The following is a 114513-nucleotide window of genomic DNA, read 5'->3' on the forward strand; positions in this document are numbered from 1 at the left end:
GAAAGGCGCGAAATCCGGGTTCTGCAGCGGAATGCGCACGGCCTCGACGATCTCACCGCCCTTTGCCTTGAACTCCTTGGTGAACCAGGTTTCCGCATCGATGCCCGGGCCGTAATCAGTCACGAGAGTTACGACCTTCTTGATATTGTTTTCATGCGCCCAGCGCGCGACCGGCACCGAATATTGCGGCAGGGTGCCGCTGGTTCGAATGAAATATTCCGACGCCTGCGTGATCGACGAGGTGGCGGCGGCCATGACGACGGCGGGCACCTTGGCCTGCGTGATCACGGGCGCGACGGAAAGCGCCAGTGGCGTCAATCCGAAGCCGGCAAGCGTATTGACCTTGTCGTTGACGATCAGTTCCTGGGCGATACGGCGGGTCTGGTCGGCTGTGCCGGCATCGTCGCGCACCACGAGTTCGATCTTTTTGCCGGCGACGGTGTCGCCATGCGCAGCGATATAGGCTTTGGCGCCGGCCTCCACCTGGCGGCCGGTCGATGCGAAGGGACCGGTCATCGGCAGAATGAGACCTATCTTGAATGTATCCTCGGCGTAGGACGGCAGGCCAAGGCCGGCCGACATGACAAACCCTGCAGAGAGGGCGATCAGACTTCTTCTGGCAATCACGGCTTTCTCCTCCTTTTACCGACGATCCACGCGTCCGCCGGCCTCCTCTTTCTCCATCGGCACTCTCGTCGGTCAGCCGGAGGGCCTCCTCGCCCTCGATCGCCGGCCGCGTCTCACGTCGATATCAGCGTCAATCCCGGAACGCGGGTGATCAGGCTGCGATCCTCTTCCATGACGAATTCCAGATTGTGCCGCGCAAGGCGCGCATGTTCCCGCGCCAGCGCCTCGGCGCGGGTGCCTTCGCGCATCTCGATCGCCGAAACGATGTCGCGGTGTTGACGCTGCGCATGCACCAGCGACAGGCGGAAGGCGAGCACGTCCTCCTGCTTTTCCAGAAACGCACTCGGCGAGGCAAAGGGCAGTTGCGTCGCCCGTTCCACCTCGCGCCGCATCATCTCGCTGCCCGCAAGGCCTGCAAGCATGGAATGGAATTCCGCATTGAGCTCGACATACTGGGCAAACAGCATGTCCTCCGGCCGATCGCGAAAGCACTTGTCGAGCTCGAGGATCAGACCCTTGATCGCCTTGAGCTTGGCTGGCGTGACACCGCGTTCGGCGGCGAGACGCGCTGCCGTGCCTTCAAGCACACCACGCAGCTCGATGGCGTCGAAAACATCCGCGGTGGTGAAACCGCGCACGGCGTAACCGCCGGAGGGGATCTGCTCGAGCAGGCCTTCCTGTTCGAGACGCGCAAGCGCAGCGCGCAGCGGTGTGCGCGAAATGCCGAGCTTTTCGGCGAGCCAGACTTCCGAAAGACGTTCGCCCGGCGAGACCCCGCCGCCAAGCACGAGATTACGCACGCCAAGAAGGCCTTTCAAGGCCTGGCTGTCGCGCTTGCGATCCACGGTTCCCTTTTCCGCAACCATCTCCCGTTCCATCCGAATTTGGGGTCCGCGGCCTCTTCGGGCACTTGGGCCTTCACGTGTCGCGGACGACATTCCCCATTCCTTTTCGAAAAGAGTACGACGTGTATACCAACGCCTGTCAAGTGATTATTACATGATCAATGCCACATCATTTCATATCTAAACGGTTATCAATAGGACTAAGTTTTGGTATTTTTCCGCGACATTCGTTATGTCACTTGCTGGCGGCATAATTTTCGGCCTATCATTGTATACAGCATGGACACATAAGATTTCCGCATGATGAGGAGAGAGGCTTATGATGATTGCGCCGCAAAGCGAGAGCCGGGAGAAGGCGCCGCTTGCCGATCTCCTCTCGCATTATTCCATCGAGATGACGTCGCGCGACCTCCAGTCGCTGGAGAGCATAACGGCGACCCTGCCGCGGGGTTGCGAGGTTTTCGTCGCCCATCTTCCGAAAGAAGATATCGGCCTTCTGGTAAGGGCCTCGGCGGCGCTGAGAGATGCCGGCTTCGTGCCGGTTCCCCACATCGTCGCCCGCAACGTCCGGAACCGCCTGGAACTCGACACCATGCTTGCCCGGCTTTCGAAGGAGGCCGGCGTCCGCCATGCGCTCGTCCTTGGCGGTGATCGGGACGATGCCGCCGGGGCCTTCGGCTCCAGCCTGGACCTAATCGAAACAGGGCTCTTCCAGACATATGGCATCGACCGGATCGCCATCGCCTGCTACCCGGAAGGGCATCCCCGGATCGCCGGCGCCGTCCTCGACTGGGCGCTGACGGCAAAGGTCGATGCGGCTGCACGTGCGGGGCTCGATGTGTTATTGGTGAGCCAGTTCCTGTTCGATCCGAAACCGCTCCTGAACTTTGCAGGGCGGCTTCGCGAACGGGGCGTGACGGCGCCGCTCAGGGTCGGCATCGCCGGGCCGGCCAGCCGCACAAAGCTTCTCAAATACGCGCTTCGCTGCGGCGTCGGCGCATCCTTGCGGGCGCTGCGCGAAAGAAGCGAGATCGCCCGCAACGTCCTTTCGGGCGAAACGCCGGAAGAGTTGCTGATGGAGATTGCCGCAGCACAGGCCGCCGAACCGGATCTCGGCATCAGCGGCGTGCATTTCTTCACCTTCGGCGATCCGGCCCAATCCATCCGCTGGGCAGAGCAGCAGGTGGATCGCTGACTGAAACCGGCTGCAAGGCCTCGACAAGCATCTTTTCAATGGGAGGAATATCATGACGAAACAGAGCCTCGAGCAGAAGCTGAATGCCGCCGGCAACACGGTGGATATGCTCCGCAATTCGCAGATTGGCGCCTATATCTATCCTGTCGTACCGCCGGAATTCAGCAACTGGCGCGACGAGCAGCGCGCCTGGCGCGAAACCGCCGTGCTCTTTGACCAGTCGCACCATATGGCCGAACTGATGATCGAGGGGCCGGATGCGCTGAAGCTCATCTCGCATCTCGGCATCAACAGCTTCGCCAATTTCCCGGTCAATCGCGCCAAGCAGTTCGTGCCGGTCAGCCATAGCGGCCATGTCATCGGCGATGTCATTCTTTTCCATCTTGCCGAAAGCCAGTATCTCATCGTCGGCCGCGCACCGACGATCAACTGGGTAGAGTTCCACGGACAGACCGGCGGCTACGACGTGAAGCTCGACCGTGACGACCGGTCACCATCGCGCCCCGGCGGCAAACCGGTCGTGCGCCGGCGGTACCGCTACCAGATACAGGGACCAAACGCCTGGAAGATCCTCGAAAAGGTCAACGGCGGACCGCTCGCCGATGTCAAGTTCTTCAACATGGATACGATGAACATCGGCGGGCGCCGCGTGCGCACGCTGCGCCACGGCATGTCGGGCGCCCCCGGCCTCGAGATTTTCGGACCCTATGAAGAAGGTGACGAGATCCGCAACGTCATCCTGGAAGCGGGCGAAGAATTTGGCCTGCGCCAGGTCGGTGCCCGTGCCTATGCGACCAACACGCTGGAATCCGGCTGGATTCCGTCGCCGCTGCCGGCGGTGTATACCGACGAGCGCATGAAATCCTTCCGCGAATGGCTGGGTGCCGACAGCTATGAAGCAACCGGCTCGATCGGTGGCAGCTTCGTCTCCGACAATATCGAGGACTATTACCTGACCCCATACGAACTCGGCTATGGCCCATTCGTCAAATTCGATCACGACTTCATCGGCCGCGCCGCGCTCGAAAAGATTGCCGACAAGCCGCATCGCAAGAAGGTGACATTTGCCTGGAACCAGGAGGATGTCGCCAAAGTCTTCCAATCGCTGTTCGACCCCTCAGCCGATAATTACAAGTATATCGACCTGCCGCTGTCGAACTATGCTTCGTCCAACTACGACATGGTAGTGAAGAACGGCAGGGCGATCGGCTTGTCGATGTTCTCAGGCTACAGCCACAACGAACGCACCATGCTTTCGCTCGGTACGGTCGAGCCTGATGTAGAGGTGGGCGACGTGCTGACCCTCGTCTGGGGCGAGCCGGACGGCGGGACCCGCAAGACCACCGTCGAACGTCACAGGCAGCTCGAAATCCGTGTCAAGGTCGCGCCGGTTCCTTATGCGCGCGATGCACGCGAGGCCTATGCCGATAGCTGGCGCACCCGGCAGACGGCGTAAGCAATTCAAAGGGCTACAGCGCCCTTTGTGCGTCTGAAAAGACGCGCGGCGCTGTAGCCATCCCACAAATTCCGATCGGCGGCAGCAACCTATTGTTCGCCGAGCCTGGGCGCGCCGAAAACGATCAGCCGGTGCCGCTTCCGGATTCTGAGAGCATCCCCTCAGCGGCTGTAGGCTGCTGAGATCGCCTCTGAAGCCGCAGCACTATCCGCGGGATGGCCTGCCTGCCTGAGGGCCATGCCGTAAGCCACCACATTCGAAAGCACCGTCTGGAATGCGGCGCGCGGACCGGTATGGTTGAGCCGCACGAGACGGGCAGACCCATTTCCGACACCGGCCGTGATCTCGACCCCCAGCCGCCCCGCGGCCGCGATCAGCGAAGCGGGCTCCACTGCCTCCGGCACAGGCACCGCCGTCACCAGGTTCGAGGCCTTTTCCGCCGGCACCCAGACCGCAGCGCCAAGTGCGGCAAGTCCCGCCCGTGTCGCCGATGCCGCAAGCGCATGACGGGCGACGATATTCTCCATGCCCTCGGCCTCGATCCGGTCGAGCGCTGTCTCCAGCGCGAAGAATTCCAGCGGCGCCGGCGTTCCTGGCAGGCCAGCTCTGCCGCCATCGACCCATGTCTTCAGATCGGCCAAAGACAAAATCGAATCGCGCGGCGCACCGTCTCTGAGGATCAGATCCCAGGCGCGGCCGCTGACCGAAAGTGCGGACACGCCGGCCGGACCGCCGAGCGCCTTCTGCGGCCCGATCACCGCGATGTCGATGCCGAGATCATCGACGTCGAGCTGATGGCCGCCGACCGAGGCGACCGCATCGACGACGGTGACGATGTTGCGAGCCCGGGCAAGCGCCAGTATCTCGGGCAGGGGATTAAGGATGCCGCTTGCGGATTCGGCATGAACCAGCGCCAGCACATCGATGTGAGGACCGGCGTCGAGCGCTTTTGCAACGGCTTCGATCTCGATCGGCAGGCCCGGCTCGGCGACAACATCCTCTACCGTCGCGCCACCCCGCCGCAGCCATTGCCCGAACCAGCCGCCATACGGGCTGGTGATGATATTGAGTGCTGAAAGGCCGGGGCGTGCAAGGCTGACCGCCGCCGCCTCCAGCGCCACCACCGCTTCGGCCTGCACCAGCAATATGTCGTTGCGGCTGCGCAATATGCCGCCGATCCTGTCGGCAAGGACGGCGTAACGCTCCGCGGGATAGGAGGGCACGCCATGCAGGGGATTCCAACCAAGATCGGACATGGATACTTCCTTCAGCAAGGATCGGTCACGAGACGGGGGACGGCGGCAACGAGCGCACGGGCGGCCTCCGATTGCGGCGCGGCAACGACCGCCGCTGCCGGGCCGATCTCGACTACTCGTCCGCCATCCATAACGGCGATGCGGTGGGAGACGGCGCGGACCACGGCAAGATCGTGCGAAATGAACAGACAGGCAATGCCCTGTTCTTTCTGCAGATCGACCAGAAGCTCGAGGATCCTGCCGCGCACGGTCACATCGAGCGCCGAGACCGCCTCGTCCAGCACCAGCAACGAGGGCCGCGTCGCGATCGCACGCGCAATCGCCACACGCTGCCGCTGGCCGCCGGAGAGTGCCCGCACCGGACGGGCGGCATGATCTGCAGTGAGGCCGACACGCTCCAGCAGCTCGACGATCTCCCCGGGTCGCCGGTCTTTTGCGACGCCGTGGATGCGAAGCGGATCGTCGAGTACCGCACCGACGGTCGCCAGCGGATTGAAGGCGGCGAGCGGATCCTGAAACACCATCTGCATGCGCGCCCGCCTGCGGCGCAACGGCGCGCCGTTCAGCGCAAGCCAGTCTGCCCCCTCGAAACGGATCGAACCGGCATCGGCCGCAACAAGCCGCAGCAGGATGCGCGATAGCGTCGATTTTCCACTGCCGGAGGCGCCAACGAGACCGAGCGTTTCCCCAGGCGCGATCGTCAGCGACACATTATCGAGAGCGGCAATCCGGCGGCCCGCAGAAGAGAACCCTTTCGACAGGTTTTCGACGGAAAGCAGCACATCGTTCATGGCAGCACCTCCGCGATCAGCGGTGGCGTCGCGAGGTCGCGATGGCTGGCGATGAGGGCGGCGGTATAGTCGCTCTCAGGCGCCGAAAGCACCAAACGGACGGGACCAGCCTCGACCAGCTTCGCATTGCGGAAAACGGCGATGCGATCGACAAAGCCTGAGGCAAGCGCGATGTCGTGGGTGATGAACAGCAGCGTCATGCCGTCCTCGCGCACCAGCCCGTCGAGCAGGCGGACGATCTCGGCCTGGACGACGACGTCGAGCGCGTTGGTCGCCTCGTCGGCGATCAGCAGCGCCGGCCTCGCGGCAATGGCCGCCGCAATCGCCACGCGTTGGCGCTGGCCGCCGGAAAGCTGATGCGGAAAGGCCCGCATCGCCTTATCAGGCTGCGGTATCCGTACCCGCTCAAGCAATTCCTCGGCCCTGACATAGGCCTGTTTCCAGCTGAGGCCGAGATGGCGCCTGGCGCCCTCGGCGATCTGCTCGCTGACCGTCAGGACGGGGTTGAGGCTGGAGCCCGGATCCTGGAAGACGAAGCCGAAATCGCGGCCTGGGCGGGGCGGATGGCCAAGGCCGGGCCAGAACATCTCACCGCCGACCTTCGTTCCTACCGGCAGCAGACCGGCAAGCGCCCGGGCAAGCGTGCTCTTGCCGGAGCCGCTTTCGCCGATGATCGCCAGCCTTTCGCCGGCGACGATATCAAGATCGATATGGTCTAGCGCGGCCACACCGCTGCTGCCGCGCCCATAGGTGACAGAAAGCTGTCGCAGGCTCAAAAAAATCCCGCTCATGCCGCCCTCACGCCATTGTCGCCAAGCGCCTTGCCCAGACCCTCGCTGAAGAGATGGACGCCGAGCACGGTCACGGCGAGTGCCGCACCCGGTATGACCGAGAGATAGGATGCCGAACGCAACACGCTGCGGCCCTCGGCGATCATCGAACCCCAGGTGGCGATATTGGGGTTGCCCAGACCCAGGAAGGAAAGCGCTGCCTCGGTGAGGATCGCACCGGCGACGATGGTGGCCGAAAGCGCCAGCACCGGCGGCAATGCGTTCGGCAGGATTTCCCGGAAAGCGATTTCGGCCGGATGCATGCCGATCACCCTTGCCGAGGCGACATAGTCCTGCTCGCGGATCGCAAGCACCTGCGCTCTCGTCAGCCGCGCCGGATCGGCCCAGGTGCCGAGTGCGATGGCAAGGACGACAACCGGCGTCGAGACGCCGATGGTGCTGACGAAAGCTAGGGCGAGCAGGAAAGCCGGCACGATCTGGAAGGCGTCGACCACTCGCATCAGCGCCTCGTCGACGAGCCCGCCGGCAAAACCGGCCGCAAGGCCGACGCAGAGCCCCAGCACCATGGCCGCAAACGCCGCCGCCAGGCCAACGGCAAGCGAGGTCCTGGCACCATAGAGCAGGCCCGCCAGCACGTCGCGACCGAGACGGTCGGTGCCGAGCGGAAAACCCGGATCGGTGAACGGCGCCAGCAGGGCGCGGCCGGCAATTTTCAGCGGATCGCCCGGCGAAATAACTGGAGCGAGCAGCCCGGCCGAAAGCAGGACGAGAAGGATAGCAAATCCTGCAGCACCTTCCGGCGTGCGCAACAGTCGGCGCAGCCAGCTCATGCGCCGCCCTCCGATGCGCCGATGCGCGGGTCGAGCGCGGCATAGACGAGATCGACGAGGAAATTGACCGAGATGACGAGGACGGCGCTGATGACGATGATGCCCATCAACAACGGCGCGTCACGGCCGTTGACCGCCTCCTGCGCCAGCCGCCCGAAACCCGGGATCGCAAAGACGCTCTCGATCACTACGCTGCCACCGAGCATGGCCGCCGACTGCAGTCCGAGCATGGTGACAAGCGGCAGCAGCGCATTACGCGCCACGTGGCGCAGCACGATCCGGCTCCGCGACAGCCCCTTGGCCCGGGCGAAGAGCACGAAATCCAGCTTCCACGCCTCGGCCATGCCGCTGCGCATCACCCGCAGGAACAGAGCGAGATAGATCAGGGCAAGCGCGCCGACCGGCAGAACCAGATGATCGGCGATATCGAGCGCGCGCGAAAATCCCGTCTTGCCGGAAGCGATCGTCTCGACGCCGGCGATCGGGAACCAGCGCAGCTTCACCGAAAAGGCAATGCTCAGAACCAGGCCGAGCCAGAAACTCGGAATGGCATAGACGATCAGCGAGCCGATCGACAGCAGCCGGTCACGCAGACCGCCCGGCCGCGCTCCGGCAAGGATGCCGAGCGCTGAGCCGAGGCCGAAGGATAGCGCCGTCGCGCTGCCCATCAGCAGCAGCGTATTGGGCAGACGTTCGGCAATCAGCGCCCCGACCGGCCGGCCGAAGGCGACCGACCAGCCGAGATCGAAGCGTGCGAGTGAGGAAAGATAGAGCCAGAGGCGCGCGAACATCGATTGGTCGAGGCCGTAGCTCTCGCGCAGCGACTGCCTAAGTGCGGCATCGCCGCCGCCGATCGAGCCGAGATAGGCGTCGACGGCATCGCCCGAGGCGGATTCAAGCAGGAAAAAAGTGAAGATCACCACGATCAACAGCACTGGAATGCTGCTGATCGCCCTGCGCCTCAGGAGGATGATTGCACGTCTCACGCCGGACAGGGCCTCTGGAAGAGAATTGCCGCCGATCCTATCACGATTGCAGCGCCGTATCGCCCCAGTTCGAGACGGCCCAGCGCGGATTGTCCGCGACGTTGAGCACGGTATCGCGCGCAACGGTGATGAAACCCCATTCCGCAACATTGATCAGCGGCAGATCGGCGACGACAAGCTGCTGGAACTTGCGGTACAGATCGGTGCGCGCCGCCGTGTCGACAGTCTCCGAGGCCTGCTTGATGATCTTGTCGAGCTCCGGATTGACGTAGCCGCCCTGATTGGAGAAGGGCACGCCGGCAGGTGTGCCGGACTGGACGAGAATGGTGGTGGAGATCGCCGGATCACCGCGAAAGACTGGCGGACCGACGGCAAGGTCGAAGTCGTGGTCGGTATAAACAGCCTTCTGGTGCGCGGCCGCATCGGCATTGACGATCTCCGCATTGATGCCGATGACGGCGAGCGCCTGGCGAAGGTAATCACCGAACTGCCGGGTTTCGTTGAAATAGGGCGCCGGGCGAAGCTTCAGCGTAAAGCGGTTACCATCAGGCCCTTGGCTGTAACCCGCCTTGTCGAGGATATCGTTGGCGGCCGCAGGGTCGAACGCATAGGTCGCGACATCGGGTGTATAGAACTCCGGCGCATTCTTCGGCACCGGGCCGGTCGAGGCGGCCGCGTAACCGAGGAAGATCGTGTCGACCACGAATTTCTTGTCGATCGCCTGGGCGATCGCCTGCCGCACCCTGAGATCGGCCAATTCCTTGCGGCGATGATTGATCTCGACGACGAGCTGATAGGTCAGGGCCTCATAGCCCTTCGAGATCACCTTGATGCCGTCGACCTTGGAGATACGGTCGAGATCGGCAAGCGGCACCGCCGAAAAGGCGGCAAGCTGGATCTCCTCGGCTTCCAGTGCTGCACCCGCCGACTCGCGATCGGGCAGCACCCGGAAGATGATCTCGTCGAGTTTCGGCTGCTCCTTGTCCCAGTAATTCTCATTGCGCGTCAGCCGGTAATATTCGCCGGGCTTGTGTTCGGCGAATTTGAAGGGACCGGTGCCGATCAGCGTGTTGTTGGCAGGGTTGGTGGCGATATCGGTACCGTCGAAAATATGCTTGGCGACAACGCTGGTAACGACAGGCAGCGCGTTGCGGATGAGCTGGAACGGCGTCGGCTTGGAGAAGCGGAAGATGGCGGTGTAATCATCGGGTGTATCGACGGTTTCGAGATTGGCGAAGACCAGGCGGCCGAGATTCTGCAGCGGCTTCCAGATATTGAGCGCGGAGAAGGCGACATCGACCGAGGTGAACGGCTTGCCATCGTGCCAGGTGACGCCGTCGCGCAGCTTGAAGGTGACGGCAAGACCGTCATCCGAGCCCTCCCAGGAGGTGGCGAGGCGCGGTGAAAGCCCGTCCTTGCCGTCGAACGACGCTTCGGCGAGCGGCTCGATCACCTTGCTCGCGACGAAGAAGACGCCGTTCGAGGCGACGATGGCAGGGTTGAGGTTCTTCGGCTCGGAATCGGCCGCAACGATCAGCCGGCCGCCGCCGGACGCGGTCTGCGCGAGCGCCTGCCGGGCGAGCGCCGTCGAGGCAAGCAGCAGGGCAGTGCCCTTCATCAGCGTGCGCCGCGAGATAGATGATACGGTCATGACCCCTCCTGATCGGTGAACAATTCGCCAGACTATATTCACGGCGAAAAGATCATTGCGACGGATATTAAATTCAAATGCGCAAGCCGGGCGAGATATTTTTCTGCCCTGTGCGCATTCGCCTGAGCAAGCCGTGCCGATCAGCCGCCGGCGGCAAGCCTGACCGGTTCTCCCGCGAGGTTGCGGTAAGCAGCACCCGGATGCGGAGCGACGAGACGCGGTCCCTTGCCACCAAGCTTTTCCCGCAGCGTTCCCTTGGCATATTCGGTCTTATAGACGCCGCGCTTTTGCAGTTCCGGCACCAGCAGATCGACGGCATCCTCGAAGCTCTCGGGCGTGACGGCATAGGCGAGGTTGAAGCCGTCGACATCGGTATCCTCGATCCATTCCTGCATCAGATCGGCGACCGTCTGCGGCGAACCGACGAACACAGGGCCGAAACCGCCGATGCCGACCCAGTCGGCCATTTCGCGCACCGTCCATTCCTTGGTGGGATCGATGGTGGTGAAGGTCTCTACGGCCGATTGCACCGCATTGGTATGGCGGTGCCGCAGCACCTCGTCCGGCCCGAACTGGCCGAAATCGATGCCGGTCCAGCCGGAGATCAGCGTCAGCGCCCCCTCGAAGGAGGCGTATTTGCGGTATTCGTTGAACTTCCGCTGCGCTTCCGCATCGGACTCGCCGAGGATCACGGTCTGCAGATTGAAGGCAAGGATTTCGCGCGGGTTGCGGCCGACGCGTTCGGCCGCCTCGCGGACATTGGCGACGTAACGCTTCAGCACGGCTTTCGACGGGGATGCGACGAAGATGCATTCGGCATGGGCGCCGGCGAAATCCTTGCCGCGGCTGGAGGCGCCGGCCTGGTAGAGCACTGGCGTGCGCTGCGGCGAGGGTTCGCTCAAGTGAATGCCGGGCACGTTGAAATGCCTGCCGGAATGGCGGATCGGGTGGACCTTGTCAGGATGGGTGAAGATACCGCTTTCGCGGTCGCGGACGACGGCGCCATCCTCCCAGCTTCCCTCCCAGAGCTTGTAGCAGACCTCGAGATATTCCTCGGCGAGGTCGTAGCGGTCATCATGCTTCGTCTGCGCCGGCTGGCCGATATTGAGCGCACCGCTGTTAAGGTAGGAGGTGACGATATTCCAGCCGACGCGCCCCTTGGTCAGATGGTCGAGCGTCGATATGCGGCGGGCGAAGGTGTAGGGGTGCTCGAAGGAGAGCGACGCCGTCAGGCCGAAGCCGAGATGCTCGGTCTCGTAGGCCATGGTTGGAATGAGCTGCAGCGGATCGTTGACCGGCACCTGCGCCGAATGGCGAAGTGCAGCATCGACATTGCCGTTGAGCACATCGTAGACGCCGAGCACGTCGGCGATGAACAGCCCGTCGAACCTGCCGCGCTCCAGCGTCTTTGCCAGATGCACCCAGTAGTCGAGATCCTTGTAGGTCCAGGACTTGTCGCGCGGATGGCGCCAGAGCCCCGGCGACTGGTGTCCGACGCAATTCATATCGAAGGCGTTCAGCCTGATTTCGCGGGTCATGTCTTTCTTCCTTGGAATTAGGGATTGCTGCGGCCGAGGCCGTAGGTCAGCGCTAAGGCTCCGACGAGCACGGCGCCCTTGACGAAATCCTGGGTGTAATAGGGAGCGTTCAGCATGGTGAGGCCGTTCAGCAACACACCGACGAAGACGGCGCCGGCAATGGTGCCGAGCACGTTTGGACGCTGCAGGTTGAAGACGGCAAAACCGATCAGCGCGGCGGCGACCGAATCCATCAGCAGCGAGCCGCCGGACGAGATATCACCACGCCCGACGCGGGCGGCGATGACAATGCCGCCGAGCGATGCCAGCGTGCCCGATAGGACATAGGCGAGCGTCTTCAGCCGCACCGTCGAGGCGCCGGCAAGCCGGGTGGCGACCTCGTTGCCGCCGGTCGCAAACAGCAAGCGGCCGATGCGGGTGCGCTCGGTGAGGATGAAGAGGACGACGGCAACCGTCGCCATCAGCACCACGGAAACGGGCAGGCTACCGAGGATGCTGTAGCGGCCGATCAGCAGGAAGGCCGGGTCGTAGGCGCCGGTCGCCTTCGATCCATCAGGCAGGGTGAGTCCCGCCGAAATCGACCGGCCGGCGGTCGGGATCAACTGCAGGCCGGAAAGCAGGAACATCATCGCCAGCGTCGCCAGGAGATCCGGCACCTTCAGGCGGACGATGAGGAAGGCGTTGACGAGGCCGATCAGGGCGCCAAAGGCGAGCACCAGTGGCACCGTCGCATAGGCATCAAGGTGCCAGACGATCATCGCATAACTCGCCGCCATCACACTCGATGCGGCGACCGCGCCGATCGACAGGTCGAAACCGCCGACGGCAAGCGTGACGGTGACCCCGGCGCCGAGAATGGCGACGACGGACACCGCCTGCAGGATGCTCATTAGATTGGCGATGTTGATGAAGGCGAGTTGGGCGATGGTGAAGCCGACGACGAGCAGCGCCAGCAGGATGAACACCGCGCCCGCCCGGAGAAATGCCCCGAGAGATGCAAGGCCGCCGCTATGGGCTTGCGGTGATGCTTTTGGCCGGGCGTTTGCCTGTGGAAGAGTGTCGTCATCGATGGTCGTCATGCGGATATTCCCTGGATTGCGGAGGCAAGAGCGGCCCCGTCTGCCGCGAGCCTCAACACGTGGCGGTCGATGACGAGGATGCGGTCGGCCACTTCATAGGCCTCCTCCGGATCGGAGGTCGCGATCAGCGTCGCCCGGTCAGTACGGGCGCGGATTGCCCGGATGATGTCATGACGGGCGCCGACGTCGACGCCCTGGAAGGGTTCGTCGAGCAGCAGCAGCCGGCTTGGTTCCGCCTCCCAGCGAGCGATCACAGCCTTTTGCTGGTTGCCGCCGGACAGCGACCAGACCGAGGCGAGCGGACCCGCGGCCTTGATGCCGAGACGGGCGATTGCCTGTTCGGCTTCGCGTCGCTCGCGGCCACCGACAAGGAAACCGCGCGGATACCATTTGCCAAGATGCGGCAGGCTGATGGTCGCCGACAGCGAATGGCCGGGCCATGCCGGTGGCATCAGCGAGGAGCGATGCCGGTCTTCGGCCGCCATCGCCACACCTGCGGCAATCGCCTCGGCCGGGCCTTTCGGCCGATAGGGCCGGCCGCCGAGGAACATCGCGCCGCCGGCAGGCGCCGTCACCCCGAAAATCGCCGACAACAGCCGGCTCTTGCCGGCGCCGAGCGCACCGGTCACCGCCACCACCTCGCCCTCATGCAATGACAGATCGAAGGAGGCGGCCCCAGAGAGCAGGCGGGCACCGCGCATCTCGAAAATCACTGGTCCGGTCGCGGGCCGCGCATCCGGCCGGGCCGCATCCAGTCTGCGGCCGATCATCGTCTCGATGGCGCTCGAAAAATCGATCGGCCGCGAGAAGGTGCCGACGACGCGACCGCCGCGCATGACGAGCGCGCGGTCGGCGATGGCTTCGAGATCGGCTGTACGATGCGAGATATAGAGGATCGCCAGTCCGCGCTTGCGCAGGCCGATCAGGATATCGAAGAGGCGCCGGCTTTCCTCTCCGGAAAGGCTCGCCGTCGGCTCATCGAGGATGAGGAGGTCGGCACGGTTGGCAAGCGCCCGGGCGATCGCCACCAATTGCCGATCGGCGCTGGCGAGGTCACCGAAATCACGGTCCAGCGGCAGGGTGAAGCCGGCGGCGTCGAGCATGGACTGCGCGGCACGGCGGATGCCGGCGCGCGAGACGAAGAAGGGTGTGCTGCGATCGGCAAACCGGTTGAGCAGCAGGGCATCGGCAACGGTCAGACCGGCCGCACCGACGAGATCCGTCGACTGATGCACCGTGACGACGCCGGCTCTTGCCGCTTCGGCCGGGCTACGCGGCGCAAAGGCGCGGCCATCGAGGCTGACCATGCCGCCATCGGCCGGAAGCACGCCGGAAAGGATCTTGACCAGCGTCGATTTGCCCGCGCCGTTTGCGCCCATCAGCGCCACGATCTCGCCGCGTTCCATAGAAAAATCAGCGCCGGCAAGCGCCCGCGTCGATCCGAAACTGCGGGTGATATTTTCAATGTGAAGAAGCGGCATCGATAAAGGTCCGGGACTGCAATCGAAGCCGGAGTGTGCCCTGTCCGGGCAGTCGAACTCCAGGCACGCCTTTCCCCCGCGAACTGCCCTCGGGAAACAAAGAATCTCCCACAGCCCATAAAATCGGATCATTTACTCTACTAAAAACATAGAGATTATATCTAATAATCCGACGCGTCGCGAGGGCTGCCAGACCTGTCAGACGACGCTCCCGATTACTAAAGGAACGCGACGATGAAATCCCTCGCACGGCTCGCACTGTCTGCCGCCGTCATTCCGTTCATTTTCACCCAAGGCGCAAAAGCCGACGGTCTGTCCGGCGCTCCTGCCCCTTTCGACAAGGGCGGCGTCAATGTGGCTCTGATCAGCTACATCTCGGCCGGCGATTTCTTCCAGGCCTACCAGGCGGGGGCTGAAGCCCAGGCCAAGGCGCTGGATATCGACCTGCGCATCTTCCCCGGCCGGCAGGATGCCGCAGAACAGCGCGAGCAGATCCTGCAGGCGATCAATCTCGGCGTCTCCGGCATCGTCATCGACCACGGCCTGCCGGAATCGCTCGGCGACGTCGTGCAGCAGGCGCTCGACAAGGGCATCAAGGTCGTGGCCTTCGACGTCAACCTCAACAATCCCAAGATTCCCCAGGTGGAGCAGAGCGATCACGAACTCGCATCATTGGCGCTGGAACAGGTGGTGAAGGACAACGGCGAGAGCTTCAACGCCGGCTATGTCTATGTCGCGGGCTTTGCGCCGCTCGACCGCCGCAACGAAGTCTGGGACAAGTTCAAGTCGGACAATAAAGGCGTGATCGAAAAGGCCCGCTTCGGCAATGTCAGCGACACGACGGCGACTTCGACCGCCGATCAGGCGAAGGCGGTGCTGACCGCCAATCCCGACATATCGGTGGTCTTCGCCCCCTATGACGAATTCGCCCGGGGCGTGAAGCTCGCCGCCAACGACCTCGGCATATCAAACAAGCTCAAGATCTATTCGGCCGACGTCTCGACGGCCGATATCCAGGAAATCACCGAGGAAGGCAGCCCTTGGGTTGCGACCGTGGCGACCAATCCGGCCGTCGTCGGCGCCGTCTCCATTCGCGCCGCAGCACTCGAAATCGCCGGGCAGACGGTTCCCCACCAAATCACCGTGAAGCCGACGCTTCTGACGCAGGAAAGCCTGCGCGCAGCCGGCGTCAAGACGATCGAGGAACTGGCAGAAAAGATCCCGGCCTTCAGCACGAGCGATGCGGCGACCGCCAGCTGGATCCCGGACAAGCTGTTCTGACCTCGCACTTCGATCCGTCCGGCGGGAGCGTCGAGCTCCCGCCGGATCATCTTTTTGAAGAATTGGAGTTCCGCCCATGAGCCAATCCAATGTCATTTTTGCGGCCAGCCGCAACCCGACGCGCGAAGACCTCTTTGCCCGTGCCGAGGAGATCTCTGCCGACCTGTCGCGGCGCGCCGCAGACCTCGACCGCGAAGGCCGTCCGCCGCTCGCCGAGATCGTCAAATTGAAGAATGCCGGGCTACTCAATGCGCTGCATCCCACGCAAATCGGCGGCGGTGGCCTCGATTGGGTCGACGGGCTGAGGCTGGTGCGCATTCTCGCCCGTGGCGAGAGCTCGATCGGCCAGCTGCTCGGCTACCACTATGTCAACAGCCAGTACATCTACTGGGCGCTCGATGCCGCGCGCGCCCATGCGCTGGGCAGCGATACCGTCGCCAGGAACCTCTATTGGGGTGCGGCCGTCAATCCGCGCGATCCCGGGCTGGTGCTCACCCGCCGCGGCAACGGTTATGTGCTGAACGGACGCAAGTCCTTCTCCACGGCGGCGCGGGTCTCCGACTATATCAATGCCAATGCGACGCTCGACGACAAGATCGCCGGCTTCGCCGTGCCAACCAATCGTCCGGGCTACGTCGCCAACGACGACTGGGACAATATCGGCCAGCGCCTGTCCGACAGCGGCAGCGTCGAATTTCATGATTTCCCCGTTTACGAGGAGGATTTCGTCGGCGCACCGGCCGCACCCGACGTGGCGCCGCCGGTGCTGTCGACTTTCAATACACCGTTCATCCAACTGGTCTTCGTCAATTTCTATCTCGGCACCGCGGAAGGCGCGCTGCAGGCGGCGGCCGATTACGTCCGCAACACGACCCGGCCGTGGATCACCTCCGGTGTCGAGCGGGCGGCCGATGATCCCTATATCCTCGAACGCGTCGGCGAATTCACCGCCGCGCTGAAGGCTTCGGCGGCCCTTGCCGACAGTGCGGCAGCCGCCGTGCAGGCAAGCCTTGCCCGCGGCCGCGACGTCACCGCGCGTGAGCGCGGCGAGGCGGCGGCGGAAGCCTATGCCGCCAAGGTCCACGCCACCCATGTCTCGCTCGACGTCACCTCGCGCGTCTTCGAGCTTACGGGCGCTCGATCGACGGCCGACAAATACCGCTTCGACCGGTTCTGGCGCAATGTCCGTACCCATACGCTGCACGACCCGGTCTTCTACAAGGCGAAGGAAGTCGGTGAATTCGTGCTGAACGACAAGATACCGGAGGTCAGCCTCTATAGCTGAACGGCCATCGTTCATCGAACGCAAAAACCCCACTGCCGGCACCGGCGGTGGGGTTTTCGGTTGGAGAGGTGAGATTTCAGAGCGCGCCGTTCTTCGGCGGCGTTACGCCGTTCAGATGGTAGTTGCCGACGACGTGATATTTCCAACGCACGGGATCGTGCAGCGTATGGGTGCGGGCATTGCGCCAGTGGCGGTCGAGGTTGAGGCCGGCCTGCACCGACGAGGTTCCGGCAAGCTCGAAAAGCGTGTTCGAGGCCTCAAGCGCCACTTCGGTCGTCAGCACCTTCGCCGCAGCGACGGCCAGCGTGGCCGCGATCACCTTTTCCTCCGTCGTCTCGACCTGCGCGGCATCGACCTTGTGCCCGGCGCGCTCCACGAGAGCTGTTGCAGCTTCCAGGCGAATGGCGATCTGGCCGACCCTGGCGATCGTCAGCGGATCGTCTGAGGCACGCTCAAGGCCGCTATCCATCCAGGGGCGCGATTTCGTCCTGACGAACTCCAGCGTTTCGGCAAAGGCCGCCCGTGCGATACCGAGATCGACGCCGGCATGGATGATCTGACCGACCGAGCCGATCGTCGTCGGCCGCTCGAAGCCCTTGTGATGGAAGACCACGGAATCGGCGCTGACATAGACATTGTCGAGGATCGTCGTGCCGCTGCCGGTAGTGCGCTGGCCAAAACCGTCCCAGTCGTCGACGATCTCGACACCTTCTGTGCCCTTCGGCACGAAGGCCATGGTCAGCCGGTCCTCCGGATCGAGCGCGAAGATGGTGATCCAGTCGGCGAAGAGGACGCCGGTCGAATAGAATTTGCGGCCGTTGATCCGATAACCCGGACCGTCGCGGGTGATGCGCGTATTGTAGTGGCCGACCGTCTTGGTGCCGCGCTCGGATAGCGCATTGCCGAAACGATCGCCGGCCAGCACGCGACCAAAGAAATAGCGCTGCTGCTCCTCGCCGCCGTCGGTTCTGAGCGCCTCGAGGATATAGAAATGGTTCTGCGGGATCTGGCCGATCGAACCGTCCGCCTCAGACAGGATCGCGGTGATCTCGGCAAGCACGGCGTTGGAGACGTCAAGCCCGCCATATTGCGCCGGCACGGTGATCGCCAGAAGGCCGGACTGGGCGAGAAGATCGAGTTCGCTAAACGGCAGGATCCGGTCGGCGTCGCGCTCGGCTGCGCGTGCGGCAAATTGGGCCGCCAGTCTGCAGGCGGTGGCGATCGCCTCATCATCGCTGCCGATACGGTCGGCCACGGGCCGGATCTGGTCTGCTTGCCTCAGCACGGTGTTCATCGATGTCTCCAATTCTGACGAGCCTATCGGTGAAAGAAATTAAGCGTCGAGATAAGAGCACAAATTCTATAGATGCGATGGAAAATGAAAAGTGTTTGCTTATCAGGCTTCGACCGCGGCGATTAGTGTTGCGGTCCGACACTCGTGCGACGACGTCGCCTGGGAAGCGATAGAATTCCTGCCCAGAACTGACGCTCCCGGTCTCGATTTGACGACGGCGACCTCCTACGTAACCGATGTCAGGTGCGTCACGGCGCCTGTTGCAGAAAGAACGCCCAATGCGGGGCAGGGCGGCCGCCTTGCCCGATCCATGAGGAAAATCATGACCCGTTCACGGCACTTGCGCCTCGGCGCCTTCATGCGCCCCGTCAGCCTGCATACCGGCGCCTGGCGCTATCCCGGTTCTTATCCCGACGCCAATTTCAATTTCGCCCATCTGAAATCCTTCGCGCAGGCGCTGGAACGGGCGAAATTCGACGCCTTCTTCATGGCCGATCACCTTGCCGTGCTCAACATGCCGGTCGAGGCGCTCAGGCGCAGCCACACCGTGACCTCCTTCGAGCCCTTCACGCTGCTCTCGGCGCTGGCGGCGGTGACGGAGCGCATCGGCCTCGTTGCGACCGCCTCCACCACTTTCGACGAGCCCTATCACATTGCTCGTCGTTTCGCCTCGCTCGACCATATCAGCGGCGGCCGCGCCGGCTGGAACATCGTCACGACGTCCAATCCCGACGCCGCGCTCAATTTCGGCCTCGACGAACATGTGGAGCATGGCGAGCGTTATCATCGCGCCCGGGAATTCTATGATGTGGTCACCGGGCTCTGGGATAGTTTCGCCGACGATGCCTTCATCCGCGACCGAGAAAGCGGCCTGTTCTTCGATCCGGAGAAGATGCATGTGCTCGGCCACAAGGGCGAGGAACTAAGCGTGCGCGGGCCGCTCAATATCGCCCGGCCGCCGCAGGGCTGGCCCGTCATCGTCCAGGCCGGTCAGTCGGACCCCGGCCGCCAGCTTGCCGCGGAGACCGCCGAGATGGTCTTCTGTTCGCCGCGCGATCTGGCCGCCGGCAAGGCGCTTTATGCCGATATCAAGGGCCGCATGGAAGCCATCGGCCGCAACCGCGACCATCTGAAGATCCTGCCCGCTGCCTTCGTCATCGTCGGTGACAGCATCGAGGAGGCCCGCGCCAAACGCGCCACGCTCGACAGCCTGGTGCATTACGACAGCGCCATCGCTTCGCTTTCGATCGCACTCGGCCATGACGCTTCGGGCTTCGATCCCGACGCGCCGCTGCCGGCCGATATTCCCGACACCAATGCCAGCAAGACCGGCCGCGCCCAGGTGCTGAAGCTTGCCGCCGAAGAAAATCTGACGGTGCGCCGGCTGGCGCAGCGCTACGGCGGCTATGCCGGCCTCGCCTTCGTCGGCACGCCGGCAAGTATCGCCGACGACATGGAACGCTGGCTGGACGAGGAAGGCTCGGACGGTTTCAACGTAGTTTTCCCGTACCTGCCGCAGGGTCTACTCGACGTCACCGAACGGCTGGTTCCCGAGTTGCAGCGCCGCGGCCTGTTCCGCAGCGAATACCAGGGCACGACGCTACGCGAGCATCTCGGATTGCCGCGGCCGGAGAACCGGTTTTTCGCCGCCAGTGCGTAAGACGCTATGGGCAATCCCCGCGCGGCAAGACGATGGCGTAACCGTCAGAATTCGACGGTCCTGTTATCGAAGCCCAGCCGCGCGGGTTCGAATTCCCTTTCATCAGCGGAGGGATCGCGTAATGCCTCAAACAGCGTCTTCGGCGTCCAGTTCACCTGAAATTCAGCATAGCTGACAAGGACATAGGCCGCTTCGCCGCGATCAGTGATCACCAGCGGCCGCTCGCTCGCTTCCTTCTTCGCCTTGCTCGGATTCCGGTTGAAGGCTGCGCCGGTCATGAAGGACATTTTCATCGAAACCATCCACTCTACATCAAGAGGGAATATACCCAACCTGCCGGTCTCAGACCATCGCCCCCACATCGAACGCATCGCTTTCGCCCGGCATCAGTTCGAGGGGCCAGATAATGTTGCGCTCGCCTCCCGGATAGAAATCTCGATAGGCCGGCATGTTGGCGAGAAGCATCCGGCCGAGCGCGACGCCGAGATCGTAGAGCGAGATGCGGAAGCAACTGAGCGAGGGCTGCAGGAACCGTGCGCGCGGTGCATCGCGGAAGCCGATCACCGCAAGGTCGCGGCCGGGCATGACGCCCGATTCCATCAGGCGGCGGTAAAGGCCGATCGCCATCAGCTCGTAGATCAGGATCACCGCCGTCGGCCGCTCTTCGAGCAGCAGCAGCTCATGGGCCGCCTGATAGCCGCCCTGTTCGCTCGACCTGACGCGGATGACGAGCGACGGATCGAAGGCAATATCGTGCCGCTCGAGCGCCCGGCGATAGCTGTCGATAAAGAGATAGCCGAGGTTGGCCTCGCTCGATGGCGCGGTGATCGCGATCCGGCGGTGACCCAGCGCGATCAGCCGCTCGACGGCATGGTCGGCCACGCCCTCGAAATCGAGATCTATCCATGGAAAATTGCTGGCCGAAAGGCTGCGGCCGAGCGCGACGAAGGGAATCTTCGCCCGCGACAGAAAGTCGATACGCCGGTCGACCCGCTGCGTGTCCGAGATGATCATCGCATCGACGATGCGCCGCGCCACCATCCGCTTCAGATATTCGTGCGGGTCCTCGTCGCTCGGGCAGGGCAACATGAGGAGGTCGAGCTTGTGGCGGGCAAAGACGCTCTGCAGGCCGCTGGTGACGCCGAGGAAGAAGTTGTCGGCGTTCTCGACCGTCTCCTTGCTGGATTCGATCATCAACCCGATGACCTTCGTCTCCCCCTGTCTCAGGCTCCGCCCAGACTGGTTGGCGACATAGCCGAGTTCCTCGGCCGCCGCCAACACCCGCCGGCGGGTTTCCTGATTGACATCAGGCTTGCCGTTCAGCGCGCGGGAGACCGTGCCGATCGAGATATTCAAGTGTTCGGCAAGCTGGCGAATCCCCTTCATCGCTGACGATTTTCCTCCCGTCCGTAATTTCCCATTTGGCGTCTATTGACACCGCAAAATGTTTTCGCCTACAGTCGTAAACGTTTACGGAGTGCGTGTCACGAGGAGAGTTGACACCGTTCCCCTGGAGGAAATCGTGAAATTCAGTGCCATTCTGTGCGGGTGCGGAGCTATGTCCAAAGGTTGGTTGCGCGCCATCGCGTCCAACACCCTCCTGGCGGATTCCATCACCATCGTTGGCCTCGTCGACCTGAACCGGGAGACGGCGGAAAAGCTTGCCGCGGAGTTCGGCCTTGAAGGCGCCGTCATCGGTTCGGACCTGTCCGACGTCATCGCGGCTACGAAGGCCGACCTAGTCTTCGACATCGTCATTCCGGCTGCGCGCTACGACGTCGTTGCCACCGCACTCAAGGCCGGCTGCCATGTGCTCAGCGAAAAGCCGATGGCGGCCTCGCTTGCCAAGGGCGCTGCGCTGGTCGATCTTGCCGCCGAGACCGGCCGCATCCACGCCGTCATCCAGAACCGTCGCTTCATATCAGGCGTCAGGCGCCTGCGCCGTTTCGTCGAAAGCGGCGCGATCGGCGAACTCACCGGCATCCATTGCGACTTCTTCCTGGCGCCGCATTTCGGCGGCTTCCGCGAAGAGATGGACAACGTCCTGCTTCTCGACATGGCGATCCACACCTTCGATGCGGCGCGTTTTGTCGCCGACAGGAAGCCGCTCGCCGTCTATTGCGTCGAGCGCAATCCGAAGGGTTCATGGTATCGGCACGGCGCCTCAGCCAATGCCATCTTCGAATTTTCCGACGACATCGTCTTCACCTATCGCGGCTCCTGGTGCGCCGAGGGCGAGCGCACCAGCTGGGAAAGCCAGTGGCGCCTCATCGGCTCGAAGGGAATGCTCACCTGGAATGGGGAAGAGAGTTTCAAGGCGACCATCGCCGGTGAAGAGCCCGGCCTTTTGCGTGGGCACGCTGCCGTAAACGTTCCCGGTCCGGAACATGACGAGGAGACCCATGGTCACGCCAGCGTCATCGCCGACTTCATCGCGGCGATCGGCTCCGGCAAACGGCCCGAGACGGTCAATTCCGACAATATCCGAAGCCTTGCCATGGTCTTCGGCGCGATCGAAAGCGCCAAGACGGGCAGGCGCGTCGAAATTTCAGCATAGGATGACGTGACGTGAGCAACCCTGCAAAATCCATTCGTATCGGCACCATGGTCAGCGGCAACAAGGGCGATGCCGCAACCCGCATCGGCGAGATCGCCGACCTGGGCTTCGAAAGCTTCGAACCCTTCTTCTGGCAGACGACCAAGGGCCAGGATCTTGCCGAACTCGGCAAGCGCTGCCTCGATGCGATCGGCGACCGCGACATCACCATCTCGACGCTCGGCATGTTCGGCAATCCGCTGGAAGAGAGCGCGATCGACCTCGAGACGCTGCAGGGCTGGAAGGACTGCATCGACAATGCCCATCATTTCGGCGCCACCTGCGTTGCCGGCTTCACCGGCCGCATCCGCGGCAAGCCGCTGACCGACAGCCTGCCTCGCTACAAGCAGATCTGGAGCGAGCTTGCCAAGCGCGCCGCCGACAAGGGCGTCAAGATCGCCTTCGAGAATTGCGCCATGGACGGCAACTGGGCAAGCGGCGACTGGAACATCGCCCACAATCCCGATGCCTGGGAACTGATCTTCAACGAGACGCCTGACGATAATATCGGGCTGGAATGGGAACCGTGCCATCAGATGGTCTATCTGATCGACCCTTTGCCGCAGATCCGCAAATGGGCGCACAAGTTCTTCCACGTCCACGGCAAGGACGCGACCATCCGCTGGGAGGTCATCAAGGAACACGGCATCTTCGGCAAGGAGAAGTTCGTCTTCATGCGCACGCCGGGCTTCGGCGACAGCAACTGGACCGACATCATTTCCGAGCTGCGCCTTGCCGGCTGGTCGGGCTCGATCGATATCGAAGGCTGGCACGACCCGGTCTATCGCGACGCGCTTGAAATGACCGGCCAGGTCTATGCGCTGAACCACCTCAAGCATGCCCGGGGCGGCGAATTCGTCGTCGATCCCATCTGATGATATCGTTTCCGGCAAGGAGGAATTGCCGGAAACGGGGATAACCACAAAGGAGGAGAACCATGGCTATCCGCAAATATGCACTTCTGGGCGCTCTCGCGCTCGCAGGCGTCTCGCTCACCGGCCTTTCGGCCAAGGCCGAAGATGTCACGCTGACACTCTGGTCGCTGGACAGGGACATCCAGCCGGCGCCGAATCTCGTCAAGGAGTTCAATGCCCAGAACAACGGCATCAAGATCGAATATCGGCTGATTCAGTTTGACGACGTCGTCACCGAGGCCATGCGCGCCTATGCGACCGGCCAGGCGCCCGATATCATCGCCGTCGACAATCCGGAGCATGCGCTGTTCTCGTCGCGCGGCGCCTTCCTCGATCTCACCGACATGATCGCCAAGTCGACCGTCATCAAGCCGGAGAACTACTTTCCGGGGCCGCTGAAATCGGTCGAGTGGGACGGCAAGTATTTTGGCGTGCCGAAGGCGACCAACACGATCGCGCTCTACTACAACAAGGACATGTTCAAGGCGAAGGGCCTCGATCCGGCGAAGCCGCCGCAGACGTGGGACGAACTGGTCGAAGACGCACGCAAGCTGACCGATCCCGCCAAGAACGTCTACGGTCTCGCCTTCTCGGCCAAGGCCAACGAGGAAGGCACCTTCCAGTTCCTTCCCTGGGCCCAGATGAGCGGCGGCAGCTATGAGAACATCAATGCCGAAGGCGCGGTGAAGGCGCTCGAGGTCTGGAAGACGATCATGGACGAGAAGCTCGCTTCTCCCGACACGCTGACGCGCGGCCAGTGGGATTCGACCGGCACCTTCAACTCAGGCAATGCGGCAATGGCGATCTCGGGTCCCTGGGAGCTCGACCGTATGAGCCAAGAAGCGAAGTTCGACTGGGGCGTCACATTGCTTCCGGTTCCGAAGGAAGGGGCGGAGCGTTCGTCGGCCATGGGCGACTTCAACTGGGCGATCTTCTCCACCAGCAAACATCCGGCGGAAGCCTTTAAGGCGCTCGAATATTTCGCCTCGCAAGACGACAAGATGTTCAAGAATTTCGGCCAGCTTCCGGCGCGTTCCGACATCTCGATCCCCGAGACCGGCCAGCCGCTGAAGGATGCCGCCCTCAAGGTCTTCCTCGAACAGCTGAAATACGCCAAGCCGCGCGGCCCGCATCCGCAATGGCCGAAGATCTCCAAGGCGATCCAGGACGCCATCCAGGCAGCGCTGACCGGCCAGATGAGCCCGAAGGATGCGCTCGACCAGGCAGCCGACAAGATCAAGGCAGTACTAGGCTGATCATTGGCTGCGAGCGAGCCGCTTGCTTCCTCTTCTCCCCAGCGGGGAGAAGATGCCCAACGGGCAGATGAGGGGGGTGAGGAGCGCAAGCGACGAACGCCTTGAGCGACAAGCGAAGGGCAGCATATGCCGCCCCCTCATCCGACCCTTCGGGCCACCTTCTCCCCGCTGGGGAGAAGGGATAACTCAACCATTTCCTCCCGGCAGGGGCCGTCTTCCGCATCATGCGCCAGGCGGCTCCGTTCGGAGCATCGGAGGATGCATGAAAAGGATCCTGATGAGCGTCAGGGACGGTCGCGGTTTCGATATCGTGCTGGTCGCCTTCCCGCTCGGCTTTCTGTTCCTGATGGCGGGGCTGCCGCTGATCTACAATGTCGTGATGAGCTTCCAGGAGGTCGACATGTTCAGCCTCGGCACCTTCTCGCGTCCCTTCGTCGGCTTCAAGAATTATACCGACCTCTTCGCGCAGCCAGAAACGCTGCCGATCCTCTACAACACCGTCATCTTCGTCGTCGGCTCCATTGCCGGCCAGTTCCTGATCGGCTTCGGCCTGGCGCTGTTCTTCTGGGTCAACTTTCCCGGCGCCTCGTGGATGCGCGGCCTGTTCCTCGTCTCCTGGGTCATGCCCGGCCTCGTTGTCGGCGCCATCTGGAACTGGATTCTCTCAGGCGATTTCGGTGTGCTGAACTTCATCCTGAAAGAAAGCGGCATCATCTCCGGCAACATCTTCTGGCGCTCGGACCCGCATTATTCGCTCTATGCCGTCATCATCGCCAATATCTGGCTCGGCACCTCGTTCAACATGATCCTGCTCTCCGTCGGCCTCGCCGGCATTCCTGCCGATCTCTTTGAGGCGGCCGAACTCGACGGCGCCAATGTCTGGCAGCGCTTCTGGACGATCACGCTGCCAATGATGCGCTCGACCATCGGCGCGATCATTGCACTCGGCCTGATCTTCACCCTGCAGCAGTTCGATCTTTTCGCCGCGATCACGTCGGGCGGGCCGAACAATTCATCGAATGTCACGCAATACTGGGCCTGGGATCTCTCCTTCCGCCAATACGACTTCGCCAAGGGCGCGACGATCTCCGTCATCATGATCGTCTTCGTCATGTTCGCGTCGGTCGTCTATGTCCGGTCCACGCGCCATGAGGTGCGCGGATGAATACGACGAACCGCGACCGCCTGATGCTCGCCATATCGATCGTCATGGCGGCGATCTATCTCTTCCCGCTCTACTGGATGTACATCACCGCGCTGAAAAGCGGCTCGGAGATGTTCGCGACGCCGCCGAGCTTCTGGCCGGCAGCGCCGCAATGGGGCACCTATGCCGCGGTCTGGGAAAGCCGCGATATGGGCCGCTACCTCTGGAATTCGCTGGTCATCGCTCTCGGCTCCGTGGCGCTCATCACCCTGCTCGGCGTCGGCTGCGCTTATGTGCTCGCCAGATACCGCAATGTCTGGGTGGATATCGGCCTGTTCCTGATCCTGATGCTGCAGGTCCTGCCGGCATCGCTGATGATCACGCCGATCTTCGTCGGCTTCTCGCAGATCGGCCTGCTTTCCACTCCGCGCCTTGCCGTCATCATCGCGGTCGCGGCAAAGAGCATGCCCTTCTTCGTCATCCTGGTGCGCGCCACCTTCATGAGCGTTCCCCAGGAACTGGAGGAAGCGGCACTCGTCGACGGTAATTCACGCGTCGGCGCCTTCTTCAACATCGTGCTACCGCTCGCCCGCAACGGCATCCTCGTCAGCGCCATCCTGATCTTCATGCAGGCCTTCGGCGAATTCGTCTATTCGAAGTCGATGATCCAGGCGGCCGAGCTTCAGCCGGCAAGCGTCGGCCTCAACTCCTTCATGGGGCCGAACACCAACGAGTGGAACAACATCATGGCCTACGCCACGATGTATGTGACGCCGATCCTTGCCATCTTCGTTCTCTTGCAGCGCCGCATCGTATCCGGCCTCACCTCTGGAGCCCTCAAATGACCACGCAGATCGAGCTCAGCGGCGTCAACAAATATTACGGCGCTTTCCATGCCCTGAAAAATATCGACCTTTCGATCGCCAAGGGCACCTTCGTCGCGCTCGTCGGCCCATCGGGCTGCGGCAAGTCCACGCTGCTGCGCTCGCTTGCCGGCCTCGAAAGCATTTCGTCGGGCGATCTCAGGATTGCCGGCGAGCTGATGAATGGCGTGCCGCCGCGCAAGCGCGACGTCGCCATGGTGTTCCAGTCCTATGCGCTCTATCCGCATATGACGGTCGAGGAGAACCTGACCTACAGCCTGCGCATCCGCGGCATCGCCAAGGCCGAGGCCAAGAAGGCCGCCGAGGACGTGGCGGCGACGACAGGTCTTTCGCATCTCCTGAAACGCTATCCGCGCGAGCTCTCCGGCGGCCAGCGCCAGCGTGTCGCCATGAGCCGCGCCATCATCCGACATCCCAAGGCCTTCCTGTTCGACGAGCCGCTGTCCAATCTCGATGCTGCGCTCCGCGTCCACATGCGCAAGGAAATCCGGTCGCTGCACGACCGGTTGCACGCAACCTTCGTCTACGTCACGCACGACCAGGTCGAAGCGATGACGATGGCCGACCATGTGGTGGTGATGCGCGATGGCATCATCGAACAGCAGGGTGCGCCGCTGGACCTCTACGACCGGCCGGCGAACCGGTTCGTCGCCGGTTTCATCGGTTCGCCGGCCATGAATTTCATTCCCGCGATCGCCGCCGAAGACGGGAAGAGCCTGGTGCTGGATTTCGGCGCGGTGAAGCAGACGCTTGCAATCACCCGCACCATCGAGCCCGGGCGTAAGCTCGTCGCGGGTATCCGGCCGGAGCATATCGGCGTCGTCGAGCCCGGGCATGGCAGCTTCGACGTGCCGATCGCCTTCGTCGAATCGACCGGCTCGTCAACCTTCATCGTCGCGGCGACAGAGCCGGAGCTGACGATCGTCGAGACGCGGCGCGACAGGGTCAAAGCAGGAGACATGATCGGACTTTCGATCGATCCGGGCCAGATCCATCTCTTCGACGCGTCGACGGATCACCTGATTTAACGTCAGTCGAGCAGCCGGTCGGGTAGGGGTTTCAGCGGATAGACCTGCCAGAAGAAGGTGTTGGCGGCCGCCTGATCATAGGAGAAGTTACGCGCCTCCTTGATCTTGCCCTTCTCTATCCGGAAGGCGAGTATCCAGATCGTATCGACATTGGCTAGGCCGTCGCGTCCCGACCAGCCGCGATGCATGTCGATCACCCAGTTCTCGTCGGCCATCAACGCGATCAGCTCGGCGCGGAAACCGGCCTTGCCCAGTTGCTGGAAGAAGGCCGCAACCTCTTCCTTGCCGCGCTTGACGCCGGCCAGCGGATGATGGCCGGGAATGTGCCATTCGATATCGTCGGCGAAGAAGGCGGTGACGCGGCTCATGTCGCCGGTGTCGTAGGCAGCGTAATAATCGGCGATCACCCTGCGGTTTTCTTCCGGGCTTGCGGCCACGGCGGTTCCTCCGGAAAAGAGTGCGACTGAAACGAAGAGGGCTCGAACAAGCGATGGTCTGCGCATGCGGATCTCCTTGACGCTGATATTGGAATGAAAGCGACAGCCGGATCAGTCCGGCTGCCCGGCGCGTTCCGCGGCCCGGTTGACCAGAGCCCGGTTGCCGGTCTCATGAGCGGGCGTCACCACCAGCCGGGAGACTTTCCAGGCGCCGTCGATCTTGGTGAGGTCATATCGATAATGTCCCATCAGCATCCAGCTCTCGGCGCCGATCCGATGGACGGCCTGGAAATCTGCCTCGGCTACCGCAGTCGGGCCAGCGCTTTCGACGATGGCGTGGTTGCTGACAAGATGCAGTGTGCGATCGAAGCCGGGCAGGAAGGCAGACCATTGCCGGATGACGGCTTCGGCCGGCTGGGTGGTCGGCTCGCCGCCCCAGAGGCCGGTATAATCAAGCGTCACCGTGTCGGCGAAGGCGCCGCGCACGCGGTCCCACTGGTGACGGTCGGCGCCAGCGGCGATGTCGGTAATAGCATCGATGATGGCCACCCGGTCGTCTGGACCGATCGGCGCGGCCCTGGCGGTGAACGAGGCCAGCAAGACGCCGGCGGCAACTGTGAGCACGAGGGTTTTCATCGTCATTTCCTTCCCAGGCATCAGGAGCCTTTGTTGATCCGTTCGAAATGGGCGGCCGCGGCATCGGCCGCCCGGCTGACATCCTCGGGATTGTCGTAGAAGTCGAACTGGGTGACACCGTCGAGCCAGATCTCGGAGGCATCGCCATGTAGGCGCGCGAAAAAGGCATGCGCGCCTTGCGGGACGGCCGCTGCTTCCGAGTGGACGACCAGCGTCGGCTTGTCCAGCCGGTCACCGATGGCAACCGCGTCATAGGTCAGCCAAGGCTCCCAGGAGGCAAGATTGAACTTGTTGTCATATTGCGGGATGAGGCCTCGGCTGGACTCAGTGTAATAGGGGATCTGGTACATCAGCGCGGTGCTGTCGTCGGCGCTTGCGGCAACGATCACCCGAGGCTGGCCGCTGCGCTCGGCTTCCTCAGCCTCGCGGGATGTGGTGATCAGCCTGGAGACTCCGTCCGCGCCGCCATAGACCTGCTCGACGATCGCTTTGTCATGCAGCCACGGCGCCACCAGCGATATGCCGGTGAAATCGGGATTGCCCGAAGCCGCCGCCGCCATATAGCCGGCGGAGGCGCAGATGCCGAGGCCGGTGATCTTGCTGGCGTCGATTTCCGGCAGGGTCGTCATGTAGTCGGCCGCCGCCATGATATCGTCGGTCTTGGCCAGCGGATCTTCCTTGAAGCGGATATTGCCGCCGGACTGGCCCCAGCCGCGGAAATCGAAGGCGAGGGCGACAAAGCCGCGCTCGGCCATCTCTTCTGCGTAAAGGCCGGACATCTGCTCCTTGATCGAGGTCCAGGCGCCAGTCACCAGAACGCCGGGGCGCTTTTCGCCCGGCTTGTAGTCGGCGGGAAGATAGAGCGTGCCGGCAAGCGTCACTCCCTCGTTCTGGAAGGAGACGGGACGCGCCTCGATGCCGGCCGCAATGGCCGTCGAATGCAGCAGGGCAACGCCAATCGCAGTAAGGGTCGATAGTCTCATCGAAGATCTCCTCGCCGTCATCGCCGGTTTCATCAGATACGGGGAGGAGTCTCGCAGCATCGGCGCGCAGGCGCCGGAGCAAATCTTGGCATTTATTATGTGTTTATTGTCATTCTCGGCCGGAGCGTTATCGCCGGCGAAACGCGGCGGGCGTGATCCCGGTGCTGCGCCTGAAATGCCGGCCGAAGCGGGAGACGTCGTCATAACCCACGCGGATGGCGACGGTGGCGACTGGGACGCTCGTGGTCCTGAGCAGCACTTTGGCGTGTTCCATGCGTTCACGGATGACATATTGCAGCGGCGACGTGCCGAATGCGGCGGCGAAGGCGCGCACGAAATGGAACCGGCTCATCGCCGCCTCGGAAGCCATGTCGTTGAGGGAAAGATCCTCGGCGAGATTGTCATGAATATAGACAAGCGCCCGGCGCAGCCGTCTGTCTCCAATCCCGACAGATAACGGCGGGGCAGGCGAGAGCAGCTGGGCCAGATGGGCTGCAACCGCAAGGTTCATCGTATCGCGATAGAGGGATTGCGGCGCATCCCGAAGAGAGGCCGCGTGGCGGACGAATTGAACCAGCAGCGGATCGAGGCTGCCGACGACGGGATCGAAGTCGGCCTTGTCGAAGCCGACATCGTCGAGTAAGTCATCCGACAGATCCACTCTCAAAAACGAGAGCGCATCGTCATATTCGCAGGTGCCCGACGAACCGGCTGGCAGAATCCAGCCGTCGCCGGCCCGCAGCGGCACGATCCGCTTGCGATCGGAGCCGACGGCAATCCGGTGTTGGTCCTGATCAACCAGGAATAGGCCGATGGCCAGCCGGGAAATCGCAAACGCACCACCGCCCGCCGGCAGATCCAGCCTGCCCGCCGTCAACCAGTCTCCGCTCGAAACTGCCCGTGATCCGCTCATGGGACAAATCTAGTTTGTCACGCCGGGAATTCAATCACGTAGGTTTCGGGTGTCTTGGCGCCGGAACGCAATTCTTATGAGCCGGAAGACAAAGACAGCCGGACAGCAGAAGCCGGGGAGCCGTCTCACGCGCGATGAACGGCTTTTGTGTCGCAAATATTACAGTTCCGAGGCGTTTCTGGAATAAAAGCGAAGAAACCCACGATCCGTTCAATGTCATGGAACTTTGAAAAAGTGGTCATCGCGCTGCAATAATCGCGGTTCAAACAGCCCCGCACAAGTGGGGGCTTCATGCGAAAGAAAAACGTTCTCCTCATCGTCGTTGATCAATGGCGAGCCGATTTCGTTCCGCACGTTCTGCGTGCCGACGGGAAAAACGATTTCCTGAAGACGCCTAATCTCGACCGGCTCTGTCGTGAGGGCGTGACCTTCAGGAACCATGTGACGACCTGCGTTCCCTGCGGTCCGGCCCGTGCGAGCCTGCTCACCGGCCTCTATCTGATGAACCATCGCGCCGTGCAGAACACGGTGCCGCTCGACCAGCGCCACCTCAACCTCGGCAAGGCGTTGCGCGGCGTCGGCTACGATCCGGCGCTGATCGGCTATACGACGACGGTGCCGGATCCGCGCACCACGTCGCCGAACGATCCGCGCTTCAGGGTGCTTGGCGACTTGATGGACGGCTTCCATTCGGTCGGCGCCTTCGAGCCAAATATGGAGGGTTATTTCGGCTGGGTGGCACAGAACGGCTTCGAGCTGCCGGAGCATCGTCCTGATATCTGGCTGCCAGAGGGCGAAGACGCCGTTGCCGGCGCCACCGACCGTCCGTCACGCATCCCGAAGGAATTTTCGGACTCGACCTTCTTCACCGAGCGGGCGCTGACCTATCTCAAGGGCCGCGACGGCAAGCCCTTCTTCCTGCATCTCGGTTATTACCGGCCGCATCCGCCCTTCGTCGCCTCTGCTCCCTATCATGCCATGTACCGGCCGGAAGACATGCCGGCGCCGATCCGCGCGGCCAACCCGGACACCGAGGCTGCACAACATCCGTTGATGAAATTCTATGTTGACAGCATCCGCCGCGGCTCCTTCTTCCAGGGCGCCGAAGGGTCGGGTGCGACGCTCGACGAAGCGGAACTGCGCCAGATGCGCGCGACCTATTGCGGCCTGATTACTGAGGTCGACGATTGCCTTGGCCGGGTCTTTAACTATCTCGATGAGACCGGACAGTGGGACGATACGCTGATCATCTTCACCAGCGACCACGGCGAGCAGCTCGGCGATCATCACCTCCTCGGCAAGATCGGCTACAACGATTCGAGCTTCCGCATCCCGCTCGTCATCAAGGACGCCGGCGATAATGCACGCGCCGGCGCGATCGAAAGCGGCTTCACCGAGAGCATCGACGTCATGCCGACCATACTCGACTGGCTCGGCGGAAAGATCCCGCACGCCTGTGACGGCCTGTCGCTGCTGCCCTTCCTGAGCGAGGGCCGGCCGCAGGATTGGCGTACCGAATTGCACTACGAATACGACTTCCGCGACGTCTATTATTCCGAGCCGCAGAGTTTCCTCGGCCTCGGCATGAATGATTGCAGCCTCTGCGTCATCCAGGACGAGCGATACAAATACGTTCATTTCGCAGCACTGCCGCCGCTGTTCTTCGATCTGCACCACGATCCGAACGAATTCACCAATCTCGCCGACGATCCGGCCTATGCCGCGCTCGTGCGGGACTATGCGCAGAAGGCGCTCTCCTGGCGCCTGAAACATGCCGACAGAACCCTGACCCATTATCGCTCCGGCCCCGAAGGCCTGAGCGAACGCAGCCATTGATCCGAACCACCAGAGAACCCAAGGAGATATTCCCATGGTCACCTTCACCCGTCGCGGTGCTCTCGGCCTTGCCACCGGCGTCGCCAGCTCGCTGATCCTGCCGCGCTTTTCCATCGCCCAGGCCGACAACCGTCCTTCGATCACCATCGCCGTCCAGAAGATCTCGAACTCGAACACGCTGGATACGTTGCGCGAACAGTCGAATGTCGGCCAGCGCATCTTCAATTCGTCGCTCTGGGAAAGCCTGATCGGCCTCGACTGGCTCGGCAACCTCTCGGCCGTTCCGTCGCTCGCCACCGAATGGCGCCGTATCGACGACAAGACCGTCGAGCTGAAACTGCGCCAAGGCGTCAAATTCCACAATGGCGACGAGATGACGGCCGAAGACGTCGCCTTCTCCTTCAGCAAGGAACGTATGTTCGGCGATACGCAGCCGAGCACCGGCAAGACGATCTTCGTCACCGAAAAGAACCCGCTCGGCCGCGAAAGCAAGGAACTGCCGGTCGAAATTCCGGCCGTCGCCCGCCGTATCTGGCCGGCCCTGCTCGGCATCGAAATCGTCGACAAATACACCGTCCGCTTCGTCAACGGTTCGCCTGACGTGACGATGGAAGGCCGCATCTCCGTTGCCGCCAGCGCCATCGCCAATCGCCGCGGCTGGGATGAGGCAAAGAGCTATCTCGACTGGGCCCGCGCACCGATCACGACCGGTCCCTACCGCGTCGCCGAATTCAAGCCGGACACCTACCTGATCTACGAAGCGCATGACGAGTATTGGGGCGGCCGCCCTCCGGTGAAGCAGATCCGCTTCGTCGAAGTTCCGGAAGTCGCCTCACGCGTCAATGGCCTGCTGTCCGGCGAATATCACCTCGCCAGCGACATCCCGCCGGACCAGATCGAAGGCATCGAAAAGAACGCTGCCTTCGAAGTCCAGGGCGGCATCATCACCAACCACCGCCTGACTGTATTCGACAAGACCCATGCCCAGCTCGGCAACCCGCTGGTGCGCCGCGCCTTCACGCATGCCATCGACCGTCAGGCGATCGTCGACTCGCTTTGGGCAGGCCGCACGCGCGTTCCGGCCGGCCTGCAGTGGGATTTCTATGGCGATATGCTGGTCAAGGATTGGACCGTGCCGGAATACAATCCTGATCTTGCCCGCCAGCTCCTCAAGGAAGCCAATTACAAGGGCGATCCGATCCCGTATCGCCTGCTGAACAACTACTATACCAACCAGACGCCGACGGCGCAGATCCTCGTCGAAATGTGGGCGCAGGTCGGCCTCAACGTGCAGATCGAGATGAAGGAAAACTGGCAGCAGATCCTCGAAAAGACGCCGACGCGCGCCGTCCGCGACTGGTCGAACTCCGCGAGCTTCCCCGATCCGGTTTCCTCGATCGTCGCCCAGCACGGTCCGAACGGCCAGCAGCAGCAGGTCGGCGAGTGGACCAACGCCGAAATGAACACGCTGTCGACCTTCCTCGAGACCAGCACCGATCGCGCCAAGCGCCATGACGCTTTCGCCCGCATGCTGCAGATCTGCGAGCGCGAAGACCCCGCCTATACCGTTCTCCACCAGAACGCCGTCTTCACCGCCAAGTCGAAGTCGATCAATTGGAAGGCCGCATCGGCCTTCGCCATGGACTTCCGCCAGGGCAACTGGTCCTGATCAAGGCCTGACGAGATCAGCGAGCCGGGGGGAAACTCCGGCTCGCTGCCATTTGGTGCACCGACTATCCGGAAACCAGGCAAGCCCGATAGGCACCAGCATGATGCCAAGAAGTGTAAGCGGTTTTCGGACGACATCATGCTCTCGTTCGGATCTGGCGGCCGACGGGAATGCAAGAAGGAGAGGCGAAATGCCATTGGTCGAAATTTCCAATTTGAAGGTCGCTTTCAGCGGTGTCGAAGTCCTGCACGGCATCGATCTGGCGATCGAGAAGGGCGAGGCGGTGGGTCTCGTCGGCGAATCCGGCTGCGGCAAGTCGGTCACCTGGCTTGCGGCACTCGGGCTCCTGCCTGGAAAGGCTTCCGTCTCAGGCAGCGTGCGTCTCGGCAGCGATCAGCTGATCGGTGCGTCGCGCACTAAGCTCGAAAGCATTCGCGGCGGCCGCATCGCCATGATCTTCCAGGATCCGTCGAGCTCGCTCAACCCCGTCATCCGCGCCGGGCGCCAGATCGCCGAAGCCGTCGAACTGCACCGCGGCCTGACCGGCAGGGCCGCCCGCAACGAGGCCGTCCGCCTGATGGAAATGGTCGGCATTCCCGACGCGGTACGCCGTTTCGACAATTTTCCGCATGAATTTTCCGGTGGCCAGAACCAGCGGCTGATGATCGCCATGGCGCTCGCCGGCAATCCTGATCTGCTGATCGCCGATGAGCCGACGACGGCGCTGGACGCGACGATCCAGGCGCAGATCCTCGATCTGCTGATTTCGATCCGCGAGGAAACCGGCATGGCGATCGTCTTCATCAGTCATGATCTCGGCGCGGTGTCGCAGATCTGCGAACGCGTCTGCGTCATGTATGCCGGCAACGTTGTCGAGAAATGCCCGACGGGATCGTTGTTCCGGTCGCCGCGCCATCCCTATACGCGCGGGCTATTCGATGCCATTCCGCGTATCGATGCCGGCCGCACCCGGCTGGTACCGATCCCCGGCACCGTGCCGCAGCCCGGCCGGATGCCCGGCGGCTGCGCCTTCGCGCCGCGTTGCGGCCATGCCTCGGAACTCTGTCATAACAAGGTGCCGCCGCTCGTCGCACTTGACGACGACCGTGCCACCGCCTGCTTCCATCCGCTCAGTGACGGCGCCACCGCATCGAAACCGAACCTCATGCAGGCACAGCAGGGAGTGGCGTGGGCATGAGCGAACCTCAGCTGATCGAAGCGAACGATCTCGTCAAGACCTATACGATGCGCCGCGGCGTCTTCGGAAAGCCTAGCCATGTCCGGGCGGTCGACGGCGTTTCGCTGTCGGTCGCACCGAAGACGACGCTCGGCATCGTCGGTGAATCCGGCTCAGGAAAATCGACGATGGGCCGGCTGCTGCTCGGGCTCGAAGCTCCGACCGAAGGCAGCGTCCACTTCGACGGGGAGGCGATGCCGGCACTCAGAACGCCGCGCTGGCGTAGCCTGAGGGCGCGCATGCAGCTCGTCTTCCAGGATCCGCTGGCAGCCCTTGACCGGCGCATCTCGATCGGCGCTCAGATCGGCGAACCGCTTGCCATCCATGCCGTCGGAAGCGAGGAGGGGCGGCGCGAACGTGTCGATGAACTGCTCGTCGCCGTCGGTCTTCGCCCCGATCAGGCGGAGCGTTATCCGCACGAGCTTTCGGGCGGCCAGCGCCAGCGCGTCGTCATTGCACGCGCCATCGCCACCAATCCGGAGCTTCTGGTCTGCGACGAGCCGGTCTCGGCTCTCGACGTCTCGATCCAGGCGCAGGTGATCAACCTGTTGCGCGACCTGCAGGAAAAGCGCGGCATCGCCATGGCCTTCATCAGCCATGACCTGAAGGTGGTACGCAACATCGCCGATCGCGTCGCGGTGATGTATCTCGGCCGGATCGTCGAGGAAGCAGCTTCGGAGGATATTTTCCGCAGCCCGTTGCATCCCTATACGCAGGCACTGGTCTCCAGCGTTCCGGTTCCCGGCACGGCGCTGCGCGACCGTATCATCCTGCAGGGAGAACCGCCGAACCCCGCTGCCCGGCCTGCCGGCTGCGCCTTTCATCCCCGCTGCGGCCATGCGGTCGAGCGCTGCCGCGTCGAGACGCCGGCCCTCGTCACCATCGAGGCGGGTCGAAAAGCTGCTTGCCACCTCGTCACGCCCGCATCCGCGTCAACGCTCATGGAGAGCTGAGCCATGATCCGTTTCTTCCTGATAAGGGCGTTCCGCGCGCTGATGACCATCGTGCTGGTGGTGACTTTCGCCTTCGTCGTCCTGCGTCTTTCCGGCGACCCGGCCCTGACGATCATGGGCCCGGAAGCGCCGCCGGAAGCGATCCGCGCCTTCCGTGCCGCCTGGGGTCTCGATCAGCCGATCTGGGTGCAGTATCTGCGCTATTTCAGCGCGATCGCCCGCGGGGATCTCGGTATCTCGATGCGCGACGGCCAATCGGCAATCCAGCTCGTGCTCGACCGCATTCCGGCAACGCTGGAGCTGACGATCCCGGCCCTCATCCTTAAACTGGTGATCGGCATTCCGGCTGGCGTCTACGCCGCCCTCCACCGCGACAGCTCGACCGACCGCGCCGTCATGGCGAGCGCGGTGGTCGGTTTCACCATGCCGAGCTTCGTGCTCGGCCTCGTGCTGGTGCTGATCCTCTCCGTCACGCTCGGCCTGCTGCCGTCGGGCGGCCAGGACAGCTGGATGCATGCCATTCTGCCGATCATCACCATGAGCATCGGTGGTGCCGGCATTCTTGCCCGCTTTGCCCGAAGCGCGATGATCGAGGTGCTTGGCCAGCCCTATATCCGTACGGCCAGTGCCAAAGGCACTGCCTGGCGAAACGTCGTCTGGGGCCATGCGCTGCCGAATGCGGCGATCCCGATCGTGACGATCGCCGGCTTCATGGTCGGCACGCTGATCGCCGGCGCCGTCGTGGTGGAATCGCTGTTCTCCTGGCCGGGCGTCGGCCGGCTTCTCGTCGTCGCCGTGTCAAACCGCGATCTCGCCGTCGTTCAGTGCATCCTGCTGTTGGTGGCAGCGACCATGGTGTTTTCGAATTTCGTCGTCGACATCCTTTACGGCTATCTCGACCCGCGTCTGCGCAGCAACCAGGCAAGGCATTAAGGAGCGGAACCATGACAAATATCTCCGCTCAACCGGCGACCGTCATCCACGAAGTGCGCGCAAAGAAGAAGCGCGGCGTGCCCGTTTTCGTGATGATCGGTTTTGCCTGGATCGCCGTCGTGATCCTGATCGCGCTGACGGCCGACTGGATCCGGCCCTACAATATCACCGCCTTCGACCTGAAGAACCGGCTGTCACCGCCAGGCAATGCCGCGCATTGGCTCGGAACCGACGAACTCGGCCGCGATGTTCTCTCCCGCCTCATCGTATCGATCCGCATCTCGCTGCTGATCGCCTTCGGCGCAACGCTGATCTCGGCCTTCGTCGGCACGACGCTCGGCTTTCTCGCCGCTTATTTCCGTGGCGTCGTCGAACAGCTCGTCGTCATGCTTGCCGATTTCCAGGCGGCCATGCCGTTCCTCATCATGGCACTTGCCGTGCTCGCCTTCTTCGGCAGTTCGCTGCCGCTGCTCATCTGCCTGATGGGCTTCTACGGCTGGGAACGCTATGCGCGCATCGCCCGCGGCCTTGCCATCGCCGCCAGTGGCCAGGGCTATGCCGCCGCCGTCACGCAGCTCGGCGCCAAGCCGGCCCATGTCTATCTCAAGCATATCCTGCCGAACATCGCCTCGACGCTGATCGTCTCGATGACGCTGACTTTCCCCGAAATCATCCTGATGGAAAGCAGCCTTTCCTTCCTCGGCCTCGGCGTGCAGCCGCCGATGAGCAGCCTCGGTAACATGGTCGGCTACGGGCGCGAATATCTGACCCGCGCGCCCTGGATCATGCTGGCGCCGTCCTTCGTCATCATGCTGACGACGCTGTCGATCAGCATCACCGGCGACTGGCTGCGCGACAAGCTCGACCCGACGATCGCCTGACGGCCTTCCGGTCGAGCTTCGATCGGCTGGCAAGAAAAACAGATCCTGCACATTCATTGCTGTTGACAACGGCGAGCAATCGATATTGTCTTGTAAAGCGGTTTACTAAACCGCTTTACAATAGGTTTAGTCAATGGCCAAGGGAACGACACCGAGTCTGAAGGATGTTGCCGCCGCCGCCGGGGTGTCGGTCACGACAGTGTCGCGTTTCGTCAACGGCAGCCTCGATCTTCCCTTTCAGACCAAGAAGCGCATCGAGGATGCGATCAAGACGCTGAACTACCGGCCGAACCCGCATGCGCGTCGCTTAAGCAGGGGGCGCTCGGACACGATCGGCCTCGTCGTGCCCGATATCGCCAATCCCTTCTTCGCGACCCTTGTCGCCGCCGTGGAGCAGGCGGCCGATGAAAAGAAGCTCGCCGTCTCATTGCATGCCACCCTGAACCGGCCAGGGCGCGAGATCGAATATCTGCAGCTGATCGAGCGCAATCACGTCGACGGCCTGATCTTCGTCACCAACCATCCTGATGACGGCGCGCTTGCCGCCCTCATCAACGGCACCGGCAAGGTCATCATCGTCGACGAGGACATTCCCGATTCGAAGGCGCCGAAGCTGTTCTGCGATAACGAGCAGGGCGGTTATCTCGCCGGCCGGCACCTGGCCGAGCAGGGCCATCGGCATGTGCTGTTCATCGGCGGCGACGAGCGTATGATCAGCGCCCGCAGGCGCTATGACGGCCTGCAGAAGGCGCTCAGGGAACAACATGGCGACGAGGCTCGGGCCGATCGTTATGCCGGCGAATATACGATCGAATACGGCCGTGCGGCTGCGCTCGACTATCTCTCCGGAGACCGAAAGGCGACGGCGATCTTCGCCAGCTCCGACGAGATCGCCATCGGGCTGGTCGAGGTCTTCAGAAGCCAAGGCGTCTCGATCCCCGATGACATCTCGGTCATCGGCTTCGACGATGTCGGTCCGCTTCATCTTTTTGCACCGCCGCTGACCGCCATCCGTCAGCCGGTGCGCCAGATCGGCCGGCGGTCGCTGGAGCTGCTACTGGAAACCAATTGGCACGAGTGGAAACCATCTGCCTCGGAAGAACTCCTGCCTGTCGAAATCGTGGTGCGGAACTCCGTTGCGCCGCCTGCGAAATAATAATCAGCAACGTCAAAAAACCAAAAGAGGATGAGAACATGACACTGAATTTGACAAGACGAACGATGATCGCCGCCGCCGGCTTCACGGCATTGACCTTCATCGGCCTGTCCAGCGCCGCGGCGCAGGAAAAGAAGACCGTCGCGCTGGTGCAGATCAACCAGCAGGCGCTTTTCTTCAACCAGATGAATGAGGGCGCCCAGAAGGCGGCCGATGCCGCCGGCGTCAAACTGGTGATCTTCAACGCCAACAACGAAACGACCGCGCAGAACAGCGCCATCGAAACCTACGTCCAGGAAAAGGTCTCCGGCCTTGCCGTCGTGGCGATCGACGTCAACGGCATCATGCCGGCGGTCAAGCAGGCGGCCGATGCCGGCATTCCGGTCGTGGCTATCGATGCCATCCTGCCGGACGGCCCGCAGAAGGCGCAGATCGGCGTCGACAATGCCGCGGCCGGCGCCGACATGGGCAAATACTTCCTCGACTACGTCAAGGCGAACATGGGCGGCAAAGCCAAGCTCGGCGTCGTCGGCGCGCTGAACTCGTTCATCCAGAACGTCCGTCAGGAGGGCTTCGAGAAGACCCTGAAAGGCGTCGACGGCATTGAAATGGCCGGCGTCGTCGATGGGCAGAACATCCAGGACAACGCCCTTGCGGCGGCTGAAAACCTGATCACCGCCAATCCTGACCTGACCGCGATCTACGCCACCGGCGAGCCGGCCTTGATGGGGGCGATCGCCGCCGTCCAGAGCCAGGGCAAGCAGGATAAGATCAAGGTATTCGGCTGGGATCTGACCGCCGAAGCCATTGCCGGCATCGATGCCGGCTTCGTCGTCGCCGTCGTCCAGCAGGATCCGGCCGCAATGGGCGGTGCCGCCGTCGACGCACTCGTCAAGGCCTCGGCCGGCGAAGCCGTCACCAAGACGATCTCGGTGCCGATCACCATCGTCACCAAGGAGAATGTCGAGCCGTACCGAGCCGTCTTCAAATGATCGAAAGCGGACAGCGTGACATCGCTGCCGCCGGTTCCGGAGGGCTCGCACCCTCCGGAACCGGAACTTCCGGCGGCACCCGATCCGACCCGCGCATCTCGCTGCGCGGCATCCGCAAGTCGTTCGGCTCGCACCAGGCCCTGCGCGGCGTCGATCTCGACATCTTCCCTGGCGAATGCCTGGGCCTTGTCGGCGATAACGCCGCCGGCAAATCGACGCTGACGAAAATCATCTCGGGAACCTACATTCCCGATGCCGGCACAATCACCATGGAAGGCGAAGAGGTTCGTTTCTCCGGCCCCGCGGATGCGCGCGGCAGAAACATCGAAATGGTGTTCCAGGATCTCAGCCTCTGCGATCATATCGATGTCGTCGGCAATCTCTTCCTCGGCCGCGAACTCAGCCGCGGGCCGTTTCTCGACACCAGGACGATGTTGGCCGAAGCGCGCAAGATGCTGGATTCGCTTGAGATCCGCATCCCGAGGCTGACCGGCAAGGTCGCTCAGCTCTCCGGCGGGCAGCGTCAGGCGATCGCGATCGCACGCGCTGCCTCCTTCAAGCCGAAAGTGCTGATCATGGACGAGCCGACATCAGCACTTGCCGTCGCCGAGGTCGAGGCGGTTCTGGCCCTGATCAACCGCGTCAAGGCAAATGGGGTTTCGGTGATCCTCATTACCCACCGGCTGCAGGATCTCTTCCGGGTCTGCGACCGTATCGCGGTGATGTACGAGGGCACGAAGGTGGCCGAACGGCAGATCGGCAGCACCAACCTCGAAGACCTCGTCAGGCTGATCGTCGGTGAAGGAGCCAGACAATGACGGCTTATACGGAACGCGGTCACGGCTCGCGCGTCGCCGATTTCTTCGGCGAACATGCGCAGGTGCTGTCGATCACCATCTTCTTCCTGGCCTGCATGATCTTCTTCTCGATCGGCAGCGAAACCTTCTTCACCCTCGGCAATATCCTGAACATCGTGCGGCAGGCCGCTCCCATCCTGATCGTTGCCATCGCCATGACCTTCGTCATCATCACCGGCGGCATCGATCTCTCGGTCGGCTCGCAGGTCGCGCTCGTCAATGCGGTCGCGGCGATCGTCATGGCGATGGGTGTTCCCTGGCCGTCGGTGGTCATCGGCATGATCGTGCTCGGCGGCTTCATGGGTCTGGTTCAGGGCTGGTTCACTGCCTATCAGGGCATTCCGGCCTTCATCGTGACGCTTGCCGGCCTCTCGATCCTGCGCGGCCTGGCGCTCTATCTGACCCAGGGCTATTCCATCCCGATCAAGGATGCGCCGGGCTTCTTCGCGCTCGGCCGCGGCGAAATCCTGAGCTTCCCGATCCCGGCGGTCATCGCCGTCATCATCGCCATTCTCGGTTACGTCGTCATCACCGCGACCAAATATGGCCGGCAGGTCGTGGCGGTCGGCTCCAATGCGGAGGCGGCGCGGCGCGTCGGCATGCCCGCCAAATGGATCATCGCCTCGGTCTATATCATCTCCGGTATCGCCTGCGCCGTCGCCGGCCTGCTGATCGCCGCTCGTCTCGGCTCCGGTTCGTCCAATGCCGCCGTCGGTTTCGAGCTGCAGGTAATCGCGGCCGTCGTGCTCGGCGGAACGTCGCTGATGGGCGGACGCGGCACCATTCTCGGCACCGTGCTCGGCACGCTGACCATCGCCGTCATCGGCAACGGCCTGATCCTGATGCACATATCGCCGTTCTTTACCCAGATCGTCACCGGCGCCATCATCCTCGTCGCGATCTGGCTGAACACGCGCATCTTCACGGCCAATTTCCATTTCCGGCTGGGCAGGAAAGGATGAAGCGATGAGCGAGCAGACAGCAGAAAGCCTGTCCGAAGCGCATGTCCGATCCGGCAAGGTGATGACCGTCACCGGTCCGATTTCGGCAGATGCGCTCGGCGTGACGCTGATGCACGAGCATATCCTCAACGACTGCCGCTGCTGGTGGCACGTGCCGAAGACACCGGAACGTCAATATCTCGCCGAAAGCTTCGTCTGCATGGAGATCCTCGGCGAACTCAGGCAGGACCCCTTCGTCAACAAGCACAATATCACGCTCGACGACGAACATCTGGCGATCGCCGAGCTCCAGGATTTCGCCACAGCGGGCGGCAGCACGGTGGTGGAGCCGACCTGCAAGGGCATCGGCCGTGATCCGCTGGCGCTCCAGCGCATCTCGAAAGCATCCGGTCTCAACATCGTGATGGGGGCGGGTTATTACCTCGGCTCCTCACATCCGGAAGGCGTCGTGGCAATGAGCGTCGACGACATCGCACGGGAAATTGTCCGCGAGGCGAGCGAAGGCGTCGACGGCACCGGTGTCAGGATCGGCCTGATCGGCGAGATCGGTGTCTCCTCCGATTTCACCGCCCAGGAGGAGAAATCGCTGCGCGGTGCTGCCCGGGCGCAGGTGCTGACCGGGCTCCCGCTGATGGTGCATCTGCCAGGCTGGTTCCGTCTCGGCCACCGCGTGCTCGACGTGGTCGCCGAGGAGGGGGCGGATCTCCGCCACACCGTCCTTTGCCACATGAATCCGTCGCATGACGACATCGCCTATCAGAGCGAGCTGGCGGAGCGCGGCGCCTTCATCGAATACGACATGATCGGCATGGATTTCTTCTATGCCGATCAGCAGGTGCAATGCCCGAGCGACGAGGAGGCGGCGCGTGCGATCGTGCGTCTCGTCGAGGCCGGTTATGTCGACCGGATTCTTCTGTCGCACGACGTGTTTCTGAAGATGATGCTGACGCATTACGGCGGCAACGGCTACGCCTATATCCTTCGCCACTTCCTTCCCCGTCTTCAGCGGCACGGCCTCGACAGGACACTTCTCGACGAGATGATGCGCAGCAATCCGCGCCGCGTCTTTTATGCCGGGGGTTAGCTCCATCCATTCAACGATCACAGGTAAACGTAGACCATGACCAAGAAAATCCTCCTCGTCGGCGAGAGCTGGGTCAGCTCCGCCACGCATTACAAAGGCTTCGACCAGTTCGGCAGCGTCACCTTCCATCTCGGCGCCGAACCGCTGGTCAAGGCGCTCGCCGGCAGCGCCTTCGAACTCACCTATATGCCGGCGCATGAGGCAGTGGAGAAATTCCCCTTCGATATGGCGGGGCTCGATGCCTATGACGCCGTCATCCTCTCGGATATCGGCGCCAATTCGCTGCTGCTGCCGCCGGATGTGTGGCTGCATTCGCGCACCGTGCCGAACCGGCTGAAGCTTCTGAAGGCATGGGTGGAAAAGGGCGGCGGCCTGCTGATGGTCGGCGGCTATTTCTCCTTCCAGGGTATCGACGGCAAGGCGCGCTGGCGGCGCACCCCCGTCGAAGACACGCTGCCCGTCACCTGCCTGCCTTATGACGACCGCGTCGAAATTCCCGAGGGCACGGTTGCCGAGGTGGTGAAGCCGGAGCATCCGACGATGCGGGGGCTCGAAGGCGCCTGGCCGGTCCTTCTCGGCGTCAACGAGGTCGAAGTGCGCGACCGTGCCGATGTCGAGGTCGTCGCACGCCTGCCTCAGGATCAGGGCGACCATCCGCTGCTCGTCGTCGGTGCGCATGGCACTGGGCGGACGGCGGCCTGGACGTCGGATATCGGCCCGCACTGGCTCTCGCCCGCTTTCTGCGAATGGGAAGGCTACGGCCGGCTCTGGAAGAACATCCTCGGCTGGCTCACCGAAAAGCAGGCGTGATGTCAGCGCCGGGCAGGAATTGGAAAGGGAATGACATGCAGGAAATTTCGGACAGGCCGCCCAACGCCATCAGGGATATCTTCGGCAGGGACAAGGTTCTGATCGGCATGATCCATTGCCCCGCCTTTCCGGGCGCGCCGCGCTACCGGGGGGCTGCGATGGATGCGATTTACGACGCGTGCATGCGCGACGCCGAAGCCTGCGTGGAAGGCGGCCTGCATGGGCTGATCATCGAAAATCACGGCGACGTGCCGTTCTCGAAGCCCGAGGATATCGGCCCCGAGACGACAGGCTTCATGTCCGTCGTCACCGACCGGATCGCGCGCGCCGCCGGCATTCCGCTTGGCGTCAACGTGCTTGCCAACGCACCGATTCCAGCCTTCGCCATCGCCATGGCCGGTGGCGCCAAATTCATCCGCGTCAATCAATGGGCCAATGCCTATGTCGCCAATGAAGGTTTCATGGAGGGCCGGGCGGCCGAAGCCATGCGCTACCGCTCGTTGCTCAGGGCCGAGCACATCAAGGTTTTCGCCGACAGCCACGTCAAGCATGGCAGCCACGCGATCGTCGCCGACCGCTCGATCCAGGAATTGACACGCGACCTCGCCTTCTTCGATGCCGACGGTGTCATCGCCACCGGCCAGCGGACCGGCAATTCCGCAACGATGGAGGAGATCGAGGAGATCGGCGCGGCGACGCATCTGCCGTTGCTCGTCGGCTCCGGCGTGAACAAGGACAACATCGTCGATATTCTGAGCCGCACCAATGGCGTCATCGTCGCTTCCTCGCTGAAGCATGGGGGCGTCTGGTGGAACCCCGTCGATATCGAGCGCGTGCGCGCCTTCCGGGCGGCCGCCGAGCCGGGGCTGGAGGGCTGAGCATGGTGGCAGAAAGTCTGTCAGACCGAATCCTGCGTGAAAACGACACCGTTTTCCGCGCGATGCTCGGCCATCGCTTCGTCGCGGACGTCAAGAACGACGCGCTGAGCAAGGAAGCCTTCGAGCGCTACCTGGTCTATGAAGGCGCCTTCGTCGACAGCGCCATCTCGATCTTTGCCTATGCGGCGGCGACCGCCAAGACGATGACGCAGAAGCGCTGGCTGATCGCGGTTCTCGACGCACTTGCCAACGAGCAGATCGCCTATTTCGAGCGCACCTTCGCCAGCCGCGGCATCGATCCATCGTCCTTCGACACCGGCATCACCGAGGTCGAGGCCTTTCGCGCCGGCATGTTGGAGATCGCCCGCCAAGGCGGCTTCCTCGACACGGTCGCGGCGATGTTTGCGGCCGAGTGGATGTACTGGACCTGGTCGAAGGAAGCCGCTAACCGCCCGATCAGCGATCCCCTCTTGAAGGAATGGGTCGACCTGCATGTCGATCCGAATTTCGTCGCCCAGGCACAATGGCTGAAGAATGAACTCGACATGGCAGGAGAAACGCTGGAAGAGGATGAAAAAGCGCGGCTCAGCGCAATCTTCGGCCGGGCGATGCAGCTCGAGATCGACTTTCACGATGCGCCTTACCTTTAGCTTCACCTTGCGAAAGCAGATGCATGCGCGCCTACATAGTCGGTAACGTCGCCATCGACGAAACCATCGCCGTCTCCGAACTTCCCGTCATCGGTGCCTCCATCCTCGGCAATGCCGGGGGCAGCGATCTCGGCGGCAAGGGCACGAACCAGGCGGTCGTCATGGCCCGCTGCGGCGTTCCGACAACGCTTGTGGCGCCCGTCGGCAGGGATGCAAGAGCCGATACGATACGCCATTACCTCGCCGACGAGCCGCTTCGGAGCGAACTGATCGAAATGGAAAATGAATCGAGCGACGTCTCGATCATCTTCCGGCTGCCGGGCGGCGAAAATGCCATCGTCACGACGACGGAATCGGCGCAGAGCCTGTCCCTGTCTCATGTCAGGCGGATCCTGTCGACGGCTGGCCCCGGCGATCTCATGATGCTGCAGGGCAACCTGTCCGACCAGACGACCCGCGATATCCTGGAGCATGCAAGAGAGATCGGCATGATCACCGCGTTCAATCCCTCGCCGGTGCGCTCCTATTTCTCCGATCTTTGGGGGTTGATCGACATCGCCTTCCTCAACAAGGGTGAGGCGCAGGCCCTGACGGGAGCGACGGGCAGGGATGCAGCCGAATATCTGTTGAGCCGGGGGCTGCGCGAAATCGTCCTGACGCTGGGCGGCGACGGCGCGACGCTCGTGAACCGGCACGATAGCATCGAAGTGCCCGCCCAGATCTGCGATGTTGTGGATACCACGGGCGCAGGCGATACGTTCATGGCCGCAGCACTTGCATCCTGCGCGCTGCGCGGACAGCGCCTGGACAGGCTAGCTATCGAACACGCAGTTGCAGCCGCGGCCATCACCGTCTCAAGACATGGAACGAGAAAGGCGTTTCCGACCATTTCCGAGCTTGAAGCGATCCTGAGATAATCCGCTCGGTATGAGCGCGCTTCATAAAATCATCATCGGCCTCTGCGAAGGGATGGGCTCCTCGCGATTCACTCCGTCATATCAGAAGCATCCGGACTTTTCTCATGACATCTTCCCCGATTTCCGCGCGTCTTTCCCCGACCGCCTCGTCCCGCCTTGTCGTGCTTGCCGAAACGGTATTGAAGGCGGGCGAAACCGCCCGCGGCTCCCTGCGGCGGCGCACGTCCCAGGAAATGCTCGCCAAGGCGCCGCGCGACTATCAGACCGAAATCGATGTCGCCGTCGAGCGGATCATCGTCGACGAGATGGCGAAGGCCTTCCCGGACTATGCCATCCAGGGCGAGGAAGCCGTCGGCAACCGCACGGCGGGTCCGGACACGCCGATCATCTACATCGACCCGATCGACGGCACGACCAATTACGCCTGGGGCATTCCGCATTTCGGCATGACGATCTCGATCGTCGAAGGCGGCAGGCTCGTCATGGGCGTCGTCTATGACGCCATGCAGGACGAGCTGTTCAGCGCCGAGATCGGGGGCGGCGCTTATCTCAACGGCGAACGCATCCACTGCGCCAATGTCGGCGATATCGAGAATGTGCTTGTCGGCGCCGGGCTGCCGATCCCCGGTCAGGTCAAGGCGGTTGCGGAAGAAACCTATTTCGAAGCCGTCAAACGGCTTATGGCCAACACGGCGGGTGTGCGCCGCCTCGGCTCGGCGGCACTGTCGATCGCCTATGTCGCCTGCGGCCGGCTGGACGGATTCTTCGAGGACGGGCTCGCGATCCATGATTTCGGCGCCTCGGCGCTGCTGGTCGAAGAGGCGGGCGGCATCGTCACCCGTTTTTCCGGGGCTGAAGTCAACGGGCGGGGCGATATCCTTGCCGCCAGCAAGGCGCTGCATTCCTGGCTGCTGAAAGGTTTCCAGAGCAAGGCGTGAACCGGCGCATTCCTCCCGTTTAAACCCGCAGGAGCTCTTCGATCTCCACATCGCCCTTTGCCGGCATCGACTGATGGACGAGTTCGTTGTCGCGGAAGACGAAAAAGCCGACGAAACTCGGCTCGACCCTCGTCCCGGCCCGGATCCGATCGTCCGGCGCCACCATTGCCTTCAGGCGGCTGCCGTCGGCAAGATCGACATCGACCATCTTGTGGGTGCCGAAATCGACGATGCGATGGACTGTCGCGGCATCACCTCGGCCCGAGGAACGGATCGTCAGTGCTTCCGGGCGGGCGGCCAGCGTCACCGGCCCATCCTCGACGGGAACGGCAAGCGGGAACAGCGGGTGCTCGCAGACACCGTTCCTGATGCGGCTCTGGACGAAATTCATCGAGCCGATGAAGCCGGCGACGAAGGCCGTCTGCGGCTCGCGGTAGATGGTGCTCGGCGGCGCAATCTGTTCGGTGCACCCGTCGCGCATGACGACGATGCGGTCGGCGAGCGCTAAGGCTTCGTCCTGGCCATGGGTGACGAAGAGCGTGGTGATGCCGAGGCGCTGCTGAATATCGCGCACTTCCTCCCGCAGCCTTTCACGCAGATGCTGGTCGAGGCTGGCGAAGGGCTCGTCGAGCAGAAGGATCTTCGGTTCGAGCACCAGCGAGCGGGCAAGCGCGACGCGCTGCTGCTGGCCGCCGGAGAGTTGCGTCGTCATCCGCCGTCCGTAATCGGCCAGGCCAACCAAAGCCAAAGCATCCTCGACACGCTGGCGAATCTCCGCTTTCGGCAGCCGGCGGAGCTTTAGACCGAAGGCGATGTTGTTGAAGACATCCATGTGCGTCCAGAGCGCATGGCTCTGGAACACCATGCCGGTCGGGCGTCGCTCGGGCGGCAGCGTCGTCACATCCCTCGCGTCGATGCGGATGGTTCCGTCGCTCGGGCGCTCGAAGCCGCCGATCATTCTGAGAAGCGTCGACTTGCCGGAGCCGGATGGGCCGAGCAGGCAGACGAGCTCGCCGTCGCCCACTTCGAGCGAGAAGTCGCGAACGGCAAAGGTGGTCCCGAACAGCTTCGAAACGCCCTCGATCGAAAGATGCGCCATTCTCAAACCCTTCCCTGAACTAGAGCATGATGCCGAAAAGTGTGAGCGGTTTTCGGACGACATCATGCTCACTGATGTTGCCGCGGTTCATGCGCCGAAGCCTCTCGCAAAGGCGCCGGTGCCGATCACGCGGCGTGCAAACATCAGCGCGACGAAGGACGGCACCCACAGCATGACGGAGAGCACGGCGCCGTATTGCACGACGATCTGATTGTTGATGAAGCTGATCATCAGCACCGGCATGGTGCGGACCTGAGGCGCGCCGATCAGCCAGGCGCCTTCGGTCTCGTAGAAGGTGCCGACGAAGGTCAAAAGCAGTGCGGCGGCGATTGTGGGTCCGGCCTGCGGCAGGGTGATCGACCAGAAGACGCGCAGCGGCGTTGCGCCGGCATCGCGCGCCGCCTCCTCCATGCGCCGGTCGACATTCTGGAAGGCTGCGACCGGAATCCAGATCATCAGCATCAGCGTGCCGACCAGCTGGATCAGCACGACGCCCCAGAAAGTGCTGATCAGGCCGAGCTGCAGGAAGATGCCGGCAATCGCGACGAGCAGGCCGAATTTCGGAAAGGCATGCGATGCGAGGAACGACAGGAACAGGATGTTCCTGCCGGGAAAGCGCATGCGCGCGAAGGCGTAAGCCGCGGGAAGGCAGATCACGGCGGAAAGGATGGTCACCGTCGTCGTCAGCCGCAGGCTGAGGAAGAGAGCTTCCCAGACATCCGGACGCGCCAGCGTCTGGCCCCAGAAACGCAGGCCGAATTGCTGCGGGATCACCGATGGATAACGCCAGACCTCGGTGAAGGCCCATGTTCCGACGACGATCAGCGGCAGCGCGATGAACAGCGTCAGCAGGCACGCGAAGAGCATGCCGATCCAGTCGAAGCGAAGATCCGTGCCCGATCTACCGGCACTCATGGCTGGGCCTCGCGGTTGCGGGCGATCGACCTGATGTAGAAGATACCGAAGACCAGGCAGAAGCCGAATGTGATGACGGCCTGGGTCATGGCGTTCAGCGGGTCGTTCATGTCGGCGAAGGTGCGCTGCATGAACGGCCCCATCATTTCAGGCGATGCCGAGCCGAGCACATAGGGCAGGGTGAAGGCGGAGAAGATGCCGAGCACGGCGAAGGACGCGGTCACCAGCAGGGAATTGCCCATGCGCGGCAGGATGATCGAAATGAACACCCGGAGCGGGCCTGCGCCGACATCGCGGGCGGCCTCGATAGCGCTGTTCGAAACGGAGGAAAGCCCCGCCGTCAGCATCAGCACCGTCAGAGGAAGATTGTCCCAGACGAGGCCGATGACCGGTCCCCACGGCGTCAGATAGGGCGTGCGCAGCTTCGGCAGGCTGACTGAATTCAGCAACAGGTCGACGGTGCCGTTTGGCCCGATGGTCCGGATCAGCGCATAGGCAAGGATGATCGACGGCACGAACATCGGGAAGATCGCAAGAGCCTGCACATAGGCGACAAGGCGTCCTTGCGAGAACCGGAGGTAAAGTGCGATCGGAAGACCGATCGCCAGAAGCAGAATGCCGCAGACGGCGGTGGTCCAAAGCGTCAGCCACAGATTGCCGAGGCTGTAGCCATCGGTGAAGAAGAAGCGATAGGAGGCAAGCGAGAATTCCGTCGCGCCGTCAGGGCCTCGAACGAAGATCGTGCCGACGACCGCTGAAAAGATCGGAAGGACGATCAGCCATGCGAGCAGGAGGACCGGCAGGGCAACGAGGAGGAGCCCGATAGAACTCCCCCTGTTGATGGACCGGTGACGGCGCAGAACCGCCGGCGCAGTGTCAGTGGACATCAGGTGCGGCTGATGCTTGGCGCAACATTGCGGTACCAGCCGTCGGCAATCGCCTTTTCCCAATCGCCGCCCGGGAAGGTCGGGATGGTCGACGGAATGACGTCGGCATATTTCTTGCGGAGATCGTCGGAAATGTGATCCCAAGAGATGGCGGGGAAACCACCGATCTCGGTGATGATTGCTTCCTGCATTTCCTTCGTCAGCATGAATGCGGCAAGCTTGAGCGCCGCATCCTTGTTGGCGCCGTTCGAGAACACGGTGATGCTGGAGAAGCCGCCGCAAAGGGCGAGATCGCTAAGCTGCACAAGGCCGGTCGTATCAGGCAGCACACCCTGGGAGATCGCTTGCAGCACCTGGTCCGACCAGACCGGCACCATGGTGACGACGCCTTGGGCGAGCAGCTGGATCGACTGGGTGTTGCCGGCCGTATAGGCGCCCTTGTCGTAAAGCGCCGGGGCGAGGTCGTTGAGGATCTTCCAGGCCGGCGTCAGCGCCTCGGTGGCGAAGTCGGCGGTGAAATTGTCGACCTTGAACTTCTTCGGATCGCGGCCGTTCGCCTCATGAATCGCGCGGCGGACAAAATTTCCGCCAGAACCACCCTTGTCGGGACGGTTGTAGATGAATTGGCCCGGATTGGCCTTGATCCAGGCGGTGAGCTGATCCCAGCTCTTCGGTGCATTCTTCGGATCGAGCTTGGTCGTGTCGTAGGCGAGAAGCACCTGCGAACCGCGATAAGGAAGGGAGAAGGGAGTATCGAAGGCAAGCGGGTTGATATGGTCGTAACCCTCGATGTTCTCGGCGGAGAACTTGACCCAGAGGCCGGCATCGATGCCGCCGGATGGCAGGCGCGGATCGAATTGCTCGAAAAGGTCGGCCTGCGGATCGGTCTTCGTCTTCAGTGCGGCGAGCGCACGGTCGGCGATGGCGCGCAAACCGTTATTGTCGCCGGCGTCGGTCACCTTCAGGGCAACGCCCGGATGCGCCTTTTCGAAGGCCGGACGGATGACGTTGTTCCAGAGGTCGACGATATTGGCATCCGAACCGCTGTAGAGGTCGATCGTGCCGGCCGCAGCCGATGCGAAACGCGGAAGAGCCAGCAGACCGGCTGCAGCTGACGATGTGATCAGAAATTCGCGTCTATTCATAACCCGTCTCCATCAGGTGTCGAGGCTCAGCCTCCGCAGGATTGTTTGAGGCCTTGCTAGCGCCGGCGCGTAACATCGACATGACAGATCGGGCGTATCTGGAGGAAATTGCACAGCTGTGCTCTTTGCACCGTGTGGAAATCGGCGGCAGGAGATACTATCTCTTGCGGAAAAGGAGATATCCAATGACCGAAGAACGTGCAGTCCTCGCCGGCGGTTGCTTCTGGGGCATGCAGGACCTGATCCGCCGATACAAGGGCGTGATCTCGACCCGCGTCGGCTATTCCGGCGGCGATGTGCCGAATGCCTCCTATCGCAACCACGGAACCCATGCCGAGGCGATCGAGATCATCTTCGATCCCTCAAGGATCAGCTATCGGGAAATCCTCGAATTCTTCTTCCAGATCCACGACCCGAGCACGCGCAACCGCCAGGGCAACGACGTTGGCTTGAGCTACCGCTCGGCAATCTTCTACGTCACCCCTGAGCAGGAGCGCGTCGCCAGGGATACGATCGCCGATGTCGATGCATCAGGCTTGTGGCCCGGCAAGGTCGTCACCGAAGTCGTGCCGGTTAGCGATTTCTGGGAGGCGGAACCCGAGCACCAGGATTATCTGGAGCGGATTCCAAACGGCTATACCTGCCACTTTGTCCGGCCCGGCTGGAAACTGCCGGTTCGTCAGAAGATCGCCTGAAATTGATCAGGCTCCCATCGCCGCGCGGCTGGTTTCCAGAAGCGCGGCGACGAGATTTGTCCTCGGCGAGGATCGCGTCACCACGATGCCGACGGTGCGAACGGCGGACGAGCGGGGCAGGGGCAGCTTGACGATATCTAATCCCGCCGGCCAGGGCGGCGCCCAATCCGGCACGATCGAGATCCCGAGGCCGCGGTCTACCATCACCGCGATCGCCTCCAGCGCGTCGAGCTCATAACGCTCGACCGGGTGGATGCCGATCTCGCGCAGATATTCATCGGCGATGTGACCACCCCACTGGTTGCGGTCGTAGCGGATGAAGGGCAGGGTCTGCAGCAGTTCGAGCGGATCCGCCCCCTCGCAGCCCCGCGGAGCGATCAGCACCAGGGGTTCTTGGCGCAGCTTGTTGAAGGTCAACGTCTTCTGCATCGGAAATCGCGGCTCGATAATGAAGGCCGCGTCCAGCGCGCCGTTCAAAACCTCGGCATAGAGGTCCATCGAAGCGCCCGGCTTGAGGAAGATCTCGATCATCGGATAGTCCTGGGCGAGACGGTGGAGAATGTCGGGCACGAGGCCGGTCAGAGCTGTGTTAATCGCCCCGATCCGCATCTCGCCCGAAATCGTCGCGGTACCGGCCATCGCCTTCAGGTCGCGCGTATCGCGCACCAGATCCCTGCAACGGTCGAGAATGGCAAAACCCGCCTCCGTCGGCCGCATGACGCGGCCGGAGCGCACCAGCAGCCGCACCCCGAGCTCGGCCTCCAATGCGCGGATGCGCTGGGCGACAGCGGCAGGCGTGAGGTTCAGCCGCTGGGCGGCTTCCGCCAGTGAGTGCCGCTCGGCAACGACAATGAAGGTTTCGAGAAAGCGTGTGTCCATCGATAGTTTTTCTATCTCTTGAACGAAGCAGAAGCCATATTTTATTTATAGTCCGTTGTTCCGAAAGATGGCCGATCATTGAGGAGACGGATGGAATGGATTTCGGCCTGAAGGACAAGACGGCCCTGGTGCTTGGCGCCGGCGGCGGACTGGGCAGCGCGATTGCCGTCAAGCTTGCGCGCGAAGGCGCCAGAATTGCTGCGGCGGATATCGATCTCGCCGCCGCTGAGAAGACCGCGGTTGCGATCGAATCTGAAGGCGGCAAGGCGCTGGCACTACAATGGGATCTTTCCGATCTCGGCTCGATCGATGCGCATGTCGCTGCAATCGAACGCCAATTCGGACCGGCCGACATCCTCGTCAACAATACTGGCGGCCCACCGCCGACAACCGTCTCCGGCCAGGATCCGACGCTCTGGAACCAGTATTTCCAGAGTATGGTCCTCTCCGTCATCGCCATTACCGATCGTGTGCTGCCTCAGATGCGGGCGCGCAAATGGGGGCGCATCGTCACCTCGACCTCGTCGGGCGTGGTCGCGCCGATCCCCAATCTCGGCATCTCCAACGCGCTGCGCCTTTCGTTGGTCGGCTGGTCGAAAACGCTGGCGCGCGAGGTCGCGCGCGACGGCATCACCGTCAACATCGTCCTGCCGGGCCGGATCGCCACCGGCCGCATCACCTTCCTCGACGAGCAGAAGGCCAAACGCGAAAGCCGCTCCATCGATGACGTCATCGCAGAAAGCACCGGCAGCATTCCGCTCGGCCGCTATGGCCGACCGGAAGAATATGGCAATGTCGTCACCTTCCTGGCGAGCGAGCCTGCCTCCTATCTCACCGGATCGGTGATCCGCGTCGATGGCGGCATGATCCAGAGCATCTGATAGAAACCGAATTGGAACCGATACCCGATGGCCCTCAGCGCTGAAGCGATAGCAACCCTCAAGACCGTCTCGACGGCGACCCTGACGACCGTTCTTCTGAAGAAGGGCCTGCGGAACGTCTGGATCCGCGGCGCCGTTCCGCTGAAGCCCGGCCAGCCACGCATCGTCGGCCCAGCCTTCACCCTCCGCTTCGTTCCGGCTCGCGAAGATCTGGCGACGCCGGCATCCTGGGCCTCGCCGATCTCGACGCGCGCCGCGATCGAAGCGATGCCGGAGGGCTGTGTTGCCGTCGTCGATGCGATGGGCGTTACCGATGCCGGCATCTTCGGCGATATCCTCTGCGCCCGCATGCAGAAGAGAGGCGTTGCAGCCCTCGTCACTGACGGCGTCGTGCGCGACCTTGCCGGCGTGCTCGACACCAACTTGCCGGTCTGGTGCCGTGGTGTCTCGGCGCCGCCTTCGGTCGCCGGCCTCACCTTCGTCGCCTGGCAGCAGCCGATCGGCTGCGGCGGCGTTGCGGTCTTTCCGGATGATATCATCGTCGTCGACCAGGACGGCGCCGTGCTGATCCCGGCCGATCTGCTCGAGGCGGTGCTGGCCGAAGCGCCGGAACAGGAGCGCATGGAAGCCTGGATCATGACCAGGATCGAAGAAGGCACGCCGTTGCCCGGCCTCTACCCGATGAACGCGGAAACAAAGGCGCTCTACGAGGCTTCGAAGAAATAGGCTCCTGAATAAGACGGATTTTCGATCATGGTCGTTCCGCCGACGGAAAGTGCAGCGCCCCGAAGTACGGTCACTTGTTGGGCACCTCGACGCCGAGCAGCGAACGCACCAATGCAGCCTGGCTACGCACGCCGGTCTTGTCGAAAATACGCTGCAGCTGAGTGCGTAGCGTATTGACGCTAACAGCCAGAAGGTTTGCGGCACCCGCGAGGTCGTGGCCATCGACGATCAGGCGGGCAAGCCTGACCTGCGCGGGCGACAAACCATAGATCTCCCGCGCCCCATCGATCCGGCGCGCGACCGTCTCCGCATCGTCGAACGACACCAGCGCCTTGCCATCTTCGAGATGGACCCAGCAGTGCATCGGCACCCCCGCCGCATCCTCGCCAAGTGAAACCGCCCAAGCCTGTTTCGGCGATAAGGTTAGCCGTGTCTGCCCCTGCAGTTCGCGAAAAGCCAGGCGGACGGCTTCACGAAGCGCAGGGTCGTGCTCGCGCCGCCGAGCGCGGAGTCGACCGGCAGCGACGGCGAGTCCCTGATGGCCGCGTATCCGCTCCTGCGCGAGTCGGTTCGTCCACAGAATGCGCGTATCCGCATCGATCTCGATCAGCGGGAAGTTCGATTGCTCGATGCTACCCTCCATCATCACCACGCAGCCGATCTTCCAGACACCATCGACCCTGTGTAGAATTTTTAGCTCGCGTTTGAGATCATCGCCGCCATCGATCCCGGTCTGGTCATAAGTGACCCAGCCCATGTTCTCGGCAACGATAACGTTGACCTTCTGCCACCGAACATGCTCCGAAAAAGCGCGCTTTTGGGGGAAACGCTCCACGATCCTCTTAAGTCGTGCGGCAATCGCGTCCCAGCCTTCGTCGACCCGAGTGCCCAGGGAGGCGTAGTATTCCATCCGCCTGGTTTGCGGTGACTGCACCCAGTGGCTCGCCAATGCGTCGAAGTCCCGCTGCAGCCAAGCCTCAGTCTCGCTGCGGATCACTGCCAGGATCGCGGCCTTGTTAGCCTCGCTTTCGTCCATCCCACGATCTCCGGTGACGTCACGCAGTAGCATAGCACGGCTGGTATCCTGTGCCACGAGACTGCCTCAGATCAAAGTTACGCCAAGGATTAGGGTCAGGCCGGCCGCTATCGCGATCGACCCACGCAGCCCCGGGTTCAAGCGCCGCAGGTCCATCTGGTTCGAGTAGTAGCGGTCCTCGGCCCAGGCACTCATCCGTACCGGTCGCACCGCAGTGTGAATGTGTGTGACGGCGAGACCGTAGATGTCCACAATTTCCCTCCTGTCCTGGCGCTTTCATCCACGCAGCCTGGCATGGAGAGGCGCCCTGACCTGTCATGCGAATGGATGACAGCGGACAAGTTTGCAACATGATGGAATGATCGATGATGCCAAAGAAACGTGCGCCACGTCGGATATCTCTCAACGTTCGCAATAATCCCGATCTCTGCACGAGATGATACGCTGACTTTTGCAACGTTCGAAAATCAGAAATTTCGCGACAAATTTATCAGCGGAAAAGCGCTTAAGGCGCTTGGTATGGTGACTGGGGTTGCCGGATGCAGGTACGATCGGCCCAACTCCCCAATGGCCGAGACGCCAAGCAAAGCCATGGAACGAAGCATTTCGTCTTCCAGCAGCTCAAGCATTCGAATAATTGCGGCCCCGCCTCCCGCAGCAAGGGCGTAGCACTGCATGCGGCCAAGGCCTACGAGGTCCGCACCTATCCCGAGGGCTTTAATGATGTCCGATCCGCGACAGAATCCTCCATCGACCATTATCTTTGCTTGGCCGGCTGCAGCGTCGATGATTTCGGGCAAGGCATCCATTGTACCACGACCATGGTCGAGCTGACGGCCACCATGGTTCGAAACATAAATCCAATCCACGCCATGATCGACAGCAATACGAGCATCTTCGGCCGTAACAATACCTTTGAGCGCGAGCGGAATGTCGTAGGTGTCCTTGATCAATTTGACAGTTCGCCAATCAAGGCCGGCCTGGTAGGACTGATCAGGCTGCTTCCCCAATCCAGCTGTCCGATAGCGATTAGCAATATCGCGGTCACGTCGGGCGAGGACCGCGCTATCGACGGTTAGGCAAATTGCTGCACAGCCACACGCAAGCGTACGACCAATGTATTCATGCACGAAGCCATCGTCGCCTCTGACATAGAGCTGCGCCATTCGTAGCGCTAATGGAGCTGCTTCGGCGACAGTCTCAAGCGGTGTGCAGCCTGAGCTGAGCATGTGGCCTATGTCGAAAGCTTGAGCGGCTGTTGCAACCGTTGCGCCTCCGCCAGAGCCAAATACGTTCAATGGGCCGGTAGGCGCGAAAAATACCGGCAATCGCAGCTTGCGGCCGAAATGCTCGACGGAAAGGTCTACGGCGCTGACGTTGCGTAACACACGCGGTTTGAAGGCGATGGAATCGATGGCTAGGCGGTTGCGTTTGAGCGTTGTTTCCGTTTCCGCGCCACCTGTGAGGCTATCCCATTTTTCTTTCGGCAGAACCTGGTGAGCTTTTTCAAGGATCTCGTGCAAACTCTCAAAATCGCTGGATGTGGAAGCAGTACCAACAACTTCATCTCCTACACTCATCGCGCCTCCTTGCCGGTGGATTTCGCAAACTCCCGATTAAAGCGACGGTTTTGCGACTGATATTTGCGATGTCGCAAAACCCGATGTTATGCGCAGTCAGGCGAAGCGAATGCTTCACGGAAATATCTTCAGCAAGCTAAACCGCTCGCAACGCCCGTGCCGTAAGCGAATAGTGCATCACAAGACACTTGCTTTCCACATTTAGGTTAGGGGCTGGGCGGCTTCGTGGCGCTTTTTGTTTTGGCGCAGATGGAAGCTGCTCTGTTAAGCCGGAAAGCCACCACCATACCTCAATAACGAGGTGCGTAATCCAGGCCGCCGTCGATCCGTCCCGGGCGTCCGTCCAGGAAAAGTTCGCCGATGCGCGGCGCCGAGCGGGCGATGACCTTGCCGTGGCGGATCACCGCCAGCCGATTCGGCTTCAGCCGCAGCGCTTCCAGCGTGTCGCTCGCCTGGAGGATGACGAGGTCGGCATTGCATCCCTTTTCCAGGCCGTAGTCTGCAAGTCCCATCGTCTTCGCCGAATTGACGGTCAGGGCATCGAAGATCCTCTTCTTGTCGTCGATGCCGGCCATCTGCGCGACATGGATTGCCATATGGCCGACCTCCAGCATGTCGCCCGATCCCATCGAGTACCAGGGGTCCATGACGCAATCATGCCCGAAGGAAACGTTGAGCCCTGCATCCATCAATTCCCTCACGCGGGTCATGCCGCGGCGTTTCGGATAGGTGTCGTGCCGGCCCTGCAGCATGATGTTGATCAGCGGATTGGGGATGACGTTGATCTCGGCCTCCGCCATCAGCGGAATGAGTTTGGAGACATAATAATTGTCCATCGAATGCATCGAGGTCAGATGCGAGCCGGCGACGCGCCCCTGCAGGCCGAGGCGGATGGTTTCCGCAGCCAGCGTCTCGATATGGCGCGAGAGCGGATCGTCGGTTTCGTCGCAATGCATATCGACCGGCAGGCCGCGATCGGCGGCGATGCGGCAGAGCGCCTCGACCGACGCCTTGCCTTCACCCATCGTCCGTTCGAAGTGGGGAATGCCGCCGACGATATCGACACCCATATCAAGGGCGCGGTTGAGCGCGTCGATTGCGCCCGGCGAGCGGTAATAACCATCCTGGGGGAAGGCGACCAGCTGCAGATCGATATAGGGCGCGATCTTCTCGCGAACCTCGATCATCGCCTCGACGGTCACCAGTCTGGGATCGCTGGTATCGACATGGCTGCGAATGAAGAGCAGCCCTTGAGTGACCGCGAGGTCGCAATAGCGCAGCGCACGATCGACCAATTCTTCCTTCGTCACGATCGGCCGCAACTCTCCCCAGAGCGCAATGCCTTCGAGCAGGGTGCCGGAGACGTTCATGCGCGGCAGACCGAGCGACAGGGTGGCATCCATGTGGAAATGTGGATCGACAAAGGGCGGACTGACCAGCCGGCCAGTTGCGTCGATTTCTTCCCCCGCCTGCGCCTGGAGATTAGGCTCGAGAGCGATGATCTTACCGCCCTGGATGCCGATATCCATCCCCTTTCGGCCATCTGGGAGATTTGCATTTCTGACGATCAGATCGAACATCGGAGCCTCATTGGACAGAAGTGGTTCAGCGTTCGCCGCGGCGATAGGGCTGCATCAGCGCCTGTGGAACGCGGGCGCGGCGGGCCATGACGGCAAGGGCGGCAATGGAAAGGATATAGGGCGTCATCAAAAAGAGCTGATAGGGCACGAGCCCGCTCAGTGCGGTTTGCAGCCGAAGCTGAAAGGCATCGAAGAAGGCGAAGAGCAGAGCACCGAAAAGCGCGCGGCCCGGCCGCCAGGAGGCGAAGACGACAAGCGCGATACAGATCCAGCCACGCCCCTGCACCATGGTCGGGAAGAAGCTGTTGAAGGCCGACAATGTCAGGAAGGCGCCGCCCATTCCCATCAGTGCGCTTCCGGCAATCACCGCGCCGTAGCGCACCTTCATCGGATTGACACCCTGGGCTTCCGCCGCATGCGGATTCTCGCCGGTCATGCGGATTGCAAGGCCGATTGGCGTGCGGAAGATGATGTAGGCCATCAGCAGGGCGATAAGGATCGCAAGATAGGTCGGCGCCGTCTGCGTGAAAAAGGCCGGCCCGATGAAAGGCAGGGTCGAGAGGCCTGGTATCGCGATCGGCTGGAACGGCACGATGGTGGGCGGGGTGTTGGCAAGCGGCACGATCAGCCGGAAGACATAATAGCTGAAGCTGGAGGCAAACAGCGTGACGCCGAGACCGGAGACATGCTGGGAGAGGCCGAGCGTCACCGTCAGCGACGCATGCAGCAGGCCGAAGACGCCGCCGGCCACCGCCGCAATCAGCAAGCCGGTCCAGAGATCGGCGCCGTGATAGACGGAAAGCCAGCCGATCATCGCACCGAAGGTCATGATGCCTTCGATGCCGAGATTGAGCACGCCGGCCCGTTCGCAGAGCAGGGCGCCGAGCGTGCCGAAAATCAGCGGCGTGGCGATCCGCAGGATTGCCGCCCAAAGCCCGGCGGAAGCGATGATGTCGAACAGCTGCATCATCGCCGGATCCTGTATTGGGTAAAGAACAAGGCGATCAGCATCGTCAGCAGTGACAGCGCCACCGTGACGTCGGCGATATAGGTCGGGATGCCGAGGCCGCGGCTCATGCCGTCAGCACCCACGAACATGGTGGCCGTGAAAATGGCGGCGAAGACGACGCCGAGCGGATTGAGGTTAGCGAGCATGGCGACAACAATACCGGCATAGCCAAAGCCCGGCGACAGATCGGTCGTCACATAACCCTTGACGCCCATGACCTCGATCGCTCCCGCCAACCCTGCAAGACCGCCCGAGAGACAGGCGACCTTCACCAGCGTTCTGCCGAGCGGGACGCCGGCAAAGACCGCGCCGCCGGGATTGAGGCCCGCGGCGCGCGACTGCATGCCGAACACGGTGCGGGACTGGACGAAATGGACGATGATGGCCAGCCCGATCGCGATCGCCAAGCCGATATGCAGGCGTGAGCGGGCGATCAGCTTCGGCAGCATGGCGTGATCGCTGACGGATTGCGACTGCGGCCAGCCGAAGGCCAGCGGATCCTTGAGGATGCCATCGATCAGCATCGAGACGAAGAGCACGGCGATGAAGTTCAGGAGCAGGCTGGTGACGACTTCATCGACCGAGAAGCGCAGCCTGAGCCAGAGCGGGATCAGGATCAGCACCATGCCGGCAATGGCGCCGATCAGCAGCAGCAGTGGAATGAGGATGGGTGCGGGAAGATTGCCGAGCAGTTTCGAGCTCGCCGCCGCAACGGCGATAGCGCCGAGATAGAATTGGCCCTCAGCGCCGATATTCCACAGCCGCGCCCGGAAAGCGACGGCGGCGGCAAGCCCCGTCAGCATCAGTGGCGTAGCCCGCGTCAGCGTTTCGGTCGCTGACAGCCGCGAGCCGAAGGCACCGGTCAGGATGCGCCAATAGGCATCGAGCACCGGCGCACCTGCAATCGCGATCAGGATACCCGCCAGCGCGAGTGCGGCAATGACCGCAACGACAGGCGTGACGATCAGCAGGTAAAGCGGGCGATGTTCGCGGCGCTCAAATCGCATGGCCGGCCTCTGGGGTTTCCTGCCATTCGCCGGCCATCATCAGCCCCAGCCTGCGGGCATCGGCGCTTTCGGCCGCGACGGGCGGAGACAGGCGGCCGCCGACGATCGCCTGTATGCGATCGGCCAGCGCGATCACCTCGTCGAGGTCTTCCGAGATCAACAGCACGGCAGTACCCTGCCGGCGCGCTTCGAGCAGGCGTGCGTGGACAGCGGCCACGGCCCCTTCGTCGAGACCGCGCGCGGGCTGCGCCGCGATCAGGATGCGCGGCCGCCGATGCAGGTTGCGGCCTAGAATGAGTTTCTGCATATTGCCGCCGGAGAGCAGCCGGGTGCGGATGGCTGGCCCGCCGCCGCGGACATCGAACCCGTCGATGATCTCCCTGGCGAAGGCCATGCCCGCCTTGCGGTTGACGAGACCGAGGCGCGAAAAGGCCGGCGAAGCGATGCGCTCCAGCACGGCGTTTTCCCAGATCGCCATTTCGCCGATCACGCCCTCTTCGTTGCGGTCCTCGGGAATGCGGCCGATGCCGGCTTCGACGACATCGGTAACACCAAGATTGCCGATGGCTTCGCCAAACAGCAGCAGGTCGCCGGCGCTGCGCGCCAGCATACCGGAGAGCAGATGCGCCAGTGCCGCCTGGCCATTGCCCGAAACGCCAATGATGCCGAGGATCTCGCCCTGGTGCAGCCGGAAGCTGATCGATTTCAGCCGATCGATGCCGCCGGTGCGCACCGTCACATCGGCCGCTTCGAGGGCAACGGCGCCGGGTGTCGACGGCTCGCGCACGGGCCGCGTCACGCGGCGCCCGACCATCAGTTCGGCGAGCTCCGCCTTGCTGGTTTCCGACGCCTTGCGTTCGGCGACCATCTTGCCGCCGCGTAAGACCACGACGCGGTCGGCCGCGGCCATCACCTCGTCGAGTTTGTGCGAGATGAAAATCAGCGACAGGCCCTGGCGGGCCATTTCCCTCAGTGTCGTGAACAGCCGTTCGGCCTCGATATTGGTCAGCACTGCCGTCGGCTCGTCGAGGATCAGGATGCGGGCATCGTTATAGAGCGCCTTGAGAATCTCGACGCGCTGCTGCTCGCCGACCGACAGGTCGGCGAGGCGGGCATCCGGATCGACCTTGAGGCCGAAGCGCTCGGAAATTGCCAAGAGTTTCTTCCGCGCCGCTGGCGTTCCCGAGCGCCAGGACCACAGTTTTTCCGTGCCGGTCATGACATTTTCGAGAACGGTCAGATTGGGCGCGAGCGAGAAATGCTGATGCACCATACCGACACCGGCGCGGATCGCCGCGCGCGGCTTGCCTTGCGGCACCTCCGTGCCCTCGATCAGAATTCGGCCGGCATCCGGCATGTAGTGGCCGAAAAGGATGCTCATCAGCGTGGTCTTGCCTGCACCGTTCTCGCCAAGCAGCGCCACGACCTCACCCCTGGCAAGGGTCATGGAAATATCGTCATTGGCGAGAGTGGCGCCGAAACGCTTGCTGACGCCTATAATCTCCAGCACCGGTCCGATCATGACGGCAGTCCTGCGACGGGAAACCGATGCTGCCACCGCCCCTCGGCCTCCAGGCGTGCGGCAAGCGACAGGAGACGTGGCTCGTGGCCCATCGGCGCCATGATCTGCACCGGCAGAGGCAGGGCGTGCTCATCCTGTCCGAAAGGCAGCGTCAAAGCAGGAAAACCCGAAATATTGGCGAGGCAGGCAAGCGGCGCAAATGCCGTCATCCGCTCGAGATGCAGATCCGTATCGGCATGATCGGACGGAAAGGAGCCGATCGCAAGGGGCGCGGAGGAAAGCATCGGCATCAGGACGCAATCGACCCTGTCGAACAGCGCCCAGAGCTTATGACTCACCAGGACGGCATCGTTCAGCGTGTTCCAGAGCGATGTGGCCGGAAGCGCCCGTCCGCGCGCCGCGAAGGCCTGCGTCAGAGGCTCGGCCCTGCTTTCATCAAGAGCCGCCGCCTTGATGAGTGCCGCAAGGTTGACGGAGACGATATCGGCGAAGGTGCTGCCGCTGGCAGCGACGCTCCATTCGAACTCGGCCCAGGCGAGCGGAACGATCTCGTGTCCGTCGCTTTCGAGCGCACGCGCCGCACCTTCGACGGCTGCGAGCCGATCACCCTCCGTCGGGTAGGCCGATCCGGTATCGACAAGCAGGCCGATCCGCAAACGGCCGTTATCAATATTGACAGGGGAGGGGTCCGGAAAAGGTCCTCGCGATTTGCCGCTCAGCCTGTTGAAAATCAGCGCCGTATCCCGCACCGAACGGCAGACCGCAAGTTCGCTCGCGATACCGGCGAGGTGATTGCCGAAGGATGGCCCGCCCGGAATGGCACCGCGCGTCGGCTTCATTCCAACAAGGCCACAGCAGCCGGCGGGCACACGGATCGAGCCGCCGGCATCGGTCGCATGCGCGATCGCGACGATACCGGCAGCAACCGCTGCCGCCGCACCACCGGAAGAGCCGCCCCCGGTGCGTGCCGGATCGAGCGGATTACGACAGACAGGCCCGATCATCGGTTCGCTGGCAAGCGACAGGCCGAATTCCGGGCTCGTCGTCAGGCCGAACAGGCAAAAGCCGGCGTCGCGGAAACGGGCAGCAAGATCGGAGTCCGCTTCGCCGCCTTTTCTTTCAAAGAGACGGGAACCGGCCGTGACCGGCAGCCCGGCAAAGGGGCCGCCAAGATCCTTCGCCAAGGTCGGCACGCCGGCAAAGGGCCTGATGGCAAAGCGATTGGGCGCGCTCCGCCGCTCCAGGTCGCGGTCGTCGGCCGAGGCTCGGCCCATGGCGCCATCAAGATAGGCGATGGCGCCGAGTGGTTCCAGCCGCGCAGCTGCCTCAAGAGAAGCCTGCATCGCCTCCGCAGCGCTCAGCTGGCCATGCCTGATCGCTGCCGCCAGATCTGTCGCATCGCCACGCATCAGCCGAATTACTTCGGCTCGTCCATCATCTTCGGAACTTCGAAGGTGCCGGCCTTGATCTCCGCCCGCTTGGCTTCCATCGCAGCCTCCGCCTCGGCCGGTGCCACGCCCTTCACGAAGACGATATCGCTGCCGCCTTCCTTCATCAGGCCGTAGGACGTGTAGTTCCTGCCGACCGGCTTTCCGGCAGCGACATCGGCGATCGCAGCGTCCAGGATCGGGCGGAAATACCACATGGCGTTGGCAAACACCGTATCGGGATAACGTGGCGTATAGTCGATCAGCGAACCGACCGACTTGATGCCGCGCTCCTTGGCGGCATCGGCGGTGCCGATGCGCTCGCCGAACAGGATGTCGGCGCCGGCGTCGATCTGAGCAAGACCGGCTTCACGGGCCTTCGGCGGATCGAAGAAGGTGCCGATGAAGGAGACGAGGTGCTTTGCCTCCGGGTTCACCGCCTTGACGCCCGCCGCGAACGCATTGATCAGCATGTTGACCTCGGGGATCGGAATGGCGCCGACCGACCCGACGACATTCGACTTGGTCATCTTGCCCGCCAGCATGCCGGCGAGATAGGCGCCGTCATGGTTCCAGGTGCCGAAGACGCCGAAATTGTCGCCGGCCTGCTCGCCGCTCGAACCCAGCACGAAAGCGGTGTCGGGATAGTCGGTCGCGACCTGTCGGGCCTCTTTCTCCACCGCATAGGCCTCGCCGATGATCAGCTTGTTGCCCTGTTCGGCATATTCGCGCATGGCGCGCGGATAGTCGGTGCCGGAGACGCCTTCGGAGAAGACATATTCGATGACGCCTTCCTTGGCTGCGTCCTGCATGGCCTTGTGCAGACAGGAGTTCCAGGCATTTTCGACCGGCGACGCATGAATGCCGGCAACCTTCAGCGGCGCAGCTGCCCTTGCCAGCGGGGCAAAGCCGCTGACCCCGAGCGCAATGCCGGACGCGATCACTGCCCGGCGTGAAATCAGGATATCTTTGGTCATTGATTGTTCCCCTTTTTTACCATTTGGTTCAAAAATCATAGTAGCGCCCAAAAATGTGTCAAGCAGCAAACAGGCTTAAAAATCAGGCTGTTCGACCCATGCTCGCCGCTGGCTCGCCGAAGCGCGGAGGCGATCGGCTGGATTTACAAGGTGTTACATCTTGGCGTGACGACGTCGGCAGGATATGCAAGGATCATCGGGGTTGGGGGACATGAAATGGGGGAAGAAGAGGGCGCCTCGCGGCGACCGATCGCGAGCCGGTCGTCGTCCTGGGCCATCGGCCTCAGCGCGTGGCTGGCGCGGAGCGGCGCGACACCGAACGGCATTTCGCTTTTATCGGTCGTATTCGCGGGTATAGGCGCAGCGCTCATCGTTTTCACAACACATCCGATTGCCATGGTTTGCGCCGCGATCTCGGTGCAACTGCGGCTCGTCTGCAATCTGCTGGACGGAATGGTCGCGATCGAAGGCGGCAAGAAAACCAAGAGCGGGCCGCTCTACAATGAATTTCCCGACCGGGTCGCCGACAGCCTGTTTCTCGTCGCGGCTGGCTATGCCTGCGGCTTTGGCTGGCTCGGCTGGCTCGCTGCTCTGCTCGCCGCACTCACCGCCTATGTCAGGGTCTTCGGAGGATCGGTCGGTCTTCCCCAGGACTTCAGCGGCATCATGGCCAAGCAGCGCCGCATGGCGGTGCTGACGGCCGGCCTCCTCGCCCAGAGCGTCGAGACGCTGTTATCAGGCAGCCACTGGTCGCTGATCCTGGCATGCGCGGTCATCGCGGCCGGCAGCCTTGTCACCTGCATCACACGCACGATAACGCTTGCCCGTTCCCTGGAGAGACTATGATCGCGCTCATCCGTCGCCTTCTCGTGCTGTTCGTCCGTATCCTGGTCGGCGCCCGAAGCGAATGGCGGGGCTGCGCGCCCGATCCCCGCCGCCGCATCTATTTCGCCAATCACAACAGCCATGTCGATACCGTCGCCGTCATGGCTGCCCTGCCGTGGCCGGTGCGCCGGCTGACCCATCCGGTCGCCGCACGAGATTATTGGGGAACCAACGCCTTTCGCCGCTTCATCGCCCAGAAAGGCCTGCGCGCCGTCCTGATAGACCGCAAGCCTCCGCCGGACAGCAACCCGCTGGAGCCTCTCGAGCGCCTGCTCGAGGAAGGCCGTTCGATCCTGATTTTTCCTGAGGGAACGAGAAGCGCCACCGATGAGATCGCCCCGTTCCGCAGCGGCATCTATCGCCTCGCCTGCCGTTTTCCGGATGTCGATCTCGTGCCGATCCATCTCGACAACCTTCAGCGCATCCTGCCGAAGGGGAGCATGCTGATCGTCCCGATCACCTGCACGGCGCGCTTCGGCAAGCCGCTGCGCGTCGAACCGGGCGAGGAAAAGGACGCCTTCCTGGCTCGCGCCCGTGCCGCAGTCATTGATCTCGCAGATGGGGGGCATAGCGCATGACCAGCCTGTTCTCCATCGTCCTGGCCGCCATCCTCGGCCTGCTTGCCGTCGCCTCCGCGATCGGTTTCGTCCTGCAGCGGCGCGCGACCGAGCCCGGCTCCGTCGCTACCGTCCAAAATCTCAACGCCCGGATTCGCTCCTGGTGGATCATGGTCGCAGTGTTCGGCGGCGCGATCCTGCTCGGCGACACGGCGACGGTCATCCTGTTCGCATTCCTGTCCTTTATGGCGCTTCGCGAATTCTGGACGCTGACACCATCGCGGCGCGGCGATCATCTGGCGCTTTTCCTGTCCTTCTTCGTTGTGCTGCCGCTGCATTACGTGCTGCTCGGAACGGAATGGTACGGCCTGTTTGCGATCTTCATCCCGGTCTATGCTTTCCTGATCCTGCCGGCGGTGGCGACATTGACGGGTGACGTCAACGAATTCCTCGCCCGCAGCGCCAGGGTGCAATGGGGGTTGATGCTGACGGTCTATTCGATCAGCCACGCTCCCGCACTCCTCATGCTGGAGACCGGCACGCCGTCGGCGCTCCTTCTCGTCTATCTGGTCGTGGTCGTACAGCTCAGCGACGTCTTCCAATATGTCTGGGGCAAGCTCCTCGGAAAGCACCGTTTCTCGCCGAATATCAGCCCGTCGAAGACGCTCGAAGGGCTGGTCGGAGGCGGCGCCTCGGCCATCCTTGTGGGAACGCTGCTTTATCGCCTGACGCCGTTTTCACCGCTGCAGGCCGCTGCCATCAGCACGGTCATCGTCGTCGCCGGCTTTTTCGGCGGCTTCGTGCTCTCGGCCATCAAGCGCGATCTCAATGCCAAGGACTGGGGCTATGTGATCGAGGGCCATGGCGGGGTGCTCGATCGCCTGGATTCTATCACCTTCGCCGCACCGCTGTTCTTCCACATCGTCCGCTACTGGTTCACCACATAGAAGCTGGTTTTGGCTAAAACCGGTCGATCTCCTCGAGACTCTCGAACAGCCGGCGCTGAACATCCCGCTCCTGCTTGCCGATGGCGGTCATCAGCCTGCCCATCGTTCCCCGCAGGCCGTGCAATTCGTCGATCAGCTCCATGACGATATCGACGCCGGCTTCGTTGACACCCATGTTTCCCATAAGGTCCAGGATCAGCCGAGCGCGTGCGACGTCGGCGTCGCGAAATTGCCTCTGGCCGCCTGATGTCTCCGGGATCAGCCAGCCCTGTTCTATCCAGAGGTCGAGCTGGACGATGTCAATTTTCAAGTAAAGACGGAATTCGAGATCATCCATGATCAAGCCTCCATGTTCTTTCTCGGATCGTAGGAGTTTGCGGTCGCCCATTCCTTCATCAAGGCCGTCAGCCGATCATCCGGGGCGTCGGGCAGAACGATCTTCAGCGAGATGTAGACGTCGCCGTGTCCGCCGCCGCGTTTTACAACACCTTTGCTCTTGAGACGCAGGATCTTGCCCGTGTTCGAATGAGGCGGCAGCGTCAGATTGACCGGTCCCGACGGCGTCGGCACGCGAACCTTGCCACCAAGCACGGCCTCACTGAAGGAGATCGGCAGTTCCAGGCGGATATCGTCACCGTCACGCGTAAAGAAGCGGTGCGGGCGCACACGGATTTCGATCAGGGCATCGCCCACCGGCCCACCGCCGATGCCCGGCTCGCCCTTGCCGCGCAGCCGCAAGGTCTGGCCGTCGCGCGTCCCCGGCGGGATCTGTACGTCGAGCGCCGGACCATTCGGCATCTTGACCTCCGTCCTGGTGCCGTTGACGGCCTCGAGAAAGTCGACCTCCATGGAAAATTGCCGGTCACGGCCACGACCACGGGTCTGGCCACCGCCGGCACGACGTGAAAAGAAGCTGGCGAAGATATCGTCGGCATCGCTGAAATCGGCAAAGCCGGCGCTGTTGTGGTAGGGATCGCCAGGCCCGCTCTTCGACGCGTAGTCGCGGTAATAATTGCGTTGCGCCCGCTCGGCGCCCGTTATATCGATCTCGCCGCGGTCGAAGCGTCCGCGTTTTTCCTCATCGCTCAAGATCTCGTAGGCCGTTGAAATTTGCTTGAACCGTTCCTCAGCTTTTTTGTCGCCGGGGTTAAGGTCGGGGTGAAGTTTCTTGGCGAGCTTGCGGAACGCGCTTTGAATATCCTTTTGCGTCGCATCGCGTTTCACGCCCAGAAGCTCGTAGGGATCCTGGCTCATACATATCTCCGGTCGGGCAGCGAATCCTGCTGGTTGGCTTGGCAATGATATAGGTGGTCGGGCGACCGCCGGGGAGGGGAGGCCGACCGCTCTGATCGACGTCAATCCGATAAAGCGCCCGTTGTCACGCAAGCTCTGTGGAGCTTAGAACAACGCCGCGACTTCCGCTGCGGATGCCGAGCCTTCCTGCGCGTGATCTAGACGCCGATCGATAAGAACCGAGCACCCGGCATGGCGCACGACCTTGTCGACGATCGAGGAGAAGACGTAGTCGGTGATATCGGTCACGTGGGATGAAACCAGGATAAGATCGGCCGATTTCTCCCTTGCGACGGAGACGAGCAGGGAGGCTGCAACGCCGATGCGAACCTCGATCATCGCCGGAATTTCCATCTCCTTGCAGAGCGATGCTAGTTTCTTTTCGGCGTCGACGATGGCGGTCGTTTCGAATTCCTCGGGAAGCTCCGTCAGATGACGGCGGGGGATATTCTCGATGACGTGCATGACGACGATGCTTCCGCCTTCGTCCACCAGCGCAGCAGCCCGGCGCAGAAGGCGGCTGGCCGTTTCGCGGGGACCCATGCCGATGCCGCAGATGATCGTCCGATACATTGAAATCCATATCCTCGAATGCGAATGATAGCACCGATCATACCAGTGTCGACCGTCCCGGCATTGACGAATATCAAGAAAGCGTGCCGCAACGGCAGCGCGCACCAAGCGGCCAGCTCTTCGGAAGGGCTTCCGGCTGAATCGTCGCAGTTGACGGCATGGCCATCGGCAACATTTCTAACCTGATGACGTCATTGATTGAGGTTCAAATGCCGGATTTTGCGATTATCGGATCGGGCGCGATGGGAAGCGCTGTCGCCAAACGGCTGATCGACCACGGCGCGACGGTGCTGACCTATCTTGAGGGCAGGAGCGAGCAGACGATTGTCCGGGCAAAGGCAGCCGGCATGGTGCCGGTCGGCCGCCAGGAGCTGACGAAGGCCGAGCTGATCCTGTCGATCGTTCCACCGGCGGATGCGATCAAGGTCGCCGAACTCGTCGCGGACATATCGGCGATGCAGGCGCCGCCGCCCTTCATCGACCTCAACGCGATTGCGCCGAAAACCATGCAGGCTTTGGCGGCACGCTTCGAAGGCAGCAGCGTCGAGGTGCTTGACGGTGCGATCATCGGCGGGCCGCCGGTCCCCGGCAAATCAGGTCCGACCATCTATATCAGCGGCGATATTGCGGAGCGAAGCCGGCCGCTCGAGGATTGCGGCCTGCGGATCCGCAGGCTCGACGGACCGCTCGGCGCCGCCTCGGCACTGAAGATGTGTTATGCCGGCATCAACAAGGGATTTATCGGCCTTGGCACTGCCATGCTGCTTACCGCATCGCGTTCAGGTGCTGCCGAAAGTCTGAAGGCGGAGCTCTCCGAAAGCCTTCCCGACATCGATCGCAAGCTGTCGAGATCCATTCCCGACATGTATCCGAAAGCCTATCGATGGGTTGCCGAAATGCAGGAGATTGCCGATTTCCTTGGCGAGGATGATCCGGCCGCGACCATCTTCCGCGGCATGGCGGACGTCTTTTCCAGGATGGCTGATGACGTGGAGGGCAGCCGCGTGCTGGTCGGGCAGTTGGACGAGATCATCGGGCGCCCTGGAACCGACAACTGACCTCCGCCGCCGGCACCCCACATCGGTGGAGCCGGCAGCAGGCTTCGTGCCCGATCCAGGCCATGCCTATATCGTTGCGAATAGCTCGACTTGTGCCCGGATCGCGACCTCGGTCGGCAAGCGCTCCATCGAACTCGCGCCGTAAAAGCCGTTGCAACCTCTGCAGCGGGCAAGCACATAGGCCGCATCCGCAGGCATGGCGATCGGACCGCCATGGCAGAGCACGATGATGTCGTCGCGGACTGACCTTGCGGCATCCGACCATTCGTTGATCTTCTCCACGCACCCGTCGAGCGTCAGCGCCGTTTCGGCGCCGATCGCGCCGCCTGTGGTCAGGCCGAGATGGCAGACGACGATATCAGCGCCGGCTTTGGTCATGGCAACGGCGTCCTCGCTGCTGAAGACATAGGGTGTGGTCAGCATGTCCTTGGCGTTGGCGCGGGCGATGATATCGATTTCCAGATCGAAGCCCATGCCGGTCTCTTCGAGATTGGCGCGGAATGTGCCATCGATCAGCCCGACCGTCGGAAAGTTCTGGATGCCGGCAAAACCCATTGCCTTCAACTCGTCGAGGAAGTGGTCGGGCAGCATGAAAGGATCGGTGCCGTTGACGCCGGCAAGCACCGGCGTGTGGCGCACGACCGGCAGGACTTCGCGGCCCATCTCCTTGACGATCTCGTTGGCATTGCCATAGGCGAGCAGACCGGCAAGCGAGCCGCGTCCGGCCATGCGGTAACGGCCGGAATTGTAGATCACGATCAGATCGATGCCGCCGGCCTCCTCGCTCTTGGCGGACAGGCCGGTGCCGGCGCCGCCGCCGATGATCGGCCGGCCATCGACGATCTTGCGGCGAAGCTTGCTCAGAATGTCGTTTCTGTCGATGCGGGTCAAAACTCTCTCCTCAGGCATGGATCTCATGGAAACCGGCAACGAGTGCCATGGCGAATTCCGGGCTGTTGATATGGGCGTCTATCTCGACGAGGCGCCTGTTCGGCGCGTCACGCCAGCCGGCGCGAATGGCGGAAAACAGCGCCTCGTCGGCTTCGGGATCATGGAATGGCTGACCAGCAGCGTCGATCGCTGAAACGCCCTGAAGCGGCAGCAGGAAGCGGACCGGACCCTGCATCCGGTTGAGCCGTTCGACGATGAAGGCGCCGATCCTGCGGTTTTCCTCCGGGGTGGTGCGCATCAGGGTCACTTGCGCATTGTGGACGTGAAGCCTGCGGTCGCGGAAGGGCGCCGGCACGGTGTCCCGCGCGCCGAAATTCACCATATCAACGGCACCGACCGAGCCGACATAGGGCAGCCCAGTGCGGATGATTGCGCCGAAGCGATCCTCGGTCGCCGGAAAGACACCGCCGATGAGAAGGTCGGGCACCTCCGTCGTCGTCACGTCGATCACGCCCTGCAGCAGACCGGAATCGGCAAGCTTCTCCATCGACTGGCCACCGACGCCGGTCGCATGGAAGACGTAGATCTCATGCGTCTTGCCAAGCATCTCGCGGATCTGGGTCACGCAAGAGGTGGTGACGCCGAACATGGTCATGCCAATGCCCGGCCGATCATCGCTAGAGGCGGGGATCGGGTTGCCGGCCATGCCGGCTGCAGCATTTCCGGCATTGCCGATCACTCTGCGCGAGATCGCGTTCAAGCCGGCGACGTCGACGACGGAATACATCATGGTGAGATCATTCGGTCCGACATAGGGCGCCACATTGCCCGAAGCGACCGTCGAGACCATCAGTTTCGGCACACCGATGGGAAGCGTCCGCATCGCCTCCGTCACCAGCGCGGTATTGCCGGTTCCGCCAAGGCCAAGCACGGCGCCGATATCGTTGCGCGATTTCAGGAACGCGGTCAGCGCCTTGGCCATGGCCGAAACCGCCGTTCCCCGGTCAGTCTGCCCGAGCACGGCCACGGCACCCTCAGGATGAAATTCGGCGACTTCGCGCGCCTGGATATCGGCGGCAGCACCTTCCCCAAGCGTACCGACATCGACTAGCACGGCATCGGCTCCGGCCGAAAGAACCACCTCCCTGGCGTAGCTCAGTTCGGCGCCCTTGGTGTCGCAAGTGCCGACGATATAGACCTTTCCCATTGGTTTTCCTCCCCTTTTTGATCGTCTCCGACTTTCTTTCGATAAAATTCGAAGGTTTGTATTTTCCATATTGTATATTCTTCCGTATATTGCATACTTAAGTCACGAATACCAGACGGAAATGGAGACCATGAACGCACCGCGCCACCTCACCCTTCGCGAGCGGATCTACGAGGAAATCGTTCGCCTCATCGTCTCCGGCGAGCTGCCGAGCGGCGTCTCGATCGACGAAAAGGAACTGACGGAACGCCTGCAGGTCAGCCGCACGCCGTTTCGCGAGGCGATCGGCACGCTCGCCAAGGAAGGGCTGATCGAGATCAAGCCTTATCGCGGCTTCTTCGTGCGCAGCTTCACGCCAAAGGAGATCGACGACCTCTACGACCTTCGCAAGACGCTCGAATGCTTCGCCGTCGAACTTGCCGTCCCGCAGATGAGCGACCGGCATATCGCCGGCTTCGAACGCATGCTGGATGAGGCGGTGGCGGCACTCCGCCGCGGCGACATGGCGACCTACGGCATCCGCGACAAGGAGTTTCACGAGACCATCGCCGAACTTTCGGGAAGCGCGCCGCTGATCGAAACGCTGGCGCGGCTCGCGCTGCAGATCCAGATCTGCCGCTCGATCGCCAATGAGAGCCGCGATCTGGCCGAAAGGGCGGCCGAGGAGCGCGATCAGATCCTGCAGGCGTTCAGGGCGCGCGACATCCCGCGCGCAAAGGCGCTGATGCATGCGCATATCAGCGATGTCCAGCAGGCCGTCATGGCACGGTTTCAGAAGGAGAATCCGGCGCGTTAGCCGGATGAAACGCCAGTGGAATGAAGGAGAGGGAGGTCTCCTTTTCAACAATCGAAAAACGTGGCCGTGGAGCGGCCCGGAGGAGGGAACAATGCTGAAATTTCTTGCCCGCAGCACGGCGCTAGCCGCGATGATCGCCGCAAGTTCGCTGGCGCATGCCGAAACCCTGAAAATGTGGGGTCCGGAACAGATCACCGAACCGCTGGTCGCGCAGCTGTGGAACGGCATCAAGGCCGACTTCGAAAAGGCCAATCCCGGCGTCACCGTCGAATTCATGCCGCCGACCGGGACGATCAGCAACGGCGCGGTGCAGGCGGCGATCCAGTCGGATGCCGGCCCGGATGTGATCCTCACCAATTCCGGCATCGGCCGCATCAGCGTCGTCAGGAATGCCAAGCAGGTCATGCCGCTCACCGAGCAATATGAAAGGCGCAGCTGGAAAGATGAGATCTATCCCTGGCTCTACACCGAGCTGAAGGGCCAGTTCGGCGGCGAGATCTACGAAGTTCCCGACGGTCTCGATGCGCTTGGCATCTGGTATCACAAGGATATTTTCGAAAAGGCCGGCTGGAAGATCCCGGCGACCTGGACCGAATTCGAAGCGCTGATGAAATCGATCCATGAGACCGGCCTGCAACCAATCGCCATCGGTCCTCGCACGACGGGCAGCGCCGGCCACCTCTTCGGCAACCTGCTGCAATCTGGGAGCGGCAAGGAAGTGATCGGCAAGGCGCTGCGCCGCGAGATCGCCTGGGACGATCCTTCGGTCGCCGCCGGCGCCATCCGGCTGCAGAAGCTGGTCGAAGCGGGCTACATCAAGAAGGAAATGGCAGGCCTCGATCTCGACGGAGCTTCGCGCCTCTGGTTCAACAAACGCGCGGCCATGTTCGTCGCCGGCCCGTGGTTTACCGCCAATGCCCGCAAGGCCGGCTATGACCTCGCGAATGCCGGTTACGCGCCGATGCCTTCTGACATCAAGGGTGCGACGATACCGACCGGCGGTGTCGGCTGGAGCTGGCTGGTGCCCGTCAATTCCAGGCAGCCGGAACTCGCAATGAAGTGGATCGACTTCGTGCTGTCGGATGCGGTGATGAAGAAGCGCGCGCAGGATCCGGCAAGCACGATGATCTATCCGCGCGAAATCCCGGACGTCGAGCCGCCTACCGCTGTGCTGAAGGATATCTTCGCCGCTGCCGCCGGCGGCGTTGGCTACAATCCGAGCGTCTATTTGCCCGGCACCGTGCTCGACACCTACTTCCAGGTCATCCAGGGCCTGATCTCCGGCCAGATCGGCGGCGAGGACGGCATGAAGCAGATCCAGGCGAAGATGGCAGAGGCGAAATAGTGGTCATTCCAGAGACGCCCGGAAGCAAGGTCGTGGCTCCTCTCAGGGATGCGCCTGCCATGGCGGGACATACGGGCGGCCTGTCCGCCCGTATGTCCGAACGCCGGACGGCTGGGGCCGCCTCATCTGATGGTTCATCCGATGGCGATGCCCGCACCGCATTGTGGCTGATGGCGCCGGCGCTCGCCCTTTATGCCGCCTTCACCCTGCTGCCGATCGCCGCCACCTTCTGGCTGAGCTTCAACAGCTCCGCCGGCTTCAATACCTCCGCCAGCTTCGTCGGCATCGACAACTATGCCAAGGCGGCACAGGATCCGATCGTCTGGAAGAGCCTCGTCCATACCTTCCTCTGGCTGGCCTACCATGTGGTGATGGCAGGCGGTCTTGGCCTCCTGCTGGCGCTTGCCGTCAGCAGGCTGCGGATCACCCAGGTCTTCTTCCGCACCGCTTTCTTCCTGCCGCATCTGGTGTCGCTGGCGGTGGTCGGCGTTATCTGGGCCAATATCTACGATCCGTTCTTCGGCCTGCTGAATACGGCCCTGACACGGAGCGGGCTCGGCGCCTTCACGCAAGGCTGGCTTTCCGATCCCGCTTTGGTGCTCTTTTCCGTCAATGTCGCAAGCTCGTGGCAGGGTTTCGGCCTTTACATGCTGCTCTTTATCGCAGGCCTGCAGAATATCGACCGCTCGCTCTATGACGCAGCGGAAGTGGATGGCGCCAACACCTTCCAGAAACTGATCTACGTGACGCTGCCGGGGCTTCGCGAGGTCATGACCTTCGTCGTCTCGCTGGCGATGATCAACGGGCTGAAGGGTTTCGCCACCGTCTTCGTCATGACCAATGGCGGGCCGTTCTATCAGAGCGAGCTGATCACCACCTACATCTACCGGCTTGCCTTCCAGTCCCAGGACCACGGGCTTGCGGCGGTGCTCTGCATCCTGCTCAGCCTGCTTGCGATCACCATCACCATCGTCTTCAACCGCTGGCGCGCGAGGCTTTCGCAATGAGCGTCCGTAGTCGCGAATGGCCGGTGGCGCTGGCGCTGACCCCGGCATTGATCCTGATCCTTGCCCCCTTCATCTGGCTGGTGGTCTCGAGTTTCAAGACCGAGGCCGAGATCGGCCAGGCCGACCCCTTCACCTGGCCCGCCGACCTGATGTGGCGGAACTATCTGGATGCATGGCAGATCGGCGGGTTCGGCGAACTCGTCGGCAACAGCCTCATCAACCTTATCGGCGTCGTCGTCCTGTCGCTCATCACCTGCGCGCCGGCCGGCTATGCGCTCGCCAAGATCCGTTTTCCCGGCCGGGAATGGCTGTTCTACGCCTTCATCCTCGGCTTGACCGTGCCGGTCCAGGCGATCGTCATCCCGCTCTACCAGGTGCTTTTCGGGCTCAATCTCGTCAACACGCTGACCGGCATCGTCCTGGTGCAGGTGAGCAACGGCATTCCCTTCGGCATATTCCTGATGCGGAGTTTCTTCATCGGCGTGCCGGACGACCTGATCGAGGCCGCCAAGATCGACGGCGCCTCGCATCTGCAGATCCTCACCAAGGTCTTTCTGCCGATCTCGACGCCGGCGGTGCAGGCGCTCGTCATCATCAGCGCGCTCTCCACCTGGAACGACTTTTTCCTGCCGCTGATCGTGCTGATCAGTCCCGAGGTACAGACGCTGCCGCTCGGGCTCGTCCGTTTCGCCAGCACCTATGCTTCCGACTACCGCCTGGTCTTTTCGGGAACCGTCATTTCATTCCTGCCGATCATTCTTCTCTACATCCTGATGCAGCGCCGCTTCACCGAGGGGCTGACGCAGGGGGCAATCAAGGGCTGACCATGTCGCATCACGTCCAGCGGGAAATCCGCTACAATTTCGAATTCGACCACCGTATCAAGGCCTGCTTCATCGGCGCCGGCGGCCATGCCTATCGCAATGTCTATCCGGCGCTGCGTTACGCCCCGGTCGAACTCGCCGGCATCTGCGATCTAGATATCGGCCGCGCCGAAAAATTCGCCAAGCTCTTCGGCGCGGGAAAAGCCTATACCGATCATCGCGAGATGCTCGCGCGGGAAAAGCCGGAACTGGTCTTTCTCGTCACCGCCTATCATCCTGACGGGCGGGTGCAGGCGACCGATCTGGCGCTCGACGCGCTTGCCGCAGGCGCTCACGTCTGGATGGAAAAACCGACGGCGGCGAGCCTCGAGGATATCGAAAAGCTGCAGGCGGCAAGCACCGCAGCCGGCCGCATGGTGATGACCGGTCTCAAGAAGACTTTCTTCCCGACCATCGAGAAGCTCAAGGATCTGATCGGCTCGCCGGGCTTCGGCAGGCTGACCTCGATCAATGTCCGCTATCCGCAAAGCCTGCCGAAACCGGAGGACCGGGCCGATCTCGTCAAGATGCAGAGCTTCCTCGACCACATTTACCATCCGGGGGCGATCCTTAACTTCCTCGGGGGAGAGATCGAACGCGCGGGCTATGAATGGGAAGCGCTGAGCGGCGCGACCGTCACGACCATGTGCTTCCGCTCCGGTGCGATCGGCACGCTCCACCTTGCCGCCGGCCAGTCGGGCGGCAGCATCTTCGAGCGGGTCGAGATCATCGGCGAAGGCGCCAACGCCATTGTCGAAAACGGTAGCCGGCTTACTTATTTCCGCAAGGCGGACCTGCCGTCCTATGGCCGCGCTGCGAGCTTCATCCAGCCGGACGAGAATGCGGCGCTGTTCTACGAGCCGGAGCATTCGCTCGGCCAGCTCTACAACAACAACCTGTTTTATCTCGGCTATGTGCCCGAAATCCTGCATCTGACGGATGCGATCCTCTCCGGCACGCCGATCTCAAGGGGCACGCTCGAAATCGCCCGCGAGATCATGAAGCTCTTCGAATTCTACAGACGCACGGATGCCGGCGTCACCACCAATCTCTGACAGGGGAGGGACAGCCTTGAGCGATAGCGATGTCATTTTCAGGAAAGCCGGCGGCGAATTCATGCCGACCACATGGGGCGAACTCAACTGGAAGATCACCGGCGACGGCACGCCCGGCGCCGAGATGACCTTCGGCACCTGCCGCATCAATCCCGGCGAGCGCAACCAGCTGCACTCGCATCCGGATTGCGAGGAAATCCTCTACGTCGTTTCCGGCCATTGCGAGCACAAGCTCGGCGATGCGCTTTATCGGCTCGAAGCCGGCGATGCGATCCGGATACCCCGCAATGTCCGTCACTGGGCGCGCGCGCTCGGCACCGAACCGCTCTTCGCCCTGATCATGTTCTCCTCCGGCACCAGGACGGCGGTCAATCATGAAGGCGAGGGCGCGGCCTGAAATCATCCTGTTCTCGTAGGGGAGGGAATATCATGGCGTCGATTGCGCTTCACAACATCCGCAAGTCCTACGGCGACCTGCCGGTCATCCACGGCGTCGACGTCGATATCGAGGATGGTGAATTCATCGTGCTCGTCGGACCGTCGGGCTGCGGCAAGTCCACGCTGCTGCGCATGATCGCCGGCCTGGAGACGATATCGGACGGCCGGCTTTCGATCGGCGGCCGCATGGTCAACGACCTGCCGTCGAAGGAGCGCGACATTGCCATGGTGTTCCAGAGCTATGCGCTCTATCCGCATCTGACGGTGGCCGAGAATATGGGCTTTTCCCTGAAGCTGCGCGGTACGGCCAAGGACGAGATCGGCCGCCGGGTACAATCGGCCGCAAAGATCCTGGCGCTGGAACCCTATCTCGACCGCCACCCGCGCCATCTCTCAGGCGGCCAGCGTCAGCGCGTCGCCATGGGCCGCGCGATCGTGCGTGATCCGAAAGTGTTCCTCTTCGACGAACCGCTTTCCAATCTCGACGCCAAGCTGCGCGTGGCGATGCGCGCCGAGATCAAGGAGCTTCACCAGCGGCTGAAGATCACCACCGTCTATGTCACCCATGACCAGACCGAAGCGATGACCATGGCCGACCGCATCGTCGTCATGCATGACGGCATCGTCGAGCAGATCGGAACTCCGTTGGAGATCTATGATCGCCCCGCAACCACCTTCGTCGCCGGTTTCATCGGCATGCCGGCGATGAACCTGCTCAAGGGCCGCATCCAGGCCGACGCCCCTTCGATCTTCCGCACGAACAGCGGCGTCGCCATGCCACTGTCGCTGCGTCCGGGCACAGCCGATCCCGGTGAAGAGCTCATCTACGGCATCAGGCCGGACCAGTTCGTCATCGCCGACGAAGGAACGCCGGCGAAGATCGTCGTCGTCGAGCCGACAGGGGCAGAGACACAGGTCGTCGCCCGGATCGGCGAAGAAAACGTCAACATGCTGTTTCGTGAGCGCATTGCCTTAAAGCCCGGCGACACGATCCGCTTCGCCTTGCGGGCCGCCAGCGAACACCTGTTTTCAGCAGCAACAGGCAGGCGTCTTCCCGAGGCGGATGCCTGAAGCAGCCCTTTTCTTCAGCTTTGCCAAAGCTCTGACGATTGCGTGAAACCGCGCCGACACCTGTGACAAAACCTCATCGCCTCTGCTATGTCAGGAAAAATGCGGCAACCCAACCTGCGCCGCACTCTGTCTGACCAATGCCAGGAGTTTGAAAGATGAGCGGTTCTCCCGACTATACACCCCCGAAGGTCTGGACCTGGAACAAGGCGAATGGCGGCCAGTTCGCCAGCATCAATCGCCCGATCGCGGGACCGACGCATGAGAAGGAGCTTCCGGTCGGTCGCCATCCGCTGCAGCTCTATTCGCTCGGAACGCCGAACGGCCAGAAGGTCACCATCCTGCTCGAGGAACTGCTGGCCCTTGGCCATGAAGGTGCGGAATATGACGCCTGGCTGATCAAGATCGGCGATGGCGATCAGTTCGGCAGAGGCTTCGTCGCCGTCAATCCCAATTCCAAGATACCGGCGCTGATGGACCGCAGCGGACCAAAGCCGATTCGTGTCTTCGAATCCGGTGCGATCCTCACCTATCTCGCCGAAAAATTCGGCGCCTTCCTGCCGACCGAGCCGAGCGCGCGGGCCGAATGCCTGTCCTGGCTGTTCTGGCAGATGGGAAGCGCGCCTTATCTTGGCGGCGGCTTCGGCCATTTCTACGCCTATGCGCCGACGAAGATCGAATATGCGATCGACCGCTTCGCGATGGAAGTGAAGCGTCAGCTCGACGTGCTCGATCGTCGCCTTGCCGAAAGCGAGTATCTGGCAGGCAGCGAATATACGATCGCCGATATTGCCGTCTGGCCCTGGTATGGCGGGTTGGTGAAGGGCTGGACCTACGGTGCAGCCGAGTTTCTGCAGGTCGAGGACTATAAGAACGTGCTGCGCTGGGCCGACGCCATCCATAGCAGGCCGGCCGTACAACGCGGCCGGATGGTCAACCGCCTCTCCGGCGAGCCCTCTAGCCAGTTGCACGAGCGCCACGACGCCAGCGACTTCGACACCAGGACGCAGGACAAGCTTGCGGCCGCCGAGTAAGCAAGCGGCCCCAGCCACGTGTCGCAGCAATAAATGAAGCTCCGTCGCCTTTACGGCGACGGAGCTTCTGCATGCTGCCCAAACTCAGTTCTTGACCGTGTCTTCCAGGAAGAAGCGGCCGAGCGGGTTCTGATAGAAGTTCTCGATATTCTTGCGCGAGACGTTGATATAGGGGCTGTAATAGAGGTCGATCCAGTTGACGTCGTCCTTTGCCATCTTCTGCAGATCGACATACATCTGTTCGCGCTTCTTCGGGTCGAGCTCGAGACGGGCCTTGGCGACCAGTTCCTTCACCGCCTCGTTTTTGTAGTTGGTCAGATAGTTGTTGTTGGAATCGTGGCCGAGCACGAAAGTGGTTTTCTGGTCCGGATCGAGGATGTCGTTCGTCCAGTAGTTGACCGAGATATCGTAGTCGCCGGCAACCGTCATATCCCATTCCTGGCTTGGATCGACCTTCTGCAGGTTCGCCGTGATGCCGGCCTTGGCAAGCTGTTGCTGCACAAGCACTGCCGTCTGCTCGTCCACTTCGTCGCCGGCGCGGATGAGATAGTTCAGCGTCAAGTTGGAGACACCGGCATCCGCCAGCATCTTCTTGGCCTTCTCAGGATCGTAGGGGCGCTGCAGGTTATCGGCATAATGATAGAGCGCACCCTTCGGAATATAAGAGTTGGCGATCGTGCCCTGGCCAAAGGTGACGGCCTCGACGATCGCCTTCTTGTCGATCGCCATATCGAGCGCCTGGCGCACTTCCTTCTTGCCGAGATCGCCATGCGCATGGTTGATCAGAAGATGATCCTCGCGGGTCGAAGCGTCGATGTCGACATTGAGGTTCGGATCCTTCTTCAGCTCCTCGACGCGAGAAAAGGGCACGAAGATCGCTGTATCCAGCTCGCCCGCCTGAACGTTCAGCATGCGGGTGTTGTCGTCAGGCACCGAGATCCACTCGACGCCATCGAGCTTGACGCGGTCGGCCTGCCAGAAGTTCGGGTTCTTCTTCAGGATGACGCGGTCGCCGCGCCGCCATTCCTCGACCACGAAGGCGCCGGATGCGATCGGCTTTTCGCCATAGGCATCGGCGCCCAGCGTTTCCATGCCCTTCTTGGAGATGACGGAGGCATTCGGCAGCGCCAGCGTCGAAAGGAACGGTGCTGACGGGTTCTTGAGCTTGATCGTCAGCGTGCGTGCGTCGGTCGCGACCGCCGTGTCGATCACCTTATAGGAATCGCTCCAAAGCGAGGCGGCGTCGTCGCGGATGCGCAGCAGGCTGTAGGCGGCGTCTTCCGCCGTCAGCGGCGAGCCGTCGGAGAATTTCGCGTCGCGAATCTTGAACGTATAGGTCAGCCCGTCATCCGAGGCGGTCCAACTCTCGGCAAGCCCCGGCTCCAGTTTTGTGCCTGTCTTGTCGACGCGAATCAGCACGTCGTAGACGTTGGAAAATACCCAGTTGTCGATGTTCTGCGCGGTCTTGATCGGATCGAATGTCGTCGAATCCTCGCGGCGGCCGATGGTGAGTACACCGGCGGCCTCGGCATAGCTTGCGCTGAGCGTCAGACCGGCGAGCAAGGCTGCAAGCCCGATTGATTTCCACCTGTTTGTCATGAGTTCGTTCCCTTCGTTGTTATGGCATGCGTTTGATGGGCTGGATCGGCATCGAATGCGAATCGTCCTTACCGTCGGCGTCTTGAAGCAGCCGCTTGTCAGGATCGATGTCGGGAATGGCGGCGATCAGCGCCGCCGTATAAGGATGCTTCGGCCGCGCGAAGACTTCTTCGGAGTGACCTTCCTCGACGATCTCGCCGCGATACATCACGACGACGCGTTCGCAGAGATTGCGGACGATTGCGAGATCATGGGCGATGAAGATCAGCGTGAGGTTCATCTTCGCCGTGAGTTCGCGGAAGAGCTCGATGATCTGCGCCTGGATGGTGACGTCGAGGGCCGCCACGCATTCGTCGGCGATGATCAGCTTCGGATCGACGGCAAGCGCACGGGCGATGCCGGCGCGCTGGCACTGGCCGCCGCTCATGCTGCGCGGTTTGCGGCCGGCGAATTCGCGTTCGAGGCCGACGAGGTCCAGCAACTCGTCGATTCGAACAGGGATATCGGCCTTGGCGACCTTGCCCTGTACCTTCAGCACTTCGGCCAGCATCTGCCCGATCGTCAGCCGCGGATTGAGCGCATTATAGGGGTCCTGGAAAACCATCGCCGTCTCCCGCCTGAGCTTTGCTAGGCTCGCGCTCTTCTGCTGCGCCAGGTCGACGCCGTCGAAGGTGACATGGCCGGAGGAAAGCGGCGTGAGGCCGAGTATGGCGCGGGCAAGCGTGCTCTTGCCGCTGCCGGATTCGCCGACGATGCCGACCGTCTCGCCCGGCATGATCTGCAGGCTGACGCCGGCAACGGCGCTGACCGTCTTGGCGCCGCCCCTGAGCAGGGCGCCGCCGGCTCTGAAGCGCACATGGAGATCATCGATTTCGAGCAATGGCCTTGCCGGCTGGCTGGCCTCGGCAAGTTCGAGCGGCGACGCAGGCGTCTCGCTTGAGATGGAAGGGTGGCTGTTGATCAGGCTGATCGTATAGGGATGCTGCGGCCGCGCCAGGATCGTCCGCTTCGGCCCCTCTTCGAGCAGTTTGCCGCCGCGCAGTACGGCGATGCGGTCGCAGGTCTGGGCGACGATGCCGAGATCGTGGGTGATCAGAATGATCGACAGGCCGCGCCGATCGCGAATGTCCATCAACAGCCGCAGGATCTGCGCCTGGATGGTCACGTCGAGCGCCGTGGTCGGCTCGTCGGCGATCAGGATTTTCGGATTGCAGGACAGCGCCACGCCGATCATCGCCCGCTGCCGCATGCCGCCGGAAAATTCGTGCGGGTAGCTGTCGTATTGGCGCACGGGATCGGGAAACCCGACCTGCGCCAGGATTTCCGTCGCCGCGGTGCGGGCCTCGCGGGCGCCGAGGCCCTGGTGATAGCGGATGCCCTCGGCGATCTGATCGCCGATCCGCATCACCGGGTCGAGATGGCTGGTCGGGTTCTGGAAGATCATGCCGATCTCGCTGCCGCGCACCTTCAGCATCTCGCCATCGTCGATCCGCATGAGGTCGCGCCCTTCGAGCAGCACGCTACCGCTTTCGATCTTCAGCAGCGAGGAGGGCAGCAGGCGCACCAGGGAACGGCAGAACAGGCTCTTGCCCGAGCCGCTCTCGCCGACGAGGCCGAGGATCTCGCCCTTGCCAAGGTCGAGCGACACCGCATCGATGAGCGTGCGCGGGCCGGAATCGACATGAGCCCTGACGGTGAGATCGCGGACGGACAGCACGGGGGCGCTCATTCATGCACCCCCAGCAGTTCGCCGAGCGCATCGCCCAGCATGCTGAAGCCGAAGGCCAGGCAGACGATGGAAAGGCCGGGAAACAGCGTGATCCACCAGGCCGTGGTGATGAAGCCCTGCCCTTCCGCGACCATGACGCCCCATTCGGCGAGCGGCGGCTGGACGCCGAGGCCGAGGTAGCTGATGGCGGCGCCGCTGAGCAGCACCAGCGTGGCATCGGACATCGAAAAGACGATCGAGCCGGCAATCGCGTTCGGCAGCAGGTGGCGGAACATGATGCGCGGGCGGCTGAAACCGAGACTGACGGCGGCAACGGCGTAGTCGCTGCCTTTCAGCACCAGCATCTGCGCCCGGATCAGCCGCGCATAGGACACCCAGCCGACCAGCGCCATGGCAATGTAGAAGCTGCCGAGACCGGGGCCGAGGATCGCAATGATCGACAGCATCAGCACCAGGAAAGGGAAGGCAAGAATGATATCGACGAGGCGCATGAACAGCGCATCGACGATGCCGCCGAAAAAGCCGGCGATCGTGCCCACCGTCGTGCCGATCAGGAAGGGGAAGATGACGCCGATCAGCGCCATCTGCAGATCGATGCGCGTACCCCAGATGACACGGGAGAGGATGTCGCGGCCGAAATTGTCGGTGCCGAAGGGGTGCAACAGCGACGGCGCCTGCAGCCGCACCTCGGCATTCTGCATGATCGGGTCGTAGGGCGCGATAACAGGCGCACCGATCGCCAGCAGGACGAAGAACAGCAACATACCGGCGCCAACAGCAAGCATCAGCCGCCGGCCGAAGAACCGGCGCCAGCCGAGGGATGCAGGGGCTGCCGCCTCGACGCTCATAACTTCACCCTCGGATCGACGGCGACGGTGACGATGTCGGCGATGAAGTTGATCAGCACGGTCGCGCAGGCAAAAACCATGGCGACACCCTGCACAACCATATAGTCGCGCGAAAAGATCGCCCTGACAAGTAGTTGTCCCATGCCTGGCAGCGCAAAGACGCTTTCGACTACCACCGTGCCGCCGATCAGCCAGCCGATATTGACGGCAAGCAGGTTGATCGTCGGCACCAGCGAATTCGGCAGTACATGCCGCCAGAAGACGATGCCCTCAGGCATGCCGCGGGCGCGCGCCGCCGTCGCGACATCCGATTTCAGCTGCTCGATCATCGCCGCGCGCAGGCTGCGCGTCAACACGGTCGAGAGTGACAGCGCGACCGTCAGGCTCGGCAGGACGAGATGCGAAAGTTTATCGCCGATCGTCGCGCCATAGCCTGAGACCGGCAGAATACCGAGATCGACGCTGAAGAGGATGATCAACATCAGCCCCAGCCAGAAGGGCGGAAAGCCGATGCCGAAGGTCGAGACGATGCGCACCGCATGGTCCGGCGCCCGCCCGGCATTGCGTGCGGCGATCGCCGACATCGGCACCGCGATCAGGACCGACAGGACGACGCTGGAAACGACAAGCGCGAGCGTCGGCTCGATCCGAGTGGCGATCAGCTTCAGCACGTCGATCTTGTAGAGGATCGATTTGCCCATCTCGCCGTAGGCGAGATTCTTGAGGAAATAGACATATTGCAGCCATATCGGCTGGTCGAGACCGTATTGGGCGCGGATGCTGGCGAGTGCCGCCGGGGTGGCGCGCGTCCCAAGGATGTTGCGTGCGGGATCGCCGGGGATCAACCGGACCAGAATGAAAGTGATGACGCTGATGCCGAAGATGACGGGCAGGAACTGCAGCGGTCGCGTCAGAACGAATTTATAGCGATGCATGACGGCGATCGCCCCTTTGTCTTCGTCGGGTTCGGTCCGCTCCCTGTTGCATCAGCCTGCCTCGTGCCGGGCGAGAAAATCGAGAAGAGCCGGATAATAATCCTGCGGGTTCTCATAGAACGGCATATGGCTGGCATTGGCAAATACCTTGAGCTCGGCATTCGGCAGCGCAAGCTTCATCCTGAGCGCACAGGCCGGTGTCAACTCATCATGCTCTCCCGTCGTGATGAGCACCGGCAGCGTCAGCCGCGGCAGATCGGGGACGCGGTTCCAGTCCTTGAGGTTGCCGATATAGAGAAACTCGTTCGGCCCCTGCATCGTCTCGTAGGGCGCCATGTTCCAATCGTCGAGCGAGCGGCGCACCGGCGCCGGCCATTCCGGCAGACGGCAGACATGGCGATAGTTGAGGATGGTGACGGCAGCGAGATATTCCGGATGATTATAAGTGCCCTGCGCCTCGTGCTTCTGCATCATGGAGACGGTTTCGGGGCCGAGCGCTGCGCGCAGCCGTTCGAGTTCCGAGATCAGATGCGGCATGTCGGCGACGGTATCTTCGAGGATCAGCGTCTTGAGGTTTTCGGGATAGGTCAGCGCATATTCGATCGCCAGCCAGCCGCCCCAGGAATGGCCGAGCATATGGATCTTGCCGAGCCCCAGCGCCTTGCGTACCGTCTCCGTCTCCTCGACATAACGGCCGATCGTCCAGAGCGTGAGATCGTCCGGCCGGTCGGAAGCGCCGGTGCCGAGTTGATCGAAGGCGACGACACGATAGCCCTTGTCGATCAGGCAGGAATGCGCCTCGCGCAGGTAATCGCAGGGCAGGCCCGGCCCACCGTTCAGGCAGAAAACCGTCTCGCTCCCGGTCCCGAAACTATAGGCAACGACGCGATAGCCATCGACATCGATCTCGAATCGCTCGTCCGGCCGTATTTCACGCCACATTGTTCGCTCCGGCAGAAGATTTCGCTTGCTCAATATTTGGGCACGGCTAAATTTTTACCTTAAACCGCATTCAGTGCCAGCTATAAGAAGTGATAGGGTGGGCCGCGATGCCGACCCCGGGAGCAGCCCATGCTTGACGACCCCATTCTTGACGACATCGGAACGATCCGACGGCAGTTTACAGCGCACGAAACGCTGGACGGCCGGATCGACCAGGCCTTCGAGGCGATGAAGCAGATCGGCTTCGAGGCGCTGATCTACGACTATACACCCGTTCCCTACGATCTCGACGGCGCGATCATGATACCATCGCTGCTGAAGCTGCGGAATATTTCAGACGACATGCACGACTACTGGTTCAATCGCGGCTATTTCCGTATCGATCCGGTGCAGCAGGTGGCGTTGCGCACTTCCGCACCCTTCTTCTGGAACTACGATCCGGACGCCGACACGCTGATCAACCGTTTCATGAACGACGACACCGCGCCGGTGACGCGCTATTTGAGCGAACGCGATATGTCGACCGGCGTCACCGTCCCGGTTCATATGCCACGCGGCGACTATGCGACCGTCACCGGCATCCGCTTCGGCCGGAACAAAGATTTCGAACGGCACGCACTGCGCTATATCGCCGACTTCAACCTGCTTGCCCATGTTTTCCATGAGACCGCCTATTCGCTTTTCGACACGCGGGCGAAGAGCGTCGGCACGATCCGCCTGACCGAGCGGGAACGCGAATGCCTGCGCCATTCGGCGGAAGGCTACTCCGCCAAGGAAATTTCCCGCATCATCGACCGTTCCGTACCGACTGTCGTGATGCATCTGAACGCCGCGACAAAGAAACTCGGCGCCCGCAACCGCACCCAGGCCGTGGTGCGCGCCACCCATTACCGCCTGCTCGAAGACCGGCCGACCCATAATTGGCCACCCTATAACTTGTGATAGCTGCCTTCGCCGTCGCCGCCGCGTTATGCTTTTTCATCACTGCTAAGAGAGATGGAGACGCCAGTGGGCGAAGTCACGACCAAAGAAGCGTATCTGCCCTTTCGCGACTATCGCACCTGGTATCGCGTCACCGGTTCGCTGGACAGCGGCAAGCTGCCGCTCGTTGTCGCCCATGGCGGGCCTGGCTGCACCCATGATTATGTCGATTCCTTCAAGGATATCGCCGCCCTCGACGGCCGTCCGATCATCCATTACGACCAGCTCGGCAATGGCAACTCCACCCGCCTTCCGGAAAAAGGCCCAGATTTCTGGACGGTCGGCCTATTCCTCGAGGAGCTGGACGCACTGCTTTCCCATCTCGGCATTCGGGATCGTTACGCTTTCCTCGGCCAGTCCTGGGGCGGCATGCTCGGCGCCGAACATGCGGTGCGCCGGCCGCAAGGCCTGAAGGCACTTGTTATCGCCAACTCGCCGGCCAACATGAATACCTGGGTTTCGGAGGCAAACCGGCTGAGGCAGGAACTGCCGAAGGAGGTGCAGGATACGCTGCTAAAGCATGAACTGGCGGGAAGCCTCACCGATCCGGAATATATCGCCGCCTCGCGTGTCTTCTATGACCGCCATGTCTGCCGCGTGGTGCCGTGGCCGCCGGAAGTGGCGCGCACTTTCGCGATCATGGACGAGGACAACACCGTCTATCGTAACATGAACGGCCCCACCGAATTTCACGTCATCGGGACGATGAAAGACTGGACCATCGAAGACAGGCTCGACCGCATCGAGGCCCCAACGCTGCTGATCTCGGGAAAATACGACGAGGCGACACCCCTGGTGGTAAGGCCCTATCTCGAATGCGTTCCCGGCTGCGAATGGGTGCTCTTCGAAAATTCCAGCCACATGCCGCATGTCGAGGAAAAGCAGCTTTGCCTGGCGACCGTTTCCGGTTTCCTGTCCCGGCACGATTGAGGAAGCGGTCGCCTATCGGCGAACCAGCCATTTCTTGGCGACACGGCAAGCCATCGTATAGGCCGGATCAAAGACATTGCCGACATCATAGCGCACCACCTGGCCGAGCAGATGACTGGCCGCCGTCCTGTCCAGGCCATAATCCGACGCCAGCCAGTTCAACATTTCGCTGGTGGCGTGCTGGAGCGCCTGATCGAGGGGCCGGGCGTTGCCGATGGTGAAGATGTCTTCGGCCGTTTCCCCGCGCGGCCAGACCAGTCCGGCCTTCTTTTCCACCGTCAGCCGCACCGTGACCTCGAACGTCGTCTCGACACCGGTTCCGACGATCTCGCCATCCCCTTGCACGGCATGGCAGTCGCCGAGAAAGAACAGGGCGCCGGCAGCCGATACGGGCAAGCGGACCGTGGTGCCGGCGCCGAACAGCCGATAATCCATGTTGCCGCCATATTCGCCGCTGGTCGCGGTCGATATCGCCTGGCCGAGCCTGGGCGCCACGCCGAAACAGCCGATCATCGGGGCGAGAGGCAGAACGAAATTTTCAAGACCTGCAACCGGCTCGGAAAGCCGCACGGTCAAGGCTTTACGGTCGATCGCCCAGATGGCGATATCGCGCGGCGGCAGGTCTCGAACCGCCTCTGGATCGACCACGTTGGCGGCGACGACACTGCCGGTAAAACCCGTGTCCCTGGTCGGGATCATGGTGATGATCTCGACCTTCAGCGCATCCCCGGGCTCGGCCCCTTCCACGAAGATCGGGCCGTTCATCGGATTGCCGCCAGGTGCCTGCTCGATGCCGTCCTTGTCATGCCCGGCCGCGTCGAGCGTCTCGGTGACGACGGTATCGCCGTCGGCGATGTGCAGGGCCGGCGAAAGAGAGCCGATGACATTGTGAAAGCTCGTCGGAATGAAGCGGTGAGTGGTCATGAAAATACAGCTCTAATGGCTCAGGTAACTGTCCACAGATCCTAGCTCGTTTCGAATGTCATGAGCCTGCGGCTGGAGCGCCGGGCCGAGAGAGTTGCAGATTAGATCAGAGATCGCCTGCAATGCCAATATCCGCGCGGCACCACGCGAAACCGGCAGCCGATGGCGGGTTGTCGAAAGGGTGGCACGAGGGGCGTCTTTGTGATCGCGGCAATCGCATAGAGGCAATGGTCGAAACGCGATACCATAACCACGACCTTGGCCGCCTCGACCACCTTCCTTTCAAACCGATAGGCAGATCATGACTAATATCGAGCAGATGCAGGAACAGCGACTTGAAGCGCTCCGACTGACGAAGTCGGGAGCACCGAAGCTGCCGTCCAATCCGTTTTTCGGGGTCGGTCCGATCACCGATGCCACGACCGACGAAGTGGATAGCCGCCTGCGACGCATCGCTTTCGATAGATGGATCGAGAAGACCTATCGCAAGTTCGACGACAAAGGCAACGACATAGGCGGCTTCACCACCGCCGAAATTTCCCGCAGCATGCATCGCGGCTACCCAGCGGATAAAATTCTGACCGACATGATGCGGGCGATCCACCGCTATTCCCACTTCCCGAAGACGAACCGGATGGCTGTGGGACTGGGCGGCGGCCACAGCGGCTTTACCGTCTGCGTCCAGCACCTGATGAACGCCAACGACGCCTCGCAGCGCGTCTACGTCGATACGCCGCGCCCGGAAAGCGATCCGGCCCGAGCGGCAGGCTTCTTCCGTCAGTCCTGGGCCACGCAGCTGATCGAGATGCAGCGCTTTGCCGAAAAAGGCTGCGAGAGCCGCATTCATTTTGCCGCCTCCGAGGGTGTGATCCCGACGGCCGCCGAGCTTTCCGCTCTCGGTGTGTCGATCTTCGTCGGCGTCGGCCACGAGACGACTGGCGCCAATGCCTATACCAGCCGTGAGATCCACGAGCTGCTGAACTGGATCGATGGCGATCCGGCGAACCGCCATGCAGTGTTCGACGCGACGTCGATGCTGGGCGCCATGCCTTGGGAGCCCGAGCTGGTCGATGCCGTGATGGCGAAATGCTGCTTGTTCATGCCGTTCCAGAAGGCAATCGGCGGGGTGTCGGGGTATTTCGTCGCCTCCTTCACGCCGCATGCCCTGGCGCTCGTGGAGAAGAACCAGCAGGATCCGTCCTGGGCGATCCCGCGCCAGCTCAAGATCGCGCCGCCGATCGACGCGCGGCAGCCGCTTTCCGCCAAGCGATCCGTGGATGCCGGGCCGTTTTACGATGCAGCGGAAGACCGCATGCTCGGCGGCGTCATCAACACCTACAGCGCGCTTGCCTTTGCCGAAACCACCTTCGGCCTCCTGCAGTCCGAGGCGCGGGTCGGCTCGGTGGTCGAGCTCAACAAGCGGTCTGCGGCCAATCGGGCGGTGATCGACGGCTGGGTCGAGTCGCACCCGCTGTTTTCGCTCACCGTCACCGATGCCGAGCGGCGCGGTGCGGCGGTAACGCTGTTAAAGGTGGAGGACACCGGCATCACCGATCCTGCGATCCATGCCCGCATTATCGCGCGTTCGAAGCAACTGCTCGGCTATGAGGGCTTTACCCATCCGAACGGCGAGTTCGAGCCTGGCCTCGATGCGGCGCGTTACGTCAACGCATTCCCGGGAACGCCCGGCGACTACCGCGCCTGGGTCGGCGGCATCCGCGAGCCGGCCGATATCGCCGCGCTGCTGGAAAACCTGCAATATGCCTATCTGCGCGCCAAGATCGTCGTGATCGAGGAAGAACTGGCAAAGCAGGGCGTCACGTTCGCGGCGCCTGTGAAGGCCGGCGTGATGGTCCGCAAGGATAATCCCGAACACGCCTATACGGTGCTGATCGCCGATCTGGTCGGCCTGCGCCTCGGCGCCGATGGGGAGCCCGACGACAGCGAGATCAGAACCTATGTCGAGGAAAAGGGCGGCGTCTTCCATGCCGGCCCGATCGGCGACAGGGCGGCGCTGGAAAAGGGCCGCATCCACTTCTTCTACCAGCCAAATCTCAGCACCGAGGCCGAAATCCTGCCGCAGACGGACAAGGGCCAGTATGACGCGCTGATCGCGGCGGCGACCTTCATCCCGAAGGCTTCCGTCTTCCCGTTCGGCGGCGTGCGCATCGGCGCGGGTACCGGCAATATGGGCTCGGCCTCCTGGGGTGGCGGCAACGGCGAGGGCGGCGAGGCGCCTTTGATGAACACGCCCGGCATCAACAGCCGGGCGACCGCCCAGATGGCGATGAAGGCGATCCTCAAGGTTGTTCCCGACCTGCCCGTCGACAGGCTGCACCAGATGGTCGCCAACGGCGACTTTGATACCGGGCGCCAGCTCAAGGATTTCCCGACCGCCAAGCTGGAGGGTCGGAAAATCGCCATTCTAGGCTACGGCAATATCGGCCGCGAAGTCGCCAAGCTCGCCAAGGCTTTTGGCATGAAGGTGGTGATCTACGCGCGCCAGCATCACCAAAGCTGGATCGAGTCGGAAGGCTTCGATTACGCCGCAAGTCCGGTTGAGGCGGCGACCGGCGCCGACGTGCTCTCCGTCCATATCGGTCTTGGCCGGCTGGATGCTGCGACGGGCGTCTACTCCAACGCAGGTTTCGTCGACACGCAGGTGCTCGACGCGATGAACGATGGTGCGGTGCTGGTCAACTACGACCGGGGCGAGGTCGTCGATGCGGCGGCGCTCGACCGGGCGCTGTCGTCCGGAAAGATTGCCCATGTGGCAATCGACGCCGATCTCTTCAAGGATGCGTCGACCGGCAAGCTCAGCGGACCGATGGTTCCCTATCTGCCACTCGAAGAGCGCCATAAGGGCAAGCTGGAACTGCTGCCGCACGCCGCCGCCGATACCGACCATCCTTCTCGGGTGACCGGCGCCAAGCAGGCGGTCGATCAGATCTTCGATGTCATCCGCTTCAAGTCGGTCACCAATCTGAAGGGTGATCTGCCGGAAGGGTATGTCTCGGCAGGCGGCCGCACACCGGCCGGAATCGGGAGGGTGACGAAACGGGTGGTCAGCGAGATCAGCGGCAATGCGGAACTGCTGGACGAATTGCGGCGGACCTCGGAAAAGGTCGCGGCGATCGTCGGCGCGCTCTCCGTTGTCTCCGACCCGAGCCACCGGGACCGGATCATCGATCGCTATACCGGTCTGCTGGCCGAAAATGCCGGCCGGCAGCGGGCGCTTCTCGAGCAGCTTGGCCTGTACGGACCGGCGGCGGAGTAAGCCGCGGTCACGCCCGATATGCGCCGCTCTTTTTCTGACCGCGCCGGCCGCTTTGCCGCAGTTAGTCGAGCGCCACATTCGGAGCGGCCGTAGCGCCGCCGCATACCGACGACCTACGATTTGCCGGAGTGGCCCTGGCGGCGACGGAAGATGATGGCCGCACCTTAGAGCATTCCGTGACTCGGAGAAAAACGGAACCGATCTAGTTGCGGCCCCGGCTCCCGGCGCGACATGGACCGAAGCCGAAGGTCTTCCTATATGCAGGCAATGCGGCATCGACGGCAGATTCAACAGCGTTGAGCCTTGACGGACCCAGATGCGATGCCTCAGCGAGACCGTTACTGCATGTACCAGCCATGGCTGACAACCAGTGACTGGCCGGTGAGAGCATTGGTCTCGAAACCGGCAAACAGCAGCGCCACTTCGGCGACATCGTCAACCGTGGTAAACTGTGCATCCACAGTGCCGCCGAGCATTACCTTCTTGATGACCTCGTCTTCGGAAATTCCGAGTTCCTTTGCCTGTTCCGGAATTTGCTTGTCGACGAGCGTCGTCCGGACGAAGCCGGGGCAGATGACGTTGGCGCGCACGCCATCCGGTCCGCCTTCCTTGGCGACCACGCGAGCAAGGCCGAGCAAGCCGTGCTTGGCGGTGACGTAGGCCGATTTCAGCGGCGAAGCCTCATGCGAATGCACCGAGCCCATATAGATGATCGCGCCGCCCTTCTGCGCCTTCATATGTGGAACGCAAGCCTTGGTGGTGAGGAACGCGCCATCGAGATGGATGGCGAGCATCTTCTTCCAGTCGGAAAAGGCGTAGTCCTCGATCTTGTTGACGATCTGGATGCCGGCATAGGAGACGAGCACGTCCACCCGGCCCCACTTGGTTACGACGGCGGCGACGCCGGCATTCACGGCTTCCTCGCTGGTGACGTCCATCGCAAGACCGATCGCCTCGCCCGGGCCCGCAGCCGTCAGGTCCTTGGCCGCCGCTTCCGCCGCCTCGAGCTTCAGGTCGGCGATGACGACCTTGGCACCTTCCGAAACGTATTTTTTGGCGATCGCTAGCCCGATACCGCTGGCCGAGCCGGTGACGATGCAGACCTTGTCCCTGAGCTTCATGGTTCGCTCCTTATTTTGCAAGATAATCATGGACCACTTCGCCGAGGCCCAGCGTCAGGTCCGAGAGAATATGGACGGCGGATTTGACCTCAAGCACCGGCAGGTCGGCGACCGGCGCCAGCGCGTGCGGAAACAGCGCCAGGGCGCCCGGTCCTTCCCACGCGCCCTTCACCGTCAGATCCTCCAGATAGTAGCGCACCAGTTCGCAGATGCGCGGTGTGCAATCGACATGTGGAATAATCTTCAGCATGAAATTCGGCTGCTTCAGGCTTTCGAGGATTTTCGCCTCGTCGAGTGACCGATGCTTGAAGCCCATCGTTGCGGTGGCGACGCGCTGACCGCCATAGTCGAGCGTGCCGACCAGCGCATCCTTGACGGATGTCAGCGATGGCTCGGCCAGTTTCTTCGGAAAGCCCCAGATTTCGCGTCCGCCGGCGATCGGCGCGTCGTCGTTGAGATACATGGAATGCACGTAACCGCCATGTACCCCTTGATAGGTCACCGGGATGACCTGGCCGGATTCGGTATAGTCGCCAAAGCCGGTCGAGTCCGGCATGCGGATGAATTCGTATTTCACCAGCGGCTCATCGAACTGCAGCGGTTCGGGCACGACCCGGCGCAGGGCCTCCGGATCGGTGCGATAGGTGATGATCATATATTCGCGATTGACGAACCGGTAAGGCCCTGGCGGGTAGGATGGACTGGTCAGCGGCATGGCAAAGGCATTGCGAACGACATCTTCAATTTTCATGGTTTTTCCCACGCAGGCGTTTCTCGGCAAGGTCGAAAATCCGTATCCCATTGGTCGGACGCGTTCGGTCGAGCCAATCTGGATGGTTCAGCGTCTCGACCACATCGTCATGGCCGGCCTTCCAGTGTTCCTCCACGGAGAGCCGCGAAAACTCATAGTCCTTAGATCCGGTTTCATAGGCGGCATGCCGATAGATCAGGTGCACCATGGTCACGGCGCAATCATTGCCGATCTTTTCAAGGAGCCTCGCATCGGGATCGTCCTTCAGCTCAGGCGGCAGCTTTTCAGTCAGCCTCTTGGCCGCCATGCGCACCGACTGAAGCTTGCGGAACTGGTCGGTGTTGAGCCGCGTGCGGCTGGAAAAACGGATTTCCTTCTCTCGGGCATCGACGTCAAAGACATCCTTCGGCAGCACGCCCTTGGCGCTGAACAAATCGACCTGGAAGATGCAGAGATCTGTCTCCAACTCGCTACCACCGAGAATGCGCTGCAGCGGCGTGTTGGAAACGATACCTCCATCCCAATAATAGCGGCCGTCGATCTCGACGGGCGCAAAACCCGGCGGCAACGCCCCGGAGGCGGCCACGTGTTTGGGCGAAAAAGCACAATCGCGGTTGTCGAAATAATTGAAGTTGCCGCTAACGACATCGACAGCGCCGAGGCTGAGACGGATGGCACCGGAATTGATCAAGTCGAAATCGACGAGACCGGCGAGGGTCTCCTGCAACGGCGCGGTGTCGTAAAGGCTGATCGCGGCCATCGGATCGCCCGGGATGTTCCATGGCGCAAAGACGCGCGGCGTGAAAAAGCCGGGAACGCCGGTCAAAGACCCCAGAAAAGCGGAGGATTCGTTGAACCATTTGCGCATCGCATTGCCATTGCCGAGAAAATGGCCGGGCAGTCCGGACGAGACCCGATGCCAGAAGGTCCTTAGGTTATCGACACGCTGATCGACGGGGCTTCCGGCAATGATGGCTGAGTTGATCGAACCGATAGATATCCCGGCCAGCCAGTCGGGGCGGATGCCAGCCTCATGCAAAGCTTCGTAAGCGCCGGCCTGGTAGGCACCCAGAGCACCACCGCCCTGAAACACCAGCACGGTTTTCTCTGTCGGAATAGTACTCACGGGACGCTTTTCCTCAAATGCTGCAGCTGCTAACAAATAACACAGAGAAGGCCATTGAGCTGCACAGGGCAGATTAAGTTTCAGTAATGCAGGAGGGCTTCTGAGTAATCGTATACTAAGTCATTTCAGAGACTTGCTAGTCAAATCGGCGCATTCTTCGCAACCATTGAGGCCTTTAGTTAGTCCTGCCGATAGCATCTTGCGATGCAACAAAATGTGACAACGCTGGCCATGCGGCTATGTAGACTGCGAATTCACCCACGCCAGGCCAATCCTTCATTTCAGGCTTGCTACGCCGTTCGACCAGCGTCGTCAGCTGGTTCAATCAACGAAGTCTCGCTTCGAGACAGGAGCACTCTTATGTTCCATAATATCCGTTACGCCACATTGTGTGTAGCCGGATTGCTTGAAGTGCTCCGCAAGTCGCGTCTCAGCATGAACTCACAATGTCGCATTTCTAACTGGCTGGCGACGTGCGCATCTAACCAGCTTTGACAACGACTGTTCCAAGCGCCTCGCACGCGTGACTCTATGTGGCTCCTATGGCATGTATTCCGCTCATGGGGCGATTAAACAGGATGAATGGTTGGCAGCGTCTATGGTTTGCAGGGACCATTTTATCGCTCATCGCCTTTGCTCTGATTTATCCTGTCATCGAGCAGGGAAAGCTTCGGAACTTTAGCTACAGATGGGCGGTCGAGAAGGATTACAGAAATCCGGCCTGCTCCCACTTTGTAGATCAGCCTTTCGAACGGCTCCAAGAGCCACCGTATGGCGACGGCGGCACTTGTTGGCACATATACACATCTCGCCGTTACGCTGATAGCCATGAAGGCTTCAAAGACTATGCAGCTTGGGTCTCAAATGATGATCGGACTTACTGGCTGAATGTGTTGGCGTTCTGCGGAATCATGGCGCTAGTCGTTCTTTTCTTTTCAGCGCTTGTTTATGGCTTTGGCAAAACTATTGGCTGGATCGTAACAGGCTTCAAACAGCCAAGGGTTTAGGGGCGTGAAGCCGTGCGCTCGGTCGATGCCGGCATGGTTTTTGTAACCGAGCATCGGAATAGCAATGTCATGCTGCCTGGTCGCGGCTGGTGTCGGAGTTTCCGTGGGCTGCTTCGCCTTGGAATACTTCACCGTCCAACGCGCGTACACGCGGCTTCGGCGGTGTGTCTCTTGGGCCGCTACGTGCCGACTCAGGGTAGCCGGATTACGCGGGCGTTCGAAATTCTCCGCGCCGAACGAACTGGAGCAAATCCAACGCTTCGCGTTCGGGACCTGCAGGCTTGCCGCTTGCCAGCCAAAGTACGAAGCTTGCCCCGAAATAGCCGATCCCGCCGATTGGTATCATGATCGCCAGTTGCAGGGACTCTGACCTGTCGGTGATCATGAGGCCGACGCCCCAGACACAGCCAGCCATAACCAGCGCGGCGACGATCGAACGCCAGCAGGCGAGAAGCTGAGCCCTCACTGACACGCCGGTGAGACGCCTCGCCAGGAAGACATACATCAGGATGCCGATCGCGGCGCTGATGCATCGCGCGAACAGAAGACCAACCAGCCCACCCCAGACCAGGCCGGCGAAAATCAGGGGAAAGCGGACGAAGATGAAAGCGAGGTCTAGCTGAAACAGCGACCGCGTGCAGCCGAGGCCCATTGCCAAGGGAGTCACCGGCATTTTAAAGGCGATGATGGCGAAGACCGCGCCTAACACCTGAGCCACCAGCGCGGCCGAGGACCACGCCGGGCCAAGGACCATGCTGACGAAGGGCTCGGCAACCAGCGCGAACCCAATGCCTACCGGCAGCGCCGCCGCAACAAGCAGGCCTTGGGATCGAAGGAATGCATGCCGCAGGCGTTCAGGATCGTCCTGAAGCCGTGCAAAGACTGGGAAGAGCAAGCCTGCGATCGGCGCCGTCGTTTCACGCACTGGCAGCGAGGCAAGCTTGTCGCCTACGGTGTACTGGCCGAGAGGGCCGGCGCCTAGCATGGCGCCAAGCGCAAGCTGGTCGGCGCGCCAGTTGAGCTCATTGAGGCCGGAGCTGAGCGCCACCCACCCGGAGAACGAGAACAGATTTCTCCAGTGAGCAAACGAAATGCGCGGCAAATAAGGAAGCAGGACGTACGACATGATCACACCGGCCACCTGCGAGGCGAGCGTGCCGATCACGAGCGCCCAGTAGCTGCGAAAAATCAGGGCGATGACGACGGCGACGACCACGCCAACCACCCTGTTGATCAGGTCGATGAATATCTCTTGGTGAAAGGAAAGGCGCCGCCGGAAGTCCACAAGCCGGGGGTTCACGAGGCCGCTGATCAGCGCGCCGCCTCCAAGCGCGAAGAATATGCCGATCAGACGGTCGTCCTGATAGGACCATGCGACGGGATAACCTGCGCTAACCAGCAGGACGGCGATCGCCGCCGCGCGCAGCATGTTCAGCGTCCAGGCCGTATTGTAATGTTCTCGCTGCGGGCTCTTGTGCTGGATGAGGGCCGAACTGAGCGAAAGTTCGGTTATGGCCGCGATGATCGAAAGGACGATAGTCGCGAGGGTCACTAGGCCGAAATCGGCAGGTGATAGCATTCGAGCCAGTGCCAGCATGCTAGCCACGCCCAGAAGATTTGAGACGACGCGTCCGCCGGCGGTCCACATTGCCCCGACACTCAGCTGTTTGCGTACACCTTCCAACGTTGTTTCCTCGCTTACGCTTACAGTGCTAATGCGGTGCAGTTCTCGTGAGAAATATTCATCGGGCCGTGGTGTCCAGCTATGTCTTGCTGGAGGTATAAGACGAACGAAAGGTCAGGTACATCGCAACCCTGACGGCTGAGGCAGAAGAAACAGCGAAGCCAAAATCCCAGGGCCAGGCAAGTACTCACTGGATCGGTCGCAGCCTCACTGAAGAGCTGAAAAATGTTGATCTGATTCATCGCAAGAGCATGTCAGTCGCTTTCTTCAACAGCCTGCTAGACCGGGGTGCTCCGGGCGACGGTACGCGCAATCTCAAGGGCTTCCTCATATGTGTCGGCCCAGTGGACGGTGCTGTAGTTCCGACCTGTGTACTCGTACACAGCGCGGTTCTTGCCGAAGCGGTCGGGCAGCAGCACGCTGTGCTGCGAACGCAGGGCGCAGAGAATGTGTGGGTGCATGCGGTCAGTAACCAGCACCTTACCGGTATCCAGCCTGCGGTTGCCGCTCGCGAGCACGTAGCGCGCAAAGCGATCGTAGCTGCCGGCAATCTGCCTATTGACGATCGAACGGAGCGTTGGCGCCAGTGTGCGGACGCGGGAGAAGAAGCGCCCTGGAAACAGGATCCGCATGCCCGCGGGATCATAGTGCGTCCAGTCGAACACTTCGACGTCACTTGGCGCAAGGGATCCGACGCCCTCGATATCGTCGCGGGCGAGCCAGATGACATCGTGATCAGGCGCGGCGTGCCTTGGCTGCGGCGGGAGGAGCAGCGCGGAATCGTGGACCGTCTCCACATGGACGTTGCCGGGGAATACGTTGCGCGCTGACTCAGCGCTGACCGGGTCCCTGGCCAAAAGTACAGCATTGCGATGATTTCCGAAGATCGTGCGCGCCTCGCGGCGGTCCTCGTCGTCGACGAACAGCATGGTCGACGGCAGCGACACGAGGCGATTATTGGGGCACGCCTCGGCGACGATGCGCTTGACCTCTGCGTGGCGCGGCCATAGGCGCGAGACCGTGACCCCGCCCGAGAAGAGTATCGTGCCGTCCCCGACAGCGCGAATCATTTGCTGAAGATCGAAGTTGTGCCCATGCGCCGTATAGGCGATGGGCGCATTACGTTGCTTCAAATAGTCCATGGCGGCCACCCACATCATGTGGTTGCCGACATTGAAGTCGAACGGGAACTGCAGAAGCGCTACAGGCTGGCATTCGGGGATGTATCGGTCGAGACACTCGCGAATCGCTCGCGCCTGCTGCGCCTTTTGCGCCGCGTCTTCAGTCGAAAGTGCTGTACCGGTCATGTGCGCCTACCCTCGATCACGCACTGCCGCGATTGGCGAATGCTGGAACCTGTCTTTGCTAGCGCCCTACCAGGTGACAAACCGGCGCACGCCCTCTTGGACACTGTCATCCGCACCGCGCTGGAGGAGCCCTTACAGGCCCCCGAGCGAAGTGAAGCCAATGATTGCTGGTCTTGCGTCTTGGATCTTTGGCGCCGCGGTAGGCATCGATTCTCGAAGTCCTTGCTGTGTCTAGTGCAGGAGGTGCCGTCCCAAAAATGTCTTCTTGGACGGAGAAGGTTCAGTGCGTTCGGGTCACAAGCATGTGTCCAGCCGAGAGGTCAAAGTCCAGTCCCTCTCGTCCTGCGCGAGAGAAGTAATCGTCTGCCGCCTTTCGGCACCCAGACCAATCCGAATAGGCGTGAAGTGCGACAGCGCCGCCGACGATGAGATGAGGCATAACCCGCTCTAGACAGGCGCCGACAGGCTCGTACCAATCAACATCGATATGGGCCAAAGCGACCGGCTCGGCGACTGTAAGCGTGTCTTGCACCTTACCCTTTATCAGTTGGACGTTGTTGGACTCGACGGGATAACCAAACCTAGCGAAGTTGTTCGTCACCGTCGCCATCAGGTCATCATCATAGAGATAGTATTGCTCGCCTCCAAGGCCGACGGCTTCGCCGGCAGTGATTTCAGCGTACCGAGCTTTCATGTCGTCGCCATCGTGCTCCGAAGGCGGAGGGAGCATCTCGAACAGGTCGTACACGCGCATAGCGCGCTGAGGCGACTTGGCGGAACACATGAGAATTGCTGAACCGCCGCGCGCACAACCTGCCTCAATGATCAACGCTCCGCTCGGGGCGGTACGACGCACTACCTCAAGCAATTGATGAAGTTGACGATCAGTCGTGTAAGAAAGGTGTTCGGCGCGCACCCTTGACCAAACCTGTCGAACGGTCCTTGGGTAGGCGGTCCGACGGGCGCGTTCCAAAAGCGCGTTGAGGCGCCAACGCGCCCCACGCGCAACTCTATGTACTGCTTTCATAACGCCCCCATCTCCCCGCAACAGCGTCCGCCTCGGCGAAGCCTTACTGAACTCCCTACGACTCCCCTTGGCGGGGAAGCCCGCTAGCGTCGTGTCTTGCCCTTCTCATCGACGTACTCGTCATTGGCAAAGCTGATCTGTTTTCATGATACGATCATCTCTGGTCCTCACTCGCATACCTTCAAAGCGTTGACGGATAACTTGGCGGTTCATCAGGACAAAGTAAGCCAAGAGGAGGGGGTCTGCGGTCTTACATCCATTTCGGAAAAAAGATTGACCGTCATCTGCTGCGCGCGGCTATCTACGCATGGCATATTCCTTATCGGAACAGTAACTACTAGAGACACCAAACCCTTTATCCAGTTCTTTATTCTTCTCCGCCAACTTCTCGTGAGCTGAGGCGGTTGGAAAGCCCAACTGTTGTCTAAGCCCCATACCCATTGAATTGATCCAGTCGAAAACACTCGCGCTCCACTCACTGCTCTGTAACAGATAGCATGGGAGATATTTGGACGTGTGCCACCTGGCAGTGGTGGTAGAATTTCGTTGGCACGTGTAGAGGATTTCGAAAGAATGACGAGTCCGTCGGGAGATTCTTCGTTGTCTAGAACCGCATCCCATTCGTACCCGACCAGTCCCTTCAGCCTATCGCCGTTTCTTAAACCTGTGTGCGCGTAGATAGGGTCAGCAGCATTAGAAACGATGAAATCAAACCCCTCATAGATGCTACCTTGATCGGATACATAGCCCACCCCCATCAGTGCATTCTCCGGTCTATTGACCTCCTTAGAGCGAAACAGTGAAGTTGACGCAGGAGGATCTAGCTGAGCCACCGGATCGAGAGATAGGCCGGCGCCAATACCCGATGAATCCTTGTATATGGTAACAACGCGGCTCGACTGCCCCCGGCTTGAGCAGTCGAACCGAACCTGCCAATAAGCAGTATTAGCAGAGTAAAACGCGAGATGAATACCATTATCGCGCGCCAACTCAACTCGATCACGCTGTTCCATCGACCAATACTCATCATGACCAACCGAAAGAAATATTCTGTGCGAAAGAATTTGTAAAGGGTTTCTGTGAACATCCACATTGGTGTAATAGGATATGTCGTAACCCTGCGACTCCAACCAGCGGACCATGTTGTACTCCCAAGTGAGCATATTATTACAATTGAAACCATCAGTATTGCTGAATCCGAGATGGGTGGCATCATAGGGGCGATCAAAGCTTATCTGGTATGCTCTTGTGTTACTGGTGCTATTAGCATCATATACACTGAAGCCGCCGAATATGTTATACGCTTGAGCAGTCGTTACTGCATCCTGAAAGCCTATGTCGCTGGGGTGATTGTCTTTGCGCAGAACAAACGGGACAAGCGACTGTTTGCCGCTTCTGCAATCAGTTAACTTGATAACATAAAGTCCGCTTGTCCAAGCTGCAGATGTTTTCAGTTCATACGATACGTCCCATAGGCATTCGATCAAACGCGTGCCAGGATTGGTCATGGTGGGGCTTGATTGAGTTAATCCGTCTAGACCGAGCGCGCTGGCTATAAGTCGACCGCCTGCACCGCCGTAGTAGCCAAGGCGATAGACCTCAAGATTATATTGTCCAGCGGAAGACAAGGAAACCTTTAGGTTCAAGGGGTCCCCTGCATTTATACTTGTTGCATCCGCATAAGCCTCGATCTCGTGGTTCGTCGCCAAATTTGTAATCTTCCAATCAGTTGTGCCGGCATTTAGATTTTCGATTACAATTGAGTTTTGAGAGTCCACTCTGATGCCCTTACTGGTGAAGTTGTTAAGGCCCTCGGTCGTGGATACGACTGCTAGAGCTCGGATTTGGCTGCCAAGAAGACCCGAAGGTATTCTGATGCGAGCACTCGTCTCTCCGGCAATATTCGTCCATGCCCCGTCAACTTCTTGCTGCCAACCGTAAGCCGCCTCCTTCTCAGGACTTTGGCCGCATTCATTGAAAACATTTGCGGTCAGCGTATTTCCAACAGTGGCGCTCCCTCTAAGGAGAACATAATAGGTGTGTTCCTCGTTCGACGAAGTGGGTATCTTTTGCGCGCCACTCTTGACACTGCCTTGCATGGGTCCCCCTGACCGTTATCCCACATTGGTACGTAGTGATTATTTATTCGCTGGGCGTGGCCGCGTTTCGGGAGCCTATAATTTCAGAGCCTTCCGATGACAGTACGAAACCAGCGTTCTGCAACGATCTATCGAGAAGTTTTATAGAGCCTTAGTAGGTTTCCCTCAACGGCCAATTGGCCCGACTTAGACCGCTTTTCGGCTACGTAGCGGGGGCTATCACTGCCCGTTTGATTGCGTCGGCGCGGCCATTCATCCTCCAATTGAAGGTTTGCTGATTCGCTCTTCCTGTGAACTGCCCCCATTTTCGACCAGACAGTCGGCATAAGCAGAAAGGCTCAAGCACAGGCTTATGTCCAACGAACCTGTCGTCGGCAATTCCGAGGTCAAGAAGCTCGAAGAGCGGGTGCGTGAGCTGGAACGCATGCTCGGCCGCAAGACGCTGGAGGCCGAGATCCTCCGCGAGGCCATTTCCAAAGCCCAGACAACAAAACAGATATCGCGGCCAATCTTGTTGCCGAAGGAGGTTCCCGATGAAGACACTTCACGCGACGAGCTGCGGCCGGAAGACCACATCGGCATAGTAGTTCGCTGAATCATAGGTGCTGGTCGGGAAGAGACCTGTGGTGGCGGAACTTTCCGCCGACGGTCAACCATCGGGGAACCAAGGAATCCACCAGGAGTGGGCGCGAAGTCCACCAACGAGCGTTGCGATACATGGCAGGCACCTCTCTCGCGAGATTGTCAGGGTCGAATGTATGAGGATCATGCGATACGCAACTCTGAAGTATAGTCGAAAATGGGAGAGTATATCCTACGACTTTCGCTCTGCAGGCGGCATCCTTTGGGCAAACGGGCGTGTTGCACGGCCCAGGTGATGGCTGAGATGCGCGAGGTCGGCAAGATGCGCCGCATCCTGTACAAGGCTCGAAGCCGCAAGCGGTGGCTTTTTTCGACATCGCCGCATGGTGGTGCCAATGCTGGCCCCCCAAGCAGGAAGCCACGCACTGGACCGTTCGTGCAATGGCATAAGCCGCTGGGATCTCATGACCTGTTGATTTTCCCGGGCGATGCCTCGGTGTCGCGCCGAAGATATGTGTTTCTGCTGGATTTAGGCTGAAGTACCCGCCCCACCTCATCAATAGTGATGAGGCAAAATAAACGATCTCCACCTTCCTCAAGGCGTCGCCAGACTGCACACTAGGGACGCGGCTTCGGACTTGTCGTCCGGCGTGCGAACAGAACCAAGGCAGTTGGACCAGCATCCCTTTAAGGATGTTTTGCAGGCGAGATATATATATATGAATTCATCGCACCGCGCCCCCCACGTGTTCTTTCGCGCGACGTTTGTCATCGGTGCACTCGCCTTTCTTGCCGGAGCTGTGTCGCCAGCTCTCGCCGATAGCGCCCCCTTGACTCCGCAAACGAAAATCCGTCTGACGATCGTCCAATGGATGCAGTCCAAAGGCCAATATGAACGCTGGGATGCGCTTGGCGGCGAATACACCGTCTCGGATGAAGGCGCTGTCTTTTTGCCCTTTCTTGGATCCCTTTCCGTCGGCAATCGCGATAACACCAGCCTCACCAACGAGATTGCCAAGCGCCTGCAGGAAAAAATCGGATTGGTTCAGGCACCTGCGGTCACCATCGAAATTCTCGAATACCCGCCAATCTACGTCGTCGGAGACGTAACCAAGCCCGGGGAATACAAATTCCGCCCTGGACTGACCGTCCTGCAATCACTGGCACTGGGCGGCGGCCCGTTGCGCGCCACAAGTCTGCAGCAATCGCAGACGATCAAACTCGCAGGCGAACTGCGGGAAATCGACCACTCGCTGCTGCGCAGCACTGCCAAATTAGCACGGCTCCAAGCAGAGATGAGCGGGGCGAAGGAGATAACGTTCGATCAGACGCTCGGCGTCGATCAGCAATACGCTGCGGGAATATACAACGAGGAACGGGTCATTTTTCAGGCTCGTGCAAATGCGCTGGACAGGCAGTCGAAGGCGCTCACGGAATTGCGTGATCTTTTGAACAGTGAAGTCGGCATGCTGGGCGAGAAGGTGCAGGGCTCGGAAGACAATATCAAATCGATCGAGGACCAGCTGACCAGCGTCAAAACGCTGGTCACGAAAGGCCTCACCGTTTCGTCGCGTCAATTGGATCTGGAACGGTTGCTCACCACCTACCGCTCCAATCGGCTCGACCTTGTCACCGCCATCATGCGGGGCCGTCAGGCGATCAGTGAGACAACGCGAAATCTCGAGGGGCTTTATGATACGCGGCGAAGCGAAGTCGCTTCCGCATTGCAGTCGGAACAGGCAAGTCTTGACCAGCTCAAATTGAAGCGCGAGATGACGCAAAAACTGCTTCTCGATGACCTCGCGGCAGGGGGAGGCTCGAATATCACAGACGAGGCGCTCCCGCTGACGTTTACGGTGAGCCGGCGAAGCGAAAGCCAAATCAGGCAGTTCCAGGCCTCCGAAACAACGGCACTGATCCCGGGTGATGTTGTGAGGGTCGTTCGAACCCCCATTGCGGATCGCGTGTCTCAGGCCGCCCCTGCCGACCTGCCGCGTGAAACTGAAACACGCGCCAGTCAGGCAAGCCAGTGACCCGCGAAAAGCATCTATTGCAAACGAACTCGCAGCGGACGATTGACCAGCGCCAAGGCGCTCCGACTACCTGCGCGAGAGAAATCGCTCTTGATACAAGCTGCCATAGACCCGACCAGGTCTTGAATTCGCTTCCTTCCCTAACAGGAATGCCTGTGCCGCATATCTTCGAAGTGGCGTTGGGCAACATGTCGGCGACAGCGCGCCGGAGATCCCGTCCCACAGCATAGCGGCTAAGGATAATTGATGACTTTGCGCATGATCCCAGCCAGTGGGCAGACTTATACCCAGATCCTCAAGTCGACGATGCTGATGGGCGGTTCCTCCCCCGTGAACGTCGCTCTAAGCGTCAGAGGTGGCGGCCACGCTCGTGCAGGTAGGGCTGGCATGGCACTTCGTATCGAAGTTCGGCACGCCAGGAGCCGGCATGGCATTTTTCGGCCTCTACGTCTGGCATAGCATCCTCATTTACGTGATCGTGCGGCGGCTTACCGGCTTCCGCGGATCCGCAGCCAACCGCAGGCACGTGCTGCTTTTCCTGCCTGCATCGGTGTTGGTATTCTTGGCGTTTTGGGTCTTGCCATTATGGCCGGCGATCGGGATCGGCGCCTTGGCCGTAGCTCTGACGGGGATCTACTCGCTTCCCATGCTGATCCAGCTACTTCCGCCCGAGGTGATGCCCGCAGTGACCAGAGGATGGATCGCGAAATTCGCCTAACAAGAAATGCGCATCAGGCCCTTCGGCACAACGAAGATTGCATCACGCAATCAGGAAATCATACAAGCGCGATGTCCCGATCGTGCTGTACGGCGGCGGGTATGCTGGCCCCCTCAGCCAATGAGCTTCGAAGTGCTTCGACAACCCTGACGATGTCGAGATCCGTCATCTGAGCATAAAGCGGCAGGATTATCGTTTGCCGCTGCGCTGCCACGCTTCGCTTCAGACTTGTGGCAACACGATGGGAACTTTGGCCCGAATAGGCCCCCTCCAGATGGATGTTCATCACACCGCGCCGGGTGGATATCCCCTGATCGAGCAGCGCTTGCATGACCGCCCTTTGGTCGACAGCATCAGGCAATCTCACACAAAAGCTCTGCCAGTTGCTGCGAGCCCAGTCGGGCTCGATTGGCAGCGTTAGCCCAGGGATCGTGGACAGGCGCTCTATATACTGCTCGGCAAGCCGCCGGCGCTGCGCAATCAGCTCCGGCAGCCGCCGCAGTTGCACCCGTCCGACCGCCGCCTGAAGGTCGGTCATGCGGTAATTGTAGCCTAGTTCCTCATAGTCTTCAAAGATCACCTGCCTCGAGCCGTGACGGACGGCGTCGGTGACGCTCATGCCATGCTGGCGCCAGAGGCGAAATTTTCGGTCATACTCGGAATTGGCCGTAGTCAACATGCCACCATCCCCGGTCGTGACGACCTTACGGGGGTGGAAGGAGAAGCAGGCAATGTCGCCATGCGACCTGCCAATTTTTTCCCAATTTCCATCCCAAAGGATTTCGCTTCCCGTTGCGCACGCCGCATCCTCGATGACCGGTATCGAGAGGCGCTTCCCGATCTCAACGACAGGGCGAAGATCGCAAGGCATGCCGAGCTGATGAACGCACAGGATTGCTCTGGTGCGGGGCGTGATGGCCGCTTCGATCAGGCTGGGGTCGATATTGTAACCATCTGCCTCGATGTCGATAAAGACAGGCACGCCATCGCAGTATCTGATGGCGTTCGCGGTTGCGATGAACGAATGACTGGCCGTAATGACTTCATCACCGGCACCGATACCTACCGCCATCAAGGCGAGATGCAGTGCGGTCGTGCAGTTTGAAACGGCGCAGGCATGTGCAGCGCCGACAAAGGCAGCGAATTCACTCTCGAAAGCGGCAACTTCCGGCCCCTGCGTCACCCATCCTGATAGAATAACGCGGCGGACAGCCTCCGCCTCCTCCTCTCCGAGAACGGGCTTGGCAACTGGAACTACAGGTAGCGACGGGCTCATGCAGCTTGGCCTCCTGCCGCATCGGTCTTCATCTTCCACCAGGCGACAAGGTCGCGAAGCCCTTGTTCCATCGATATTTCCGCTTTGAAGCCCAGGAGTTTCTCGGCCTTGCTGATATCGGCAAGACGACGGGTTACGCCGTTTACCGCGCGGGCTTCCTTGTGCTGCGGTTCGAGTGAGACCCCCATGATGCTGCTCAGCATCTGCGCGAGTTCCCGGAGGCTTATTTCCCTGCCACTCGCGACATTGAACACTTCATCCGTGACATCGCTCTTCGCAGCCAGCAGGTTTGCCCGGGCGATGTCACGTGCATCGACGAAGTCCATCGTCTGGCTGCCGTCTCCATAGATGAGGGGTGGCATTCCGGTCGCCAGACGCTCCATCCAGCGGATCAGCACTTCGGTATAGGCGCCGTAAACGTCCATTCGCGGCCCGTATACGTTGAAATAGCGCAGTGCCACATAGCGCAGGCCGTACATCTCCGCAAAGCTGCGAAGCAGCCCCTCGTTAAACGTCTTGGCCGCGCCGTAGATCGTCCTGTTATTATAGGGATGATGCGCTTCGGTGGTCGGAAAGCTTTCGGCCAAACCCAGCACAGAGGCAGAAGAGGCAGCGACGACTTTCGACACGCCTGCCTTTACGGCAGCTTCGAGAACATTGAACGTGCCTTCGGCCAGCACATCGAAAGCAAGCCGTGGGTCTTCCGCGCATTGCGTGATGCGGATGGCCGCCTGGTGAAAGACGATGTCCACGCCCTCGAAGGTTCTCGCCAACAAGGCTCTGTCACGAATATCTCCCTCGATGATGTTGACGGAGCCGCCACCGATTGCCGTGCTGAGATTGTCCCGGCGTCCACGCACGAAGTTGTCGAGGATGATAATCTCGCGCGGCTTCTCCAATGCGACGAGATCGGCGATATGCGACCCGATCAGGCCGGCTCCGCCGGTAATGAGTACCCGTTGATTTCTCACGATCTTCCTCCATGCGATATATCCAGCACAGGATCGGCTTCCGTGCGCCAACGTATGAACTTCGCCGGCACACCCGCCACGACTGAAAACGGTTCGACGTCGGAAACAACGACTGCGCCCGCTCCGACGATCGCCCCTTTTCCGATGCTCACGCCGGGAAGAATCGTTGCGTTCGTTCCAATATCGGCCCATGCGCCGATGCGGACCGGCTTGATTTCGAGATCGGTGCGAATGATCGGCACATCCACCGGCTGTGCTGTGTGGGTCGAGCCAAGCACCTTGGCGCCAGGGCCCCAGCCGACACAATCCTCGATAACCAGGTCGCGTGCATCGAAATAGGCCATCGGGCCGATCCAGACATTGTCGCCGATCACGCAAGTGCCGTCGAAGCGGCCCTGGATATAGGCCTGAGCGCCGATGAACACGCCATTGCCGATTTCAAACGTTTCGGGATGTTTGAAACCGGCGCCGCCCGCAACCTGCAGTCCGGTGCCGCAGCTCCGCGCGATCGCTTGCCAGATGGCTTTCCGCATCAGTGTGTCGACGACCCCGTCGCCTGTGGCGAAACGACCATAGAGGTCTATCAGGCCAGCGGGCCCGTATGATTGTCTGAGTTCTTCGACCAACCCAGTTTGGTAGCCAGGATCTGCCGGCCTTTCATGGCGACCATGGACCGCCTGCACCAGTCGAGCCTCGCCGGCGCGGTTAACTGACATAGGCGTACTCCAGCGCGGCGACCACCTGGTCAACGTGTCGTACAGGCATCTCTGGATAGATCGGCAGCGAGAGGACCTCCCGTGCCGCGGCTTCCGAGACCGGGAAATCCCCGGCCTGGTAACCAAGGTCGGCATGGGCTTTCTGCAGATGAACAGGGATGGGATAATGGAGCCCGGACGGAATGCCTTCCGCGCTGAGCAGGCGCTGAAGCCCATCGCGATCACGACTTCTTATGGCATAGACATGATAGACGTGACGCCGGTCGGATGCTTCGACAGGGGTCGTCAAAACCGTCGATCCGGCAAGCAGCGAAGAGTAGCGGCGCGCATGCGTGCGACGCGCCTCGGTCCAGGCTTCAAGGTGCCGGAGCTTGACACGCAGGATCGCGCCTTGAATGGCGTCCATGCGATAGTTAAAGCCCTTCAGCAGATGGTGATAGCGCTGCTCCTGACCCCAGTCTCGCAGCATGCGCATCGTCTTGGCCTGATCATCGTCATTGGTAACGACCATACCCCCCTCGCCGCAGGCGCCGAGGTTTTTGCCCGGATAGAAGCTGAAGCAGCCGGATAGGCCGATACTGCCGGCGCGGTGGCCTTTGTATTGCGCGCCATGGGCCTGGCAGGCGTCTTCGATGACGGGTATCCCGTGGCGCTCGGCAATTGCCTTGATCGCGTCCATATCGGCCATTTGACCGTAGAGATGGACGGGAACAATGGCCTTGGTCCGGGGAGTAATCTTTGCCTCGACCTCCGCCGGATCCATCGTGAGTGTCACCGGCTCAACATCGACGAACACGGGTCGTGCGCCGGTGTAGCAGATCGCCGACACGGTTGCGACGAACGTGAATGGCACCGTAATGACCTCATCGCCAGGGCCAACGCCCGCCGCAAGGAGGGCAAGATGCAAGGCACTCGTTCCGGTGTTGACGGCTATTGCATGCTTGACGTTGCAATAATCTGCGAATTCCTGCTCGAAATGCGCGACCTCGTCGCCCAATACGTACTGCCCTGAGGCGAGGACGCCGAGCACGGCGGCGTCGATCTCACCCTTAATTGATTGATATTGTGCCTTAATGTCCAGGAACGGGATCATGCGATGCGCCTTGCCTCTTCGAGCTCGATGATGCGACCGCGCTGGGCCAACGACCGGCTTGCTGCTTCCAGAATCCGAACGACGCGCAGGCCGGCATGGCCGTCCGTAATGGGCCGCGAATTCTGCTCGATGCACTCGACGAACTGATCCAGTTCGCGTTTCAGTGCTTCGGTCATATCGAGCTTGGGCGCCCACATGTCGCCGCTGCGGTAGCCGACCATCATCTGATGCACTTTCTCGCCGTAAGCCTGTGAATTCGGGTTCAGCGTGATGCCCTTGTCGTAGACCTTGATTTTTTCGCTGGGCTCCAGATCGTCGTAAACGATCATCTTGTTGCTGCCACCGATCAGCGTGCGGCGCACCTTGACCGGCGCCAGCCAATTGACGTGGATGTGTGCGATGAGCTTGCTTTCGAAGAAGAGCGTCAGATAGGCGATGTTTTCCGGCTCGCCGAGTACATGGCTCATGCCTGTCGCTGAAACAGCCACCGGCCTTTCCTGCACAACATGGTCCAGGATGGAGAGATCATGCACCGCGAGGTCCCAGATGACGCTGACATCATGCTGAAAGAGCCCGAGATTGACCCGAACCGAGTCATAATAATACATGTCGCCCAAGCCGTTCTCGACCAGTTCGCGCATCTTGCGGACGGCGCCGGTGTGAACGAAGGTATGATCCACCGCCAGCACGAGGCGTCGGCGTGTGGCCTCTTCGACCATCCGCGAGGCTTCCTCTGTTGTCGATGCCATCGGCTTTTCGACGAAGACATGCTTTCCGGCCATCATAGCCTGCATTGCGAGCTTGAAATGGGTGAAGACCGGCGTCGCGATAGCGATGGCATCCACTCTTGGATCACGCAGCACTTCCTCGAAATCATCGGTAATCGTCACTGCGGGGTAGCGGCTTTTGACAGCCGCCAACCGGTCAACATTGAGATCACAGACAGAAACGAGGTGCGCTCCGGCTGCCTCCGAGATGTTGCGAACCAGATTCGGCCCCCAATATCCATACCCAACAACAGCGATGCCGATCATCACATTCCCTCCAACGCGTGCATGTCAACTGGCCCGTCATTGACACGGCCGATAACCCTGGCTGGAACGCCCGCGACGATGGCGCCATCCGGCACGTCCTTTGTTACAACCGCTCCCGCTCCGACCTGGGCAGCCTCTCCGATCGTCACGCCGGGCAGAATGGTGGCGTTGCTGCCGATCGATGCGTGGCGCTTGACAAGCGTGGGGATGAGAATCCAGTCGGCCTCCGTCTGCAGGCTGCCATCCCGATTAACGGCGCGCGGGTAGGTGTCGTTCGTAAACATGACCCCGTGGCCTATGAACACGCCATCTTCCAGGGTCACGCCCTCACAGAGGAAGGAATGGCTGGAGATCTTACAGTCTTCTCCGACGATGACGTTCTTCTGAATCTCGACGAAGGTGCCGATGCGGGTTCCTGCTCCGATCGTGCAGCCGTAGAGATTCACAAGATCTCGATGGTGGATGACGCTGCCTTCACCCAGCTTGACGTTTGATGCAATCATCCCTGCAAACTCCCTACTCCTAACAGGCCCGATTTTCAGTCAAACAAATAATCGTTCGATTGCGTCCAAGTTTCACACCAACAGGACAAATACTTCTCTCCATTCCAAAGAGAATTGTTTTCTTCATCTGAGTAAAGAAACAAAACGTTTAAGCTTATCCGCCGAAAGGCGTATCTCCTTAAGACGACTTACGCCCTGGTTTATGCCCCTGACCATCATTGGTAGTGGGGTTACCTCCCGCACTCGTCGGCTGGCTTACGTCGGAGACAGCGATGGTTTCCATGCATTTAGGGGTTCATCGCCAAACGGCGACGCAACAACAGAGACTATCCCGCAAGCTCTCTAGTAAGACCCAGGTCTATACTCAGGCTTATCTTCAATATCTTATCCAATTATGGAATCTGTGTAGTACTTAGCCTATATTAGCTACTGTAACGATCGGCGAATTGTGGTATTCGATTCCTACTTTAGAGTTTCCTAAACCCCCGTATTGAGAGGGGTTGGTACTCGGGCCTTAGTTGAGCGTAACGTGTTAGGGGAGGGTGAAGCTGTGAATTCAGCACTTATACCGAATTTGGACCTCAGGCAGGAGACCGTAGCTCTTCCCCTCAGGCTAGAAAATAATCCGAACACACCTGCCGTGCCGGGAAGACACACGCATTCGCTTGTCATTCTCGATAATCGTGAGCTCGATCGTCAATGCCTGGCGCAATGCATGGCTGCCCAAAAAGCGGATTTGCAGATTTTGGCTTTTGGATCAATTGAGGAGTGGAAGCAGAAGCGCGACGAATATCCTCCGCTTTCGGCAATCCTCTTGAACGTCGGCGGCAAAAAGATCGATGAACCGACGGTTTCGGAGCAAATCCGGAAGCTTTCGTCGGAATTCGCATCAACGCCCCTCATCGTATTGGCCGATAGCGACGATTTCGGTCAAATCGTCAGGGCACTTGAGTACGGAGCCAAAGGGTTCATACCCGCCTCGGTCAGCGTCAGTGTCTGTATGGAGCTGATCGCGCTGTCAGTGGCAGGAGGAATTTTTGTGCCTGCAAGCGCCCTGTTCGCCATGCGTCACTTGCTGGACTCGAGCAATTCGACCGCACGCCCACTAGCCGGCATATTCACGGATCGTCAGGTCGAAGTCGTGGAGGCGCTCCGACGCGGAAAGGCAAACAAAATTATCGCTTATGAGCTCAACCTGCGAGAAAGCACTGTAAAGGTGCATGTTCGCAATATTATGAAAAAGGTCAAAGCGACGAACAGAACGGAAGTCGTGTTCAAGCTCAACGATCTTTTTCTTTCGGGCGGCTCTGCGGCAAACAGCCTGTGCTGATGCGATCGGCCGATCAGATCTTGCATCGCATCACGAGCGCATTCTCGCTCTAAACATCCTCGGTGGCTGCGCGACAAATACGCCACCGAGTCCCCGATTGCATCTTCAGCCTCACCTGGGAAGTTTGTCATGCACGCCTCTCCAGGTGAGGCGGTCTGCATGTGCGATTTTCCCACAGCTAATTGCCGGTGCCCATAGGAAGCCTGGAAAGCGCCGTTCGGATCCTGCGCAACGGGCCTTTCTGCGAATCGGGGACCAGACGCCGCGCAAGATGCCAGAAGTATCGGAACTCAGGCAGCGGCGGTACATTCGGCCTCAGGCCATTCAGGCGCAGTCCGACCATCAGGCCATCGACGCCTGAATATACTCGCAGACGCCAACCAGCATCACGTTTGAAGTGTAGAAATGTTACTTTCTCGCCGGCGCCGCTTTGGCCGACGGGAGCGTGACGAAGAACATTTGCAAGATCTGGCTGCTGACACCGCTCGAGAATATCGGAGAACCATACAAGCCATTCGGAATCGCTCCGATCGGGAATCTGATGAATGCTTTTTCGATCCCTGCCATACCGTCCCGAGACGACCCCATCGCCTGAGCGACCGAGTTGCGCGATGACGACGCGCGCGCGCCTGAATTCGTCGTGGGATAGAGATGGATAGAAATCTTGCAGCCTCCGCGCCCGCTCAAACTGGCCTCTGCAGATCAAAGCGAGAAGGAAGTACGCCCACTCGACCGGATCCGGGTTGAGTGCCCCATATTCGGTCATGGTCACCTTGACCAGGTCCACCAGAAGGTCATAAGCGCGCTCGGCGTCGCCCTCCTGCAAAGCACAGATGGCAAGGCGGAATTTGGCTTCGGGCAGGTAGGATACATAGTCCAGGCAGCGCGCGTAGCACTGCTTGGCCTCTTCAACCCTGCCCTGCTCGAGAAGCAAGTCGCCCTGCTTCAGTAAAGCGCGATCGCTCGCTTCCCCCACGATATGGACGCTCTCTTGCTTGGAGATCCGCTGGACCTTTGTAAGATCGCCGAAGGGGCCGGACTGGATGATCTTTTCACCGAACTGCAGGCCCTTGTTCAGCATGAACCACTGATATATTTGCGGCCTGTGGCTCAACGTATGACACGAGTGGATCAAGCTGTAACCGGCTCTCGTGATACGCTGTATTTCGTCGGGATGGGCAAAAAGGTAATCCAGTCGCTCGACGACGTTGTGGCCGTCAACAAAGACACAGTTCTCCATGTCGACAAAGCCGGCTGCCTCCACGGCTGCCGTGCGTTCCGTCACGAGACAGGCCTTTGCCCCAGGGATCTCAAAATGCTTGCGTACCACCTCGCCGCCCATAGTGCCGCATGTGGGGACGACGAGGCTCGCGTTGAGCGCACGCGCATAAGCCTCTCCAGACAGGAGCTGGGAAGCTAGCTTGCTCTCATAGGCGTGTTGCGGCGAGACCAGGCAGGGGTAACGGTCGCGGATTATCGGAAAGACCGTCTGTCGCCAGGGATAAAGGCCGTAGGCCTGACCTGTGAGCATGGCCGGGATGACCTTTTGCTGGCCATAGTCGTGGTAGACTTCGGGATCGATGAAATTTGGCCAGACGAACAGATTCTCCTTCACCGCCGGCATATATTCCGGAGTCATCGTTGCGATCGCGAAATACGCCTCGATGCCCCACTGCTCCATATCGGAAAGGAAGCCCGCGCGTCGATCGCACCATGCGTCGGCGTTATGAAGGCCAAGCTTCGGAACGGCGATATGGGTATTGGTGTTGGTGATTTTTATCCGACGCGAGCCATGCGACCGATAACCGCTTTCAAACAGCGTCAGATCCGGCTCGTACCTGTCGCATATCTCTGCATAATCGCAGTCGCGATTAATGACGACGACATCGAAATGTGTTGCGAGGCATTTGACCTGCTGCTGCATGTGCAGCAGCAGGTAACCGGCCGCGTTCGCATTGGGCTGATGGTCCCATTGAAAAAAAACGAGCCGCGGCTTTC

106 protein-coding genes and 3 pseudogenes (2 of these 109 cut by a window edge) are annotated in these 114513 nt (G+C 61.4%); 51 read left to right on the forward strand and 58 right to left on the reverse strand.

The annotated features are described in order from the left end of the window. Both B5P46_RS00815 and B5P46_RS00820 read right to left on the reverse strand, forming a co-directional pair. On the reverse strand, positions 1 to 627 hold the 5' portion of the coding sequence (locus B5P46_RS00815) for an ABC transporter substrate-binding protein (protein WP_129417024.1). Its footprint begins 552 nt before the window's first position; only the first 627 of its 1179 coding nucleotides appear in the window; it begins with the start codon at positions 625 to 627; its stop codon lies beyond the left edge, outside the window. A gap of 113 nt (positions 628 to 740) precedes the next feature. Further along, positions 741 to 1493 carry a GntR family transcriptional regulator gene (locus B5P46_RS00820; protein ID WP_129417025.1) on the reverse strand — a complete coding sequence of 251 codons (753 nt, stop codon included), beginning with the start codon at positions 1491 to 1493 and terminating at the stop codon, positions 741 to 743. Between the two features lie 298 nt (positions 1494 to 1791). Between B5P46_RS00820 and B5P46_RS00825 the strand changes: the two genes are divergently transcribed. Both B5P46_RS00825 and ligM read left to right on the forward strand, forming a co-directional pair. Next, on the forward strand, positions 1792 to 2667 hold the full coding sequence (locus B5P46_RS00825) for a methylenetetrahydrofolate reductase (protein WP_129417026.1): 876 nt from the start codon (positions 1792 to 1794) through the stop codon (positions 2665 to 2667). 52 nt (positions 2668 to 2719) lie between these two features. After that, positions 2720 to 4123, forward strand: coding sequence for a vanillate/3-O-methylgallate O-demethylase (gene ligM, locus B5P46_RS00830; protein ID WP_129417027.1), 1404 nt, complete (start codon positions 2720 to 2722; stop codon positions 4121 to 4123). A gap of 161 nt (positions 4124 to 4284) precedes the next feature. Here the strand turns inward: ligM and B5P46_RS00835 are convergent, their stop codons facing one another. From B5P46_RS00835 to B5P46_RS00875, 9 genes are all read right to left on the reverse strand, one after another. Continuing rightward, positions 4285 to 5379: a pyridoxal-phosphate-dependent aminotransferase family protein gene (locus tag B5P46_RS00835; protein WP_129417028.1), complete on the reverse strand. Its 1095-nt coding sequence runs from the start codon at positions 5377 to 5379 to the stop codon at positions 4285 to 4287. An 11-nt stretch (positions 5380 to 5390) separates the two neighbouring features. Then, positions 5391 to 6170, reverse strand: a complete 780-nt coding sequence (locus B5P46_RS00840) for an ABC transporter ATP-binding protein (protein WP_129417029.1) — start codon at positions 6168 to 6170, stop codon at positions 5391 to 5393. Further along, a complete protein-coding gene (locus B5P46_RS00845; RefSeq protein WP_129417030.1) occupies positions 6167 to 6961 on the reverse strand; it encodes an ABC transporter ATP-binding protein in 795 nt (264 codons plus the stop codon). Before B5P46_RS00845 ends, B5P46_RS00840 begins: the two co-directional genes overlap by 4 nt. After that, positions 6958 to 7791 (reverse strand): ABC transporter permease, encoded by an 834-nt coding sequence (locus B5P46_RS00850; RefSeq protein ID WP_129417031.1) that lies wholly within the window; start codon positions 7789 to 7791, stop codon positions 6958 to 6960. Before B5P46_RS00850 ends, B5P46_RS00845 begins: the two co-directional genes overlap by 4 nt. After that, on the reverse strand, positions 7788 to 8777 hold the full coding sequence (locus tag B5P46_RS00855) for an ABC transporter permease (RefSeq protein WP_129417032.1): 990 nt from the start codon (positions 8775 to 8777) through the stop codon (positions 7788 to 7790). The genes B5P46_RS00850 and B5P46_RS00855 overlap by 4 nt, the downstream gene beginning before the upstream one ends. A gap of 40 nt (positions 8778 to 8817) precedes the next feature. Further along, entirely contained in the window at positions 8818 to 10428 is a 1611-nt protein-coding gene (locus B5P46_RS00860; protein ID WP_129417033.1) for an ABC transporter substrate-binding protein, read from the reverse strand. A gap of 140 nt (positions 10429 to 10568) precedes the next feature. Then, entirely contained in the window at positions 10569 to 11966 is a 1398-nt protein-coding gene (locus tag B5P46_RS00865; RefSeq protein WP_129417034.1) for an LLM class flavin-dependent oxidoreductase, read from the reverse strand. Positions 11967 to 11983: 17 nt separating this feature from the next. Then, the gene (locus tag B5P46_RS00870; RefSeq protein WP_129417035.1) at positions 11984 to 13045 is read right to left on the reverse strand and encodes an ABC transporter permease; all 1062 of its coding nucleotides are present in this window, start codon (positions 13043 to 13045) and stop codon (positions 11984 to 11986) included. Beyond that, complete coding sequence (locus tag B5P46_RS00875; RefSeq protein ID WP_129417036.1) at positions 13042 to 14526, reverse strand: sugar ABC transporter ATP-binding protein; 1485 nt, start codon at positions 14524 to 14526, stop codon at positions 13042 to 13044. The genes B5P46_RS00870 and B5P46_RS00875 overlap by 4 nt, the downstream gene beginning before the upstream one ends. 234 nt (positions 14527 to 14760) lie before the next feature. On the opposite strand from B5P46_RS00875, the gene B5P46_RS00880 reads away from it, so the two are divergent. Then, on the forward strand, positions 14761 to 15807 hold the full coding sequence (locus B5P46_RS00880) for a substrate-binding domain-containing protein (RefSeq protein ID WP_129417037.1): 1047 nt from the start codon (positions 14761 to 14763) through the stop codon (positions 15805 to 15807). A gap of 76 nt (positions 15808 to 15883) precedes the next feature. Then, positions 15884 to 17092 carry an acyl-CoA dehydrogenase family protein gene (locus B5P46_RS00885; RefSeq protein WP_129417038.1) on the forward strand — a complete coding sequence of 403 codons (1209 nt, stop codon included), beginning with the start codon at positions 15884 to 15886 and terminating at the stop codon, positions 17090 to 17092. Positions 17093 to 17168: 76 nt separating this feature from the next. Here B5P46_RS00885 and B5P46_RS00890 read toward each other — a convergent pair whose 3' ends face one another. Next, positions 17169 to 18386, reverse strand: a complete 1218-nt coding sequence (locus tag B5P46_RS00890) for an SfnB family sulfur acquisition oxidoreductase (RefSeq protein WP_129417039.1) — start codon at positions 18384 to 18386, stop codon at positions 17169 to 17171. 322 nt (positions 18387 to 18708) lie between these two features. On the opposite strand from B5P46_RS00890, the gene B5P46_RS00895 reads away from it, so the two are divergent. Beyond that, the gene (locus tag B5P46_RS00895) at positions 18709 to 20046 is read left to right on the forward strand and encodes an LLM class flavin-dependent oxidoreductase (RefSeq protein WP_129417040.1); all 1338 of its coding nucleotides are present in this window, start codon (positions 18709 to 18711) and stop codon (positions 20044 to 20046) included. 44 nt (positions 20047 to 20090) lie between these two features. On the opposite strand, the gene B5P46_RS00900 is transcribed toward B5P46_RS00895, so the two are convergent. Next, positions 20091 to 20324, reverse strand: coding sequence for a type II toxin-antitoxin system Phd/YefM family antitoxin (locus B5P46_RS00900; protein ID WP_245456079.1), 234 nt, complete (start codon positions 20322 to 20324; stop codon positions 20091 to 20093). 64 nt (positions 20325 to 20388) lie between these two features. Continuing rightward, positions 20389 to 21432, reverse strand: coding sequence for a substrate-binding domain-containing protein (locus B5P46_RS00905; RefSeq protein WP_129417041.1), 1044 nt, complete (start codon positions 21430 to 21432; stop codon positions 20389 to 20391). A 136-nt stretch (positions 21433 to 21568) separates the two neighbouring features. On the opposite strand from B5P46_RS00905, the gene B5P46_RS00910 reads away from it, so the two are divergent. The 6 genes from B5P46_RS00910 (at position 21569) to B5P46_RS00935 (ending at position 27868) form a co-directional block, all read left to right on the forward strand. Continuing rightward, positions 21569 to 22603, forward strand: coding sequence for a Gfo/Idh/MocA family protein (locus B5P46_RS00910; protein WP_129417042.1), 1035 nt, complete (start codon positions 21569 to 21571; stop codon positions 22601 to 22603). 11 nt (positions 22604 to 22614) lie between these two features. Then, positions 22615 to 23517, forward strand: coding sequence for a sugar phosphate isomerase/epimerase family protein (locus B5P46_RS00915; protein ID WP_129417043.1), 903 nt, complete (start codon positions 22615 to 22617; stop codon positions 23515 to 23517). 62 nt (positions 23518 to 23579) lie between these two features. After that, positions 23580 to 24812, forward strand: coding sequence for an ABC transporter substrate-binding protein (locus tag B5P46_RS00920; RefSeq protein ID WP_129417044.1), 1233 nt, complete (start codon positions 23580 to 23582; stop codon positions 24810 to 24812). 262 nt (positions 24813 to 25074) lie between these two features. Further along, a complete protein-coding gene (locus B5P46_RS00925; protein WP_027667130.1) occupies positions 25075 to 25977 on the forward strand; it encodes a carbohydrate ABC transporter permease in 903 nt (300 codons plus the stop codon). Then, on the forward strand, positions 25974 to 26801 hold the full coding sequence (locus tag B5P46_RS00930; RefSeq protein WP_129417045.1) for a carbohydrate ABC transporter permease: 828 nt from the start codon (positions 25974 to 25976) through the stop codon (positions 26799 to 26801). The genes B5P46_RS00925 and B5P46_RS00930 overlap by 4 nt, the downstream gene beginning before the upstream one ends. Then, the gene (locus B5P46_RS00935) at positions 26798 to 27868 is read left to right on the forward strand and encodes an ABC transporter ATP-binding protein (protein ID WP_129417046.1); all 1071 of its coding nucleotides are present in this window, start codon (positions 26798 to 26800) and stop codon (positions 27866 to 27868) included. Before B5P46_RS00930 ends, B5P46_RS00935 begins: the two co-directional genes overlap by 4 nt. Before the next feature lie 2 nt (positions 27869 to 27870). On the opposite strand, the gene B5P46_RS00940 is transcribed toward B5P46_RS00935, so the two are convergent. From B5P46_RS00940 to B5P46_RS00955, 4 genes are all read right to left on the reverse strand, one after another. Further along, a complete protein-coding gene (locus tag B5P46_RS00940) occupies positions 27871 to 28371 on the reverse strand; it encodes a nuclear transport factor 2 family protein (protein ID WP_129417047.1) in 501 nt (166 codons plus the stop codon). Between the two features lie 45 nt (positions 28372 to 28416). After that, positions 28417 to 28941, reverse strand: a complete 525-nt coding sequence (locus B5P46_RS00945) for a nuclear transport factor 2 family protein (protein ID WP_129417048.1) — start codon at positions 28939 to 28941, stop codon at positions 28417 to 28419. 20 nt (positions 28942 to 28961) lie between these two features. Further along, a complete protein-coding gene (locus B5P46_RS00950; RefSeq protein WP_129417049.1) occupies positions 28962 to 29924 on the reverse strand; it encodes an alpha/beta hydrolase in 963 nt (320 codons plus the stop codon). 127 nt (positions 29925 to 30051) lie between these two features. Continuing rightward, a complete protein-coding gene (locus tag B5P46_RS00955; RefSeq protein ID WP_245456080.1) occupies positions 30052 to 30837 on the reverse strand; it encodes a helix-turn-helix domain-containing protein in 786 nt (261 codons plus the stop codon). Between the two features lie 291 nt (positions 30838 to 31128). Between B5P46_RS00955 and pehA the strand changes: the two genes are divergently transcribed. The 16 genes from pehA (at position 31129) to B5P46_RS01040 (ending at position 47590) form a co-directional block, all read left to right on the forward strand. Further along, the gene (gene pehA, locus B5P46_RS00960; protein WP_129417050.1) at positions 31129 to 32673 is read left to right on the forward strand and encodes a phosphoric/sulfuric ester hydrolase PehA; all 1545 of its coding nucleotides are present in this window, start codon (positions 31129 to 31131) and stop codon (positions 32671 to 32673) included. Between the two features lie 34 nt (positions 32674 to 32707). Then, the gene (locus tag B5P46_RS00965) at positions 32708 to 34342 is read left to right on the forward strand and encodes an ABC transporter substrate-binding protein (protein ID WP_027667137.1); all 1635 of its coding nucleotides are present in this window, start codon (positions 32708 to 32710) and stop codon (positions 34340 to 34342) included. A gap of 190 nt (positions 34343 to 34532) precedes the next feature. Beyond that, positions 34533 to 35540 carry an ABC transporter ATP-binding protein gene (locus B5P46_RS00975; RefSeq protein ID WP_129417052.1) on the forward strand — a complete coding sequence of 336 codons (1008 nt, stop codon included), beginning with the start codon at positions 34533 to 34535 and terminating at the stop codon, positions 35538 to 35540. Further along, the gene (locus B5P46_RS00980) at positions 35537 to 36532 is read left to right on the forward strand and encodes an ABC transporter ATP-binding protein (RefSeq protein ID WP_129417053.1); all 996 of its coding nucleotides are present in this window, start codon (positions 35537 to 35539) and stop codon (positions 36530 to 36532) included. The genes B5P46_RS00975 and B5P46_RS00980 overlap by 4 nt, the downstream gene beginning before the upstream one ends. Before the next feature lie 3 nt (positions 36533 to 36535). Beyond that, the gene (locus B5P46_RS00985; RefSeq protein ID WP_129417054.1) at positions 36536 to 37465 is read left to right on the forward strand and encodes an ABC transporter permease; all 930 of its coding nucleotides are present in this window, start codon (positions 36536 to 36538) and stop codon (positions 37463 to 37465) included. Positions 37466 to 37476: 11 nt separating this feature from the next. After that, positions 37477 to 38346 (forward strand): ABC transporter permease, encoded by an 870-nt coding sequence (locus tag B5P46_RS00990; protein WP_129417055.1) that lies wholly within the window; start codon positions 37477 to 37479, stop codon positions 38344 to 38346. Between the two features lie 133 nt (positions 38347 to 38479). After that, entirely contained in the window at positions 38480 to 39502 is a 1023-nt protein-coding gene (locus B5P46_RS00995; protein ID WP_129417056.1) for a LacI family DNA-binding transcriptional regulator, read from the forward strand. Between the two features lie 38 nt (positions 39503 to 39540). After that, a complete protein-coding gene (locus tag B5P46_RS01000; RefSeq protein ID WP_129417057.1) occupies positions 39541 to 40494 on the forward strand; it encodes an ABC transporter substrate-binding protein in 954 nt (317 codons plus the stop codon). Next, the gene (locus B5P46_RS01005; RefSeq protein ID WP_129417058.1) at positions 40491 to 41312 is read left to right on the forward strand and encodes an ATP-binding cassette domain-containing protein; all 822 of its coding nucleotides are present in this window, start codon (positions 40491 to 40493) and stop codon (positions 41310 to 41312) included. The genes B5P46_RS01000 and B5P46_RS01005 overlap by 4 nt, the downstream gene beginning before the upstream one ends. Then, positions 41309 to 42313: an ABC transporter permease gene (locus B5P46_RS01010; RefSeq protein ID WP_129417059.1), complete on the forward strand. Its 1005-nt coding sequence runs from the start codon at positions 41309 to 41311 to the stop codon at positions 42311 to 42313. The genes B5P46_RS01005 and B5P46_RS01010 overlap by 4 nt, the downstream gene beginning before the upstream one ends. Before the next feature lie 4 nt (positions 42314 to 42317). Then, positions 42318 to 43397, forward strand: a complete 1080-nt coding sequence (locus B5P46_RS01015) for a phosphotriesterase family protein (protein WP_129417060.1) — start codon at positions 42318 to 42320, stop codon at positions 43395 to 43397. Between the two features lie 36 nt (positions 43398 to 43433). Continuing rightward, complete coding sequence (locus B5P46_RS01020; RefSeq protein WP_129417061.1) at positions 43434 to 44207, forward strand: glutamine amidotransferase; 774 nt, start codon at positions 43434 to 43436, stop codon at positions 44205 to 44207. Between the two features lie 35 nt (positions 44208 to 44242). Beyond that, the gene (locus B5P46_RS01025) at positions 44243 to 45085 is read left to right on the forward strand and encodes a BtpA/SgcQ family protein (RefSeq protein ID WP_129417062.1); all 843 of its coding nucleotides are present in this window, start codon (positions 44243 to 44245) and stop codon (positions 45083 to 45085) included. A 2-nt stretch (positions 45086 to 45087) separates the two neighbouring features. Beyond that, positions 45088 to 45735, forward strand: a complete 648-nt coding sequence (locus tag B5P46_RS01030) for a TenA family protein (RefSeq protein WP_129417063.1) — start codon at positions 45088 to 45090, stop codon at positions 45733 to 45735. A 23-nt stretch (positions 45736 to 45758) separates the two neighbouring features. After that, positions 45759 to 46652 (forward strand): ribokinase, encoded by an 894-nt coding sequence (locus B5P46_RS01035; protein WP_129417064.1) that lies wholly within the window; start codon positions 45759 to 45761, stop codon positions 46650 to 46652. A 104-nt stretch (positions 46653 to 46756) separates the two neighbouring features. Further along, positions 46757 to 47590 (forward strand): inositol monophosphatase family protein, encoded by an 834-nt coding sequence (locus B5P46_RS01040; protein ID WP_129417065.1) that lies wholly within the window; start codon positions 46757 to 46759, stop codon positions 47588 to 47590. Between the two features lie 19 nt (positions 47591 to 47609). On the opposite strand, the gene B5P46_RS01045 is transcribed toward B5P46_RS01040, so the two are convergent. From B5P46_RS01045 to B5P46_RS01060, 4 genes are all read right to left on the reverse strand, one after another. Further along, a complete protein-coding gene (locus tag B5P46_RS01045; RefSeq protein ID WP_129417066.1) occupies positions 47610 to 48689 on the reverse strand; it encodes an ABC transporter ATP-binding protein in 1080 nt (359 codons plus the stop codon). An 87-nt stretch (positions 48690 to 48776) separates the two neighbouring features. Further along, the gene (locus B5P46_RS01050) at positions 48777 to 49604 is read right to left on the reverse strand and encodes an ABC transporter permease (protein ID WP_129417067.1); all 828 of its coding nucleotides are present in this window, start codon (positions 49602 to 49604) and stop codon (positions 48777 to 48779) included. Further along, positions 49601 to 50491: an ABC transporter permease gene (locus B5P46_RS01055; RefSeq protein WP_129417068.1), complete on the reverse strand. Its 891-nt coding sequence runs from the start codon at positions 50489 to 50491 to the stop codon at positions 49601 to 49603. Before B5P46_RS01055 ends, B5P46_RS01050 begins: the two co-directional genes overlap by 4 nt. Beyond that, positions 50491 to 51636, reverse strand: a complete 1146-nt coding sequence (locus B5P46_RS01060) for an extracellular solute-binding protein (protein ID WP_129417069.1) — start codon at positions 51634 to 51636, stop codon at positions 50491 to 50493. Before B5P46_RS01060 ends, B5P46_RS01055 begins: the two co-directional genes overlap by 1 nt. 185 nt (positions 51637 to 51821) lie before the next feature. On the opposite strand from B5P46_RS01060, the gene msrA reads away from it, so the two are divergent. Continuing rightward, complete coding sequence (msrA, locus tag B5P46_RS01065; protein WP_129417070.1) at positions 51822 to 52331, forward strand: peptide-methionine (S)-S-oxide reductase MsrA; 510 nt, start codon at positions 51822 to 51824, stop codon at positions 52329 to 52331. A 6-nt stretch (positions 52332 to 52337) separates the two neighbouring features. Here the strand turns inward: msrA and B5P46_RS01070 are convergent, their stop codons facing one another. Next, complete coding sequence (locus B5P46_RS01070) at positions 52338 to 53210, reverse strand: LysR family transcriptional regulator (protein ID WP_129417071.1); 873 nt, start codon at positions 53208 to 53210, stop codon at positions 52338 to 52340. Between the two features lie 95 nt (positions 53211 to 53305). On the opposite strand from B5P46_RS01070, the gene B5P46_RS01075 reads away from it, so the two are divergent. After that, on the forward strand, positions 53306 to 54091 hold the full coding sequence (locus B5P46_RS01075) for an SDR family oxidoreductase (protein WP_129417072.1): 786 nt from the start codon (positions 53306 to 53308) through the stop codon (positions 54089 to 54091). A 27-nt stretch (positions 54092 to 54118) separates the two neighbouring features. Next, the gene (locus tag B5P46_RS01080; protein WP_129417073.1) at positions 54119 to 54817 is read left to right on the forward strand and encodes a ribonuclease activity regulator RraA; all 699 of its coding nucleotides are present in this window, start codon (positions 54119 to 54121) and stop codon (positions 54815 to 54817) included. Positions 54818 to 54887: 70 nt separating this feature from the next. Here B5P46_RS01080 and B5P46_RS01085 read toward each other — a convergent pair whose 3' ends face one another. The 9 genes from B5P46_RS01085 to B5P46_RS01125 form a co-directional block, all read right to left on the reverse strand. Beyond that, positions 54888 to 55853 carry a LuxR family transcriptional regulator gene (locus tag B5P46_RS01085; RefSeq protein ID WP_245456081.1) on the reverse strand — a complete coding sequence of 322 codons (966 nt, stop codon included), beginning with the start codon at positions 55851 to 55853 and terminating at the stop codon, positions 54888 to 54890. Between the two features lie 66 nt (positions 55854 to 55919). Continuing rightward, the gene (locus B5P46_RS01090) at positions 55920 to 56105 is read right to left on the reverse strand and encodes a hypothetical protein (protein ID WP_129417074.1); all 186 of its coding nucleotides are present in this window, start codon (positions 56103 to 56105) and stop codon (positions 55920 to 55922) included. A 215-nt stretch (positions 56106 to 56320) separates the two neighbouring features. Beyond that, on the reverse strand, positions 56321 to 57433 hold the full coding sequence (locus B5P46_RS01095; RefSeq protein WP_129417075.1) for an alpha-hydroxy acid oxidase: 1113 nt from the start codon (positions 57431 to 57433) through the stop codon (positions 56321 to 56323). 290 nt (positions 57434 to 57723) lie between these two features. Beyond that, a complete protein-coding gene (locus B5P46_RS01100; RefSeq protein WP_129417076.1) occupies positions 57724 to 59013 on the reverse strand; it encodes an amidohydrolase family protein in 1290 nt (429 codons plus the stop codon). A 25-nt stretch (positions 59014 to 59038) separates the two neighbouring features. After that, on the reverse strand, positions 59039 to 59983 hold the full coding sequence (locus B5P46_RS01105) for an ABC transporter permease (RefSeq protein WP_129417077.1): 945 nt from the start codon (positions 59981 to 59983) through the stop codon (positions 59039 to 59041). Continuing rightward, positions 59980 to 61029, reverse strand: a complete 1050-nt coding sequence (locus B5P46_RS01110) for an ABC transporter permease (RefSeq protein WP_129417078.1) — start codon at positions 61027 to 61029, stop codon at positions 59980 to 59982. Before B5P46_RS01110 ends, B5P46_RS01105 begins: the two co-directional genes overlap by 4 nt. Then, positions 61019 to 62551: an ABC transporter ATP-binding protein gene (locus B5P46_RS01115; protein ID WP_129417079.1), complete on the reverse strand. Its 1533-nt coding sequence runs from the start codon at positions 62549 to 62551 to the stop codon at positions 61019 to 61021. The genes B5P46_RS01110 and B5P46_RS01115 overlap by 11 nt, the downstream gene beginning before the upstream one ends. Next, positions 62548 to 63960: an amidase gene (locus B5P46_RS01120; RefSeq protein ID WP_129417080.1), complete on the reverse strand. Its 1413-nt coding sequence runs from the start codon at positions 63958 to 63960 to the stop codon at positions 62548 to 62550. The genes B5P46_RS01115 and B5P46_RS01120 overlap by 4 nt, the downstream gene beginning before the upstream one ends. Positions 63961 to 63968: 8 nt before the next feature. Further along, positions 63969 to 64955, reverse strand: a complete 987-nt coding sequence (locus tag B5P46_RS01125) for a BMP family protein (RefSeq protein WP_129417081.1) — start codon at positions 64953 to 64955, stop codon at positions 63969 to 63971. Positions 64956 to 65171: 216 nt separating this feature from the next. Here B5P46_RS01125 and B5P46_RS01130 point away from each other — a divergent pair, with 216 nt between their 5' ends. The 3 genes from B5P46_RS01130 to B5P46_RS01140 are packed head-to-tail and all read left to right on the forward strand — an operon-like array spanning position 65172 to position 67344. Beyond that, positions 65172 to 65801, forward strand: coding sequence for a CDP-alcohol phosphatidyltransferase family protein (locus tag B5P46_RS01130; RefSeq protein ID WP_164986417.1), 630 nt, complete (start codon positions 65172 to 65174; stop codon positions 65799 to 65801). Continuing rightward, entirely contained in the window at positions 65798 to 66418 is a 621-nt protein-coding gene (locus B5P46_RS01135; RefSeq protein WP_129417082.1) for a lysophospholipid acyltransferase family protein, read from the forward strand. Before B5P46_RS01130 ends, B5P46_RS01135 begins: the two co-directional genes overlap by 4 nt. Further along, complete coding sequence (locus B5P46_RS01140; RefSeq protein WP_129417083.1) at positions 66415 to 67344, forward strand: phosphatidate cytidylyltransferase; 930 nt, start codon at positions 66415 to 66417, stop codon at positions 67342 to 67344. Before B5P46_RS01135 ends, B5P46_RS01140 begins: the two co-directional genes overlap by 4 nt. A 13-nt stretch (positions 67345 to 67357) precedes the next feature. Here the strand turns inward: B5P46_RS01140 and B5P46_RS01145 are convergent, their stop codons facing one another. The 3 genes from B5P46_RS01145 to B5P46_RS01155 form a co-directional block, all read right to left on the reverse strand. After that, complete coding sequence (locus B5P46_RS01145; protein ID WP_129417084.1) at positions 67358 to 67681, reverse strand: chaperone modulator CbpM; 324 nt, start codon at positions 67679 to 67681, stop codon at positions 67358 to 67360. Between the two features lie 2 nt (positions 67682 to 67683). Continuing rightward, positions 67684 to 68598 carry a DnaJ C-terminal domain-containing protein gene (locus B5P46_RS01150; protein WP_129417085.1) on the reverse strand — a complete coding sequence of 305 codons (915 nt, stop codon included), beginning with the start codon at positions 68596 to 68598 and terminating at the stop codon, positions 67684 to 67686. 144 nt (positions 68599 to 68742) lie between these two features. After that, complete coding sequence (locus B5P46_RS01155) at positions 68743 to 69210, reverse strand: universal stress protein (protein WP_129417086.1); 468 nt, start codon at positions 69208 to 69210, stop codon at positions 68743 to 68745. 158 nt (positions 69211 to 69368) lie between these two features. Between B5P46_RS01155 and B5P46_RS01160 the strand changes: the two genes are divergently transcribed. Further along, positions 69369 to 70268: an NAD(P)-dependent oxidoreductase gene (locus B5P46_RS01160; protein WP_129417087.1), complete on the forward strand. Its 900-nt coding sequence runs from the start codon at positions 69369 to 69371 to the stop codon at positions 70266 to 70268. A 66-nt stretch (positions 70269 to 70334) separates the two neighbouring features. On the opposite strand, the gene B5P46_RS01165 is transcribed toward B5P46_RS01160, so the two are convergent. Continuing rightward, complete coding sequence (locus B5P46_RS01165) at positions 70335 to 71159, reverse strand: phosphoenolpyruvate hydrolase family protein (RefSeq protein WP_206735295.1); 825 nt, start codon at positions 71157 to 71159, stop codon at positions 70335 to 70337. 10 nt (positions 71160 to 71169) lie between these two features. After that, positions 71170 to 72366 (reverse strand): Tm-1-like ATP-binding domain-containing protein, encoded by a 1197-nt coding sequence (locus B5P46_RS01170; protein ID WP_129417089.1) that lies wholly within the window; start codon positions 72364 to 72366, stop codon positions 71170 to 71172. A gap of 130 nt (positions 72367 to 72496) precedes the next feature. Between B5P46_RS01170 and B5P46_RS01175 the strand changes: the two genes are divergently transcribed. The 8 genes from B5P46_RS01175 to yghU all read left to right on the forward strand — a co-directional run bounded on the left by B5P46_RS01175 (position 72497) and on the right by yghU (position 79972). Beyond that, positions 72497 to 73162 (forward strand): GntR family transcriptional regulator, encoded by a 666-nt coding sequence (locus tag B5P46_RS01175; RefSeq protein ID WP_129417090.1) that lies wholly within the window; start codon positions 72497 to 72499, stop codon positions 73160 to 73162. 91 nt (positions 73163 to 73253) lie between these two features. Next, positions 73254 to 74507, forward strand: a complete 1254-nt coding sequence (locus B5P46_RS01180; protein WP_129417091.1) for an ABC transporter substrate-binding protein — start codon at positions 73254 to 73256, stop codon at positions 74505 to 74507. 59 nt (positions 74508 to 74566) lie between these two features. After that, entirely contained in the window at positions 74567 to 75514 is a 948-nt protein-coding gene (locus B5P46_RS01185) for a carbohydrate ABC transporter permease (protein ID WP_129417092.1), read from the forward strand. Then, positions 75511 to 76338, forward strand: coding sequence for a carbohydrate ABC transporter permease (locus B5P46_RS01190; protein ID WP_129417093.1), 828 nt, complete (start codon positions 75511 to 75513; stop codon positions 76336 to 76338). Before B5P46_RS01185 ends, B5P46_RS01190 begins: the two co-directional genes overlap by 4 nt. Positions 76339 to 76340: 2 nt before the next feature. Then, entirely contained in the window at positions 76341 to 77432 is a 1092-nt protein-coding gene (locus B5P46_RS01195; RefSeq protein ID WP_129417094.1) for a Gfo/Idh/MocA family protein, read from the forward strand. A 16-nt stretch (positions 77433 to 77448) separates the two neighbouring features. Next, positions 77449 to 77829, forward strand: coding sequence for a cupin domain-containing protein (locus B5P46_RS01200; protein ID WP_129417095.1), 381 nt, complete (start codon positions 77449 to 77451; stop codon positions 77827 to 77829). A gap of 32 nt (positions 77830 to 77861) precedes the next feature. Beyond that, complete coding sequence (locus B5P46_RS01205; protein ID WP_129417096.1) at positions 77862 to 78941, forward strand: ABC transporter ATP-binding protein; 1080 nt, start codon at positions 77862 to 77864, stop codon at positions 78939 to 78941. A gap of 155 nt (positions 78942 to 79096) precedes the next feature. Further along, entirely contained in the window at positions 79097 to 79972 is an 876-nt protein-coding gene (gene yghU, locus B5P46_RS01210) for a glutathione-dependent disulfide-bond oxidoreductase (RefSeq protein ID WP_129417097.1), read from the forward strand. An 84-nt stretch (positions 79973 to 80056) separates the two neighbouring features. On the opposite strand, the gene B5P46_RS01215 is transcribed toward yghU, so the two are convergent. From B5P46_RS01215 to B5P46_RS01235, 5 genes are read right to left on the reverse strand one after another with little or no spacing between them, the layout of a single operon-like run. Further along, a complete protein-coding gene (locus tag B5P46_RS01215) occupies positions 80057 to 81571 on the reverse strand; it encodes an ABC transporter substrate-binding protein (protein WP_129417098.1) in 1515 nt (504 codons plus the stop codon). A 19-nt stretch (positions 81572 to 81590) separates the two neighbouring features. Then, entirely contained in the window at positions 81591 to 83300 is a 1710-nt protein-coding gene (locus B5P46_RS01220) for a dipeptide ABC transporter ATP-binding protein (protein WP_129417099.1), read from the reverse strand. Continuing rightward, positions 83297 to 84148: an ABC transporter permease gene (locus B5P46_RS01225; protein WP_129417100.1), complete on the reverse strand. Its 852-nt coding sequence runs from the start codon at positions 84146 to 84148 to the stop codon at positions 83297 to 83299. The genes B5P46_RS01220 and B5P46_RS01225 overlap by 4 nt, the downstream gene beginning before the upstream one ends. Continuing rightward, a complete protein-coding gene (locus B5P46_RS01230; RefSeq protein WP_129417101.1) occupies positions 84145 to 85083 on the reverse strand; it encodes an ABC transporter permease in 939 nt (312 codons plus the stop codon). Before B5P46_RS01230 ends, B5P46_RS01225 begins: the two co-directional genes overlap by 4 nt. Before the next feature lie 51 nt (positions 85084 to 85134). Further along, entirely contained in the window at positions 85135 to 86025 is an 891-nt protein-coding gene (locus tag B5P46_RS01235) for a proline iminopeptidase-family hydrolase (RefSeq protein WP_129417102.1), read from the reverse strand. A gap of 129 nt (positions 86026 to 86154) precedes the next feature. On the opposite strand from B5P46_RS01235, the gene B5P46_RS01240 reads away from it, so the two are divergent. Then, positions 86155 to 86967 carry a helix-turn-helix transcriptional regulator gene (locus tag B5P46_RS01240; protein ID WP_018246939.1) on the forward strand — a complete coding sequence of 271 codons (813 nt, stop codon included), beginning with the start codon at positions 86155 to 86157 and terminating at the stop codon, positions 86965 to 86967. Positions 86968 to 87033: 66 nt separating this feature from the next. After that, positions 87034 to 87936, forward strand: a complete 903-nt coding sequence (locus tag B5P46_RS01245) for a proline iminopeptidase-family hydrolase (RefSeq protein ID WP_129417103.1) — start codon at positions 87034 to 87036, stop codon at positions 87934 to 87936. Between the two features lie 12 nt (positions 87937 to 87948). On the opposite strand, the gene B5P46_RS01250 is transcribed toward B5P46_RS01245, so the two are convergent. Further along, positions 87949 to 88860 (reverse strand): acetamidase/formamidase family protein, encoded by a 912-nt coding sequence (locus B5P46_RS01250; RefSeq protein ID WP_129417104.1) that lies wholly within the window; start codon positions 88858 to 88860, stop codon positions 87949 to 87951. A gap of 301 nt (positions 88861 to 89161) precedes the next feature. Between B5P46_RS01250 and B5P46_RS01255 the strand changes: the two genes are divergently transcribed. Next, positions 89162 to 92137, forward strand: a complete 2976-nt coding sequence (locus B5P46_RS01255) for an NAD(P)-dependent oxidoreductase (RefSeq protein ID WP_129417105.1) — start codon at positions 89162 to 89164, stop codon at positions 92135 to 92137. A 338-nt stretch (positions 92138 to 92475) separates the two neighbouring features. Here the strand turns inward: B5P46_RS01255 and B5P46_RS01260 are convergent, their stop codons facing one another. From B5P46_RS01260 to B5P46_RS01270, 3 genes are read right to left on the reverse strand one after another with little or no spacing between them, the layout of a single operon-like run. Continuing rightward, complete coding sequence (locus B5P46_RS01260) at positions 92476 to 93258, reverse strand: 3-hydroxybutyrate dehydrogenase (protein WP_129417106.1); 783 nt, start codon at positions 93256 to 93258, stop codon at positions 92476 to 92478. A gap of 10 nt (positions 93259 to 93268) precedes the next feature. After that, complete coding sequence (locus B5P46_RS01265) at positions 93269 to 94009, reverse strand: acetoacetate decarboxylase (protein WP_011649696.1); 741 nt, start codon at positions 94007 to 94009, stop codon at positions 93269 to 93271. Further along, positions 93999 to 95135 (reverse strand): DUF3734 domain-containing protein, encoded by a 1137-nt coding sequence (locus B5P46_RS01270; RefSeq protein ID WP_129417107.1) that lies wholly within the window; start codon positions 95133 to 95135, stop codon positions 93999 to 94001. Before B5P46_RS01270 ends, B5P46_RS01265 begins: the two co-directional genes overlap by 11 nt. Positions 95136 to 95713: 578 nt before the next feature. Between B5P46_RS01270 and B5P46_RS34200 the strand changes: the two genes are divergently transcribed. Continuing rightward, on the forward strand, positions 95714 to 96142 hold the full coding sequence (locus B5P46_RS34200; RefSeq protein WP_164986418.1) for a hypothetical protein: 429 nt from the start codon (positions 95714 to 95716) through the stop codon (positions 96140 to 96142). A gap of 9 nt (positions 96143 to 96151) precedes the next feature. Here the strand turns inward: B5P46_RS34200 and B5P46_RS35450 are convergent. The 5 genes and pseudogenes from B5P46_RS35450 to B5P46_RS01295 all read right to left on the reverse strand — a co-directional run. Next, positions 96152 to 96286 (reverse strand): annotated as a pseudogene (locus B5P46_RS35450) (IS5/IS1182 family transposase); the annotation flags it as partial. Between the two features lie 61 nt (positions 96287 to 96347). Continuing rightward, positions 96348 to 97826, reverse strand: a complete 1479-nt coding sequence (locus B5P46_RS01280) for a lipopolysaccharide biosynthesis protein (RefSeq protein WP_129417108.1) — start codon at positions 97824 to 97826, stop codon at positions 96348 to 96350. A gap of 278 nt (positions 97827 to 98104) precedes the next feature. Beyond that, complete coding sequence (locus B5P46_RS01285) at positions 98105 to 99133, reverse strand: polysaccharide pyruvyl transferase family protein (RefSeq protein ID WP_129417109.1); 1029 nt, start codon at positions 99131 to 99133, stop codon at positions 98105 to 98107. Positions 99134 to 99413: 280 nt separating this feature from the next. Then, positions 99414 to 100160: a TylF/MycF/NovP-related O-methyltransferase gene (locus B5P46_RS01290; protein WP_129417110.1), complete on the reverse strand. Its 747-nt coding sequence runs from the start codon at positions 100158 to 100160 to the stop codon at positions 99414 to 99416. A 212-nt stretch (positions 100161 to 100372) separates the two neighbouring features. Next, the gene (locus B5P46_RS01295) at positions 100373 to 102259 is read right to left on the reverse strand and encodes a N,N-dimethylformamidase beta subunit family domain-containing protein (protein ID WP_129417111.1); all 1887 of its coding nucleotides are present in this window, start codon (positions 102257 to 102259) and stop codon (positions 100373 to 100375) included. Between the two features lie 355 nt (positions 102260 to 102614). On the opposite strand from B5P46_RS01295, the pseudogene B5P46_RS01300 reads away from it, so the two are divergent. From B5P46_RS01300 to B5P46_RS01320, 4 genes and pseudogenes are all read left to right on the forward strand, one after another. Further along, positions 102615 to 102752, forward strand: a pseudogene (locus B5P46_RS01300) (IS3-like element IS426 family transposase); the annotation flags it as partial. Positions 102753 to 103145: 393 nt separating this feature from the next. Continuing rightward, positions 103146 to 103379: a hypothetical protein gene (locus tag B5P46_RS01305; protein ID WP_129417112.1), complete on the forward strand. Its 234-nt coding sequence runs from the start codon at positions 103146 to 103148 to the stop codon at positions 103377 to 103379. 181 nt (positions 103380 to 103560) lie between these two features. Then, a complete protein-coding gene (locus B5P46_RS01310; RefSeq protein ID WP_129417113.1) occupies positions 103561 to 104874 on the forward strand; it encodes a polysaccharide biosynthesis/export family protein in 1314 nt (437 codons plus the stop codon). 349 nt (positions 104875 to 105223) lie between these two features. After that, positions 105224 to 105592 (forward strand): annotated as a pseudogene (locus tag B5P46_RS01320) (O-antigen translocase); the annotation flags it as partial. A gap of 58 nt (positions 105593 to 105650) precedes the next feature. On the opposite strand, the gene B5P46_RS01325 reads toward B5P46_RS01320, so the two are convergent. Genes B5P46_RS01325 through B5P46_RS01350 form a run of 6 tightly spaced genes read right to left on the reverse strand, consistent with a single transcriptional unit; the run spans position 105651 to position 111185 of the window. Continuing rightward, positions 105651 to 106868 carry a DegT/DnrJ/EryC1/StrS family aminotransferase gene (locus tag B5P46_RS01325; protein ID WP_129417114.1) on the reverse strand — a complete coding sequence of 406 codons (1218 nt, stop codon included), beginning with the start codon at positions 106866 to 106868 and terminating at the stop codon, positions 105651 to 105653. Continuing rightward, positions 106865 to 107839, reverse strand: a complete 975-nt coding sequence (locus tag B5P46_RS01330; protein WP_017957532.1) for an NAD-dependent epimerase/dehydratase family protein — start codon at positions 107837 to 107839, stop codon at positions 106865 to 106867. The genes B5P46_RS01325 and B5P46_RS01330 overlap by 4 nt, the downstream gene beginning before the upstream one ends. Then, on the reverse strand, positions 107836 to 108555 hold the full coding sequence (locus B5P46_RS01335; RefSeq protein ID WP_129417115.1) for an acyltransferase: 720 nt from the start codon (positions 108553 to 108555) through the stop codon (positions 107836 to 107838). The genes B5P46_RS01330 and B5P46_RS01335 overlap by 4 nt, the downstream gene beginning before the upstream one ends. Continuing rightward, complete coding sequence (locus B5P46_RS01340; RefSeq protein ID WP_129417116.1) at positions 108545 to 109648, reverse strand: DegT/DnrJ/EryC1/StrS family aminotransferase; 1104 nt, start codon at positions 109646 to 109648, stop codon at positions 108545 to 108547. The genes B5P46_RS01335 and B5P46_RS01340 overlap by 11 nt, the downstream gene beginning before the upstream one ends. Continuing rightward, a complete protein-coding gene (locus B5P46_RS01345) occupies positions 109645 to 110682 on the reverse strand; it encodes a Gfo/Idh/MocA family protein (RefSeq protein ID WP_017957535.1) in 1038 nt (345 codons plus the stop codon). The genes B5P46_RS01340 and B5P46_RS01345 overlap by 4 nt, the downstream gene beginning before the upstream one ends. After that, a complete protein-coding gene (locus B5P46_RS01350) occupies positions 110682 to 111185 on the reverse strand; it encodes an acyltransferase (RefSeq protein ID WP_017957536.1) in 504 nt (167 codons plus the stop codon). Before B5P46_RS01350 ends, B5P46_RS01345 begins: the two co-directional genes overlap by 1 nt. A gap of 550 nt (positions 111186 to 111735) precedes the next feature. On the opposite strand from B5P46_RS01350, the gene B5P46_RS01355 reads away from it, so the two are divergent. Next, complete coding sequence (locus B5P46_RS01355) at positions 111736 to 112515, forward strand: response regulator transcription factor (RefSeq protein ID WP_129417117.1); 780 nt, start codon at positions 111736 to 111738, stop codon at positions 112513 to 112515. Positions 112516 to 112693: 178 nt separating this feature from the next. Here B5P46_RS01355 and B5P46_RS01360 read toward each other — a convergent pair whose 3' ends face one another. Then, a protein-coding gene (locus tag B5P46_RS01360) for a glycosyltransferase family protein (RefSeq protein WP_129417118.1) crosses the window boundary here: on the reverse strand, positions 112694 to 114513 show its 3' portion. The gene runs 22 nt beyond the window's last position; 1820 of the gene's 1842 nt are visible here — the last part of the coding sequence; its start codon lies off the right edge, out of view; its stop codon occupies positions 112694 to 112696.

It is taken from the genome of Rhizobium leguminosarum (genome assembly GCF_004123835.1).
GTDB classification, from domain to species: Bacteria; Pseudomonadota; Alphaproteobacteria; order Rhizobiales; family Rhizobiaceae; genus Rhizobium; species Rhizobium leguminosarum_M.

Bases quoted from the DNA above. Each gene is read 5' to 3' on its own strand.
- B5P46_RS00820 (WP_129417025.1), bottom strand. From the start codon at position 1,493: ATGGTTGCGGAAAAGGGAACCGTGGATCGCAAGCGCGACAGCCAGGCC.
- B5P46_RS00825 (WP_129417026.1), top strand. From the start codon at position 1,792: ATGATGATTGCGCCGCAAAGCGAGAGCCGGGAGAAGGCGCCGCTTGCC.
- ligM (WP_129417027.1), top strand. From the start codon at position 2,720: ATGACGAAACAGAGCCTCGAGCAGAAGCTGAATGCCGCCGGCAACACG.
- B5P46_RS00835 (WP_129417028.1), bottom strand. From the start codon at position 5,379: ATGTCCGATCTTGGTTGGAATCCCCTGCATGGCGTGCCCTCCTATCCC.
- B5P46_RS00840 (WP_129417029.1), bottom strand. From the start codon at position 6,170: ATGAACGATGTGCTGCTTTCCGTCGAAAACCTGTCGAAAGGGTTCTCT.
- B5P46_RS00845 (WP_129417030.1), bottom strand. From the start codon at position 6,961: ATGAGCGGGATTTTTTTGAGCCTGCGACAGCTTTCTGTCACCTATGGG.
- B5P46_RS00850 (WP_129417031.1), bottom strand. From the start codon at position 7,791: ATGAGCTGGCTGCGCCGACTGTTGCGCACGCCGGAAGGTGCTGCAGGA.
- B5P46_RS00860 (WP_129417033.1), bottom strand. From the start codon at position 10,428: ATGACCGTATCATCTATCTCGCGGCGCACGCTGATGAAGGGCACTGCC.
- B5P46_RS00865 (WP_129417034.1), bottom strand. From the start codon at position 11,966: ATGACCCGCGAAATCAGGCTGAACGCCTTCGATATGAATTGCGTCGGA.
- B5P46_RS00870 (WP_129417035.1), bottom strand. From the start codon at position 13,045: ATGACGACCATCGATGACGACACTCTTCCACAGGCAAACGCCCGGCCA.
- B5P46_RS00875 (WP_129417036.1), bottom strand. From the start codon at position 14,526: ATGCCGCTTCTTCACATTGAAAATATCACCCGCAGTTTCGGATCGACG.
- B5P46_RS00880 (WP_129417037.1), top strand. From the start codon at position 14,761: ATGAAATCCCTCGCACGGCTCGCACTGTCTGCCGCCGTCATTCCGTTC.
- B5P46_RS00885 (WP_129417038.1), top strand. From the start codon at position 15,884: ATGAGCCAATCCAATGTCATTTTTGCGGCCAGCCGCAACCCGACGCGC.
- B5P46_RS00890 (WP_129417039.1), bottom strand. From the start codon at position 18,386: ATGAACACCGTGCTGAGGCAAGCAGACCAGATCCGGCCCGTGGCCGAC.
- B5P46_RS00895 (WP_129417040.1), top strand. From the start codon at position 18,709: ATGACCCGTTCACGGCACTTGCGCCTCGGCGCCTTCATGCGCCCCGTC.
- B5P46_RS00900 (WP_245456079.1), bottom strand. From the start codon at position 20,324: ATGACCGGCGCAGCCTTCAACCGGAATCCGAGCAAGGCGAAGAAGGAA.
- B5P46_RS00905 (WP_129417041.1), bottom strand. From the start codon at position 21,432: ATGAAGGGGATTCGCCAGCTTGCCGAACACTTGAATATCTCGATCGGC.
- B5P46_RS00920 (WP_129417044.1), top strand. From the start codon at position 23,580: ATGGCTATCCGCAAATATGCACTTCTGGGCGCTCTCGCGCTCGCAGGC.
- B5P46_RS00925 (WP_027667130.1), top strand. From the start codon at position 25,075: ATGAAAAGGATCCTGATGAGCGTCAGGGACGGTCGCGGTTTCGATATC.
- B5P46_RS00930 (WP_129417045.1), top strand. From the start codon at position 25,974: ATGAATACGACGAACCGCGACCGCCTGATGCTCGCCATATCGATCGTC.
- B5P46_RS00935 (WP_129417046.1), top strand. From the start codon at position 26,798: ATGACCACGCAGATCGAGCTCAGCGGCGTCAACAAATATTACGGCGCT.
- B5P46_RS00940 (WP_129417047.1), bottom strand. From the start codon at position 28,371: ATGCGCAGACCATCGCTTGTTCGAGCCCTCTTCGTTTCAGTCGCACTC.
- B5P46_RS00945 (WP_129417048.1), bottom strand. From the start codon at position 28,941: ATGAAAACCCTCGTGCTCACAGTTGCCGCCGGCGTCTTGCTGGCCTCG.
- B5P46_RS00950 (WP_129417049.1), bottom strand. From the start codon at position 29,924: ATGAGACTATCGACCCTTACTGCGATTGGCGTTGCCCTGCTGCATTCG.
- B5P46_RS00955 (WP_245456080.1), bottom strand. From the start codon at position 30,837: ATGAGCGGATCACGGGCAGTTTCGAGCGGAGACTGGTTGACGGCGGGC.
- pehA (WP_129417050.1), top strand. From the start codon at position 31,129: ATGCGAAAGAAAAACGTTCTCCTCATCGTCGTTGATCAATGGCGAGCC.
- B5P46_RS00965 (WP_027667137.1), top strand. From the start codon at position 32,708: ATGGTCACCTTCACCCGTCGCGGTGCTCTCGGCCTTGCCACCGGCGTC.
- B5P46_RS00975 (WP_129417052.1), top strand. From the start codon at position 34,533: ATGCCATTGGTCGAAATTTCCAATTTGAAGGTCGCTTTCAGCGGTGTC.
- B5P46_RS00980 (WP_129417053.1), top strand. From the start codon at position 35,537: ATGAGCGAACCTCAGCTGATCGAAGCGAACGATCTCGTCAAGACCTAT.
- B5P46_RS00985 (WP_129417054.1), top strand. From the start codon at position 36,536: ATGATCCGTTTCTTCCTGATAAGGGCGTTCCGCGCGCTGATGACCATC.
- B5P46_RS00990 (WP_129417055.1), top strand. From the start codon at position 37,477: ATGACAAATATCTCCGCTCAACCGGCGACCGTCATCCACGAAGTGCGC.
- B5P46_RS00995 (WP_129417056.1), top strand. From the start codon at position 38,480: ATGGCCAAGGGAACGACACCGAGTCTGAAGGATGTTGCCGCCGCCGCC.
- B5P46_RS01000 (WP_129417057.1), top strand. From the start codon at position 39,541: ATGACACTGAATTTGACAAGACGAACGATGATCGCCGCCGCCGGCTTC.
- B5P46_RS01005 (WP_129417058.1), top strand. From the start codon at position 40,491: ATGATCGAAAGCGGACAGCGTGACATCGCTGCCGCCGGTTCCGGAGGG.
- B5P46_RS01010 (WP_129417059.1), top strand. From the start codon at position 41,309: ATGACGGCTTATACGGAACGCGGTCACGGCTCGCGCGTCGCCGATTTC.
- B5P46_RS01015 (WP_129417060.1), top strand. From the start codon at position 42,318: ATGAGCGAGCAGACAGCAGAAAGCCTGTCCGAAGCGCATGTCCGATCC.
- B5P46_RS01020 (WP_129417061.1), top strand. From the start codon at position 43,434: ATGACCAAGAAAATCCTCCTCGTCGGCGAGAGCTGGGTCAGCTCCGCC.
- B5P46_RS01025 (WP_129417062.1), top strand. From the start codon at position 44,243: ATGCAGGAAATTTCGGACAGGCCGCCCAACGCCATCAGGGATATCTTC.
- B5P46_RS01030 (WP_129417063.1), top strand. From the start codon at position 45,088: ATGGTGGCAGAAAGTCTGTCAGACCGAATCCTGCGTGAAAACGACACC.
- B5P46_RS01035 (WP_129417064.1), top strand. From the start codon at position 45,759: ATGCGCGCCTACATAGTCGGTAACGTCGCCATCGACGAAACCATCGCC.
- B5P46_RS01040 (WP_129417065.1), top strand. From the start codon at position 46,757: ATGACATCTTCCCCGATTTCCGCGCGTCTTTCCCCGACCGCCTCGTCC.
- B5P46_RS01045 (WP_129417066.1), bottom strand. From the start codon at position 48,689: ATGGCGCATCTTTCGATCGAGGGCGTTTCGAAGCTGTTCGGGACCACC.
- B5P46_RS01050 (WP_129417067.1), bottom strand. From the start codon at position 49,604: ATGAGTGCCGGTAGATCGGGCACGGATCTTCGCTTCGACTGGATCGGC.
- B5P46_RS01055 (WP_129417068.1), bottom strand. From the start codon at position 50,491: ATGTCCACTGACACTGCGCCGGCGGTTCTGCGCCGTCACCGGTCCATC.
- B5P46_RS01060 (WP_129417069.1), bottom strand. From the start codon at position 51,636: ATGAATAGACGCGAATTTCTGATCACATCGTCAGCTGCAGCCGGTCTG.
- msrA (WP_129417070.1), top strand. From the start codon at position 51,822: ATGACCGAAGAACGTGCAGTCCTCGCCGGCGGTTGCTTCTGGGGCATG.
- B5P46_RS01070 (WP_129417071.1), bottom strand. From the start codon at position 53,210: ATGGACACACGCTTTCTCGAAACCTTCATTGTCGTTGCCGAGCGGCAC.
- B5P46_RS01075 (WP_129417072.1), top strand. From the start codon at position 53,306: ATGGATTTCGGCCTGAAGGACAAGACGGCCCTGGTGCTTGGCGCCGGC.
- B5P46_RS01080 (WP_129417073.1), top strand. From the start codon at position 54,119: ATGGCCCTCAGCGCTGAAGCGATAGCAACCCTCAAGACCGTCTCGACG.
- B5P46_RS01085 (WP_245456081.1), bottom strand. From the start codon at position 55,853: ATGGACGAAAGCGAGGCTAACAAGGCCGCGATCCTGGCAGTGATCCGC.
- B5P46_RS01095 (WP_129417075.1), bottom strand. From the start codon at position 57,433: ATGAGTGTAGGAGATGAAGTTGTTGGTACTGCTTCCACATCCAGCGAT.
- B5P46_RS01100 (WP_129417076.1), bottom strand. From the start codon at position 59,013: ATGTTCGATCTGATCGTCAGAAATGCAAATCTCCCAGATGGCCGAAAG.
- B5P46_RS01105 (WP_129417077.1), bottom strand. From the start codon at position 59,983: ATGATGCAGCTGTTCGACATCATCGCTTCCGCCGGGCTTTGGGCGGCA.
- B5P46_RS01110 (WP_129417078.1), bottom strand. From the start codon at position 61,029: ATGCGATTTGAGCGCCGCGAACATCGCCCGCTTTACCTGCTGATCGTC.
- B5P46_RS01115 (WP_129417079.1), bottom strand. From the start codon at position 62,551: ATGATCGGACCGGTGCTGGAGATTATAGGCGTCAGCAAGCGTTTCGGC.
- B5P46_RS01120 (WP_129417080.1), bottom strand. From the start codon at position 63,960: ATGCGTGGCGATGCGACAGATCTGGCGGCAGCGATCAGGCATGGCCAG.
- B5P46_RS01125 (WP_129417081.1), bottom strand. From the start codon at position 64,955: ATGACCAAAGATATCCTGATTTCACGCCGGGCAGTGATCGCGTCCGGC.
- B5P46_RS01130 (WP_164986417.1), top strand. From the start codon at position 65,172: ATGGGGGAAGAAGAGGGCGCCTCGCGGCGACCGATCGCGAGCCGGTCG.
- B5P46_RS01135 (WP_129417082.1), top strand. From the start codon at position 65,798: ATGATCGCGCTCATCCGTCGCCTTCTCGTGCTGTTCGTCCGTATCCTG.
- B5P46_RS01140 (WP_129417083.1), top strand. From the start codon at position 66,415: ATGACCAGCCTGTTCTCCATCGTCCTGGCCGCCATCCTCGGCCTGCTT.
- B5P46_RS01145 (WP_129417084.1), bottom strand. From the start codon at position 67,681: ATGGATGATCTCGAATTCCGTCTTTACTTGAAAATTGACATCGTCCAG.
- B5P46_RS01150 (WP_129417085.1), bottom strand. From the start codon at position 68,598: ATGAGCCAGGATCCCTACGAGCTTCTGGGCGTGAAACGCGATGCGACG.
- B5P46_RS01155 (WP_129417086.1), bottom strand. From the start codon at position 69,210: ATGTATCGGACGATCATCTGCGGCATCGGCATGGGTCCCCGCGAAACG.
- B5P46_RS01160 (WP_129417087.1), top strand. From the start codon at position 69,369: ATGGCCATCGGCAACATTTCTAACCTGATGACGTCATTGATTGAGGTT.
- B5P46_RS01170 (WP_129417089.1), bottom strand. From the start codon at position 72,366: ATGGGAAAGGTCTATATCGTCGGCACTTGCGACACCAAGGGCGCCGAA.
- B5P46_RS01175 (WP_129417090.1), top strand. From the start codon at position 72,497: ATGAACGCACCGCGCCACCTCACCCTTCGCGAGCGGATCTACGAGGAA.
- B5P46_RS01180 (WP_129417091.1), top strand. From the start codon at position 73,254: ATGCTGAAATTTCTTGCCCGCAGCACGGCGCTAGCCGCGATGATCGCC.
- B5P46_RS01185 (WP_129417092.1), top strand. From the start codon at position 74,567: ATGGCGGGACATACGGGCGGCCTGTCCGCCCGTATGTCCGAACGCCGG.
- B5P46_RS01190 (WP_129417093.1), top strand. From the start codon at position 75,511: ATGAGCGTCCGTAGTCGCGAATGGCCGGTGGCGCTGGCGCTGACCCCG.
- B5P46_RS01195 (WP_129417094.1), top strand. From the start codon at position 76,341: ATGTCGCATCACGTCCAGCGGGAAATCCGCTACAATTTCGAATTCGAC.
- B5P46_RS01205 (WP_129417096.1), top strand. From the start codon at position 77,862: ATGGCGTCGATTGCGCTTCACAACATCCGCAAGTCCTACGGCGACCTG.
- yghU (WP_129417097.1), top strand. From the start codon at position 79,097: ATGAGCGGTTCTCCCGACTATACACCCCCGAAGGTCTGGACCTGGAAC.
- B5P46_RS01215 (WP_129417098.1), bottom strand. From the start codon at position 81,571: ATGACAAACAGGTGGAAATCAATCGGGCTTGCAGCCTTGCTCGCCGGT.
- B5P46_RS01220 (WP_129417099.1), bottom strand. From the start codon at position 83,300: ATGAGCGCCCCCGTGCTGTCCGTCCGCGATCTCACCGTCAGGGCTCAT.
- B5P46_RS01225 (WP_129417100.1), bottom strand. From the start codon at position 84,148: ATGAGCGTCGAGGCGGCAGCCCCTGCATCCCTCGGCTGGCGCCGGTTC.
- B5P46_RS01230 (WP_129417101.1), bottom strand. From the start codon at position 85,083: ATGCATCGCTATAAATTCGTTCTGACGCGACCGCTGCAGTTCCTGCCC.
- B5P46_RS01235 (WP_129417102.1), bottom strand. From the start codon at position 86,025: ATGTGGCGTGAAATACGGCCGGACGAGCGATTCGAGATCGATGTCGAT.
- B5P46_RS01240 (WP_018246939.1), top strand. From the start codon at position 86,155: ATGCTTGACGACCCCATTCTTGACGACATCGGAACGATCCGACGGCAG.
- B5P46_RS01250 (WP_129417104.1), bottom strand. From the start codon at position 88,860: ATGACCACTCACCGCTTCATTCCGACGAGCTTTCACAATGTCATCGGC.
- B5P46_RS01255 (WP_129417105.1), top strand. From the start codon at position 89,162: ATGACTAATATCGAGCAGATGCAGGAACAGCGACTTGAAGCGCTCCGA.
- B5P46_RS01260 (WP_129417106.1), bottom strand. From the start codon at position 93,258: ATGAAGCTCAGGGACAAGGTCTGCATCGTCACCGGCTCGGCCAGCGGT.
- B5P46_RS01265 (WP_011649696.1), bottom strand. From the start codon at position 94,009: ATGAAAATTGAAGATGTCGTTCGCAATGCCTTTGCCATGCCGCTGACC.
- B5P46_RS34200 (WP_164986418.1), top strand. From the start codon at position 95,714: ATGAATGGTTGGCAGCGTCTATGGTTTGCAGGGACCATTTTATCGCTC.
- B5P46_RS01285 (WP_129417109.1), bottom strand. From the start codon at position 99,133: ATGACCGGTACAGCACTTTCGACTGAAGACGCGGCGCAAAAGGCGCAG.
- B5P46_RS01290 (WP_129417110.1), bottom strand. From the start codon at position 100,160: ATGAAAGCAGTACATAGAGTTGCGCGTGGGGCGCGTTGGCGCCTCAAC.
- B5P46_RS01295 (WP_129417111.1), bottom strand. From the start codon at position 102,259: ATGCAAGGCAGTGTCAAGAGTGGCGCGCAAAAGATACCCACTTCGTCG.
- B5P46_RS01305 (WP_129417112.1), top strand. From the start codon at position 103,146: ATGCGCGAGGTCGGCAAGATGCGCCGCATCCTGTACAAGGCTCGAAGC.
- B5P46_RS01310 (WP_129417113.1), top strand. From the start codon at position 103,561: ATGAATTCATCGCACCGCGCCCCCCACGTGTTCTTTCGCGCGACGTTT.
- B5P46_RS01325 (WP_129417114.1), bottom strand. From the start codon at position 106,868: ATGAGCCCGTCGCTACCTGTAGTTCCAGTTGCCAAGCCCGTTCTCGGA.
- B5P46_RS01335 (WP_129417115.1), bottom strand. From the start codon at position 108,555: ATGTCAGTTAACCGCGCCGGCGAGGCTCGACTGGTGCAGGCGGTCCAT.
- B5P46_RS01340 (WP_129417116.1), bottom strand. From the start codon at position 109,648: ATGATCCCGTTCCTGGACATTAAGGCACAATATCAATCAATTAAGGGT.
- B5P46_RS01345 (WP_017957535.1), bottom strand. From the start codon at position 110,682: ATGATCGGCATCGCTGTTGTTGGGTATGGATATTGGGGGCCGAATCTG.
- B5P46_RS01350 (WP_017957536.1), bottom strand. From the start codon at position 111,185: ATGATTGCATCAAACGTCAAGCTGGGTGAAGGCAGCGTCATCCACCAT.